105 protein-coding genes, 1 tRNA gene and 3 pseudogenes (2 of these 109 cut by a window edge) are annotated in these 113,917 nt (G+C 60.6%); 60 read left to right on the top strand and 49 right to left on the bottom strand.

All coding sequences use genetic code 11. From position 1 onward, the window contains the following. From J3O30_RS20625 to J3O30_RS20600, 6 genes are all read left to right on the top strand, one after another. Positions 1-304: the 3' portion of a DUF4261 domain-containing protein gene (locus J3O30_RS20625; protein WP_207582031.1), read on the top strand. It extends 446 nt beyond the left edge of the window; the window shows 304 of its 750 coding nt (coding positions 447-750); its start codon lies beyond the left edge, outside the window; its stop codon occupies positions 302-304. Positions 305-317: 13 nt separating this feature from the next. After that, positions 318-953 carry a DUF1629 domain-containing protein gene (locus tag J3O30_RS20620; RefSeq protein ID WP_246762697.1) on the top strand — a complete coding sequence of 212 codons (636 nt, stop codon included), beginning with the start codon at positions 318-320 and terminating at the stop codon, positions 951-953. Between the two features lie 11 nt (positions 954-964). Beyond that, positions 965-8,626, top strand: coding sequence for a hypothetical protein (locus tag J3O30_RS20615; RefSeq protein ID WP_246762696.1), 7,662 nt, complete (start codon positions 965-967; stop codon positions 8,624-8,626). 67 nt (positions 8,627-8,693) lie between these two features. After that, on the top strand, positions 8,694-10,898 hold the full coding sequence (locus tag J3O30_RS20610; RefSeq protein ID WP_246762695.1) for a type I secretion system permease/ATPase: 2,205 nt from the start codon (positions 8,694-8,696) through the stop codon (positions 10,896-10,898). Next, the gene (locus J3O30_RS20605) at positions 10,895-12,370 is read left to right on the top strand and encodes an HlyD family type I secretion periplasmic adaptor subunit (RefSeq protein WP_207582030.1); all 1,476 of its coding nucleotides are present in this window, start codon (positions 10,895-10,897) and stop codon (positions 12,368-12,370) included. The genes J3O30_RS20610 and J3O30_RS20605 overlap by 4 nt, the downstream gene beginning before the upstream one ends. 3 nt (positions 12,371-12,373) lie before the next feature. Next, positions 12,374-12,844 carry a hypothetical protein gene (locus J3O30_RS20600; protein WP_246762694.1) on the top strand — a complete coding sequence of 157 codons (471 nt, stop codon included), beginning with the start codon at positions 12,374-12,376 and terminating at the stop codon, positions 12,842-12,844. Between the two features lie 342 nt (positions 12,845-13,186). On the opposite strand, the gene J3O30_RS20595 is transcribed toward J3O30_RS20600, so the two are convergent. The 3 genes and pseudogenes from J3O30_RS20595 to J3O30_RS33260 form a co-directional block, all read right to left on the bottom strand. Then, positions 13,187-14,376, bottom strand: a protein-coding gene (locus tag J3O30_RS20595) for an IS3 family transposase (protein WP_207582029.1) whose coding sequence is annotated in 2 segments (ribosomal slippage) — positions 13,187-14,124 and positions 14,124-14,376 — 1,191 coding nt in all. Because the reading frame shifts where the segments join, the coding sequence is not laid out codon by codon here. Positions 14,377-14,436: 60 nt separating this feature from the next. Then, positions 14,437-16,221, bottom strand: coding sequence for a hypothetical protein (locus tag J3O30_RS20590; protein WP_246762692.1), 1,785 nt, complete (start codon positions 16,219-16,221; stop codon positions 14,437-14,439). A 1,512-nt stretch (positions 16,222-17,733) separates the two neighbouring features. Next, positions 17,734-18,010 (bottom strand): annotated as a pseudogene (locus J3O30_RS33260) (hypothetical protein). A 58-nt stretch (positions 18,011-18,068) separates the two neighbouring features. Here J3O30_RS33260 and ligD point away from each other — a divergent pair. The 3 genes from ligD to J3O30_RS20575 all read left to right on the top strand — a co-directional run bounded on the left by ligD (position 18,069) and on the right by J3O30_RS20575 (position 21,687). Continuing rightward, positions 18,069-19,130, top strand: a complete 1,062-nt coding sequence (gene ligD / locus J3O30_RS20585) for a non-homologous end-joining DNA ligase (protein WP_207582027.1) — start codon at positions 18,069-18,071, stop codon at positions 19,128-19,130. A gap of 94 nt (positions 19,131-19,224) precedes the next feature. Then, complete coding sequence (locus J3O30_RS20580) at positions 19,225-20,253, top strand: hypothetical protein (RefSeq protein WP_207582026.1); 1,029 nt, start codon at positions 19,225-19,227, stop codon at positions 20,251-20,253. A 426-nt stretch (positions 20,254-20,679) separates the two neighbouring features. Continuing rightward, positions 20,680-21,687, top strand: a complete 1,008-nt coding sequence (locus J3O30_RS20575; RefSeq protein ID WP_246762768.1) for an integrase core domain-containing protein — start codon at positions 20,680-20,682, stop codon at positions 21,685-21,687. An 809-nt stretch (positions 21,688-22,496) separates the two neighbouring features. On the opposite strand, the gene J3O30_RS20570 is transcribed toward J3O30_RS20575, so the two are convergent. Next, a complete protein-coding gene (locus J3O30_RS20570) occupies positions 22,497-23,660 on the bottom strand; it encodes a M20 aminoacylase family protein (RefSeq protein WP_207582025.1) in 1,164 nt (387 codons plus the stop codon). 184 nt (positions 23,661-23,844) lie between these two features. Here J3O30_RS20570 and J3O30_RS20565 point away from each other — a divergent pair, with 184 nt between their 5' ends. Together J3O30_RS20565 and J3O30_RS20560 are read left to right on the top strand one after the other, a co-directional pair. After that, the gene (locus tag J3O30_RS20565; RefSeq protein ID WP_207582024.1) at positions 23,845-24,978 is read left to right on the top strand and encodes a D-alanyl-D-alanine carboxypeptidase family protein; all 1,134 of its coding nucleotides are present in this window, start codon (positions 23,845-23,847) and stop codon (positions 24,976-24,978) included. A gap of 24 nt (positions 24,979-25,002) precedes the next feature. Next, positions 25,003-26,166 carry a GTP-binding protein gene (locus tag J3O30_RS20560; protein ID WP_207582023.1) on the top strand — a complete coding sequence of 388 codons (1,164 nt, stop codon included), beginning with the start codon at positions 25,003-25,005 and terminating at the stop codon, positions 26,164-26,166. Between the two features lie 27 nt (positions 26,167-26,193). Here the strand turns inward: J3O30_RS20560 and J3O30_RS20555 are convergent. After that, positions 26,194-26,484, bottom strand: a pseudogene (locus J3O30_RS20555) (hypothetical protein); the annotation flags it as partial. Between the two features lie 127 nt (positions 26,485-26,611). Here J3O30_RS20555 and J3O30_RS20550 point away from each other — a divergent pair. The 4 genes from J3O30_RS20550 (at position 26,612) to J3O30_RS20535 (ending at position 29,124) form a co-directional block, all read left to right on the top strand. After that, complete coding sequence (locus tag J3O30_RS20550) at positions 26,612-26,899, top strand: DUF2282 domain-containing protein (protein WP_207582022.1); 288 nt, start codon at positions 26,612-26,614, stop codon at positions 26,897-26,899. Between the two features lie 64 nt (positions 26,900-26,963). Further along, positions 26,964-27,851 carry a DUF692 domain-containing protein gene (locus J3O30_RS20545; RefSeq protein WP_207582021.1) on the top strand — a complete coding sequence of 296 codons (888 nt, stop codon included), beginning with the start codon at positions 26,964-26,966 and terminating at the stop codon, positions 27,849-27,851. Beyond that, positions 27,848-28,630 carry a DNA-binding domain-containing protein gene (locus tag J3O30_RS20540; RefSeq protein ID WP_207582020.1) on the top strand — a complete coding sequence of 261 codons (783 nt, stop codon included), beginning with the start codon at positions 27,848-27,850 and terminating at the stop codon, positions 28,628-28,630. Before J3O30_RS20545 ends, J3O30_RS20540 begins: the two co-directional genes overlap by 4 nt. Next, on the top strand, positions 28,627-29,124 hold the full coding sequence (locus J3O30_RS20535) for a DoxX family protein (RefSeq protein WP_207582019.1): 498 nt from the start codon (positions 28,627-28,629) through the stop codon (positions 29,122-29,124). The genes J3O30_RS20540 and J3O30_RS20535 overlap by 4 nt, the downstream gene beginning before the upstream one ends. A 198-nt stretch (positions 29,125-29,322) precedes the next feature. Here J3O30_RS20535 and J3O30_RS20530 read toward each other — a convergent pair whose 3' ends face one another. The 5 genes from J3O30_RS20530 to J3O30_RS20510 all read right to left on the bottom strand — a co-directional run bounded on the left by J3O30_RS20530 (position 29,323) and on the right by J3O30_RS20510 (position 33,297). After that, a complete protein-coding gene (locus J3O30_RS20530; protein WP_018482755.1) occupies positions 29,323-29,547 on the bottom strand; it encodes a sulfurtransferase TusA family protein in 225 nt (74 codons plus the stop codon). Positions 29,548-29,552: 5 nt separating this feature from the next. Then, positions 29,553-30,797, bottom strand: coding sequence for a murein L,D-transpeptidase family protein (locus J3O30_RS20525; protein WP_207582018.1), 1,245 nt, complete (start codon positions 30,795-30,797; stop codon positions 29,553-29,555). Positions 30,798-31,145: 348 nt separating this feature from the next. Beyond that, on the bottom strand, positions 31,146-32,099 hold the full coding sequence (locus tag J3O30_RS20520; RefSeq protein ID WP_207582017.1) for an acetyl-CoA carboxylase carboxyltransferase subunit alpha: 954 nt from the start codon (positions 32,097-32,099) through the stop codon (positions 31,146-31,148). A 62-nt stretch (positions 32,100-32,161) separates the two neighbouring features. Next, positions 32,162-33,115, bottom strand: a complete 954-nt coding sequence (xerD, locus tag J3O30_RS20515) for a site-specific tyrosine recombinase XerD (RefSeq protein ID WP_207582016.1) — start codon at positions 33,113-33,115, stop codon at positions 32,162-32,164. A 5-nt stretch (positions 33,116-33,120) separates the two neighbouring features. After that, positions 33,121-33,297: a hypothetical protein gene (locus tag J3O30_RS20510; RefSeq protein ID WP_204330089.1), complete on the bottom strand. Its 177-nt coding sequence runs from the start codon at positions 33,295-33,297 to the stop codon at positions 33,121-33,123. A gap of 148 nt (positions 33,298-33,445) precedes the next feature. On the opposite strand from J3O30_RS20510, the gene J3O30_RS20505 reads away from it, so the two are divergent. From J3O30_RS20505 to J3O30_RS20495, 3 genes are read left to right on the top strand one after another with little or no spacing between them, the layout of a single operon-like run. Continuing rightward, positions 33,446-34,036 (top strand): shikimate kinase, encoded by a 591-nt coding sequence (locus J3O30_RS20505; protein WP_207582015.1) that lies wholly within the window; start codon positions 33,446-33,448, stop codon positions 34,034-34,036. Next, a complete protein-coding gene (gene aroB / locus J3O30_RS20500; RefSeq protein WP_207582014.1) occupies positions 34,033-35,163 on the top strand; it encodes a 3-dehydroquinate synthase in 1,131 nt (376 codons plus the stop codon). The genes J3O30_RS20505 and aroB overlap by 4 nt, the downstream gene beginning before the upstream one ends. Beyond that, a complete protein-coding gene (locus tag J3O30_RS20495) occupies positions 35,160-36,473 on the top strand; it encodes an HlyC/CorC family transporter (RefSeq protein WP_207582013.1) in 1,314 nt (437 codons plus the stop codon). The genes aroB and J3O30_RS20495 overlap by 4 nt, the downstream gene beginning before the upstream one ends. Positions 36,474-36,625: 152 nt before the next feature. Here the strand turns inward: J3O30_RS20495 and J3O30_RS20490 are convergent, their stop codons facing one another. After that, complete coding sequence (locus J3O30_RS20490) at positions 36,626-36,910, bottom strand: BolA family transcriptional regulator (protein WP_207582012.1); 285 nt, start codon at positions 36,908-36,910, stop codon at positions 36,626-36,628. Between the two features lie 102 nt (positions 36,911-37,012). Here J3O30_RS20490 and J3O30_RS20485 point away from each other — a divergent pair, with 102 nt between their 5' ends. The 5 genes from J3O30_RS20485 to J3O30_RS20465 all read left to right on the top strand — a co-directional run bounded on the left by J3O30_RS20485 (position 37,013) and on the right by J3O30_RS20465 (position 42,506). After that, positions 37,013-37,630 (top strand): J domain-containing protein, encoded by a 618-nt coding sequence (locus J3O30_RS20485; protein ID WP_207582011.1) that lies wholly within the window; start codon positions 37,013-37,015, stop codon positions 37,628-37,630. Positions 37,631-37,939: 309 nt separating this feature from the next. Beyond that, entirely contained in the window at positions 37,940-38,932 is a 993-nt protein-coding gene (cobS, locus tag J3O30_RS20480; protein ID WP_207582010.1) for a cobaltochelatase subunit CobS, read from the top strand. Positions 38,933-38,944: 12 nt separating this feature from the next. Then, positions 38,945-40,846 carry a cobaltochelatase subunit CobT gene (cobT, locus tag J3O30_RS20475; RefSeq protein WP_207582009.1) on the top strand — a complete coding sequence of 634 codons (1,902 nt, stop codon included), beginning with the start codon at positions 38,945-38,947 and terminating at the stop codon, positions 40,844-40,846. A gap of 16 nt (positions 40,847-40,862) precedes the next feature. Beyond that, complete coding sequence (locus tag J3O30_RS20470; protein ID WP_207582008.1) at positions 40,863-41,882, top strand: esterase-like activity of phytase family protein; 1,020 nt, start codon at positions 40,863-40,865, stop codon at positions 41,880-41,882. 57 nt (positions 41,883-41,939) lie between these two features. Continuing rightward, positions 41,940-42,506 (top strand): adenylate kinase, encoded by a 567-nt coding sequence (locus tag J3O30_RS20465; protein ID WP_207582007.1) that lies wholly within the window; start codon positions 41,940-41,942, stop codon positions 42,504-42,506. Positions 42,507-42,641: 135 nt separating this feature from the next. Here J3O30_RS20465 and J3O30_RS20460 read toward each other — a convergent pair whose 3' ends face one another. Both J3O30_RS20460 and rpmB read right to left on the bottom strand, forming a co-directional pair. Further along, on the bottom strand, positions 42,642-43,277 hold the full coding sequence (locus J3O30_RS20460) for a VUT family protein (RefSeq protein ID WP_207582006.1): 636 nt from the start codon (positions 43,275-43,277) through the stop codon (positions 42,642-42,644). A gap of 111 nt (positions 43,278-43,388) precedes the next feature. After that, complete coding sequence (gene rpmB, locus J3O30_RS20455; RefSeq protein ID WP_007632672.1) at positions 43,389-43,694, bottom strand: 50S ribosomal protein L28; 306 nt, start codon at positions 43,692-43,694, stop codon at positions 43,389-43,391. Positions 43,695-43,935: 241 nt separating this feature from the next. Here rpmB and J3O30_RS20450 point away from each other — a divergent pair, with 241 nt between their 5' ends. Then, complete coding sequence (locus tag J3O30_RS20450) at positions 43,936-44,712, top strand: DUF3108 domain-containing protein (RefSeq protein WP_207582005.1); 777 nt, start codon at positions 43,936-43,938, stop codon at positions 44,710-44,712. 30 nt (positions 44,713-44,742) lie between these two features. Beyond that, positions 44,743-45,630, top strand: a complete 888-nt coding sequence (locus J3O30_RS20445; RefSeq protein ID WP_207582004.1) for an EamA family transporter — start codon at positions 44,743-44,745, stop codon at positions 45,628-45,630. A 2-nt stretch (positions 45,631-45,632) separates the two neighbouring features. Here the strand turns inward: J3O30_RS20445 and J3O30_RS20440 are convergent, their stop codons facing one another. Together J3O30_RS20440 and gloB are read right to left on the bottom strand one after the other, a co-directional pair. Next, positions 45,633-46,055, bottom strand: coding sequence for a cupin domain-containing protein (locus tag J3O30_RS20440; RefSeq protein WP_207582003.1), 423 nt, complete (start codon positions 46,053-46,055; stop codon positions 45,633-45,635). Further along, on the bottom strand, positions 46,055-46,825 hold the full coding sequence (gene gloB, locus J3O30_RS20435) for a hydroxyacylglutathione hydrolase (protein WP_164007856.1): 771 nt from the start codon (positions 46,823-46,825) through the stop codon (positions 46,055-46,057). The genes J3O30_RS20440 and gloB overlap by 1 nt, the downstream gene beginning before the upstream one ends. A 53-nt stretch (positions 46,826-46,878) precedes the next feature. On the opposite strand from gloB, the gene J3O30_RS20430 reads away from it, so the two are divergent. From J3O30_RS20430 to J3O30_RS20415, 4 genes are all read left to right on the top strand, one after another. Beyond that, positions 46,879-47,655: a class I SAM-dependent methyltransferase gene (locus J3O30_RS20430; RefSeq protein ID WP_207582002.1), complete on the top strand. Its 777-nt coding sequence runs from the start codon at positions 46,879-46,881 to the stop codon at positions 47,653-47,655. 88 nt (positions 47,656-47,743) lie between these two features. After that, positions 47,744-48,841 carry a histidinol-phosphate transaminase gene (gene hisC, locus J3O30_RS20425; protein ID WP_207582001.1) on the top strand — a complete coding sequence of 366 codons (1,098 nt, stop codon included), beginning with the start codon at positions 47,744-47,746 and terminating at the stop codon, positions 48,839-48,841. Then, complete coding sequence (locus J3O30_RS20420) at positions 48,838-49,764, top strand: prephenate/arogenate dehydrogenase family protein (RefSeq protein ID WP_207582000.1); 927 nt, start codon at positions 48,838-48,840, stop codon at positions 49,762-49,764. Before hisC ends, J3O30_RS20420 begins: the two co-directional genes overlap by 4 nt. A gap of 9 nt (positions 49,765-49,773) precedes the next feature. Next, complete coding sequence (locus J3O30_RS20415) at positions 49,774-50,193, top strand: GNAT family N-acetyltransferase (protein ID WP_207581999.1); 420 nt, start codon at positions 49,774-49,776, stop codon at positions 50,191-50,193. Between the two features lie 13 nt (positions 50,194-50,206). Here J3O30_RS20415 and J3O30_RS20410 read toward each other — a convergent pair whose 3' ends face one another. After that, positions 50,207-51,223, bottom strand: a complete 1,017-nt coding sequence (locus J3O30_RS20410; RefSeq protein ID WP_207581998.1) for a DUF2125 domain-containing protein — start codon at positions 51,221-51,223, stop codon at positions 50,207-50,209. 50 nt (positions 51,224-51,273) lie between these two features. Between J3O30_RS20410 and J3O30_RS20405 the strand changes: the two genes are divergently transcribed. Continuing rightward, entirely contained in the window at positions 51,274-51,804 is a 531-nt protein-coding gene (locus J3O30_RS20405) for a gamma-glutamylcyclotransferase (protein ID WP_207581997.1), read from the top strand. A 59-nt stretch (positions 51,805-51,863) separates the two neighbouring features. Here J3O30_RS20405 and J3O30_RS20400 read toward each other — a convergent pair whose 3' ends face one another. The 4 genes and pseudogenes from J3O30_RS20400 to ftsE all read right to left on the bottom strand — a co-directional run bounded on the left by J3O30_RS20400 (position 51,864) and on the right by ftsE (position 55,308). Further along, positions 51,864-52,661 (bottom strand): 1-acyl-sn-glycerol-3-phosphate acyltransferase, encoded by a 798-nt coding sequence (locus J3O30_RS20400; protein WP_207581996.1) that lies wholly within the window; start codon positions 52,659-52,661, stop codon positions 51,864-51,866. Positions 52,662-52,859: 198 nt separating this feature from the next. Then, positions 52,860-53,576, bottom strand: a complete 717-nt coding sequence (locus J3O30_RS20395; RefSeq protein ID WP_207581995.1) for a YdcF family protein — start codon at positions 53,574-53,576, stop codon at positions 52,860-52,862. Between the two features lie 67 nt (positions 53,577-53,643). After that, positions 53,644-54,657, bottom strand: a complete 1,014-nt coding sequence (locus J3O30_RS33255) for an ABC transporter permease (RefSeq protein ID WP_221115544.1) — start codon at positions 54,655-54,657, stop codon at positions 53,644-53,646. Then, positions 54,650-55,308, bottom strand: a pseudogene (gene ftsE / locus J3O30_RS33250) (cell division ATP-binding protein FtsE). Before ftsE ends, J3O30_RS33255 begins: the two are co-directional and overlap by 8 nt. Before the next feature lie 206 nt (positions 55,309-55,514). On the opposite strand from ftsE, the gene J3O30_RS20385 reads away from it, so the two are divergent. The 3 genes from J3O30_RS20385 (at position 55,515) to J3O30_RS20375 (ending at position 57,355) form a co-directional block, all read left to right on the top strand. After that, positions 55,515-56,165: a hypothetical protein gene (locus J3O30_RS20385; protein ID WP_207581993.1), complete on the top strand. Its 651-nt coding sequence runs from the start codon at positions 55,515-55,517 to the stop codon at positions 56,163-56,165. A gap of 135 nt (positions 56,166-56,300) precedes the next feature. Further along, positions 56,301-56,843 carry a hypoxanthine phosphoribosyltransferase gene (hpt, locus tag J3O30_RS20380; RefSeq protein ID WP_207581992.1) on the top strand — a complete coding sequence of 181 codons (543 nt, stop codon included), beginning with the start codon at positions 56,301-56,303 and terminating at the stop codon, positions 56,841-56,843. Between the two features lie 152 nt (positions 56,844-56,995). Continuing rightward, entirely contained in the window at positions 56,996-57,355 is a 360-nt protein-coding gene (locus J3O30_RS20375) for a response regulator (RefSeq protein WP_003582627.1), read from the top strand. Positions 57,356-57,559: 204 nt separating this feature from the next. Here the strand turns inward: J3O30_RS20375 and J3O30_RS20370 are convergent, their stop codons facing one another. The 4 genes from J3O30_RS20370 to argH all read right to left on the bottom strand — a co-directional run bounded on the left by J3O30_RS20370 (position 57,560) and on the right by argH (position 63,627). Further along, a complete protein-coding gene (locus tag J3O30_RS20370; protein ID WP_207581991.1) occupies positions 57,560-60,229 on the bottom strand; it encodes a TIGR02302 family protein in 2,670 nt (889 codons plus the stop codon). 369 nt (positions 60,230-60,598) lie between these two features. After that, positions 60,599-61,867, bottom strand: coding sequence for a diaminopimelate decarboxylase (gene lysA / locus J3O30_RS20365; protein WP_207581990.1), 1,269 nt, complete (start codon positions 61,865-61,867; stop codon positions 60,599-60,601). An 11-nt stretch (positions 61,868-61,878) separates the two neighbouring features. Continuing rightward, the gene (locus J3O30_RS20360; RefSeq protein ID WP_207581989.1) at positions 61,879-62,073 is read right to left on the bottom strand and encodes a lipoprotein; all 195 of its coding nucleotides are present in this window, start codon (positions 62,071-62,073) and stop codon (positions 61,879-61,881) included. A gap of 150 nt (positions 62,074-62,223) precedes the next feature. Then, a complete protein-coding gene (gene argH / locus J3O30_RS20355; protein WP_207581988.1) occupies positions 62,224-63,627 on the bottom strand; it encodes an argininosuccinate lyase in 1,404 nt (467 codons plus the stop codon). A gap of 26 nt (positions 63,628-63,653) precedes the next feature. Between argH and J3O30_RS20350 the strand changes: the two genes are divergently transcribed. Beyond that, positions 63,654-64,316 carry a TlpA disulfide reductase family protein gene (locus J3O30_RS20350; RefSeq protein WP_207581987.1) on the top strand — a complete coding sequence of 221 codons (663 nt, stop codon included), beginning with the start codon at positions 63,654-63,656 and terminating at the stop codon, positions 64,314-64,316. Positions 64,317-64,699: 383 nt separating this feature from the next. Here the strand turns inward: J3O30_RS20350 and J3O30_RS20345 are convergent, their stop codons facing one another. The 7 genes from J3O30_RS20345 to J3O30_RS20315 form a co-directional block, all read right to left on the bottom strand. After that, the gene (locus J3O30_RS20345) at positions 64,700-65,581 is read right to left on the bottom strand and encodes a 3-hydroxybutyryl-CoA dehydrogenase (RefSeq protein ID WP_207581986.1); all 882 of its coding nucleotides are present in this window, start codon (positions 65,579-65,581) and stop codon (positions 64,700-64,702) included. 252 nt (positions 65,582-65,833) lie between these two features. Next, positions 65,834-66,763, bottom strand: a complete 930-nt coding sequence (locus J3O30_RS20340; protein ID WP_207581985.1) for an electron transfer flavoprotein subunit alpha/FixB family protein — start codon at positions 66,761-66,763, stop codon at positions 65,834-65,836. A 23-nt stretch (positions 66,764-66,786) separates the two neighbouring features. Next, the gene (locus J3O30_RS20335; RefSeq protein ID WP_207581984.1) at positions 66,787-67,536 is read right to left on the bottom strand and encodes an electron transfer flavoprotein subunit beta/FixA family protein; all 750 of its coding nucleotides are present in this window, start codon (positions 67,534-67,536) and stop codon (positions 66,787-66,789) included. Between the two features lie 176 nt (positions 67,537-67,712). Beyond that, positions 67,713-68,498 carry a rhomboid family intramembrane serine protease gene (locus J3O30_RS20330; RefSeq protein ID WP_207581983.1) on the bottom strand — a complete coding sequence of 262 codons (786 nt, stop codon included), beginning with the start codon at positions 68,496-68,498 and terminating at the stop codon, positions 67,713-67,715. A gap of 32 nt (positions 68,499-68,530) precedes the next feature. Continuing rightward, positions 68,531-69,109, bottom strand: a complete 579-nt coding sequence (locus J3O30_RS20325) for a cob(I)yrinic acid a,c-diamide adenosyltransferase (protein ID WP_207581982.1) — start codon at positions 69,107-69,109, stop codon at positions 68,531-68,533. A gap of 394 nt (positions 69,110-69,503) precedes the next feature. Next, complete coding sequence (locus J3O30_RS20320; protein ID WP_207581981.1) at positions 69,504-69,707, bottom strand: twin transmembrane helix small protein; 204 nt, start codon at positions 69,705-69,707, stop codon at positions 69,504-69,506. 14 nt (positions 69,708-69,721) lie between these two features. Next, positions 69,722-70,555 (bottom strand): SDR family oxidoreductase, encoded by an 834-nt coding sequence (locus tag J3O30_RS20315; protein ID WP_207581980.1) that lies wholly within the window; start codon positions 70,553-70,555, stop codon positions 69,722-69,724. Positions 70,556-70,631: 76 nt separating this feature from the next. Between J3O30_RS20315 and J3O30_RS20310 the strand changes: the two genes are divergently transcribed. Further along, positions 70,632-71,555 carry a YihY/virulence factor BrkB family protein gene (locus tag J3O30_RS20310; protein WP_207581979.1) on the top strand — a complete coding sequence of 308 codons (924 nt, stop codon included), beginning with the start codon at positions 70,632-70,634 and terminating at the stop codon, positions 71,553-71,555. Here J3O30_RS20310 and gluQRS read toward each other — a convergent pair. Then, the gene (gene gluQRS / locus J3O30_RS20305) at positions 71,520-72,401 is read right to left on the bottom strand and encodes a tRNA glutamyl-Q(34) synthetase GluQRS (protein WP_207581978.1); all 882 of its coding nucleotides are present in this window, start codon (positions 72,399-72,401) and stop codon (positions 71,520-71,522) included. The genes J3O30_RS20310 and gluQRS overlap by 36 nt on opposite strands. Between gluQRS and J3O30_RS20300 the strand changes: the two genes are divergently transcribed. After that, complete coding sequence (locus J3O30_RS20300) at positions 72,400-73,092, top strand: DNA-3-methyladenine glycosylase (protein ID WP_207581977.1); 693 nt, start codon at positions 72,400-72,402, stop codon at positions 73,090-73,092. The genes gluQRS and J3O30_RS20300 overlap by 2 nt on opposite strands. A 111-nt stretch (positions 73,093-73,203) precedes the next feature. Beyond that, positions 73,204-73,761: an HNH endonuclease gene (locus J3O30_RS20295; RefSeq protein ID WP_007632738.1), complete on the top strand. Its 558-nt coding sequence runs from the start codon at positions 73,204-73,206 to the stop codon at positions 73,759-73,761. On the opposite strand, the gene J3O30_RS20290 is transcribed toward J3O30_RS20295, so the two are convergent. Both J3O30_RS20290 and J3O30_RS20285 read right to left on the bottom strand, forming a co-directional pair. Then, the gene (locus J3O30_RS20290) at positions 73,762-74,277 is read right to left on the bottom strand and encodes a disulfide bond formation protein B (protein ID WP_207581976.1); all 516 of its coding nucleotides are present in this window, start codon (positions 74,275-74,277) and stop codon (positions 73,762-73,764) included. 73 nt (positions 74,278-74,350) lie between these two features. Further along, a complete protein-coding gene (locus J3O30_RS20285) occupies positions 74,351-74,941 on the bottom strand; it encodes a YqaA family protein (protein WP_207581975.1) in 591 nt (196 codons plus the stop codon). 253 nt (positions 74,942-75,194) lie between these two features. Here J3O30_RS20285 and J3O30_RS20280 point away from each other — a divergent pair, with 253 nt between their 5' ends. Then, positions 75,195-75,485, top strand: a complete 291-nt coding sequence (locus tag J3O30_RS20280) for a hypothetical protein (protein WP_207581974.1) — start codon at positions 75,195-75,197, stop codon at positions 75,483-75,485. Between the two features lie 38 nt (positions 75,486-75,523). Here J3O30_RS20280 and J3O30_RS20275 read toward each other — a convergent pair whose 3' ends face one another. Beyond that, the gene (locus J3O30_RS20275) at positions 75,524-77,272 is read right to left on the bottom strand and encodes a cation:proton antiporter (protein WP_207581973.1); all 1,749 of its coding nucleotides are present in this window, start codon (positions 77,270-77,272) and stop codon (positions 75,524-75,526) included. A gap of 200 nt (positions 77,273-77,472) precedes the next feature. On the opposite strand from J3O30_RS20275, the gene J3O30_RS20270 reads away from it, so the two are divergent. Both J3O30_RS20270 and J3O30_RS20265 read left to right on the top strand, forming a co-directional pair. Next, positions 77,473-77,757 (top strand): hypothetical protein, encoded by a 285-nt coding sequence (locus J3O30_RS20270; RefSeq protein ID WP_207581972.1) that lies wholly within the window; start codon positions 77,473-77,475, stop codon positions 77,755-77,757. Positions 77,758-77,925: 168 nt separating this feature from the next. Continuing rightward, positions 77,926-78,213: a hypothetical protein gene (locus tag J3O30_RS20265; protein WP_097622071.1), complete on the top strand. Its 288-nt coding sequence runs from the start codon at positions 77,926-77,928 to the stop codon at positions 78,211-78,213. A gap of 185 nt (positions 78,214-78,398) precedes the next feature. On the opposite strand, the gene J3O30_RS20260 is transcribed toward J3O30_RS20265, so the two are convergent. Both J3O30_RS20260 and J3O30_RS20255 read right to left on the bottom strand, forming a co-directional pair. Beyond that, positions 78,399-78,483: transfer RNA gene (locus J3O30_RS20260), tRNA-Leu, on the bottom strand. A gap of 124 nt (positions 78,484-78,607) precedes the next feature. Then, complete coding sequence (locus J3O30_RS20255; protein ID WP_207581971.1) at positions 78,608-79,903, bottom strand: MFS transporter; 1,296 nt, start codon at positions 79,901-79,903, stop codon at positions 78,608-78,610. Positions 79,904-80,032: 129 nt separating this feature from the next. Here J3O30_RS20255 and J3O30_RS20250 point away from each other — a divergent pair, with 129 nt between their 5' ends. Further along, positions 80,033-80,611, top strand: a complete 579-nt coding sequence (locus tag J3O30_RS20250; protein ID WP_207581970.1) for a TetR/AcrR family transcriptional regulator — start codon at positions 80,033-80,035, stop codon at positions 80,609-80,611. Positions 80,612-80,697: 86 nt separating this feature from the next. On the opposite strand, the gene J3O30_RS20245 is transcribed toward J3O30_RS20250, so the two are convergent. Next, on the bottom strand, positions 80,698-81,678 hold the full coding sequence (locus tag J3O30_RS20245; RefSeq protein WP_207581969.1) for an aldo/keto reductase: 981 nt from the start codon (positions 81,676-81,678) through the stop codon (positions 80,698-80,700). A gap of 250 nt (positions 81,679-81,928) precedes the next feature. Here J3O30_RS20245 and J3O30_RS20240 point away from each other — a divergent pair, with 250 nt between their 5' ends. Then, on the top strand, positions 81,929-83,560 hold the full coding sequence (locus tag J3O30_RS20240) for an AMP-binding protein (RefSeq protein ID WP_207581968.1): 1,632 nt from the start codon (positions 81,929-81,931) through the stop codon (positions 83,558-83,560). 58 nt (positions 83,561-83,618) lie between these two features. On the opposite strand, the gene J3O30_RS20235 is transcribed toward J3O30_RS20240, so the two are convergent. The 3 genes from J3O30_RS20235 to secA form a co-directional block, all read right to left on the bottom strand. Next, the gene (locus J3O30_RS20235) at positions 83,619-84,896 is read right to left on the bottom strand and encodes a GNAT family N-acetyltransferase (protein WP_207581967.1); all 1,278 of its coding nucleotides are present in this window, start codon (positions 84,894-84,896) and stop codon (positions 83,619-83,621) included. Further along, positions 84,897-86,312, bottom strand: a complete 1,416-nt coding sequence (locus tag J3O30_RS20230; RefSeq protein ID WP_207581966.1) for an oligosaccharide flippase family protein — start codon at positions 86,310-86,312, stop codon at positions 84,897-84,899. 179 nt (positions 86,313-86,491) lie between these two features. Next, positions 86,492-89,209 (bottom strand): preprotein translocase subunit SecA, encoded by a 2,718-nt coding sequence (secA, locus tag J3O30_RS20225; RefSeq protein ID WP_207581965.1) that lies wholly within the window; start codon positions 89,207-89,209, stop codon positions 86,492-86,494. Between the two features lie 245 nt (positions 89,210-89,454). On the opposite strand from secA, the gene J3O30_RS20220 reads away from it, so the two are divergent. From J3O30_RS20220 to J3O30_RS20195, 6 genes are all read left to right on the top strand, one after another. Continuing rightward, positions 89,455-90,336, top strand: coding sequence for a peptidylprolyl isomerase (locus J3O30_RS20220; RefSeq protein ID WP_207581964.1), 882 nt, complete (start codon positions 89,455-89,457; stop codon positions 90,334-90,336). 114 nt (positions 90,337-90,450) lie between these two features. After that, complete coding sequence (argJ, locus tag J3O30_RS20215; protein WP_207584384.1) at positions 90,451-91,692, top strand: bifunctional glutamate N-acetyltransferase/amino-acid acetyltransferase ArgJ; 1,242 nt, start codon at positions 90,451-90,453, stop codon at positions 91,690-91,692. Beyond that, positions 91,673-92,479: a GNAT family N-acetyltransferase gene (locus J3O30_RS20210; RefSeq protein WP_207581963.1), complete on the top strand. Its 807-nt coding sequence runs from the start codon at positions 91,673-91,675 to the stop codon at positions 92,477-92,479. The genes argJ and J3O30_RS20210 overlap by 20 nt, the downstream gene beginning before the upstream one ends. Next, complete coding sequence (mutT, locus tag J3O30_RS20205; RefSeq protein WP_007632760.1) at positions 92,476-92,889, top strand: 8-oxo-dGTP diphosphatase MutT; 414 nt, start codon at positions 92,476-92,478, stop codon at positions 92,887-92,889. The genes J3O30_RS20210 and mutT overlap by 4 nt, the downstream gene beginning before the upstream one ends. A 228-nt stretch (positions 92,890-93,117) precedes the next feature. Further along, positions 93,118-93,435, top strand: coding sequence for a hypothetical protein (locus J3O30_RS20200; RefSeq protein ID WP_207581962.1), 318 nt, complete (start codon positions 93,118-93,120; stop codon positions 93,433-93,435). A 70-nt stretch (positions 93,436-93,505) separates the two neighbouring features. Then, positions 93,506-93,673, top strand: coding sequence for a Flp family type IVb pilin (locus J3O30_RS20195; RefSeq protein ID WP_207581961.1), 168 nt, complete (start codon positions 93,506-93,508; stop codon positions 93,671-93,673). Positions 93,674-93,687: 14 nt separating this feature from the next. Here the strand turns inward: J3O30_RS20195 and J3O30_RS20190 are convergent, their stop codons facing one another. Then, positions 93,688-94,572: a methyltransferase domain-containing protein gene (locus J3O30_RS20190; protein WP_207584383.1), complete on the bottom strand. Its 885-nt coding sequence runs from the start codon at positions 94,570-94,572 to the stop codon at positions 93,688-93,690. Between the two features lie 182 nt (positions 94,573-94,754). Here J3O30_RS20190 and J3O30_RS20185 point away from each other — a divergent pair, with 182 nt between their 5' ends. The 4 genes from J3O30_RS20185 to J3O30_RS20170 are packed head-to-tail and all read left to right on the top strand — an operon-like array spanning position 94,755 to position 97,113. Continuing rightward, complete coding sequence (locus J3O30_RS20185) at positions 94,755-95,531, top strand: ComF family protein (protein WP_207581960.1); 777 nt, start codon at positions 94,755-94,757, stop codon at positions 95,529-95,531. A 31-nt stretch (positions 95,532-95,562) separates the two neighbouring features. Further along, on the top strand, positions 95,563-95,820 hold the full coding sequence (gene grxC, locus J3O30_RS20180; RefSeq protein ID WP_207581959.1) for a glutaredoxin 3: 258 nt from the start codon (positions 95,563-95,565) through the stop codon (positions 95,818-95,820). A 10-nt stretch (positions 95,821-95,830) separates the two neighbouring features. Beyond that, positions 95,831-96,688, top strand: a complete 858-nt coding sequence (locus J3O30_RS20175) for a carbon-nitrogen hydrolase family protein (protein ID WP_207581958.1) — start codon at positions 95,831-95,833, stop codon at positions 96,686-96,688. Then, positions 96,685-97,113 carry a DUF1178 family protein gene (locus J3O30_RS20170; RefSeq protein WP_207581957.1) on the top strand — a complete coding sequence of 143 codons (429 nt, stop codon included), beginning with the start codon at positions 96,685-96,687 and terminating at the stop codon, positions 97,111-97,113. The genes J3O30_RS20175 and J3O30_RS20170 overlap by 4 nt, the downstream gene beginning before the upstream one ends. Before the next feature lie 110 nt (positions 97,114-97,223). Here J3O30_RS20170 and J3O30_RS20165 read toward each other — a convergent pair whose 3' ends face one another. Together J3O30_RS20165 and ubiG are read right to left on the bottom strand one after the other, a co-directional pair. Then, complete coding sequence (locus J3O30_RS20165) at positions 97,224-97,496, bottom strand: type II toxin-antitoxin system ParD family antitoxin (protein ID WP_207581956.1); 273 nt, start codon at positions 97,494-97,496, stop codon at positions 97,224-97,226. Between the two features lie 61 nt (positions 97,497-97,557). Continuing rightward, positions 97,558-98,304, bottom strand: a complete 747-nt coding sequence (gene ubiG, locus J3O30_RS20160; RefSeq protein WP_207581955.1) for a bifunctional 2-polyprenyl-6-hydroxyphenol methylase/3-demethylubiquinol 3-O-methyltransferase UbiG — start codon at positions 98,302-98,304, stop codon at positions 97,558-97,560. Between the two features lie 142 nt (positions 98,305-98,446). Between ubiG and J3O30_RS20155 the strand changes: the two genes are divergently transcribed. Continuing rightward, entirely contained in the window at positions 98,447-98,605 is a 159-nt protein-coding gene (locus tag J3O30_RS20155; RefSeq protein ID WP_207581954.1) for a hypothetical protein, read from the top strand. Positions 98,606-98,750: 145 nt separating this feature from the next. Here J3O30_RS20155 and J3O30_RS20150 read toward each other — a convergent pair whose 3' ends face one another. The 4 genes from J3O30_RS20150 to J3O30_RS20135 all read right to left on the bottom strand — a co-directional run bounded on the left by J3O30_RS20150 (position 98,751) and on the right by J3O30_RS20135 (position 101,943). Then, the gene (locus J3O30_RS20150) at positions 98,751-99,383 is read right to left on the bottom strand and encodes a glutathione S-transferase (RefSeq protein WP_207581953.1); all 633 of its coding nucleotides are present in this window, start codon (positions 99,381-99,383) and stop codon (positions 98,751-98,753) included. 35 nt (positions 99,384-99,418) lie between these two features. Continuing rightward, positions 99,419-100,165, bottom strand: coding sequence for an SDR family oxidoreductase (locus J3O30_RS20145; RefSeq protein WP_207581952.1), 747 nt, complete (start codon positions 100,163-100,165; stop codon positions 99,419-99,421). Between the two features lie 118 nt (positions 100,166-100,283). Beyond that, entirely contained in the window at positions 100,284-101,132 is an 849-nt protein-coding gene (locus tag J3O30_RS20140) for an alpha/beta hydrolase (RefSeq protein ID WP_207581951.1), read from the bottom strand. A 64-nt stretch (positions 101,133-101,196) separates the two neighbouring features. Beyond that, positions 101,197-101,943 carry a glucose 1-dehydrogenase gene (locus J3O30_RS20135; RefSeq protein ID WP_207581950.1) on the bottom strand — a complete coding sequence of 249 codons (747 nt, stop codon included), beginning with the start codon at positions 101,941-101,943 and terminating at the stop codon, positions 101,197-101,199. A gap of 178 nt (positions 101,944-102,121) precedes the next feature. On the opposite strand from J3O30_RS20135, the gene J3O30_RS20130 reads away from it, so the two are divergent. The 7 genes from J3O30_RS20130 (at position 102,122) to clpB (ending at position 112,865) form a co-directional block, all read left to right on the top strand. Beyond that, a complete protein-coding gene (locus J3O30_RS20130) occupies positions 102,122-103,021 on the top strand; it encodes a LysR family transcriptional regulator (RefSeq protein ID WP_207581949.1) in 900 nt (299 codons plus the stop codon). A gap of 294 nt (positions 103,022-103,315) precedes the next feature. Then, on the top strand, positions 103,316-104,590 hold the full coding sequence (locus tag J3O30_RS20125; protein ID WP_003566987.1) for an aspartate kinase: 1,275 nt from the start codon (positions 103,316-103,318) through the stop codon (positions 104,588-104,590). An 89-nt stretch (positions 104,591-104,679) separates the two neighbouring features. Then, positions 104,680-106,947, top strand: a complete 2,268-nt coding sequence (ptsP, locus tag J3O30_RS20120) for a phosphoenolpyruvate--protein phosphotransferase (RefSeq protein ID WP_207581948.1) — start codon at positions 104,680-104,682, stop codon at positions 106,945-106,947. Positions 106,948-106,976: 29 nt separating this feature from the next. After that, positions 106,977-108,056: a peptide chain release factor 1 gene (prfA, locus tag J3O30_RS20115; protein WP_207581947.1), complete on the top strand. Its 1,080-nt coding sequence runs from the start codon at positions 106,977-106,979 to the stop codon at positions 108,054-108,056. Next, positions 108,053-108,913: a peptide chain release factor N(5)-glutamine methyltransferase gene (gene prmC, locus J3O30_RS20110; RefSeq protein WP_207581946.1), complete on the top strand. Its 861-nt coding sequence runs from the start codon at positions 108,053-108,055 to the stop codon at positions 108,911-108,913. The genes prfA and prmC overlap by 4 nt, the downstream gene beginning before the upstream one ends. A gap of 342 nt (positions 108,914-109,255) precedes the next feature. Continuing rightward, positions 109,256-110,014, top strand: coding sequence for a DUF4167 domain-containing protein (locus J3O30_RS20105; protein WP_207581945.1), 759 nt, complete (start codon positions 109,256-109,258; stop codon positions 110,012-110,014). Positions 110,015-110,264: 250 nt separating this feature from the next. Further along, the gene (gene clpB / locus J3O30_RS20100) at positions 110,265-112,865 is read left to right on the top strand and encodes an ATP-dependent chaperone ClpB (RefSeq protein WP_207581944.1); all 2,601 of its coding nucleotides are present in this window, start codon (positions 110,265-110,267) and stop codon (positions 112,863-112,865) included. Positions 112,866-112,948: 83 nt separating this feature from the next. Here clpB and J3O30_RS20095 read toward each other — a convergent pair whose 3' ends face one another. Next, a protein-coding gene (locus J3O30_RS20095; protein WP_207581943.1) for a M23 family metallopeptidase crosses the window boundary here: on the bottom strand, positions 112,949-113,917 show its 3' portion. It continues 972 nt past the right edge of the window; only the last 969 of its 1,941 coding nucleotides appear in the window; the start codon falls outside the window, past its right edge; its stop codon occupies positions 112,949-112,951.

The following is a 113,917-nucleotide window of genomic DNA, read 5'->3' as shown; positions in this document are numbered from 1 at the left end:
TCCACTTTTTGTTTCCTGCTCTTTTGCGAAAGAAGAAGACGCGCGCTTTTCGGTGCCTTCGATCTTTTGCTCGACGGAAGGTTTGGGCATCTTCGGTTTAAAGGAGATCGAAGTACGAGGCTACCCTGGTACTGTTCAGAGCTTGCATGAGTTCATGTTTGCCTTCGCGACGTACTTGATTGAGTACCGACCGAATATAGTGGATGGGGACACAGTCGGATCCGATCAGCAGAAAATTCTCGTGAAGATCGAGAAATCGTTGATCAATCGCAACCAAGTGTACAGCCTGTACTTCCAGCAATAACGCGGAGGAAAGCGTGAGTGGCGCCGGCGCAAAGCCCAAAAAAGTCTATATGCTTTATTCAAGTGGGAATTATGGCTGGGAGTTCGCGAATCTGGATAGCCTGCAACCGGATGGCGGAGGCCTCGGCCTCAATCATAGGGGAACTCCGTGGCCGGATAGCATGCTAGCTTTGCCCCGAGGGCCGTGGCGCATCCCCGAATATCTTGAAAAGCCAAAGCTGATCTTTGATCCGAAGCGGAAGGTGCAAGACATCTATTCTGTGGATTATTTCCTTTTCATCTCCGACAAAATGAAAAGGGTGCTCGACGAGTTCGCTCCAAAGTCATGCGAATACCTGCTTTGCGAGACGGAGTTTTCGAACGGAAAAATCGGCCCGACAATCTGGCTGTGCAGCGTTGTTGATTCATATCTCAATGCGGTGGATGTCGAAAATTCCCCCTTAATTCGCGTCACTAGGGGGGGCGGCTATATGATATCGGGCGGAGCTGATTGGTGCTTTCTCCCTGATGCGCTCAAGGGCGCGCAGCTCTTCCGCTTGGTCGAGTATGCGGTGGCAATATTCTGCGATCAAACCTTCAAGGACCTTTGTAAAGAAAATGGTATCAAAGGCGCGACTTTCCAACAAGTCGGCTTTTTGAAAGAATTATAAGGAATATTTTCATGGCCGATTGGATAGGGCATCACCAGATTCCCCAGAGTGCATTCAGAAGGTTTTCTGGGCTATTTAGCGCCCTTGGCATAGAAAGAGATGCGGCAGCAAATCTGCTGGATCTTCCGCGTACGGAACGCTTAGCGAATTTGTTTGGAATGGCCCCTCATCCAGGAGGGCATGTTGATACGTACATGCGGCCATTGAGGGATATTTTCAGCGACCTAGATGGAGCGCTATCTAGGAACTCACCGGAAAGCTTAAGAAGAGCTGCAACCGAAGCTATCGGCGATCTGCAGTCCGAGATGAGAGCGGCTCTGGCTCGTCAAAATCTACTTCCTAACTATTTGTGGTCGCTCGATGCTACAAAAGATGGCGCAAAGCTAGCTACGAATGCAGTGAACAAAGAGTTTTTTTCTAATTCTACCGCATATCGAAGGCTGCAAGAGCTTGCCGCAGGCGCCGCGGATGCCGCGGTTGCGGAAGGGGAATCCGTAGCCTCGAGGATACCCTGGGGACGTCTGGGCAAGTACGCCGCGTATGGAGCGGCACTTCCACTCGATTTTGCGTTGAATTATTTCGATGCCGATGAGGCGAATGCGGGCGAGGCTGAATGGCTTCGAGAAAACCCACTTTTCGAGCGGACAACACCGAATTCTACACAACTCCCGAGCCCGATGTCCACGACCCCGGTGCCGTCGCCTGCAAGAATCTCGGCCACCGATCCGCTCACACCAATTGCAGCGCCCTCACCGGTTCCTTCCGTCGCACCGCTTGCGCCCGCAAAACTGTCGGATTTTCGGAATTTCTGGGACGCCTCTTCCTATGGCGAGGGCGGCGGATATTCCGGCTCGATCGGTCGCGGCGGCTCCGCCGATATCTACGACGGCTTTAGCAGTTCATACGGCGGCTCGTCGTCGGGCGGTGTATCTTCGAGAAGTAACAATAGCTCCTCTGGCGGTGGATTTGCGTCCACGCCGCAGCACGGGCCAACGCCTGCGACAAGGCCAAGTGCTTTGACCGACAATCAGAATACAAGAGTATACGGGGAGTGGCCCAGCAATGCTATAAGTGGCGCTTCAAGAAGCACAAGCGGGAAGACAAGCAGTTCATCGAGCAATGCGTTGAGCGGTGCCTCAAGAAGCACAAGCGGGAAAACGGGCAGTTCTTCGAGCAATTCGATAAGTGGTGCCTCGAGAAGCGTGAGCGGTAAAGCAACTAGCTCCTTCAGCGAACATGCATACTACCCCATCCTGCTCGACCTATCCGGAAACGGGCTAGACATTGATCCGCTCTCATCCTCATCCAGGTTCATCGATCTTGACGGGAGCGGCTACCAATCGAGAAGCGCATGGGCTGCTCAGGGCACTGGCGTTCTTGTCATCGACGCGAATGGCGACGGCAAGATCAGTCAGTCGAACGAGTTTGCCTTCACGGAATGGGATTCTTCGGCAACGAGCGATCTTGAGGCGTTGAAGCATATTTTCGACACCAACGGCAACGGCAAGCTCGACGCCGGTGACGCGCAATGGTCGAAGTTCCGGGTGGAGGTTAACGGCCAGCTGGTGACGCTCGATAGCCTCGGCATCACCTCGATCGACCTGACGCCGAAGGGCAGCGGCCAGGCCTTTAGCGATGGATCTGCCGTCACGGGAACGACCACTTTCACCCGCGCTGATGGCACAATGGGAACAGTCGGCGACGTGCAATTGATGGCCGATGACGACGCCTATATTGTCAAGACGACCAGCACAACGAAGGCCGACAGTTCGGTCGAGAAGACGATCCTTGCTTACAATGCTGACGGCAGTCTTGCCTTCCGCAACGTCGTCACCACCAGTGCCGATGGAAAAAGCGTCCAGACGCAGTTCGACGACGACGGTAATGGTACATTCGATCGCTCACAGACCAATGTGCTCACCACCGATGCCTCGGGCGTCCAGACGAAGACCGTCTCTAACTTCAATGCTGACGGATCGCTTTCGGATCGCACCATGACGGTCACCAGCGCCGATCATCTGACCGTGACGACGACGCTCGACCAGGACGGTGATGGCATTGCCGACCAACGGCAGATTTTCGTCAAAAACGCCGACGGCTCGTCTACGACGACCATCCAGCAGCTCAGCGTCAACGGTACGGTCCTGTTTGGCACAGCCGTGAACGGCTCCGCTAACGGCTTAGTGAAGACCACCAGCCTCGACCGGGATGGAAACGGGGCTTACGACGATATCACCACTGAGACCACCACAGTCGCGGGGGACGGCAGCCGCACTAAAACAGTGATCGATCGCAGCTCGAACGGCAAGCTTCTATCAGAGGTTGACACCTCAACCAGTGCTGATGGTCGCACCATTACCGTATCCGTCGATGCGGACGGTAACGGACCACGCGAAACCAAAACTGTCACCACCTCTACCACGGCAGCATCAGGCGACGTGACACTTGTCACCTCGACCTACAACACCAACGCCTCCTCTATTCTACGCTCGAAATCGACGACAATCACCACCGCCAACGGATTGTCGAAGACCACGACGAGCGACGTTAACGCCGATGGCGTTATCGATTTCACAGATACCGATGTGACGGTGATCGACGCCACCAACCGGACCCAGACGGTCCAGCATCGCACCAAGACCGGCACAACAGGTACGCTGCTGTCCCAGACGGTTACGAAGACCAGCCTTGACGGCAAATCGATCACGATCACCGAAGATGCGAATGGTGACACCAAGACCGACAGATTGACCGAGATCGTGGTCGGAACGGATGGCAAGACGACTAAAACGGTCAGCTCCCTCAATGCGGACGGCTCACTGGTCCTGAAAACCGTGGCCGTCACATCCGCCGACGGTTTGTCGACGACGACGAGCACGGACGTCAACGGCGATACCATCAACGACCTCGTGGTGACGGATGTCATCACGACCTGGTCGGATGGCAGCCGCACCGAAACGGTGACATCGAAGAACGCCAACGGCGTGACCATCGCCAAGACCCTTACCAACACATCGGCCGACAGTCTGACCCAGTACGTTCAGACCGACGTCAACGGCGACGGCACCATCGAAGACATGACGAAGAGCATCATCTTTCTGGACGCCACTGGAGCGCGGAAGGAAACGGTGAGGAGCACGAGCGCCGACGGAACGCTCAAGTCCCAGATCGTCACCGACGTCAGCGCCAATCGCCAGGTCACCACCATCGTGACGGATGCGGATGGCGACGGCAGGACCGACACGCGCCGGGTCGAGACGGTCTCGACCAGCGGCAATATCAACATCTGGGAGCGGCAATACGCCGCTGATGCATCGACGATCAGCACGACAATCACCGACATCAGCGGCAATGGCCTGACCAAGACCGTGTCGGCGGATTTGAACCACGATGGCGTCGGCGACCGTATCACCAGTGACCAGACAGTGCTGAATGCCGATGGGAGCAAGACCGAGACGGTTTCTCTGACGAGCAGCGATGCCACGCGTCTCAACAAGAAGACGGTCGTCACCAGCGGCAACGGCATGTCGATCACGACGAGCGAGTACATCAACGCCGACGAGGTGGTTGATACCAAGACGACCGATGTCACGACCTTCGACACCTATGGCATGCAGTTCCAGACCGTATCGAATTATCGGGGAACGACGCTTGCAAATTCGACGAAAGTGACGACCAACCTCAACGGCCTTTCCGGAGCGGCCGATTACGATCTGGACGGCGACGGCACAGTCAACCAGACGCTGTCGTGGAAGAAGACCCCGCTCGATCCGCTCGGATCGGTCACCACCAACGAAACGGTGAAGGCAACCGACGCAGCCGCCACGCTGATCTCGCAGAGGATCACCACCGTCAGCGCCGACCAGAAAACCACCACGGTGAACACCAAGATCGATAGCGACGCCGTTGTCGACTTTGTAGAAACGATCACCATCAACGACGCCGGAACGCAGACGGACGAAATTAAGCAGTATAATGCTGCTGGCACACTCGAAAGTCAGGCGATCGTCACGATCTTGGATGACGGGCTGTCTAAGACGTGGAGCTCCGACCTCGACGGTGTCAATGGTTTTGAACTCGTCACCACCGACGTCACGATGCTGAACGCGGACGGCAGCCGCACCGAGACGATCTCGAAGACGGGTATCGGCGATGCGCTGATCTCCCGCACGACGGCGAACGTTAGCGCCAGCGGTCTGAGCAATACGGTAAGCTGGGCTGACGCCAGTGACTCGACCGTTCGCTCCATGAGCGACGTCACAGTTCTCAACGCCGATGGCGGCACGACGGAGACGCTGTCCTATTTCAAGGCGGATGGAACGACGCTGGAAAGCAAGACCGTCTCCACGGTCGCGGCTCATGGTCTCTCGATCACGGTCACCGTCGATGTCGACGGCGATAACACAGTTGATAAAAAATCGGTCACGACGAAGCAGGTTGACGGCAAGACGGTCCAGGTCCTCAGCGACTTGGGCGCCAACAATGTGGTGAAGGCCTCTAAAACTGTTACGACGTATGCTGACGGCCTAACGCAGACCATCGCATACGACAGCGACGGCGACGGCAGCGGCGATGCTACGACGATCGAAAGGAAGACGACCAGCACGACGGTTCTAAAAGCGAATGGCAGCAAGACGACCACGACGAAGGATCTCGTCGCCGGCGTCACCAAGAGCATCACGCTGACAGAGGTGTCGGGAGACGGCCTGACCGTTACCACCAAATGGGATACAACAGGCACCGGTGGCGGCACCACCTTCGACAAGAGCCGGACCGACGTCAGCGTTCTCAACGCCAATGGCTCGAAAACGCAGACGATCAGCAACCTGACGGGCACGACGCTGACCAGCCGCACCCTCGTCACGACAAGCGCCAACGGCCTGTCGATCACCACTCAGATCGACCCGACCGGTGCAGGCACCTACAGCCAGACAGCGACCGATGTCACCGTCTTGAACGCCAACGGCACCAAGACGCGGACGGTGGAAAGCAAGAAGGCCGATGGTTCTCTGATCTCCAGGAGCATTACCGCGATCAGCGCCAACGGCCTGATCGTTGCATCGAGCCAGGAGCGTCCGGGGTTTACCAACCAGAGCGTAACCGACACAATCACGGTGCTGGCGGACGGCGCTGTGCGCGAGACAGTGGAAACGAGGGATAGTGGCGGAACTATCCTGTTCGGCAAGATCGTCAGCCTCACCAGCGCCGATAAGCTGACCGTCACCATTGATCGCGACGGCAACGGTGATGGCAAGGTCGATCAACATCAGGAGACGGTCACCGCCAATTCCGGCATCCAGACATCGGTCACCACCAACTTTAAGGCTGACGAAACAGTCAAGGACAAGTCGACCGTCGTCGTATCCGCGGACGGTCGCCTGACCACGACAACCTGGGATCTCGATGGCAATGGCACAATCGACCGTCAGCGGGTGACGAACTTTACCGCCAATGCCGACGGAAGCAGCACCACTGTCATTTCTGATACGGATCTGCCGGCCGGCACGCTAGCTTCAACGACGACGATCCAGAGCTCTGCCGACGGCAGGCTGAAGACGACGTCGAAGGATATCAATGGCGACGGAACGAACGATCAGGTCGAAACCGTCACCGTCGATTCCACCGGTGCCTCAGTCTCTGTTGTCACCAACAATGCCACGGCTCGATTGGTTTCCAACCTGACGCCGGGCGGCGCTTATTGGACCCAGGCAATCGCGGCGAAGGTCGAGACAACCACATCAGCGGATGGCCGCACCAAGATCGCCAAATACGACTATGACGGCAACGGCGTCTACGAGACGGTCATGCAGTCGACCATCCAAGTCGACGGCTCCATCGTCACGGCAGTGACGGAAACCAATGCCAGTGGCGCGGTGACGGCAAAGGGCACGATCTCGACCAGCGCCGATGGCCTGATCACCACGCTGTCGAAGGATGTTGGCAATAACGGCAGCATCGATCACACGGAGACTGCGGTGATTCATGCCGACGGCTCGATCACCCTGACGAAGGTCGATCTCAACGCCAGCGGCGCAATGACACAGACAAACGTCGTTCAGGTGACCGCGATCGGCTCGCTTTCCTCCAGCATCACGACGGACTCACTGGGCCGCAAGACCGCCGAGACGATCGTCGCGGCCGACGGAAGCTCGACCACGACGACATACGACGGAGCGAGTGGACACACGCTGAGTGTAGCCAATGCCAATAAGGCCGGCTTGCTGACAACCGTCACTTTCTACGATCCGCTGAATGCGAGCACATCGACAAGGATCGAGCAGCAATACGACGCCGCCGGCAGGAAGACGCTCGAAACACAGATCAACGACGATGGATCCCGGATAGAGATAGCTTTCGATCCATCGAATGCTGCGTCATGGTCACAGATTCAACAGAACTACAATGCGGCCGGGCAGTTGACTTACAAGCTTGAGACCGCCGATGACGGCACGAAGACCGCTTCTGACGTCGCGGGCAACCTGTCATGGTCGACCATCAAGCAAACCTATGACACTGCGAATAGGCTGGTCGGAGTAGATCAAACCAACGATGACAGCACCCGCTATGTCACCAGCTACGATCCCGCCAATGCCGTGAATTGGTCTCGCATCGACTATTCCTACAATGCCAGCAATCAACTCTCGGCTCAGAACATCTACTACGACAATGGCGACAAGCGCTATTATGCGTGGGACCGGGCAAACGCAAACTGGTCATCCCGTCTCGTAATCCAGAATAGCGCCGGACAGACGACTTACGAAGAAACGACCTTCGATAGCGGGCAAACGGACAAGACGACTTATGACGTCAGTAACGCCAATAATTGGAGATATTACACCGATTCCTACTCGGCATCGGGTGCTCTTATGCAAACGTTCACGCAAATGGACGAGTCGAAGAAGTGGGTTTATACTTATCGCGACTATCTTGGGAACCAGGCCTGGACCACAGACATCATCCGCTATGACCGGTACGGAGTCAGAACCAGCGGTGACACCTATTTCGATGACGGCACCCGTATTGAATACGAATATCATTCCGACCAGGGTGGCACCTTGGATTGGTGGAAAAAGTATGATGCCCAAGGGCGCGTCATAGCGACCGGCACCAGTCCTGTACTCTTGGACCTGAACGGTGACAGCCACATCGATCTTCGTCCGCTCGACGCCCTCGGCTCACCAGTGGGTTTCGACTGGGATGGCGATGGTGTCGGGGATCAAACAGCCTGGGTCGGCCCCCAGGACGGCTTCCTGGCGATTGATCTCGCTGCTGATGGAACGGCCGGCCCTGACGGAAAGATCGACCAGGGGCGGGAGTTGGCGTTCAGCGTTTGGAGTAACGAGTCGACTTCCGACCTCGACGGCCTCCGGCGTGCCTTCGATACCAACCACGACAACGTCCTCGATCTGAACGATGATCGATGGAGCGAGTTCAGGGTCTGGCGCGATCTCAACCAGAACGGCGTTAGTGATGCCGGCGAGTTGCAGACGATGACGGATGCGGGTATCCGCTTGATCAACCTGTTGCCGAGCAACGACGGGGCGCAAGCCTTTGCCGATGGCTCGATGATCACTGGCACCAGCTCCTATCAGTCGGCAGATGGCAACAACCACTATCTGGTTGGTGACGCCTTGCTCGCCGTACGGTCCAGTCAGGCGGCCAATGTCGCATAACAACATCCCCTGCCTCATGCCGGCGCCTTATGGCGCCGGCATATCCGCCTTTCGTTGATCCCACACCATGATGGACGTTCAGACAGCACCCGACCGTGATGCGGTGGCGGGGAACAACGACGCACCGAATGCCGTACCGGAAGCAGCAATCGCCGACAGCGGACTGTTGGCCATTTGCGCTGTCGCCGGTTATTTTAGGATCGCATCGCGTCCTGATACGCTGAGCCGAGAACTCGCCCTGACGAGCCAGGCGACGCATGATGACCTGCTGCGCGCCGCAAAGATCATCGGCTTGAAGGCGCGCGTTGTTCGCGTCGACAAAGCCAAACGACTGACGACCCTTCCGGCGCCCGCCCTTGCCTCGTTGAAGGACGGCACCTTCGCGGTCTTCGCAGGCTTAGTGGCCGATGGGCATTATCGGCTGATCAATCCTATCGATTTCTCCGCCCGCAACGTCGAGGCCGATGAATTGCTGGCACTGACCTCCGGCGAATTTATTCTCGTTCAGCGTAAATTTGCCGGTCCCGGCGCATCGCAGCAGAATTTCGGCTTCCGCTGGTTCCTGCCGGCAATCTGGCGTTATCGGCGGGCCTTCGGTCATGTGTTGGCCGCCTCCCTCGTCATACAGATCTTCGCGCTGGTGACGCCGCTGTTCTTCCAGGTGGTCGTCGACAAGGTGCTGGCGCATCGCAGTTACTCGACGCTGATCGTGCTCGTCGTCGGCCTTGCCGCTGTCGGGCTCTTCGACGTCGTGCTGCAATATCTCAGAACCCATGCGCTGTCGCATACGACCAACCGCATCGATGTCGAGCTTGGCCGGCGGCTGTTCCGGCATCTCCTCAACCTGCCGCTCAGCTATTTCGAGACGCGGGCCACCGGCCAGACGGTCGCAAGGGTGCGTGAACTCGAAACCATCCGCAATTTCCTCACCGGCCAGGGCCTGTTTTCCGGCCTCGACCTGATCTTCACCGTCATCTTCATCTTCGTGCTGTTTTCCTATTCCTCAAAGCTCGCCTGGATCGTCGTCGCCTCCATACCCTTCTACATGGCAATCGGCTTTCTCATCCGACCCTTCCTCAAGGAACGGATCGACGAGAAATTCGAGCGCGGCGCCTTTAGCCAGCAATTGCTCGTCGAGACCGTCGTCGGCATCCAGACGCTGAAGGCATCAGCCGTCGAGCCGGTGGTCTCCTCGCAATGGGAGGAGAGATTGGCCGCCTATGTGCGCTCGTCATTCCTCGCGACGATGTTGGCCGCCAAAGGCCAGAACGCCATCCAGTACATCAACAAGATCACCTCGGCCGCCCTGCTGCTCTTCGGCGCCCAGGCGGTCATCGACGGCGAATTGACCGTCGGCGCGCTCGTCGCCTTCAACATGATCGCCGGTCAGGTCTCCCAGCCGATCCTGCGCCTGTCGCAGCTCTGGCAGGATTTCCAGCAGGTGCAGGTCTCCGTCGCCAGGCTCTCGGATATTCTGAACGCTCCGCAGGAACCGCGTCCGAGCGTGGCCGTCAGCCTGCCGCCGCCGAAGGGCGCGATCGGCTTCAAGTCGGTGAACTTCCGCTATTCCGCCGATGGCCAGGACGTGCTCAAGGACATCACCTTCTCCATCCGGCCGGGCGAGGTGATCGGCATCGTCGGCCCTTCCGGTTCCGGCAAATCGACGCTGACCAAGCTGGTGCAGCGCTTCTATATTCCGAACAACGGCCAGGTCTTCGTCGACGGCCAGGATATCGCTCAGGTCGATCCAGCCTGGCTGCGGTCGAATATCGGTGTCGTGCTTCAGGAGAACATGCTGTTTAACCGGTCGATCCACGACAATATCTGTATGGTCAATCCGGCGATGTCGCGGGCCGCCGCAATCCAGATGGCGCGACTATCCGGCGCCGACGAGTTCATCGCCAAGCTGCCGCGCGGCTATGACACGCTGATCGAGGAGCGCGGCGCCAATCTGTCCGGCGGCCAGCGGCAGCGTCTGGCCATCGCCCGTGCGCTTGCCACCAATCCGCCGATCCTCATCCTCGACGAAGCGACGAGCGCGCTCGACTATGAGAGCGAACGCATCATTCTCGGCAATATGCGCGAGATCGTCCGCGGCCGCACCGTCATCATCATCGCCCATCGCTTGGCGACCGTCCGCCACTGCAACCGCATCATCGGCATGAAGGACGGCCGCATCGTCGAAGAGGGAACGCACGAGCAGCTGCTGGCCCGTCCGAACGGCCTCTATGCCCATCTCTGGCAATTACAGACGGGGCCTGTTGAATCATGAACCAGAATGTCCAGCCTCCCCGGCTGCCGCCAAAGCCACAGAAGCGATTACGCGTGGACAATGAGTTCCTGCCGGCCGCACTCGAAATCCTGGAGACACCGGCATCGCCGATCCGCACGGCGCTGATCTGGTTCATCTGCCTGCTCACCGCTGGCGCGCTCACCTGGAGCTATGTCGGCACCTTCGATATCGTCGCAACCGCGCAGGGAAAGATCCAGCCGACCGGACGCGTCAAGGTGATCCAGTCGATTGAGGTCGGCAAGACGATCGCGGTTCCGGTCGCAAACGGCGCCAAGGTGGAAGCCGGAGACATTCTCGTCGAGCTCGATCCGACCGAAGCGAGGGCCGAAGTCAACACGCTGGCCACCAGCCTTGCGGCGCTACGGGCCGAGGTCACCCGGCGCGGGGCTGCGCTGGCACAGGTCACCGTCTGGCAGAAGGGAGATCTCTGGAGCGGAACGCGTGGGATCGAAATCACCCCCGAATTCGACGGCTCCATACCGGCGGAGATTCGCACACGCGAGGCGCTGCTCTATAATTCCGATCTCGAGCAGCTTGCCTCGACGCTCGACAGTCTCGCCGCCCAGCGCAATCAGCAGTTCGCCGCACTGAAGCGATATACCGAGATGGTCGCCGCCCAGCAGGCGCTGGTGGCGACGCTAACCGACCGTGTGACGATGCGCTCCAACCTCGTCGATCTCAGCGCCGGTTCCCGGTCCGGCGTCATCGATGCGGTCGAGGTCAAGCAGAAGGAAGAGGCAACGCTTGCCGAACAGGTGGGTCAGCGGGCGGAAGCGGAAACCGCGATCGTTACGGTGACCAGCGAAGCGCTGAAAGTCATCAAGACCTTTGTCGCCGACAACGCGCAGAAGCAGGCGGAAGCATCGCGCCAGATCGACGAGAAGGAACAGCAACTGATCAAGGCGGCGAAGCGGCTTGAATCGCTGACGATCAAAAGTCCCATCAAGGGCATCGTCCAGACCTCCGCGATCACCACTGTCGGCCAGGTGGTCACATCAGGCGCCGAACTGATGCGGATCGTCCCGGATGATGCGTTGCTGGAGATCGAAGCCTATCTGCCGAACCGGGACATCGGCTTCGTCTCGCCGGGGCAGCCTGCCGTCATCAAGGTCGAGGCCTTTCCCTTCACCCGCTATGGTATTCTCAACGGCACGGTCACCCGCATCGCCACCGACGCCATTCCGGAACCGGACGCGCAGCAGCTCGAAGGCCAGCCGGCAAAGGAGCTGCAGAGCGTCATCCCGATCGGCAATGCCCAGCGCGTCCAAAACCTGGTTTTCCCCATCGTCATCAAGCCGGATGTCGCCAGCATCGACATCGAGGGAACGCCCGTCGCACTCTCGCCCGGCATGTCCGTCACTGTCGAGGTCAAGACCGGCAGCCGCCGCATTCTCGAATATCTCTACTCGCCGCTCGCCGAGATAGCTTCGGAGGCGATGCAGGAGCGGTAAGCCATGAGAAAGACAACAATGCTAAGAGCGCGTGTGCGACTCTGCTTGAAGGCAATTTTGCTTCTGGCAGCTGGTCTGAAGCCGGCAGCTGCTACGCCTCAATGTCCTCCCCCCAACGAATTGCTGGCAAAGGCGAAGGTCGTGGTTGAGGCACGGGTGAAGTCGCTGTCGATCGGAGAATCGGGTTTGCTGCCGGCGGATAGCAACGTTCCGACCCGGATGATACGGGTCGATTTGGAGATTGTGAGGGTTATTAAAGGCAAATACCCCGGCAAAGAAGCAACCGTTTACGGCGCCCCCTTTCCCCCAGGACCTATCATGGAACTGTCCAAGATGGCGTTGATTGCCGGCCTCGGTGATGGCGACACGTTCGAATGGGAGCTTTCACGGATCGAACTAGGTCCCGGCTTGGAATTTTACTCGATGAACAACTGCAGCTATTACAAGTTCAGGGATGACTTATTTTCCCGCTAAACCGTCCGCTACAGTGCGCAATCGACACAAGGCTTTAGAACTCCCAGCAAAGCCAAAACTATGCCGAGCAGAACGAACGAACTCGTCAGCACCCAGAAAGGCCAATTGAGTAGGAACTTCTGTCTCGGCGTCGCCCAGTCCTGATCATGATCTGGAAACTCAGATCGATAGAGCTTGGGGCCGAAATCTCTGCTGAAATCGAATCCGTTCCTGAGATAGAAGACGAGCGACCTGATGTACCAATACCAGCTGTAGGCACAAATGCTTCCTACAAAGCAGAACGCGAACCACAGTTGAATTCGATCTTCACTCACTCATGCTTCCTGACCTGCCACTGAACTTTCATCCAGCTGCGATTAGAGCCTCGGGGGTTTTGAATACGCCAAGTGGCGCGGTGTGAGCAACCGGCGGAAACGCGAAGCTTTCATCTTGCGCAGCGTTGGAGCCGGTTGCGGCGATGGTTTCGGCATAGCTTGCCGGGGTCTGGTATCCGAGCGATGAGTGTGGTCGGAAATGATTGTAATCGTCGGCCCATTCAGCGATGGCACTTCGGGCATGATCGAGGCCGAAGAACAGGCTTTCGTTGAGCAGCTCGTCGCGCATCCGGCCGTTGAAGCTCTCGACATAACCGTTTTGCATTGGCTTTCCCGGCGCGATGTAGTGCCACTCGACCTTGTGATCCTTCGACCAGGCAAGGATGGCATTCGAGGTGAATTCCGTGCCGTTGTCGGAGACGATCATTCCCGGTTTGCCGCGCCGTTCGATGAGGGTCGTCAGTTCGCGAGCGACGCGACGACCGGAGATCGAGGTGTCCGGGATCGCCGCCAGGCATTCGCGCGTCACATCATCGACGACATTGAGGATGCGAAAGCGTCTGCCGCAAGCAAACTGGTCATGCACGAAGTCCAGCGACCAGCGGGCATTGGCCTTCGCTTCGACCAGGATCGGTGCACGCGTGCCGACAGCACGCCGCCTGGCTTTGCGCTTGCGAACGGAAAGTCCTTCCTCGCGGTAGAGCCGGTAGATGCGATTGACCCCGGACGGTTCTCCGTCCCGCCGAAGCAGGACGAACAGTCGCCGATAGCCGAAACGCCGCCGCTCATTGGCGAGGTCGCGCAGCTTCGCCCGCAATTCTACCTCCGGCGGTCGACTTGACCGATAACGCACCGACTTACGGTCGGCGGATATGATCTGGCAGGCCCGCCGCTCCGAAAGACCCATGACGGCCTTCAGATGCATGACGCCTTCACGCTTGGCGGCAGGCCCTACCATTTTTTTGCAAGAAGCTCGCGGAGCGCGGCTGCATCAAGCATCTGTTCGGCCAGTAGCTTCTTCAGCCTGGCGTTCTCGTCCTCAAGCGCCTTCAGCCGCTTCGCCTCGGACACCTCCATGCCGCCGTATTTGGCCTTCCAATTATAAAACGTCGCTTCTGAAATTCCGTGTCTGCGGCAGAGGTCAGCCGCCTTTGCGCCAGCCTCCTGCTCACGCAGCACACCGATGATCTGCTCTTCTGTAAATCTCTGCTTCTTCATTCGTCCGTCCTTCGTAAGGCCGGACTCTAATCAATTCTGGAAGAAATTCGCAGTGGCAGGTCACGACCAATCGTTCGTCGATTTGTCAAAACGAAACAATGAAATGTTTGGCCTTGCAACCGCGTCCGCTAAGAGTAGAGCAATATCCTGCTGGCCTTGCCCACCGACATCAAGAGGAAGGATATCGGCCATGTGGTCCATCTGATCAGCGGTGACGGGAAGTTGCTGAACGACGGCAGCTCCTGTGGAGGTTAAGCCAACGGTTGAAATTTCTCGCGAACCTGGGATAGCCACAGCAATGCTACTGCACCCCGTGCGCATTATTTGCTTTGTAATGGAGATCTCGTCTGAAGCCTGATAGACGGCGATCTGTTGAAGCTCTAGGTCTCCAACTGATGTTGCATGCTTCTTCAGAAATCGAAGCGTTCGCCTGTCAACCGACAGAGTCGCCAAGTCGTTCTGCCCGTCGCAGTCGAAGTCACCTTCAAATACATCAGTAGGCATTGTTGCCTCAGGCCACCCCGAGACCGGCACGCTTTCCCATTTGTCTTGATCAATATGCCAAGCTTCGAGGACGCCTCGCTCATCCCAAGCCAAAAGAAGAGATTTCGTATCCCAAAGAGTGGGCGATGTTTTTACCAACCTGCGGCCGTCCATAATCACGATAAATGGTGGTTCACGTCCTTTGACTTCTTTCCAGGTGTCATTGTCTTGTATGTGGGCGGTCGCTTGAAGTTTCCCGCCAGCCAGACGGCTTGAGTATAATTCCTGCTTCTTATCTCCATCCGAATCGAAGAAAAAAACGGGATCTGTGAAATCTGTATCGGTGGAAAAATCGAGTGGCGGGGCAAGCCCCTCGCTCGAAAGCCATTGTTGAGCATCCTGTTTGAATGCCCTTCGGAAGCTGTAGCCGCCTACATATGCCGAATATAAAACGTCGCGATCGCCGTCTCCATCGATGTCAACCAAGCGATATCCCGATTTCAATGAACGGTACGATCCAAAATCCGAAGGCAGTTCATAGCTTGACGATTTGTTCCAGTGTGGGTCGAATTCAGTGTAGGTAAATTCCGTCTTAGGATACTCGAGACGCTCTCCGCCAACGTCAGCGCCAACCTCCCTGATCGATTTCAGCCGGTGAGCCCCAAAACGGTCGGTAGCGTCGTACTCGAACTCGTACCGACCGAACTCGGCATGACCCACGAACGCCGATATTTGTTTGGCCAAAAGGCTGCGGGTAATCTTTTCGCCGCCTATGAAACCAGCGGAGTATATCTGCGCGTTCGTTTCGTAGAAAACCTCTAAGTGAGCGTACGAGTTCGCACGCAGTGCGCCTTCGTCGTAAAGCATTGCTGGGTCCACGGCTCCCTTCGCCACCGTCCAAAACACCTTATCGACACCCCAGTCGCCGTCGCGCTGGACATACAGAAACACGATCTGGTTGCCGAACGTGTCTTCAATGCGGCTGAGCGACCACGTCAGAATCTTTCCACCCACCGTTTTCACCTGTGAGTTCGGACGCTCACCAAAGTATAAGGTCAGGCCGGCTTTTGTCTTTGCTACAAAACCCTCGCCATCGCGCCAAACACGTGTCTGATCGTCAATCGTTTTTGCCAGATAGGGGCCGCCTTCGGGAGCAATCACAAGCCGCGCGCCATCTAGAGCCAACGCGTCGGAGGTGTAGCCATCGGAAGGATCGTCGAAGTCGATCGCGCCTGGCCGGCCGTCAATGAAGGTCGTGTGGTTAATCCGACTTATCGTCGATGCGCCGGAAAGGGACCAACCGAGCCCAAACTGGCTAGGACCCGAGTTGCTGTCATAGGACAGGAAAAGCTTGGGCGACATGCCAGCCGTTCCCGCAGGAACCACTAGCGGGAGATTGTAGGACGAGGATCCCCCGAGATTTACGCTCAGTTGGCCCGCGATTGTTCCTGGAACGGTTTCCGCGTGCACCCCGAATGACAAGCAAAGTAATAGTAACAAGGGCAGCGCCCAGTCATAATACTTACGCACCGGCCCCTCCCAAGTAGCTTGGCCTGAAGTAATCGTAATCTATTCCTGGTTGCAGTCAAGTGATTCAACGACTAAGACATTGGTGGGGTCTCGTAGAAGTGAGACAGTCGGTGTGGCGCGAGTCATAGTTATTGAGGCCCTAGCTGATTCCTGATCCCGAACCGCTCAGGAGTTGGCCACAGAACACTTGGTAAATCGCAACTCCCAAGTCGTAGTGACGATTAAATAATTTGGGGGGACATGGCATCTTCAGAAGGAGTGTTCGGATGGGCAATCTCAGTCGAGAGACTTGCCGGTTACGTTCGGTCTCGGCTGGTTTATCAGGAGCGGGCAGCTAAGGCGGAACTCGGAGCGGTGACGCAACGGCTATCAGAGAAAACACGGAATCTCGACGACACCGAGTCTAGGTTTCTCCAGTCGAATCAAAGGGAGATCACGAATCTTATCCTCTCAATCGGTCCCGACCTGATGGAGAAGGCCCACTTGAAGGCTAAGCGGCGTCAAGACGAGGTTGTGCGGGCGGACCTGAAAGGGCCGACGCTGAGCTAACAGCCCTTTCTCATAAGTATCCATTCTTCCACGATTTTGAAACGATCGGAACCAGGCACTTCGTGCCATACTCGGACGCGCTGGTTCATTGGACGGAAGATGACCTGGTCGACCGATATTTCGATATCTCGCACTGGTTAGCGCTCTCGTTCCGAAAGAAGCACGGACCTGTCACCATTGTTCGACGGCGCAGACCAAACGGTCATGGAGCGCGTAGTCCAATAGGACACGGATCGTCGGCTGCAACAACGTATTGAGGCAGCAATGGAATTGCATCGCTTTTTCTACGACATTGGATCAATATGGCAAAGAGCAATACCGGCATGGAGCAGTGTCGTTCGAGACGGCCAAGATATCCATACAACGAGGCCGCGCTGAATATTCCCCGGAAATCGAATACTGGCTGACGTTCCGAGAGCCCGACGAATATGGGGTCTACTCCTTCTTCGTTCACGACGATGGCCGGATCAGTCGTTCCTACTACCGATCCAATGTGGATTGCACTCACAAAGTCTACCTGTCGACGCGCGGATGATAGAATGAGGTGCGATCAGTTCATAACGACGAGGCTGGCGGGAGGCCTATGGCACACGACCAGCGAAGACCTATTCAGGCAGATAATAACCGATGGGTTTATACGCCCTGAGCCGCGCATCCCAGACTCCCAACGATACGGCGGCGGACGGGGCACATCCTTCGTTCGCCTCATCGACGGATTCAGCATCTTCGACATTCCGGAAGCTTTCGACGTCGACAAGTACCGACGCGATTTCCCGGTGTGTTCGGTCGATGAGTTCATGCCGTACAGTCGATCTGGATCAAGATCGATTCCGTTGCGTGCGGGAGCGCGATCGTCAGGGACGTTGCCTCCCATCCGCTATGAGGCACTATGTAGTCTCGTACCCACCGGAATGTGAGCGTTCCACTTCCATAGACCCGTCTTGTGGTGGCTCGTTTGGTCCAACTGGATGCGGCCGAAAGACTGCTCACCATCGAACCCGGTGAAGTCCTGGAACCCTTCTCCTGGCCACGTCTGCCGCCACGTGTAGAGCGGTTTGTATTCATCTTTCATTGCGTGGACTCGTTCTTCAACTGACAGCATTTTAAGCAATTGCTGATGCGATGGTTCCATGACCAAACCTCCCAAGTTAAAACCGCTCCTGAGACATGCCGATAAACCGATCACATCTCGGCCGCGCAAACCTCGCGACCCGGCGCAGCCGAATCTTCTTCTCGACCCAATGCCCGCCCGCATCGAGCCGTGCCTTGCGCTGCTGAGGGCAAAGCCGCCGAAGGGTGACGAGTGGGTCTTCGAAATCAAATGGGATGGCTATCGCCTGGCGGTGCATATCGAGAGCACGAGCGTGCGTATCCTGACGCGTGGCGGCCACGACTGGACGCATCGTTTCCCGGCAATCAAACAGGCGGCCATGTGGCTTCCCGTTGGCACAGCAATCCTCGACGGCGAGGCCGTGGTTCTCGACGAGCAAGGCCGGCCGGATTTCGGACTGTTGCAGCAAAGCCTCGGCGGCCGCGGCGGCAACAAGGCTTCGTCCGACGCCATCCTGTTCGCCTTTGACCTTTTGTATTTCGATGGACATGATCTAACGCGCATGGACCTGAGCGAGCGCCGGCACATCCTGGAGGACCTTATGGAGGGTGCTGCCGGCGCTATCAGACTCTCGGAAGAGATCGATGCCGATGGCGACCGGCTATTGGCAAGCGCCTGCGAGCATGGTCTTGAAGGCATTATTGCTAAGCGCAGGGATGCACCCTATCGATCTGGCCGGTTTGGCGACTGGGTCAAAGTCAAATGCATCCAAAGCGACAGCTTCTTCATCGTGGGCTGGGAGAAGTCGATGGCCGGGCGTGGTCAGATCGGGTCGCTACTGCTCGCCGCCGGCAAACGCTCCGGCCTCGTCTATGTCGGTTCAGTCGGGACCGGCTTCAAAGAACGCGATGTTTTGGAGCTACGCGAAATGATGGACAAGATCACGCGAAAGACGCCACCGCTCCAATATACCGGCACCAGAAAGAACGTTGTCTGGCTGCAGCCGACGCTGATTGCAGAAATCGAGTACAGGGCGTGGACGGAAGACGGCAAGCTGCGGCACGCTTCATATAAAGGTCTGCGTGAGGTGCAGGACAACGCGGGGGTCTATGAGATCGACCAGAGTAATCGACAATACTAGGGGATACTCGGCCTCAGAACCACCGTCGAGCCGGGCACTAATAGAGAATCAAGGGGTGAAATGGTAGTTTCGGCCCATTGGAAAAGGTGGGCCGATGTCAGATATCCTGAAAGGTAGCTGGATTGGAGATCTAAGGGGCACCCAGGTCGCTAATCTTTTCGCGGAGTTCGAAGGATCAGAGTTGGTTCTTCGCGCCGGCAACTCGCAAGGCACCTTTGCGTTCAAGGGGAACATCGAAAACGCAGCTGTCGGCCACGATTTAGTCTTGGCGTCTGTCGACGCGTTAGACCGTACGACAGTCACACTTCGGTTTTCCGATATTGAACAGCAGGTTTTAGCTGGTCGTTGGGAAACCTCTAGCGGCCATGCCGGTCCATTTAGACTTGGGCCTGTACCTGCGTCAGTGCCAACTCCTACCCCGGAAAACACCACCAGCGCACCCATCCGTTTCAGAACCCGAACTGAATTTCTTCCGCGCATGAAAATCTATCGCGAAGAAATCCGCGACCTGACTGCGGTCATGAAAAACATGCTGTCTACGCCGTTCGAGGTTGTCGTAAGGGCAAATCGCAATGGCGGGATGGACAACGTGTACGAGCCGGATTTCTGGAAACTACCGGGCCTCCCTCGCGAAACCTCAGAGATTTCATTGAGTCTGACCGAACCGGCAAATCCGCTCTCACGGTCGATCGACATCACAGTCGGCGGGGCGGGTACCACTTGTTCTGTTTCTGGGACCAACGATGTGTGGGTGGGCGGCGTACTCGAAGAACTAAAATCACTTCCATATTTAAGGCGCAGGCGCTTTCGCTCAATCTTTGAGCAGTTTGGTTTATCGTTCAATGGCCTCCTCTTGTTGTTCGCAATCGCTTATTCGGCCGACCTTCCTCTGTTTCGGCGGCTTCTGCTTTTCGCCATTACGGTCGGTTTAGCGTGGGCGTTCAAGCTGCTCTATGATCGAACAACGGCTTCTGTGGTCTTCTTAGATGACAGAAAGCCTACATCGTGGTTGGACGGTCCAAGGCTTTTCACGACGCTGGTAGGAGCCGCAATCGTCGCCGCGGTGCCCTGGCTATATTCACTCTTCAGCGGAAGCTTTCTGATGGGTTTGTTAGGACCCTAGACCAGACGAGTTTCTATTGTCATTCGATGTTGCGCGGATTGCCATTCGCTTTTGCGCGCTACAATTGGGTATCCGAGGCTTTCGGTGAGGCCCACCACCGACTGGACGTGGCACCCTTCGAAAATTAAAGCCAACACAATACCGTTTTCAACTTGATGAAAAAAATCCGATTTGATGAAGCCGTACGAATTCGGCACGCCAACGCATCGCGGTTCGGCGGAGCTGAGGTCATCGCGTGTCGCACCCAGGCGTTTGGAGCATGATGCTCGCGCGCCAACGTCCTTCCCGAGAGAGGGGTGACAGTTCATACCGGAGACATGGGTTACACTTTTTGCCTTTGCGAGGAGAGCGAAGGTGCCTTGGCAGGAGTGCAACCGCATGGACGAGCGTCTCAAATTCGTTGCGCGGGTTCTGGATGGCGAGTAGATAGCGGCGCTATGCCGCGAATTCGGCATCTCCCGCAAGACCGGTCACAAAATCATCAGCCGCTGTAACGACAGCGGTCTGGAAGGACTGACAGATCGATCGCGACGGCCTTACCGGCACACCAATCAGCTTCCGTTCCAAATCGAGAAACTGATTGTGCGGACCAAGCAGGACAAGCCCAACTGGGGCGCACCAAAGATCAGGGAGCGGCTGGCGCGGCTATATCCGGATGTTCACACGCCGGCGATCTCAACCGTGCATGCCGTCCTCGACCGCAACGGCCTGGTCAAGCACGGTAGGCGGCGGCGCAACAGGGCTGAAGGAACGGCCCTCTCCAATCCAGGGCTGCCCAACGACCTCTGGTGTGCCGATTACAAAGGCGAGTTCATGCTTGCCGACAAGCGCTATTGCTACCCATTGACGATCACCGACTTCGCCAGCCGCTATCTTTTGGCCTGCGAAGCGTTGCACACGACCAAGGAGGTCCACGCCTTCACCGTTTTCGAACGCGTCTTCAAGGAGTTCGGCCTGCCCAAGGCGATCAGAACCGACAACGGAGTGCCTTTCGCCAGCCCCAACGGTCTGTTCAATCTGTCTCGGCTCGCCGTCTGGTGGCTCAGGCTCGGTATCGACATCGAGCGCATCAAGCCGGGCAACCCGCAGCAGAACGGCCGCCATGAGCGCATGCATCTGACACTGAAACTTGAGACAACCAAGCCGGCCGGAGACAATTTCCTGCAGCAGCAAGCCCGCTTCGACGACTTCGTCGAGGAGTTCAACACCGAGCGGCCCCACCAGGCGCTCGACATGGCCTGCCCGGCAGAATGCAAGATCAATCTCAGTCTGGTCTTCGCCGGTCAGGCCGTCGGCATCAAGCAGGTCGAAGACCATATCTGGCTTACAAGCTTTATGGATTACGATCTGGGATACTTCGATGATGAGACATGCAGGCTTGAACCTTTGCCGAACCCTTTCGGTCCAAAAGTGTTACCTATGTCTCAGGAATAAACCGTAACCCATGTGTCCAGAACGGACCCAAAGTGAATGGTGTCCACGAGAGGATTCGAACCTCCGACCCCAGGATTCATACCACTTCGACTTTCGCCGCCGCTTCCGCGTTCGTGGTCTGGACTGTCCCTTCACCATGGGCCTTAGGCCTTTAGGTGCTACCCATCCAGTCTCTACACCTTCAACGGATTTCTCCGAAGCTTGGCTCGGGATTGGCATGCTGGAAGGCCAGCGAAGCGTTCCCCGACTTTGAGCAGATCGACTGCACCGTTTCCCTGTGCAGCCCCCAATTCTATAGGAATCCTGTGCTCTATCCTGCTGAGCTACGTGGACACGTACTTTGCTTTCTAGACGAGCTGGCGGAAATGGCAAGACAGGAAACACCTGAAACCGTGACGCATAGGTCGTCTGAGTCCAATTTTCGACTCGAACGGAAAGCCACCGTCGGCCCGGTCAACAACGAAACGTTACGTCATTGATATAGTCGGCGATGCGACTCGTCGCCCGCGCCCTGTGCGCCTGTTATCTCAGTCTTTGACGCTTCTTCGCGAGTTTCGTCGTGACCCGTGAAAATCGCGTCATCTATAAATCGACAAACTGATTATTTTCGTTCAGCGAACAACGCTATTGTTGCACGCTCGTTCAAATTCGGTACCGGTTTTCGTACCGATAAACCTTCTTTGGATTCCGAGGCTTAACAAACCGGTACGACCGGTATGCCCCAAAAAGCACTCTATCCTGCTGAGCTACGGGACCACTGAATGCCATGCATACAAAAGGCTTGGCGGGAAGCCAAGCCTTAATTGTTGTCAGACGCCGAGGCGCTGTTCGGCGAGGCGGACCCAGTAGGAGATGCCGTGGGCGATGGCTTCGTCGTTGAAGTCGTAGGCCGGGTTATGCAGGCCGGCGCTGTCGCCGTTGCCGATGAAGATGAAGGCGCCGGGGCGGGCGTTCAGCATGTAGGAGAAATCCTCGCCGCCCATCATCGGGTCGATCTCGGCGTTGACGTTGCCCTCGCCGGCGATTGAAGTGGCGGTGGCGACCGCATGTTCGGTCTCGTCAGGATGGTTGACAGTGACGGGGTAGTTGCGGTGGAAGCTGATTTCGGCCTCGGCGCCGTGGGCTGCGGCCAGGCCCTCGACGATCTGCCGGAACCGCGTCTCGGCCAGCGTGCGTACTTCGGCGTCCAGCGTGCGCACCGTGCCGGCGAAGGTCGCATCGTTCGGTATGACGTTATGGGCGAAACCGGCATTGAACTTGGTGACCGAGACGACGACCGAGCTGATCGGATCGGCGGTGCGCGAGGCGATCATCTGCAGGTTGGCGACGATCTGGGCGCTAATGGCGATCGGGTCGATCGTCCGGTGCGGCTGGGCGGCGTGGCCGCCGCGGCCCTTGATGGTGACGGTGAATTCGTCGGTCGCCGCCATGATCGCGCCCTTGCGCGTGGCGAACTGTCCCACCGGCAGGCCCGGCAGATTGTGCATGCCGTAAACCTCTTCGATGCCGAAGCGCTCCATCATGCCGTCCTTGACCATCAGGTTGCCGCCGCCGCCGCCTTCTTCGGCGGGCTGGAAGATGACGGCGATATTGCCGTTGAAATTGCGGGTCTCGGCCAGGTACTTTGCGGCGCCGAGCAGCATGGCGGTGTGGCCGTCATGGCCGCAGGCATGCATCTTGCCCGGCGTCTTCGAAGCCCAGGGCTTGCCTGATATTTCGGTCAGCGGCAGGGCGTCCATGTCGGCGCGCAGGCCGACGGTGCGGCGGCCTTCGCCCTTGCCCCTGATCAGGCCGACGACGCCGGTGCGGCCGATGCCGGTGACGATCTCGTCAACGCCGAATTCCTTGAGTTTTTCGGCGACGAAGGCGGCCGTGTTTTCCACCGCGAAAAGCAGTTCGGGCCGGGCGTGGATGTGGCGGCGCCATTCGGCGACTTCGTCCTGCAATTCCGCGGCTCTGTTCAAAATCGGCATATTCGCGTTCCTGTTATGAAATCCCGACAATCTTTCATCGCATCAAAAGGGTGTGAAGCCCAGGGTGTGAGGCTGCGGTGTGAGGCTGTGGAAATTACTTAGTCAATGACCTTTGCCATGTCATAGCCATATAGGATAAATAGGTGAAGGTTTCGAGATTTTCCGAATATCCGAAGGACGAACCGTGTCGACGAGCCACTTCCGTTTGTTTGCCGCTTTGCGGCCGTTGAGTTTTGCGATCGCTGCGACTGCCGGTTTTGTTGCCTCCATTCCGCTTGCTCAGGCCAATCCGCATATTCTCGTCGATGTGCAGACCGGCCGCGTGCTCGAGCATGAGGAAGCCTTCCGCAAATGGTATCCGGCTTCGCTGACCAAGCTGATGACCGTCTATACCGTGTTCGACGCGATCCGCGCCGGCCAGATCAGCCTCGATACGCCTATCGTCATGAGCAAGCGCGCCGCCGCGCAGCCGGCCGCCAAGATGTATTTCAAGCCGGGCCAGAAGCTGACGCTCGACAGCGCGCTGAAGATCCTGATGGTGAAATCGGCCAACGACATTGCCGTCGCGGTCGCCGAAGCGGTCGGCGGCACCCAGGAAGCCTTCGTGACGCGGATGAACGGCGAGGCGCTGAAGCTCGGCATGACGGATTCGCATTTCGTCAATCCGAATGGCCTGCCCGGCAAAGGGCAGTATACGACGGCGCGCGACCTTGCGGTGCTGACCGTGGCGCTGCGCCGCGATTTTCCACAATATGCCGGGTACTTTGCGCTTGAGGGTTTCACCAATGGCCAGCAAAACGTGCCGAGCCTCAACATGCTGATCGGCCGCTTCGCCGGCGCCGACGGCATGAAGACAGGCTTCATCTGCGCCTCGGGCTTCAACCAGATCGGTTCGGCGACGCGCAACGGCCATACGCTCGTCTCGGTCGTGCTCGGCACCGACAGTCTCGCAGCGCGCGCCGATGCGACGGCGAACCTTTTGCAGAAGGGTTTCACCACGCCGTTTCCCGGCAACGATACGCTGGGTTCGCTGAAGCCTTACGGCGCGGGACAAGACCAGGTTTCCGACATTACCGCCGATATCTGCAGCGCCAAGGGCGCCAAGGTGCGCAGCGAAACGCGCGACGAGGTCGGCCGTATGCGGGTGCAGTCGCCCTATATCCTGGAAATGGATCACGATCCGCGCTTTGTCTTTGCCGGCCTCATTCCCGGCCAGGATCCGCAGCCGGCTCAGCAGCCGGAAAAGGTGGCGACTGGCGATACGGCGGGAGGCATCGCCAACGTGCCGGTGCCGATGCCGCGCCCGACATCTTTCTAAGATAGGTTTTCAAGGTAAAACGACATGAGCGCGCTCAACGACAGGATTCCGGTCACCATCCTGACCGGCTTTCTCGGCGCCGGCAAATCGACGCTGCTCAACCGCATCCTCAAAGATCCGGTGATGAAGGATGCAGCCGTCATCATCAATGAATTCGGCGATGTCGGCATCGATCATCTGCTGGTCGAAAGTTCCGGCGATTCGATCATCGAACTCTCAGACGGCTGCCTCTGCTGCACCGTGCGCGGTGAGCTTGTGGATACGCTGGCAAACCTGATGGACGCTGTGCAGACCGGCCGTGTCAAGCCGGTGAAGCGCGTCGTCATCGAAACGACGGGTCTTGCCGATCCTGCTCCGGTCATGCAGGCAATCATGGGCAATCCCGTCATTGCGACGAATTTCGAACTCGATGGCGTCGTTACCGTCGTCGATGCGGTAAACGGGCTGCAGACGCTCGACAATCACGAGGAAGCGCGCAAGCAGGCGGCGGTCGCCGACCGGCTGATCGTCTCGAAAAAACCGATGGCCGGCGGGACAGCTGGAGTGGATGCTCTGGAAAAGCGCCTGCGGGCGCTCAATCCGCGCGCGACGATGATGGATGCCGACAGCACCGAGGCAGGCAGTGCCGCGGTGCTCGTCAACGGCATCTACGATCCGGCGACGAAGATCGCCGATGTCGGCCGCTGGCTGCAGGACGAGAATGCGCACGAGGCGCATCACAATCATCACAATCATGATCATGATGGGGACCACGGCCACCATCACCACCATGATCACGCGCATCAGGACCCGCATGACGTCAACCGTCACGATGCCTCGATCCGCTCTTTCTCGATCGTCGAGGAAAAGCCGATCGATCCGATGGCGCTCGACATGTTTATCGACCTGCTGCGCTCTGCCCATGGCGAGAAGCTGCTGAGGATGAAGGCGATCGTTTCCGTCTCCGACCGGCCGGACCGACCGCTGGTGCTGCATGGCGTGCAAAGCATCTTCCATCCGCCGGTGCGGCTTGCCGCCTGGCCGGATCCCAGCGACCGGCGCACGCGCATGGTGCTGATCACCAAGGATCTGTCGGAAGCCTTCGTGAAGGATCTGTTCGACGCCTTCCTCGGCAAGCCGCGCATCGACATGCCCGATCGCGCCGCGCTGTCCGACAATCCGCTCGCCATTCCCGGCATGCGAATCTAGATCGCGTTCACATTTGTTGTTACGCGATCAGCTTCTGTGTTTACCGCTGCCTGAAAGCCATCTTGCCTGCTCGCCGCGCTGCAGGCCTTCCGGATAGTCACGCGACAGCGTGCTGTCTGTGCCCCAGGGCGAGGCTATGTCGCACGGGATCGCCCGCATGCCAAGCGCATCGAGAACTTCCACATAATATGAATTGTTCGTGGCAGCCGCGATTTCTCGGTGGAAAGCGAAGTCGCTCTTACCCGTCGCTTCGCCGCGGCCGAGCAGCCGGTCGAATTCGAAGGAGGCTTCCTGGATCTGCGCCTCCTGGGCTGCATTGCAGCAAACCATATTGTCGATCACGAATTCGTGTTCGTTGCCATGCGTAACAGAAGGCCTTGCCGAACCGAATGGAGAGTTACCCGGCCGATGACCGGCCGGCGGAACATCCAAGAGGAGATCATCCATGAACCGTTCGACGCTCACCCTTACCCTCGCCGGCTCGCTCGCCACCGCTTTTGCGTCCGTTGCTTTCGCCGCCCCGTTGCCGGCTGAGAAAATGGTCGGCAACGAGAAGTGCTATGGCATCGCGCTCAAGGGACATAACGACTGCGCCGCAGGCGCCGGCACGACCTGCGCAGGCACCTCGACGATGGACTATCAGGGCAACTCCTGGAAAGCTGTGCCGACCGGTACCTGCACCAGCATGAATGTCGGCGGCCACATGGGCAAGCTGGAGCCGATGAAGGGCTGACCGTCAAGCGGGGGCCCAGCTACACGGGTCCCCGCCATTGTCCGACAAATCGGGAGGAACCGCGATGTCCGCTTCAAAAATCCCAACTTCCGCCTTGCCCGCCCGTGCCGGCCTTGGTCTCAAGCCCGAGCACTATGAGACTATTCTGGCCAATCGGCCGGATATCGGCTTCTTCGAGGTGCATGCCGAGAACTATATGGGCGCCGGCGGGCCGCCGCATCGCTATTTGGAAGCCGTGAGTGCACTCTATCCACTTTCGCTGCATGGCGTCGGCTTGTCGATCGGTGCAGCGCACGAGCTTGACAAGGCGCATCTGAAGCGGCTGCGCGGCCTGATCGATCGCTATCGGCCGCAGAGCTTCTCCGAACATCTGGCCTGGTCGACCCACGACACGGGCTTTCTCAATGACCTGCTGCCGCTTCCCTATACGCCGGAAACGCTGGCGCGCGTCATCGATCATGTCGACGAAACGCAGCAGGCGCTCGGACAACGACTGCTGCTCGAAAACCCGGCGACCTACGTGCTGTTTGCCGACAGCACGATCGATGAGGTGGACTTTCTGGCGACAATTGCGGAGCGGACCGCCTGCGGTCTGCTGCTCGACGTCAACAACGTGATGGTCTCGGCGGTCAATCACCGGCTCGATGCCGCCACCTATATCGACTGCTTCCCGGTCGAGTTGGTCGGCGAGATCCACCTTGCCGGCTACGACGAGACCCTCGACGACGCCGGCGACCGGTTGCTGATCGACACGCATCGTACGGCGGTCAAGGGCGATGTGATGGCGCTCTACGAACACACGCTTGCGCGCAGCGGACCGCTGCCGACGCTGATCGAATGGGACAACGACGTCCCGGATTTCGTGACGTTGCAGACGGAGGCGGCCCGCGCGGATGCGATGCTCGCCGCCGAAACGCTCCGCCGCAATAAGCGTAGGATCCGGGCGGCATGACAATGGATTTCGCCGCAAGCCAGAACGCCTTTGCTGATGCATTGCTGCATGCCGACCGGCCGGTGCCGGACGGTATCACCACAGCGCGCGGCACGACCGACGCTGCGCGGTTCGCCATCTACCGCAACAATGTCTTCGTCGGGCTGACAAGGGCATTGGCGCAGCACTTTCCGGTGACGGAACGGCTCGTTGGAAAGCAATTCTTCACAGCTATGGCGCGGGCCTATGCCCAGGATCACAAACCCACCTCACCGCTGATTATCGAATATGGCGGCGACTTTCCGGATTTCATTGCAAGCTTCCGGCCGGCGAGTAATCTTGCCTATCTGGCCGGCGTCGCCCGGATCGAAGCGGCCTGGACGCGGGCCTATCAGGCGGCGGACGCCGCGCCGCTCGATCTCGCGGCCCTCTCGGCCTTGGCGCCCGAGACGCTTGCCGACTTGCGGCTGGTGCCGCACCCTTCAGCGGGTTTGATCCGTTCGGACCATCCTGTTGGCTCGATCTGGAGTGCGCATCAGCAGGACATGGTTATGCCGGTCGCCGACTGGCGAGCGCAGGATGTGCTGGTCGTGCGGCCGGAGATGACCGTCCATGTTCATATCCTGCCGCCGCAGGACTCCGTTTTCGCGGCCTGCTTGTTCAAGGCCGCCACGCTGGGTGCGGCAGCAGAGGCGGCATTGATCGCCGCCCCCGAATTCGATTTTGGAACAGCGCTGATTGGTCTTGCCAGTCTCGGTGCATTCAGCGCCCTGCAACAGGATGAAGGAAACGTCCCATGAAGACCGAAGCAGCCTCCTCATACGGCGCTGGCGCTGCCCTTGCCGCTCTCGTCACACGCACCGAAGGCCTGCTCGCCTCCCTTCCCCCATCGCTGCCGCTGCTGGCGCTGCGCTTCGCGCTCGCAATTCCCTTTTTCAAGTCGGGACTGACGAAATGGGACGGATTCCTGACGCTTTCACAAGGGGCAAGATATCTCTTCGAACAGGAGTTCAGACTCCATATCTTCGGCAGCGAGATTCCCTATCCGTTTCCCTTGACGATGGCGACGGCAGCAGGGATCGGCGAACTGGTCCTGCCGGTCCTGTTGATCCTCGGCTTGGGGACGCGGTTTGCCGCCCTCGGCTTGCTGCTGATGACGGCGATTATCCAACTGACCATTCCCGATGGCTGGGCGAATTTCCACCTGCCCTGGGCGGCGATGGCATTGGCATTGGTCGTGTTTGGCGGCGGCAGGATCGCAATTGATCCACTGGTGATGCAACGCCGCAAATGACCTGCGTTGCGACTTGTTCGGGCTGATTTTAGAGCATGTCGCGCAAAAGTGTGCAGCGGTTCCGCGATAACGACATGCGTAAAAACAATAGGCTAAAGCGCTAAGAGCGAATCTGTGTGCAGCGGTTCCGGGATAACGAAATGCATAAAAACAAAGGACTAAAGCGCGTCGCATGAATCAAGTTTGATGCGACGCGCTTTAGCGCTTGCGGATCAGGAAGCGGTGGCCGTTTTCGGTCTTTTCGGTCTCGACCAGTTCGTGGCCGTCCTCGTTGCAGAAATGCGGCATGTCGATCACCGCCAGCGGATCGGTGGTGTCGACGCGAATGAGCGTGCCACTTGCCATGGCGGCAAGCTTCTTGCGTGTCTTGATCACGGGGAAGGGGCATTTCAGGCCGCGAAGATCGTAGAGAACGGGGTTCAAGCCGTTCAGTTCCGCGCCCAGAATTTCCAGAACGGCTTCTTTGCCGCGACTTCTGCGGTTTCCTGCGGTTCGGGTGCCGTATAGGCCAGCGGGTTCGGCACCGGCACCGGAACCACCGCGGGGGTCGCGACGACCGCGGGGGTCGCGGCAGCGACTGCCATTGGCTGCGGCTGGGCAGCGGCGAGTGGTGTGGCGCCCGGTGCGGTCTTGGTGGCAATGCCCTGCGCGGTGCGCTTGGCCATCATGTCTTCGAGTTCGGCAACCTTGACCATGCGGCCGGCTTCCAGCGAGGTGCCGGTCGGGGCATAAGCGAGTTCGCGGCCCCTGCGCGTCTTGGCGACCACGGCCTTGCGCTCGGCTTCGGACGGATCGTACCAGGCCATGCCGTCGAATTTGCCCATCGCCTTGGCATAGTCGGCATCATAGGTCTTGCCGTAGGCGGCAAGGGCGGCCGTCAGCGCCGGCGGCGTCGACATAGCAGGGCATTTGCCGGCGGCATTGAAGGCGCCGCCATCGGTTGACTGCTGGTTGAAGACGTATTTCTTCTCGCAGACGTTCACCTCGGGCGGGCGCTTCGTCACTTCGAAATTGTCGTAGCCGACCTTCAGCATCTTCCAGAAGTCGTAACTCGAGTCGAGGCGATGCTTGACCATGTTTTCCGCTGTCATGCGGAAGGGGAAGGCCTGCAGCTGCACGGTCGACTGGCCGCCCTTGAAGGCGTCGCGGGCGAAGGCGTAAATTTCAAGCACCTGCTGGTCGGTCATCGAATAGCAGCCGGAGGACGAGCAGGCACCATGGATCATCAAATCGGAGCCGCTGCGGCCGTTCGCCGCGTCGTAGCGGTTCGGGAAGCCGGTGTTGATCGCCAGATAATATTTCGAGTTGGGGTTCAGGTTGGCGCGCGACAGGTCGTAGAAACCTTCCGGCGCCTGCCGGTCGCCGGTCTTTACCTTCGGACCGAGACGGCCGGACCAGGCGCAGATCTTGTAATCGGCGATCTTGTCGAAACGGTTGTCGGTCTTCGCCTTCCAGATCTCCATGGCACCTTCTTCCTTGAAGATGCGGATCATGATCGGCGAATTGCGGTCCATGCCCTTGGTGGACATGGCGGTGAGGATATGGGCGGGAAGCGGCTGCTCGACCTTGTTCTTGACCTTGGAGAGATCGACCTGCGCAGTATCCAACGCATCATTGCAGCCGGCAAGAGCCAGCGCCATGAGGGAAACATAGGCAAAATGACGTATGCGCATCCAAACTAGCCCATAAAGATAAAGCGACCCGGTCCGCCTATGGAGTTCGGGCATTGGAAGGAATCATAGGCGGCTTATACTTTATAAAACCTTACCAGCCTATGACGTGCCCCGAACATCCCCGCAAGCGCGAATGTTACAGATAATATCAATGTGGCCAAGATTTGGCCCCAATCGGCGAAAGCCGAACTTGTCTCGGACATGATGCCGAAAAGTCTCAGCGATTTCCGGCTGTTTTAGAGCATGATGCCGAAAAGTGTGCGCGGTTTTCGGACGACATCATGCTCTACTCTCTAATTTAGAACAGGATTCAGATTTTAGGCCAACCGGGCCCAGAATCATCCTGTTCTAGAGATTGCGGCCGATATTGAGGAATTTCTGGCGTCGCTCGTTGCGCAGCTGCTCGCCGGAACGGGACGCCATTTCGCCGAGCGCATTGGCGATCATGTCGCCGGTCGCGGCAATGACGCTGTCGGGATCGCGATGGGCGCCGCCCAGCGGCTCGGAAATGATGCCGTCGATGATGCCGAGCGATTTCAGGTCCTCGGCAGTGATTTTCATGTTGGTCGCAGCTTCCCGGGCGCGGGTCGAATCGCGCCAGAGGATGGAGGCGGCCCCTTCCGGCGAGATGACGCTGTAGATCGAATGCTCGAGCATATAGACCTTGTTGCCGGTGGCGATGGCGATCGCGCCGCCCGAGCCGCCTTCGCCGATGACGATGGACACGAGGGGAATCTTGACGCCGAGACATTTTTCCGTCGAGCGGGCGATCGCCTCGGCCTGGCCGCGCTCTTCGGCTCCGACGCCGGGATAGGCGCCAGCCGTATCCACCAGCGAAATCACCGGCAGGCCGAAACGATCGGCCATTTCGAGGATGCGGATCGCCTTGCGGTAACCTTCCGGCCGCGGGCTGCCGAAATTGTGCTTCAGGCGGCTCTTGGTGTCGTTGCCCTTTTCCTGGCCGATGACGGCGACGGGCTGGCCGCGAAAGCGGGCGAGGCCCGCCTGGATCGCGGCATCCTCGGAAAATTTGCGGTCGCCGGCGAGCGGCGTGAATTCCTGGAACAGCGTCTTGGCGTAATCGACGAAATGCGGCCGCTGCGGATGGCGGGCGACCTGGGTCTTCTGCCAGGGATTGAGCTTGGAATAGATTTCGACGATCGCCTCGCGGACGCGAACCTCCAGCCTGCCGATTTCATCGGTGGTGTCGATGCTCTCGTCTTCCGTGGCGAGCTTCTTCAGCTCGATAATCTTGCCTTCGAGGTCGGAGATCGGCTTTTCGAAGTCGAGATAATTGTGCATGAGGTGCGTTTCCGTTCCTTGTGCCCGGGGCGTTTTCCTGGCTCCGCCCCTTGTCGCCGGTCCTATTCGTGCTTTTTCGCCTGTTTGGCAAGGGGGTGATGCGTCTGGACAAGCTGCTGCAGCCTCTCTTCCAGGACATGCGTGTAGATCTGTGTGGTCGAAATGTCCGAATGGCCGAGGAGTTCCTGCACGACGCGCAGATCGGCGCCATTGGCTAGCAGGTGGCTGGCAAAGGCGTGGCGCATGACATGCGGCGAGATCAGCGACGGCGTCAGCCCGGCGCGGATTGCCAAGTTCTTCAGGTCGCGGGCGAAAACCTGGCGTGGCAGGTAGCCCTCCTTCGAGGCGGCGGGAAACAGCCACGGGCTTTCCTGCGGCTGCTTCGCCACGGCATTTTCCGCCGCCAGCAGGCGCCCGTAGGATTTCAGCGCTGATATCGCCGAATGCGACAGCGGCACCAGCCGCTCCTTGTTGCCCTTGCCGCGGATCATCAGGAAACGGCCTTCCTGGTCGAGCACACGGGCGGGAAGCGTAACCAGTTCGCTGACACGCATGCCAGTGGCATAGAGCAGCTCCAGAAGCGCCAGCATGCGCAGGCGCTGCAGCTGGCCCGGCGCCGTATCCCCCGCTTCGGCCTCAGCCTGTGAAAGCAGCTTGCCGACCTCGTCGACGCCCATCGTCTTCGGCAGCGGACGGCCTTTCTTCGGCGCGTCGAGAATGCCGGTGGGGTCGTCGGTTCTCAGGCCCTCGGCGTAGAGGAATTTGTAGAATTGCCGCATGGCGGCAAGCCGGCGCGCCTGGGACGAGGGTTTGAAACCCTTTCGGGCAAGCGAGGAAAGATAGGCGGAGAGATCGGCGGAGGCAGCCTCGGTGAGCCGTATGCGACGCTCGTGCAGGAAGGAACTGACATCTTCGAGGTCACGCTCATAGGATTGCAGCGTGTTGGCGGCCGCGCCGCGCTCGGCGCTCATCATCTCCAGGAAGGATTCCACATGGACGCGGCCGAGATCCACCATTTCGGTCACTTCCTGGTCGGAGCGATCGCCCCCGTCGCGGGCGGATTGACCCGCTCGGACGGAATGCGGATCGTCACGTCGCGCGGCTCGGGCTCGACGAAGGTCACAAGCGCCCACATCGCTCCGTAGACCGTCCCGGCGAGGATCGCGCAGACGAACAGAAAACGGAACAGGGTCGGCATCCGGCAACTCCTTCATGCTCTGCTTCTGTTATAAGAAGCGTATCTGCAAGTGCAAGAAGCGGTATTCAAGCCATGATTCCCTTGTCCGCGACTTGACGCTCCAGCTGCATTTGTCGATACGGTTTGCAAACAAAGTGTGAATGGACCGATGAGTGAACCACTGCTGACCGTTGCTGACAGCTTGAAAGACAGAGCTCGCGCCGCGCTCGGTTCACGTAATCTCATCCTTGTCGGCCTGATGGGCGCTGGAAAATCCTCGGTCGGCCGGATCGTCGCCACCCAGCTCGGGATTCCCTTCATCGACAGCGATCACGAAATCGAGCGGGTGTCACGCATGACGATCGCCGAATTATTCGCGGCCTATGGCGAAGTGGAGTTCCGGGCGCTGGAAACGCGGGTGATGAAACGGCTGCTGAAGAGCGGGCCACGGGTCGTCTCCACCGGCGGCGGCGCCTTCATCAACGACCGGACGCGCAGGCATATCAAGAAGGGCGGCCTGTCCGTCTGGCTGAAGGCCGATCTCGACGTGCTCTGGGACAGGGTCGCCAAGCGTGATACGCGGCCGCTGCTCAAGACCGAAAATCCGAAGCAGACGCTCGAAGGCCTGATGAATGCGCGCTACCCGATCTACGCGCAGGCCGACCTCACCGTGCTCTCGCGCGACGTGCGCAAGGAAATCATGGCCGACGAGGTGCTGACGGCCGTGATCGAAGCTCAGAATGAAAGTGCAGCGTCATGAATGCGATACCCTCCGCCTCCGCCGTCCAGACGGTGCATGTGCCGCTCGGCGAGCGGGCCTATGACATCCTGATCGGTCCGGGGCTGATCGCACGGGCCGGCGCCGAGATCGCCTCCCGGCTCAAGGGCCGCAAGGCGGCGATCATCACTGATGAAAATGTCGCTCCGCTCTATTTGAAGGCGCTCGTCGCAAGTCTTGATGAAGCGGGCATTGCCTCGGCTGAGGTCGTCCTGCCGGCCGGCGAGAAGACCAAAAGCTTCGAACATCTGATAACTGTCTGCGACAAGGTGCTCGAAGCCCGTGTCGAGCGCAATGATTGCGTCATCGCGCTCGGCGGCGGCGTCATCGGCGACCTTTCGGGATTTGCCGCCGGCATCGTCCGCCGCGGCGTGCGCTTCGTGCAGGTGCCGACCTCGCTGCTGTCGCAGGTCGATTCCTCCGTCGGTGGCAAGACCGGCATCAATTCCCGCCACGGCAAAAATCTGATCGGCGTCTTCCATCAGCCGGATCTGGTTCTGGCCGATACCGATGTGCTGAATTCGCTTAGCGAGCGCGAATTCCGCGCCGGTTACGCCGAGGTCGCCAAATACGGGCTGATCGACAAGCCGGATTTCTTCGCCTGGCTGGAAGCCAACTGGACGTCGGTTTTTACAGGCGGTTCCGCCCGCATCGAGGCGATTGCCGCCAGCTGTCAGGCGAAGGCCGATGTCGTCGTTGCCGACGAGCGCGAGAACGGCCCGCGGGCGCTGCTCAATCTCGGCCACACTTTCGGCCATGCGCTTGAGGCGGCGACCGCCTATGACAGCTCCCGCCTCGTGCATGGCGAGGGCGTTGCGATCGGCATGGTGCTGGCACACGAATTCTCCGCACGGATGAACCTTGCAAGCCCCGACGATGCGCGGCGCGTCGAGCGGCACCTCAAGGAGGTCGGCCTGCCGACCCGCATGTCCGACATTCCGGGCGAGCTACCGCCGGCCGAAACGCTGATGGATGCGATCGCCCAGGACAAGAAGGTCAAGAGCGGCAAGCTCACCTTCATCTTGACGCGCGGCATTGGCCAGTCTTTCGTCGCCGACGACGTTCCGGCCTCCGAGGTGATCAGCTTTCTCCGGGAAAAACATCCGTGACAACTGTCGAAGGCGCTCTGGCATTTCTTGCAACATATTGGCCGGAGATCCTTTCGATCACGGCGCTCGTGCTGATGTCCGCCTTCTTTTCCGGCTCCGAGACGGCGCTGACCGCGGTTTCGCGCAGCCGCATCCATACGCTTGAAGCCAACGGCGACGAACGCGCCGGCCTCGTCCGGCAGTTGATCGAGCGGCGCGACCGGCTGATCGGCGCGCTGCTGATCGGCAACAATCTCGCCAACATCCTATCCTCCTCGATCGCCACCAGCCTGTTCCTCGGTCTGTTCGGCAATTCCGGCGTGGCGCTGGCGACGCTTGCGATGACCGTCATCCTGGTCATCTTCGCTGAAGTGCTGCCGAAGAGCTGGGCGATTTCGACACCCGACCGTTTCGCACTCGCCATTGCGGCTCCGGCCAGGCTCTTCGTCCTCGTCGTCGGCCCGCTTTCCTCCTTCGTCAACGCGATCGTCCGCCGGATCCTTGCGCTGTTCGGCATCAACCTGTCGCGGGAGACGTCGATGCTGACGGCGCATGAGGAACTGCGCGGCGCCGTCGACCTCTTGCACCGCGAGGGATCGGTGGTGAAGGCCGATCGCGACCGTCTCGGCGGCGTGCTCGATCTCAGCGAGCTGGAACTCTCCGATATCATGGTCCACCGCACGGCGATGCGGGCGATCAACGCCGACGATCCGCCGGAAGCGGTGGTGCGCGCCATTCTCGAAAGTCCCTATACGCGCATGCCTCTGTGGCGCGGCACGATTGACAACATCATCGGCGTCGTGCACGCCAAGGACCTGTTGCGGGCGCTTGCCGAGCCGAACATGGAGCCGCAGAACCTCGATATCGTCAAGATCGCGCAGAAGCCGTGGTTCGTGCCCGACAGCACCAATCTTGAAGATCAGCTCAACGCCTTCCTGCGGCGCAAGCAGCATTTCGCCGTCGTCGTCGACGAATATGGCGAGGTGCAGGGCATCGTCACGCTGGAAGATATCCTTGAGGAAATCGTCGGCGATATTTCCGACGAGCACGATATCGAGATCCAGGGCGTGCGCCAGGAGGCCGACGGTTCCGTCGTCGTCGACGGCGGCGTACCGATCCGCGACCTCAACCGCGCGCTCGACTGGAACCTGCCCGACGAGGAGGCGACGACGATTGCAGGCCTCGTCATCCATGAATCGATGACCATCCCGGAAGAGCGCCAGGCCTTCACCTTTTATGGCAAGCGTTTCGTCGTCATGAAGCGGGAGAAGAACCGCATCACCAAGCTGCGCATTCGCCCGGCCGGGGAAGACGGCGCGAAACCGGCCTGATCCGGCTTGGATTAGAGCATGTCGCGCAAAAGTGTGCCGCGGTCTTGCGATAACGACATGCGTAAAAACAAAGACCTAAAGCGCGAGAAGCGGATCTGAAAGATCGCGGCGCGCTTTAGCGGTTACAGGTAACCATATAAGCTGCTGTGCCGCTACCAGCGGGTCGGCTCGTCAGGTGCCGCCGGTTCGACGGCCAGCGCGTGCAGGCCGGCATCGAGTTCCGGTTTCAACAGGTCGGTGATCGCCCGGTGGCGCGCCAGCCGCGACATGCCGGCGAACTTGACTGAGACGATCCTCACCCGCATATGGGTTTCGCCGGTGCCTGTGATATCGGGCTGATGGCCGGCATGCAGATGGCTTTCGTCGACGACGCTCAGGCGTTCGGGGGCGAAGGCTTCGACAAGCTTTTCTTCGATACGGGTTCGCAGGGTCATCATCCGGTCTTGCTGCTTCGGGAAAAAGGTTTCCACCAAGCCAGCAACAAACCCATTTGTCAATTCTTGTTGTCGTGTCGCGACAGCCCCATAATTAGCGCCGTCATGACACTTGATTCCAAATATTTCGACAGCATCCGAACAAGCCGCAAACGCGAGCCGGAGGCAGAGGAGGCCCCGCCTACCTGCCAGTGGGACGGCTGCGACAAAAAAGGCTCGCATCGCGCTCCTGTCGGACGCAATGCGGAAGGCCAGTTCTTTTTGTTCTGCTTCGAGCACGTCAAGGACTACAACAAGGGCTATAATTATTTCTCCGGTCTTTCGGACAGCGAGATCGCGCGTTACCAGAAAGAGGCGATCACCGGCCACCGGCCGACATGGACCGTCGGCGTCAACAAGGCGGCGAAGGACAGCCCGCTGCATTCGGAGGTGCGCTCCGGCGCCTATACGCGCGTTCGTGATCCCTTCGGTTTCGTCAAGGAAAGCGGCAAGGGCAGCGGCCCGCGTTTTCCTCAGGCGCGCAAGCTGAAATCGCTGGAAAGCAAGGCCTTCGATACGATGGGTCTCGTCGCCAATGCGACGTCGGCGGAGATCAAGAGCCGCTACAAGGAACTGGTCAAGAAACATCATCCGGATGCCAATGGCGGCGACCGCGGGTCGGAAGAGCGTTTCCGCGCTGTTATCCAGGCCTATCAATTGTTGAAGCAGAACGGTTTTTGTTAGTTCTCGTCCTTGCTCTTGGGCTTCAATCGGGTATGGTCCAACTCGGCTGAGGCCGCAGGCAAACGCGGCTCATATTTGTGCGTTTTCCCGACATCGCCTCCGCCGACCTTCCGGACGCGGCGTTTCTTGTCCGGGACTCTTTCAAGAATGCTCGCACGCGGTCATTATCCCGCCGAGGTTTCGTTTCAGTCCCGGAGAAGCATCGCCGACGTTCCGACCTGGACGGGCGCGGAATAAAACCGCGGCGTCACGGTTGCGACATGGCCTGAGACAGTATGGCCGGGTGGCTTCACCCGCCTTGGAGACATGATGAGCAAGATCGAACTTGATATTTCAGAACTGCCCGATACCACCGTTTCGGTCCGCGAGGCCTTCGGCATCGATTCCGACATCCGCGTTCCCGCCTATAGCAAGGGCGACGCCTATGTGCCGGACCTTGACACCGACTACCTGTTCGACCGCGACACGACGCTCGCCATTCTCGCAAGCTTCGCTCATAACCGCCGCGTGATGATCTCCGGCTACCACGGCACGGGCAAGTCCTCGCATATCGAGCAGGTGGCCGCACGGCTCAACTGGCCATGCGTGCGTATCAACCTCGACAGCCATGTCAGCCGTATCGATCTCGTCGGCAAGGATGCGATCGTTGTCAAGGACGGGCTGCAGGTCACTGAATTCAAGGACGGCATCCTGCCCTGGGCCTATCAGCACAATGTTGCGCTGGTCTTCGACGAATATGATGCCGGCCGTCCCGATGTGATGTTCGTCATCCAGCGCGTGCTCGAATCCTCCGGCCGCCTGACGCTGCTCGACCAGAGCCGCGTCATCCGGCCGCACCCGGCCTTCCGGCTGTTTGCGACCGCCAATACGATCGGCCTCGGTGATACCACCGGCCTCTATCACGGCACGCAGCAGATCAACCAGGCGCAGATGGACCGCTGGTCGATCGTGACGACGCTGAACTATCTGCCGCATGATCACGAAGTGAATATCGTCGCCGCCAAGGTGAAGAGCTTCGGCAAGGACAGGGAAGGCCGCGACACCGTTTCGAAGATGGTGCGGGTCGCCGACCTGACGCGCGCCGCCTTCATGAATGGCGATCTCTCCACGGTCATGAGCCCGCGTACCGTCATCACCTGGGCTGAAAACGCCGAGATCTTCGGCGATCTCGCCTTTGCCTTCCGCGTCACCTTCCTCAACAAGTGCGACGAGCTGGAGCGCCCTCTGGTTGCCGAGCATTATCAGCGGGCCTTCGGCGTCGAGCTGAAGGAAAGCGCCGCCAATATCGTTCTCGGAGCCTGAGGCCGACCGATCATGGCAGCTCGCGGTGACAATTCGAAAGCAAAGCCCGGCGCCCCTGTCGACGTCGAGCCATTACGCCGGGCGATAACCGGCTGCGTGCGCTCGATCGCCGGCGACGGCGATGTCGAGGTGACCTTCGCCAATGAACGACCGGGGATGACCGGCGAGCGCATCCGGCTGCCGGAGCTTTCCAAGCGGCCGACGGCGCATGAGCTGGCGGTCACCCGCGGGCTCGGCGATTCCATGGCGCTGCGCCTCGCCTGCCATGACGAGAAGGTGCATTCGACGATGGCGCCGCAGGGCTCGGACGCCCGGGCGATCTTCGATGTCGTCGAGCAGGCGCGTGTCGAATCGATCGGCGCGCTGCGCATGGAGGGCATGGCGTCGAACTTGCGCTCCATGACCGAAGAGAAATATTCCAAGGCGAATTTCACCGGCATCGAACGCCAGGAAGACGCACCGGTTGGCGAAGCCGTTGCGATGATGGTGCGCGAGAAGCTGACCGGCCAGCGCCCGCCCGCCTCCGCCGGCACGGTGCTCGACCTCTGGCGCGGCTTCATCGAGGACAAGGCAGGGTCCGAACTTGACAATCTGTCGAACGCGATCAACGACCAACAGGCCTTCGCCAAGGTCATCCGCAACATGCTGTCGGCCATGGAAATGGCCGAGGAATACGGCGACGACGACAGCGACGCCGACAATGACGACCAGTCGGATCAGGAAGATCAGCCGAGCGGCGATGAGCAGGATCAGGACGAGGTCGATGAGGATGCCGGCACCGACGCCGCCCCCGTCGAAGACAGTGAAGTCGCCGACGAGCAGATGGAGGACGGCGAGACCGAAGGCGCCGAAATTTCCGACGACGACATGATGGAAGAGGGCGAGGACGATTCGGAAACGCCGGGCGAGACCCGCCGTCCGAACACGCCTTTTGCCGATTTCAACGAGAAGGTCGATTATCACGTCTTTACCGAAGCGTTCGACGAGATCATCACCGCCGAGGAACTCTGCGATGCCGCCGAGCTGGAGCGCCTGCGCGCCTTCCTCGACAAGCAGCTGGCGCATCTGCAGGGCGCAGTCGGCCGCCTCGCCAACCGGCTGCAGCGCCGGCTGATGGCGCAGCAGAACCGCTCCTGGGATTTCGATCTGGAAGAGGGTTATCTCGATCCGGCCCGGCTGCAGCGTATCATCATCGATCCGATGCAGGCGCTGTCGTTCAAGATGGAGCGCGACACGCAGTTCCGCGACACCGTCGTCACCCTGCTCATCGACAATTCCGGCTCGATGCGCGGCCGGCCGATCACGGTTGCCGCCACCTGCGCCGATATTCTCGCCCGCACGCTGGAGCGCTGCGGCGTCAAGGTCGAGATCCTCGGCTTCACCACCAAGGCCTGGAAAGGCGGGCAGGCACGTGAGAGCTGGCTTGCCGGCGGCAAGCCGCAGACGCCGGGTCGCCTCAACGACCTGCGCCATATCATCTACAAATCGGCCGACGCGCCGTGGCGGCGGGCACGGGCCAATCTCGGGCTGATGATGCGCGAGGGCCTGCTCAAGGAAAATATCGACGGTGAGGCGCTGATCTGGGCGCATAATCGTCTGCTCGCACGCCGCGAGCAGCGCCGCATCCTGATGATGATTTCGGACGGGGCGCCGGTCGACGATTCGACGCTGTCGGTCAATCCGGGCAATTATCTCGAGCGGCACCTGCGCGCCGTCATCGAGCAGATCGAGACGCGCTCGCCTGTGGAATTGCTGGCGATCGGCATCGGTCACGACGTGACGCGTTATTATCGCCGCGCCGTGACGATCGTCGATGCCGACGAGCTTGCCGGCGCGATGACCGAGCAGCTCGCCTCGCTGTTCGAAGATCAATCCGCACCGTCGCGTGGCAGCCGGATACGCCGTGCCGGTTGACCGGCTGGAAGGAAACATGGCTGGTAAGCGCCTTTGCCGCGCAGTGTCGATTGCCCTCTGCATCGCCGCTGGCGCGTGCCCCGCATCGGCGCGCGACGTGCCGGTCATTAGCCGGCAAATCTCTGATTTCAGGATCGGCTCTTCGCAGACGAACTTCGGGTCGCTGGAATTTCTCGGCGGACTGGAGATGGTTTCCAGCCGAGCCCTGTTCGGCTCGCTCTCCGCCATCCGCTTCCGGCCGGATCAAAAACATTTCGTCGTGGTGCTCGATACTGGCCAATGGCTGACCGGCAGCATCGAGCGCGACGCCAAGGGCAGGCTTTCCGGTCTTTCCAATGTCGAGATCACCCCGATGAAGAACATCGCCGGGCGCAGCTTCGAGGGCAAGGGACATATGGATGCCGAGGGCCTGGAGCTCGACGGCGACAGAATCCTGGTCTCCTTCGAGCAGGATCACCGCGTCGATGTCTATCCCGATCCGGGTTTTGCCGATTCCGGCGCGATCGCCACTCTGCCCATCCTCATCCCGCGGAAGATGCTGAGCGACAACCGCGGCATCGAGACCATCACCGTGGCGCCGGCATCGAGCCCGCTCAAGGGCGGCGTGGTGATCGTCTCCGAACGTGGTCTCGACAGCGACGGCAACCGGGTCGCGGCTATTCTGAACGGCCCGCTGAAAGGGCGTTTCTCGGTGGCGCGGGACGGCAGCTTCGACATCACCGACGGCGCCTTCCTGCCGAACGGCGACCTGCTGCTGCTGGAACGTCGCTTCAATATGGCCGAAGGCATCGGCATGCGGATTCGGCGCATCAAGGGCGGCGATATCAGGCCCGGCGCCGTCGTCGACGGCGAATTGCTGCTCGAGGGCAATTTCAATTCTCAGATCGACAATATGGAAGGGCTGGACACGTTCCAGGCCGCCGACGGCACCACCCATATCATCCTGGTGTCGGACGACAATCATTCGATCCTACAGCGCAATCTAATGCTGGAATTCCGGCTGACCGAACAGACCGCACACAAAGCGTCAGACTGACGTCATACGCGTCGGCTGTCATGCCGCAGCATCGGTCGGCAGCCTTCGGAGGACATCATGGTGCATATCTACGTCATGGGTGCGTCCGGTTCCGGCACGACATCGCTCGGCGGTGCATTGGCCGTAAGGCTCGATATCGCCCATCTCGATACAGACGATTTCTTTTGGCTGCCAACCGATCCGCCGTTCACGACGCCGAGGGATGCCGGTGAGCGCATTCGGCTGCTGCTTGAGGAGACGCGACGGCCTGGTGGCTGGGTTCTTTCCGGATCGGCGCTGAAGTGGGGCACCCCGCTGGAGCTGCTCTACGATCTGATCGTGTTCCTCAGGATCGAGCCGGAGCTTCGTATGGCGCGCATCCGCGCGCGGGAGGTGGCCCGATATGGAAACAGGATTGGGCCCGGCGGCGACATGGAAGTAAAATGCGGGCAATTCCTGGAATGGGCGGCAAGTTACGACACAGCCGGTCCCGAACGCCGCAGCCTTGCGGCGCATGAGCAATGGCTGGAAACGCAGACGGCGCCGGTGTTGCGGCTCGATTCGTCGCTTGGTATCGACGAGCTGGCTGCAGCGGTCCTTCTGCATCCGGCCATCGCTGCCGGTGCGGTCCGGCGGCGTCGGTGAGTTGAATTAAAGCATGTCGCGCAAAAGTGTGCAGCGGTTTTCCCAGGCAAAGCGCGAAGCGCTTTTGCCGCAACGACATGCGTAAAAACAATGGGCTAAAGCGCCAAGAGCGAATTTGAAGGATCGCGACGCGCTTTATCTGGCGCGGGCTGCCTGCATCGGCCGCAGCACGTTCATCAGCGCGCCGTAGGGCAAGAGCATGACGAGGCCGACGATCATCTTGACGGCGAAATCGCCGATCGCCCAGGAGATCCAGCGCGGCGCTTCCGTGGCGAAGACGCCGAGGACGGGGGCTGCTTCCAGCGCGAAGGGTTCGTTCGGGCCAAGGAAGACGAAAAACGCGGCGAAGGACAGCGAGAAGAACATCACCGTATCCAGCGCCGAGCCGATCAGCGAGCCGACGAGCGGCGCGCGCCACCAGGCCTGGCGGCGAAGGCGGTTGAAGACGGCGATATCGAGCAGCTGGCCGGCGAGATAGGCAGAGCCGGAGGCGATGGCGATGCGCGGCACTGACGTGAAGAAGGAGAGCGTCACGCCGACGACGAATCCGGCAAGGACGACCTTGCGGGCTGCCTGCGGGCCGAACTGGCGGTTGGTCAGATCGGTGATCAGGAAGGCGATCGGATAGGAGAAGGCGCCCCAGGTCAGGATGTCGGCAAGGTTGACGCCGGCGACTTCGGCGTTCAGCGGAAACTGGACGAGGAAGTTGGAAGCGACGACGACGAGTGTCATCAGCGCGACATAGGCGATGGTATAGCGGGTCTTCGGCATTTTTTTATCCTGGGTGATGCCACCAGTTGGAGCGACGATCCGGCAAAGCAAAAGGCTTGTCCGGTATTATCCGTTCAAGCCTTTAAAGCCGTATGAAAGAAGGGCAGAAGCTTACGCAGCAACAGCAACAGCTGCTTCGGCGGTCTTCTTGACGATCTGACGACGCAGCAGGCGCGCGCGCATCGACAGTTCGGTTTCGTTGGCCTTCAGCAGGAAGGCATCGAGGCCGCCACGATGCTCGACGGAGCGAAGAGCAGCAGCCGAAACACGAAGACGATAACGCTGGTTGAGGGCGTCGGAAATCAGCGTGACCTGGCACAGGTTCGGCAGGAACCGGCGCTTGGTCTTGTTGTTGGCATGGCTGACATTGTTACCAGTCAGGACGGCCTTGCCGGTCAATTCGCACACGCGGGACATGGAACACCTATTCTTGTTTTTGTCGGGCCATCGAATTGCCATCCCGGTCAAAACCAGGCGCGCAATCCAACGGGCATGATTGGAAAGTTGCGGTTCTATAGTCAGGCAGGCTGCGCGCGTCAAGCCAAACCTTGGCCTTTCCCGCAATTCTGTCAAAAAGCTGCTGTTTTCTTCCCTTCGCGGCAGGAGTATAGAGCGCTGAGCGAAGGCTGCCAGCGCGCGGCAAGACAAGGCTTGATTCATGGCTCATTCGAGCAGACGGATTTTCATTTCGGCGATCGCCGCGCTGCTTGCCATACCGGCAGCGGCGGCCGAAATCCAGCATCGGACGGAATACCGGGTGACGCTTGCCGGCCTGCCGATCGCCCGCGCCGCGTTCCTGACGCAGATCGAGGACGATCATAGCTACAAGATCGCCGGCAGCATCAACTCCGCCGGGCTTGCCGATCTGGTCACGACGATTTCGGCCAAAACAAGTGTCACCGGCGTCGTGCGCGACGACAAGTTGCAGGCGTCGAAATATTCGCTCTACTACAAGAGCGGCAAGAAGGCCCGGGTCTACGAGGTCAGCTACCGCGACGGCAACATCGTCTCGGCGACGACGACACCGCCGCCGAAGCGTCCGAAGAACTGGATCGACGTGACGCCGCGCGACATGCGCTCGGTGCTCGATCCGATCTCCGGCCTGATCTTCACCGGCGACACCAAGGTCTGCTCGCAGACGCTGCCGATCTTCGACGGCGAGACGCGCATGGATCTGGTGCTGTCGCCGAAGGGCGACGAGGATTTCTCGACCAACGGCTTCAAGGGCAAGGCGACCGTCTGCAGCGTGCGCTTCGTGCCACGCTCGGGCTACAAGAAGGGCCGCAAGGACATCGTCTATCTCAGCAAGAGCGACCGGATGGAAATCTGGTTTGCCAAGTCGGACGCGGCAAATGTATACGCTCCCGTCTACGTGCGCATTCCGACCGAATATGGAATGGTGACGATCACTGCCGTCAAATACGGCAGCAGCTGACGGAGATCATTCTCTGTCAAAGGGGGATGGGTGAAGCTTCGCGCGACGTTGATCGGTTTTACCGCCATTTTGATGTGGTCGTTCCTGGCGCTGTTGACGGCCGCCTCCGGGAAGATGCCGCCGTTCCAGCTTTCGGCCGTCTGCTTTGCGATCGGCAGCATTCCCGGCCTCGCCGTGCTTGCCCTCAACCCGTCACGGCTGGCGCTGCTGAAGCAGCCGGCCAAGGTCTGGGTGACCGGTATTTCGGGGCTGTTCGGCTATCATTTCCTTTATTTCACCGCGCTCAGAAACGCGCCGGCGGTGGAGGCGGGGCTGATCGCCTATCTCTGGCCGCTGCTGATCGTCGTCGGCTCGGCGCTGCTGCCGGGCGAACGGCTGCGCTGGTATCATGTGGCCGGTGCGCTTGCCGGGCTGTGCGGCACCTTCCTGATCGTCGGCCGCAACGGCATCGATTTTAACGGCGCCTATGCCGTCGGTTACACGGCCGCTTTTCTCTGCGCCTTCACCTGGTCCGGTTACTCGCTACTGACCCGGCGTTTCGACGCCGTCTCCACCGATGTCGTCACCGGCTTCTGCCTTGCGACCTCGATCCTGTCGCTGTTCTGCCATCTCGGCCTGGAGACGACGATCTGGCCGGCAACGGGTTTCGAATGGCTCGCCGTCGCCGGGCTCGGGCTCCTGCCGGTGGGGGCTGCCTTTTACGCCTGGGATTACGGCGTCAAGAACGGCGATATCCAGATCCTCGGCGCGGCGAGTTATGCCGCACCGCTGCTTTCGACGCTGATCCTGACGCTGTTCGGATTTGCCGAGCCGAGCTGGCGCATCGCGCTTGCCTGCCTGCTCGTCACCGGCGGGGCGGTGCTCGCCGCCCAGGACATGTTCCGCCGCAAGATCCAGCCGCCGGCTGCGGCGGAATGAGTTCAGCCGCCGGGCGTCCAGCCTGATGGCGCCATCTCGAAGCTCGAAAACGTAAAGCCCGGTGAGACAGTGCAGCCGACCAGGGTGAAATCGCCGAGGCTTTCGGCCGACTGCCACCAATTGGCCGGAATGATCACCTGCGGCCGCTCGCCGGCCGCCAGGTCGGTTCCAAGCGTCAGGGCCTCGCTTGCCGTTCCATCTTCAGAGCGATGCAGCGAGAGCGGCGCGCCGGCGTAATAATGCCAGACCTCCACCGCATCATGGACGCGATGCCAGTGCGAGCGCTGTCCTCTGATCAGGAGATAATAGATCGCCGTCGAGTGGCCGCGTTCTCCGCCCGCCGTATCGCGGAACGTCTCAGCGTACCAGCCGCCTTCCGGATGCGGCTGCATGGCGAGTTCGCGGATGATGTCTTCGGGAGACATCAGAAATTGTCCTTGCGCTTGCGGATCTCGGCAAAGACTTCCTCGTTGGTCTTGCCTTCCATCAGCAGATTGCGGCGGATCGCCGGATCGGCGGCGCGCAGGAACGGGTTGGTCTCCTTTTCCAGCCCCAGCGTCGTCGGGATGGTGAATTTGCCGTCGGCGCGCAAGGCCTCGATCTCGGCGGCGCGGCTCTTCAGGCGTTCGTTGTCGGGATCGACCGTCAGTGCGAAGCGGGCATTGGACAGGGTGTATTCGTGGCCGAAATAGACGGCGGTCTCATCGGGCAGCACGGCCAGTTTTTGCAGCGAATGCCACATGTCGGCGGCCGGGCGTTCGAACAGCCGGCCGCAGCCGAGCGCAAACAGCGTATCGGCGGCAAAGAGCAGCTTGTCGTCGACGAAGTGATAGCAGATATGGCCGGCGGTGTGGCCGGGCGTCTCGATGACGTTGACCGTGTGATCGCCGAAAAGGAAGCTGTCGCCATCGGCCATCGTCCGATCGAGGCCGGGAATGGCGATCGCCTCGTTGATCGGGCCGATGATCTCGCAGCCGAACTGCTCCTTCAGCGCCAGGTTGCCGGTGACATGGTCGGTGTGATGATGGGTGGTGAAGATATGGGTGATTTTCCAGCCGCGGCGCGTCGCCGCCTGCAGGATCGGCGCCTCTTCCGGCGCGTCGATCGCCGCGGTAAAGCCTGTCTCCGGATCGTGGACGAGAACGCCGAAATTGTCGGTACGGCAGAGAAAAACGTCTAATTCCAAAGGTTTCATCGTTCAATAATCCCTTGTCATGCGAGTCTCGCGGAAATGTAGAGGTTCCGGCCTTGAAGTCCAACCGCCCGCTGATAACATTTATCGCAATGCACGCCGATATCGTCGACCTACGCCAGTTCTACCACTCCGAGCTTGGGCGCCTTGCCGAGCAGTCGATCGCCATGGCGCTGTCTTCGCTCTGGGTGCGGCTGCCGCAGGAGCGTCTGGTCGGTCTCGGCTATGCCGTGCCCTTCCTCGACCGCTTCCAGGCCGATACCGAGCGCACCTTCGCCTTCATGCCGGCCGGGCAGGGCGCGGTGAACTGGCCGATGGGATCGCTCTCGTCGACGGCGCTGATTTTCGACGAGGAACTGCCGCTGCCGGATTCCTCGATCGACCGGGTGCTGATGGTGCATTCGCTGGAATTCGCCGAAAGCCCGCGCGAGACGCTGAAGGAACTCTGGCGGGTGCTGGCGCCAGGCGGACGGCTTGTCATCGTCGTGCCGAACCGACGCGGCGTCTGGGCGCGGATGGAACACACGCCGTTCGGCTCGGGCCGGCCCTATTCCCGCGGTCAGCTGACGCATCTGCTGCGCGAAACGAATTTCACCCCGGGCGCGACGGCCGAAGCGCTGTTCTTCCCGCCCTCGAAGCTCAGGACCATCCTGCGCCTTCGCCGCGCCTTCGAGCGGATCGGGCGGACGTTGTGGCCGGCTTTCTCAGGCGTCATCATCGTCGAGGCGCAGAAGCGGCTCTATCAGGGGCTGCCGGTTGCGGCGCGAGCCTCCCGCCGCGTCTTCGTGCCGGTTCTGGCACCCCATGGCGTGCCGACCACACGCAGCCGGTGACGCCGCCCGGCTCTCGACAAGAACCGCATTCCGCTTTAATGCGACTGGTAATTTCCGGCAGTTCCAAGGTCGATCCATGAGCGTTGAGATGAGCAAGCCTGTTCCGCGTCCCGGTATTCTCGATATCGCATCCTATGTGCCGGGCAAGGAACATGCACCGGGTGTTGCCCGCGTCTACAAGCTTTCGTCCAACGAAACGCCACTCGGCGCCAGTCCGAAGGCGATCGATGCGTTCAAGGCGGTTGCCGACAATCTGGAGCGTTACCCCGACGGGCAGGCGGTTGAATTGCGCGAGGCGATCGCTGCCGTGCACGGCCTCAACCCGGCAAACATTCTCTGCGGCAACGGTTCCGACGAACTGCTCGGCCTGCTCTGCCATGTCTATCTCGGCGCCGGCGACGAGGGCATCATCACCGAGCACGGCTTCCTGGTCTACAAGATCCAGATCCAGGGCGCCGGCGCCACGCCTGTCGTCGTCAGGGAAAAAGATCACACCGTCGATGTCGATGCGATCCTTGCCGCGGTGACGGAAAAGACCAAGATCGTTTTCATCGCCAATCCCGGCAATCCAACCGGCACTTATGTCCCAGTCAGCGAGATCCGCCGCCTGCAGGCCGGGCTACCGAAGCATGTCGTGCTGGTGCTCGATGCCGCCTATGCCGAATATGTGCGCCGCAACGATTATGAAGCCGGCATCGAGGTCGTGTCTTCCAATGCCAACGTGGTGATGACCCGCACCTTCTCGAAGGCCTACGGACTGGCGGCGCTGCGGGTCGGCTGGATGTATGCGCCGGCCGAGATCGTCGACGCTGTGAACCGCGTGCGCGGGCCTTTCAATTTGAACGCGCCGGCAATCGCCGCCGGTGCCGCGGCGATCCGCGACCAGGCCTTCATCCAGCAGGCCGTCTCCTTCAACCAGATGTGGGTGGAGACGCTGACCCAGGCGCTCGAAGCGATCGGCCTGAAGGTGACGCCGTCCGTCGCCAATTTCGTCCTCATTCATTTCCCCGAGATCGACGGCAAGCGCGCCGCCGATGCCGACGATCTCCTGACGAGCCGCGGCTACATCCTGCGCGCCGTGCGCAGCTATGGCTTTGCCAATGCGCTCCGGATGAGCATCGGCCCCGAAGAGGCCAACCGTGGCGTCATCGCCGCGCTCACCGAATTCATGGGACGCAAGGCATGAACGTCCAGTTCGATCGTATCGCGCTGATCGGTATCGGCCTGATCGGCTCTTCACTCGCCTACGACATCAGGCGGCTTGGTCTTGCACGGGAGATCGTCGTCGCGACGCGTAGCGCCGATACGCTGAAGCGTGCCGAGGAGCTCGGTCTCGGCGACCGCTACACGACGTCTTCGGCCGATGCCGTCAGGGATGCCGATCTGGTAATCGTCTCGGTGCCGGTCGGCGCTTCGGAAAGCGTGGCGAAGGAGATAGCGGCTAGCCTGAAGTCCGGGGCTGTTGTCACCGATGTCGGCTCCACCAAGGCCTCGGTCATCGCGCAGATGCTGCCGCATATGCCTGATAATGTGCATTTCATCCCCGGCCATCCACTGGCCGGCACCGAAAAATCCGGCCCCGATGCCGGCTTCCCGGGCCTCTTCGAAGGCCGTTGGTGCATCTTCACGCCGGTCGCCGGTACCGACGAGACGGCGCTGAAGCGTCTGCGCAGCTTCTGGGAAACGCTTGGTTCGAAGGTCGACGAAATGGATGCGGAGCATCACGACAAGGTGCTGGCGATCGTCTCGCACCTGCCGCATATCATCGCCTACAACATCGTCGGCACCGCCGACGATCTGGAGACGGTGACCGAGTCGGAAGTCATCAAATACTCCGCCTCGGGCTTTCGCGATTTCACCCGACTTGCGGCTTCCGACCCGACGATGTGGCGCGACGTCTGCCTGCACAATCGTGATGCGATCCTCGAAATGCTGGCGCGCTTCTCGGAGGACCTCGCCTCTCTGCAGCGCGCGATCCGCTGGGGCGAGGGCGACAAGATCTTCGAACTTTTCACCCGCACGCGCGCCATCCGCCGCTCGATCGTCCAGGCCGGCCAGGATGTCGACGCGCCTGATTTCGGCCGCCACGCGCTGGATAACAAGAAGTAGCCATCCGCGATGGTTGAGGTGGCGCGCGCCAGCCAGGCGGATATCGATTGGCTCGTTCGCGAGGATGCCAGCGCTGGTGAAGCCTGGGTGTCGCGATGCGTGGCGCTTGGCGAATATCTCGTTGCCAGGAAAGTCGGCGAGATCGTCGGTTTCCTGCGCTTCTCCCGCTTCTGGGGCAGAATTCCCTACATGGAGATGATCCGCGTCCTTCCCGGCCACCGCCGTTCAGGCGTCGGAACGGCGCTGTTTGTTGCCTGGGAAGGGGCGATGCGCGGCGACGGCGCCCGCCTGCTGATGACCTCGAGCGAATGCGACGAAAGCCGACCTCAGGACTGGCATCGCCGCAACGGATTTACCGAAACCGGCGCGATCGAGCTGCCTGGGTTGCAGTCGGTGGCGGAGGTCTTCTTCGTCAAGCGGATAAGCTGAGAGGCGCCATAGGTCAGATCGGCGGTATCCGGCCGAGCGGGATGAAGCCGCTGACGGTGGCGTTGCCGTGATCGACGACAAGATCGACGGAGACTTTGTCTTTGCCGCCGGCAAGCGATTTCAAGAGCTTGGTCGCCGTGTTGACGGTCGAGGCGATATCCGGAAAGGCCTGTTTCAGGCTGTCGCCCCAGGGGCCGAGCTGTTCGATTTCCAGCTTGAATTTTCCGGAGAGCAGACCCTGCTCGTCGAAGGAAAAGGGGCCGGTCAGCGTCATCACTTTGCCGTCGCCGATGTCGGCGACGATGCGGCGCAGCTCACCGGCGGCACCGTTGAGGCCGCTCGGATCACTGCCGTCGATCAGGCCGGCTTTACCGGCGACGGTCAGATCGATACTGGCCGACAGCTTCGGGAAGATTTGCGGCCAGTCCTTGATCGCGGTGTTGGCATCCTGCACGGAGATCGCGCCGTCGAGATCGGCACCGTTCTGGCGCAGATGAATTTCGGTGCGAGCGGCATCGAAGCTGATGGTCTGGCCGGTGTAGGAGGAAACCGCCGTCGCCTTCAGGCCCTCGATGACCGTTGAGCTGCGGTTAATGCCCCGCAACCTCGTCGCCAGGCTCGCTTGCAGGTTTGCCCATTGGGCCGAGATCGAAAGGCCATTGCTGGTGCGGATGGCGGCCGGCGAATCGAGCTCCCAGACGATATTGCCGGGCGCGTAGACCTGCGCTGCCGAACGCAACGCGCCGAAGGTGGCCGAGACGCCGTTGACATGGTCGTCGACATCGATCTTGGAGCAGAACAGGCCGATACGGAAAGGATAGCCGCGGAATTCGATATCGGAGCATTCGGCGCTGACGCCTGCCTGGTCGCGCGGCGCGATCGCCTTCAGCACCGTGGTCTTCAGCGTCGATGCCGCATAGAACCAGCCGCCGGTATAAAGCGCGATCACCAGGAGGACGCCGCCACCCAGCAACCAGAATTTCTTGCTGCTGCTGGATTGGCTGCTACCGGATTGGCTTGACGCTGCCATGATGTTCTCCAATGGTGAATCGCAAATGTGATTCCGGTCTGGCGTGCGATATGGACGAAATTTGGGTATTTGGCTACGGTTCGCTGATGTGGAATCCGGGCTTCGAGTTCATGGAGCGGGCAGAGGCTCTGATCTACGGCTACAGGCGTTCGCTCTGCGTCCGTTCCTTTGTCCATCGCGGTACGCGCGACAGTCCGGGCCTGGTTCTCGGCCTCGACAGAGGCGGCGCCTGCCGCGGCATGGCTTTCCGCATTTCCCCGGAAAAATGGGATGAGGTGATCGATTATCTCCGCGCCCGCGAACTGGTTACCAATGTCTACCTGGAGCGCCGAGTGCGGCTGCAGCTTGCGGGAGGCTGCAGGGTGGAGGCGGTTACCTACATTGCTGATCGCGACCATGAGCAATATGCCGGTACGCTCGACGCATTTGAGGCGGCGAGGGTGGTGAGCCAGGCCAAGGGTCAGTCAGGCCCGAATGATGCCTATGTCTTCAACACCGCGATGCATCTGAAGCAGATGGGCATTCGCGACCATTGGCTGGAGCAGGTCGTCGACGAAGTGGAGCGGCTGCGCGCCGCTTGATCCTCACGCGCGTCGCGATTATTATCGCAAAAACCGTTGCGCAGTTTGCGCGACATGCTTCAGGCGGTCGCCGTCTTGAGCCTGCGCAGCTCGGCCAGCCTTTCGACCGCCGTCGGCGGCAGCGGCAGATGCGGATTTGCCTCGACAGTTTCGAGCAGAAGCGCGTCGCTTGCCCGCTCCGACACCTCGATCAGATGGGCGAAAAACGCGTCCGGATCCATTCCCGGCATGATCGGCGGCAGGATCCTCACCTTGAAATGGCCGGGATAACGACGAATGCTGCGCCGCGGCCAGAAGAGACCGGGATGCATGACGATCGGCACTACGGGGATGGCGAGATCACGGTACATGCGGGCGATGCCATACTTATAGACCGGCTCGGCGCCCGGCGGGCGACGGGTGCCCTCAGGATAGATGATCAGCTGGCGGCCGGTCGAAAGCTCCTGTTTCGTGCGCTTCAACACCTCCACCATCACCTTGCCACGGGCGCCGCGATCAACCGGGATCACCCGCTGCTTCTTCGCATACCAGCCGAACAGCGGAATCCACATCAGCTCGCGCTTCAGGATGTAGACCGGGTCCTTTAGCCAGGGCAGCAGCGCATAGGTATCCCAGAAGGATTGGTGCTTCGGCGCCAGGATGTAGCTGCCGTCCGGGAGGTTCTCCAGGCCTTCGATCTCGAAGGTGGTGCCGACGATCACCCGCATCAGCCAGTGGTTGGAGCGTGCCCAATTCTTCGGGATCGCATAGGCGGTCAGGCGCGGCGCCAGGAAATAGTATGGCGAGAGAACGATCATCCGGATGATGAGGTTGGCGTAGAAGATCGTGTTGAAGAGGACGGAACGCAGGGCGATCATGAAACTTTCCCGAGGCATGCTCACGCGACCGGCCTACACGATATTGCTCGGCATAAAAAGCGTTTGATGACGTCCCAGAACAGGATTCAGATTTTAGGCCGGGCCTAAAATCTGAATCCTGCTCTAAATTAAAGAGTTGGAACATGATGTCGTGAGAAAACCGCTCACACTTTTCGGCATCATGCTCTAGCAAAAGCGTCAGTTCTCGCTCGACGCGCTTGCCGAGCGCAGCCCGGTGTGGCGACCGAAGCCGGTGATGTTGCGGGCGCCGGTCAGCAGCACTTTTACATATTCGGCAAGCATGACACGCATCGCATTCGGGTCGGTGAACCAGTTGCGGCTCTTCAAATCCGAATTGACCACGGGATAAGCGATGAACTCGATATCGGGATCGACATAGGAGAGCTCCGCGAGGCTTCGCGGCATGTGGTAGTTGTTGGTGACGATCAAGACGCTGCGGTATCCCTTGGCGTGGATCCAGTTCGAAGCTTCCTCGGCATTGCCGATCGTGTCGATCGCATCGTGGCCGATATCGACACAGCAGGAGAAGAGATCGGCCGAGCCCTGCGTCATCTTGCGGATCTGCGCCGGGGTGGTCGTCGGGTGGACGCCGGAAATGAGCAAACGCTTGCCGGCACCTTTCTGCAGCAGCTCCACGGCCTGATCGATGCGCTGGTAACCCCCTGTCAGCACGACGATCGCATCTGCCTTCGGCTCGGCCGGAGGCTTAAGCGTCGTCACGGAATCGGCGAAACGCAGGAAACCGCCGAACAACAGGGCGATCGCCAGCACGCAGGCAAAGCCGCCCCAACGCAGCAGGCGGCGGATCAGCCCGCGCCGCGGCGGCAAACCCGCCGGGCGGTCAAGCTCGGGGTCCTGATGAATCGGGTTGGGTGTCGTATCTCCCATGGTCATGAATCGTGACTATACGCTGATTGCGGCACGGAACAGACGCTTTCATGGCAAAACGGCATGGTCACGATCAACTCGCGATGCCGTCGGTGCGTGTCGGGTCCGAGCGTAATGTATCGATTTCGTAGATCGTCTGCATGACGGTCAGTCGCGCGGTGATGGTGGTCAGGAGCGCAATGACGATCATCGTTGCGAAGATGCCGGCATAACCGAGCACGCCGACGGAGAAGGTGCCGAAGAGCGCCGTCGCCTGGTCCGTTTCCGGGGTGGCGAGCGTGCGGCTCTGCCAGAAACCGGCGGTGGCGAAGAAGAGGGCGGCAAGGGCGCTGCCGATTGCCGAGCCCTTGAGGCTGATCTTCAGGAAATGCTTCTGGAATTCGGTGGCGACGAAGGAGCTTTCGGCGCCGACGAAATGCAGCACTTCGACGACGTGACGATTGCCCGACAGCGCGCCGCGCGTGGCGAAGACGACGGTGAGCACCATCGCCGTGAAAACCAGCAGCAGGATGCCTGTGCCGATCATGACGGTCGTGTGCGCCATGGACACCAGCCGGTCGACCCAGGTGCGGTGATCGTCGAGGCTTGCCTGCGGGATGCTGTCTTTCAGCAACGCCCGCATCGAATCGAAATCCGGTGGATTGCTCTCGTCGATGGTGATGATGACGAGGCGGGGAACGGGCAGATCCTTGAGATCGAGACCGGGGCCGAGCCAGGGTTCGAGCAGGCGGGCGGTCGCCGCCTCGTCGACGATCTGGCCGCTCTTGGTGCCGACGAAGGTCAGCGCCAGGTCGCGTGCCTGGGTCAGCGCCTTTTCCATGTCGAGATTGTCGTCCGGCTTGATCTGGATGGTGATCTCTCGGGAGATCTGGCTCTCCCAGCTTGCTGCCGTCGAGCGCACCATGCTGACGCCGCCGAGCGTCAGGCAGGCGAGAAAGGCCATGATTGCGATGACCACCATCAACGCGCTGCCCTGGATGTTGGATGGCGGCAGGATCGGCGCGGTCGGACGCACGCGCATTTCCGGTCGTTTCTGCTCAGCCTTACCAGGCGCCTTGTCCGGGTTTCTGGATGGGAGCTCAGTCATAGATATCGAGATGCCCCCCGAGAGGATCATGCGGCGAGCTTCCACCTGTTCCATCAGCGCCAGGTCATGCGTGGCGATCACAACTGCGGTGCCGAGGCGGTTCAGCTCGAGGAAAAGATTGAGCAAGCGCTTGGCCATCGGCGGGTCGACATTGCCGGTGGGTTCGTCGGCAAGCAGCACCTCCGGCCGGTCCATCAGCGCCCTGGCGATCGCGGCGCGCTGCTTCTCGCCGCCCGAGAGCACGGGCGGCAGCACGTTGATGCGTTCGCCGAGGCCGACCCATTTCAACAGTTCCAGGACGTCGGTCTTGTAGGAGCTCTCATCCTTACCGCGCACGCGTAAGGGCAAAGCGACATTCTCATAGGTTGTCAGATGATCGAGGAGGCGGAAATCCTGGAAGACGATGCCGACGCGGCGGCGCAGCAACGGCAGTTCCGGGCGGGGGATTTCGGAAATATCGCGCCCGAACATGCGGATCAGGCCGCGCGTCGGCTGCAGCGACATGAACAGCAGCCGCAGCAGCGACGTCTTGCCTGCGCCCGATGGGCCTGTCAGGAACTGAAAGGATTTCTTCGGAATGTCGAAGGTCAGGTCCCGGAGGATTTCCGGGCCCATGCCATAGCGCAAACCGACATTCTCGAAATGGATCAACGTGCAGCTCAGTCTGTTGTGGGTTTCACCGCGTGACTTGTTAACCAACACCGTTAACAGCCGGTAAATTTTGCCGGAAAGACGCCCGTTTGATGGCGATCTTTGCGAAGCATTAACCATTAAAATTTACGACTGAGCGGGATTCGTTTCAATGCCAAGATTTCCCCTGGCAGCGAAACCATGTGGACATCTGCGAGGCAGCCACCATGGAAGCATCCTCCTTCAGTCGCCGGACACCGGGCCAGGCCTATGATTTCCTGCCGCCGGAACCCGCCGCCCGCCAGTACCGTGCGGCGCGTCCTGCCGATATTTCCGACGCCGAATTCGTGACGCTCGGCAAAGTCCGACCGAAGGAATTTACCGCAAGAACCTATAACGACAACCGCAAGCGCGCTGCTGGCGCACACGCAGCACAGCCGCCGCTGACGCCAGTGACTGCAACTGTTCTGCGGGACGTGGAAGCCCTCCTGCAGCGCGCGTCGATGCGGAGCTTCGCGGGGCTGGTGCTGGCGCTCGCCGTGCTGGTCTTCGGGCTTGCGGGCGGCTTTTCCGGCCTTGCCGCCGAGCGGGCCTATTCCGGAGCGCCGCTGCATTTCACCCATGTGACGGTGGCGCCGCGCGACGCGAACGGCATGCGCGTGCTGGTCATCAACGGCATCCTCGAAAATGACAGCGGCACGACGCAGACGGTGCGTCCGATCCGTGCCGATCTCGTGACCGACGAGCGACTGACCGCAAGCATCATCATCAATCCGCCGGCCGATGTCATTTATGGCGGCCAGAGCCGGGGTTTCTCGGCCCGTGTCCAGCATGCCGGCGGAAAACTGCCGGAGGTCCGGCTGTCGTTCCTGCCATAGAGAGCGCTCGAACGTGGATTGGGTGATTTTCCCGCCGCAACGCGCGCCAATCTGGTTAATTTCATGGCGGGTGAGGCTGTTTCACGCTCGCATATGTGCTAACGGCTTACCCTTCTTTTCATGGAGCAAGCCCTTATGCCTGTCGTGCGCGGAAAAAATATCGAGCCGCTCTTTACTGCCGAGCAGATCGCCGAGCGCAATCATTCGATGGCCCGGGAGATCGCCAATGGCCCGACCCAGGACCTGCTTGTCATCGCCGTGCTCAAGGGTTCGTTCATCTTCGCCGCCGACCTGATCCGCGCCCTGCACGATAGCGGGCTTGCACCGGAGGTCGAGTTCATCACGCTGTCGAGTTATGGCATCGGCACGGTCTCGCAGGGCGTGCGCATCGTCAAGGATATCGACAGCGACGTCCATGGCCGCGACGTCCTGTTGATCGACGATATCCTCGAATCCGGCCGGACGCTGCTGTTTGCCAAGGAATTGCTGTTCGAGCGCGGCGCGCGCAACGTCACGATCGCCGTGCTGCTCGATAAGCGCGTCAAGCGCAAGGAAAAGCTGGAGGCCGATTATGTCGGCTTCGAATGCCCTGACTATTTTGTCGTCGGTTACGGCATGGATGTCGCCTATGCCTTTCGCGAACTGCCCTTCGTCGGCGTGGTTACCGGGGACGCCTGAGCGACTTCAAAGTGGTTCGAAAGACGTCCGCCGCTGCCTTGCCGCCCGAGACGGGTTGTTAACCATCTCGTCCATCGCTTCCTGATCTTTACCGATCGAAAAGGAAATCCTGGTGATTTCCGTCGCGGGGCTGACCACGGAGCAATGCACATATGGCAAGAATTCTGATCACGGAAGACGAGGACTCCCTGCGGTCCTTCGTAGCCCGAGCCCTGCGGCTTGATGGCCACGAGACCGATGAGGCGGCCGACGGGGCCGAGGGCCTGGAGAAGCTCAGGGAAGGGGTCTACGATCTGCTGCTTTCAGATATCCGCATGCCCGTGATGGACGGCATCGAACTCGCCCATCAGGCAAAAGACGCCTTTCCCGGCCTGAAGATCCTGCTGATGACCGGCTATGCCGAGCAGCGCGAACGGGCCGACGATCTTGCCGAAAAGATTATCGACGTCGTCGCCAAACCATTCGCGCTTCCCGATATCCGCAAAGCGGTCGCCCGAGCGCTGGTCGCTTAAAGCTCTCTATTTTCATGCATGTCGTCATCCCGGAACAGCTGCACACGTCGTGATGACATTTATCAGAGCATGACGGTGAAAACTGAGTACGGTTTTTGGACGGTATTCCGCTCGTTTTCTTGATGAGATCCGGATTCAAATTTTATGCCGATCCGGCCTAAAATCCCTGCGCCGGTGCGCGTGTCATGTCACGGTGGCGTCAGCTTACTGGATGTCCAGCAACCGTTCGAGATACCGCCGTTCCATTTCCTGCGGCGGATTGTTGCCGAGCTTCTCGCGGATCGCGTCGAGGATTTCTCGGGCGCGCTGAACGTCGATCTCGTCGGGAACCTTCACGCTGTTGTCGCCGAAATCCGGTCCCGGGGGGCGTGGCCGGCCGAGCGGGTCGCGGCCATTTTGGTCGCCGCCCTGGCTCATCTGGCCGTTCGGACCCTGCCCTTGCTGGCCCTGTTGCGCCTGCATCATCTGGTTCATCATGTCGCGGGCGCCCTGGCGAAGTGCTTCGAGCGCGCGGCCCTGGCCTTCGATGGCCGGCTGGCCATGCCCCTGGCCGAGTTCGCGACCGGCGCCTTCCATCTCGCGTTGCGCCTGTCCGAAGCCCGGGCCAGGCTTCATGCCCATCTCGCCGAGGCCCTTCTGCAATTCGCCGAGCTGCCTGCCGAGCGCATCCTGCTGAGCGCGCAGCTGCTTCAATGCCTCGCGCAACTGCTCGGCGGTCATCTGGTCGGAGGGCTGCTGGCCGTCTTTGCCTTGCTGGCCCTGCTGCTGATCCTGCGGTTCGCCGTTTTCTCCGGGGTTCATCTCGTCGAGCAGCGGATCGTTTTCACCCATATCGGGTTCGCCGCGTTGCATGCGGTCCCTGAGCTGCTGATCGAGGCGGAAGGTCTGATCCATCAACTTCTGCTGGTCGCGCAGAATCTCGCCGAGCTTGTCGATCTGCTTTCGGGCCTCGCTGTTTTCCTGGCTCTGTTGGCCGCGCTGCGGGCGGCCGGCCTGCAGATTGTTCATCATCCGCTGCAATTCCGACAGCATCTGCTGGGCGGCGTCACGATTGCCGGAGCGGGCGAGATTCTCGATCTGGTCCATCATCCGTTCCAGATCCTGCTGGCGCAGGATGTTCTGCGCATTCTGGTTCGGCTGCATCGGCGCGTTCTGCATGCGTTGGGCAAGCTCGGTCATATAGTCCTGCATCGCCTTGCGCAGCTCATCCATCAGCTTCTTGATCTCGGCGTCGGGGGCGTTGCGGTCCAATGCGTCGGCAAGCTTCTGCTGGGCTTCGCGCAGCTTGCGCTCGGCAAGCGAAAGATCGCCGTCCTCCATGCCGAGTGCAATCTCCCAGAGATATTGGGCCGTATCCTTGAGTGCATCCTCACCCTTTGCGAGCTTCATGCGCGTCAAAGCGGATTCCAGCAGGAGATAGTTGGTGAGCTTGGGGATGGTCTCCTCGGGACGGATGGTCAGCGCCTCGTTCAGTGCGATCGCCTGCGGCATCTTGCGGGTGTCGAGCGCGAAAACCTGCCGTTCCTCGGCGACGGCGGCGGCAAGCGGCTCGTTGAAGGGCCGCGACGGCAAGGTCATCTCATACGGCGGGCTGCGGCCGGTCTGGCCGGCGCCATCCTTTGCGACGAGCGTCACGCGCACGCGCTTTCCGGCAAGCGGATGTTCGGTCAGGTTGCGGCTGGTCACGCCCTTGGCGTCACGGGCGTTACGGCGGGGAATATCCAGCCGGTATTCCGGCAAGGGATAGAGCGGCGTCGCCGTCGGATCGGTTTCGACGGGAACGATCTCCGCATGCGCCTCCTGGACGCCGTAGTCGTCCTTGACGGTAAAGCCGATTTCAAGCGCGCCGTTGACGCTGGGTTTCGGCATGCCGTCGAAAGCAATTTCCGGCGCCTTGTCGGGGAGAACCTCGAAGCTCCAGCGGCGACCGTTGACTTCGAGGGCGCCATTCTCCTCGAGCTTCATCACATGGGTCTGGGCGACGGGAGCCTGGTTGGCCGGGACCTGGCCGGTTGGGACCGTATTCGGCTGTTGACTGCCGGATGCCGCCGCCTGCTGCGGCTTGGTATCCGCCTGCACGGCGATATCCTGCGCCTCGCCGTTTGCCTTGCGGAATACGACCTTTTCGGCTGTCTTGCCGCCGCTGACGCGCACAGTGAGGCCGGAAAACTGCGGAATGCCGATCGACCCCTGCTCGCTGCCGTCAGCGGTCAGATAGACCGGGGCGCGGCCGGTGTAGGAGGGCGGCGTCACCCAGGCGTCGATGCGCACGGCCGGATCGACGGTGACGTGCTCGGATGCTGCCTGCAACGCGTCACCGATCGAGCCGCCGTTGATCGACAGTGAATAGGCAAAGGCGGTGACCAGCAGCAGCGCCGGCACGGCGCGCAGCGCGAAACGGTCATGCACGGCGATATCAGGCCGCGGCAGTCCGGCATCGAGTGCAGCGATCTTTTCGGCCATGCGCGTCTGGTGCTCGCGCCAGAGCGCCCGGGCGAAGGGCGTATCGAAGGCCGGCTCGTCTTCCTGGACGGTGACCGGCTGGTGCGGCAGGCCGTTGCGCTCTTCCAGCATGCGGTCGGCTTCGGCGACCTTCGGCCAGCGCAGAGTGCGGAAGGGCAGGAGCGAGACGACAAAAGCAGCGGCAAAGGCAATCAGCAGCAGGATGCGCAGCCAGTCAGGCACGCTGCGAAAGATGCCGAACCAGGAGACGGAGAGATAGAAGGCGATCACTGCCAGAACCGGCATCAAAGGTGGCAGTAACTGCTCGAAAAACAGCACAACACGCGCCAGCAGGCGTTTTGTCGTCACCAGCCGGGCAAGCGAGGGGCGGAGCGCAAATGCACCTTTCCTCTGCCTTGAGGGGCTTGTCATCGGTCCGGTCTCCGCGATCTGGCGTTCTGAAACAGAGGGCGCTTCCGGCGATTGCAGGGCAATACGCTCATGACTGACAAGGATAACACTCTTTGTGGCGAAGGCGAGGGCGAGCGGCCGGCCATACCGGCTTTTCACGTTAATTCGCCAAAAAGTGATGGCTGGTTAAAGCGCGTCGCGATCTTTCAGATTGCTCCCCACGCTTTAAGTCTTTGTTTTACGCAGTCGTGCGCTGCACACTCTTGCGCGACATGCTTTAGAACAGGGTGATGATAGGCCCACTCGGCCTAAAATCTGGATCCTGTTCTAAATTAAATAGTTAGAGCACGATGTCATGAGAAAACCGTATACACTTTTCGGCATCATGCTTTAATCGAGCCAGGCCGGAACGGAGTCGAGGCTGATCAGTTCGGCATAGGTTCTGCGCGGGCGAATCGTATGGAAATCGCTGCCTCTGACCAGAACTTCGGGCACCAGCAGCCGGCTATTATAAGTGCCGGCCTGGACCGCGCCGTAAGCGCCGGCAGTGCTGACGGCCATCAAGTCGCCGGGCTTCGGCATCGCCATCTCGCGGTCGAGTGCCAAATAATCGCCGGTCTCGCAGACGGGGCCAACGACGTCGGCGCGGATGCGCGGGGCGTTCGCCGCCGAAATCGTCACCGGGCGGATCTCGTGATAGGCCTCGTAGAGCGTCGGGCGGATGAGATCGTTCATCGCGCCATCGACGATGACGAAGGTCTTTTCGCCGCCATCCTTCACATAGAGAACCTCGGTCACCAGGATACCGGCATTGCCGACGATCAGGCGGCCGGGTTCGGTGATGATCTTGCAGTTGAGGCCGCGCAACTGGTTCTTGACTATGGCCGCATAGGCATCCGGCAGCGGCGGCGGATTGTTGTCGTCCTTATAGGGGATGCCGAGACCGCCGCCGATATCGACGTGATCGATGGTGTGGCCGTCGGCGCGCAGCGTCGCGACAAGATCGTGCAACAGCCTGAAGGCGTCGTCGAAGGGCTGCAATTCGGTGATCTGGCTGCCGATATGCATGTCGATGCCGGTGACCTCGATGCCCGGCAGCTTGGCGGCATGGGCATAGATGGCGCGGGCACGCTCCCAGGAGATGCCGAATTTGTTTTCCTTCTTGCCGGTCGAGATCTTGGAATGGGTTTTTGCATCGACGTCAGGGTTGATGCGGAAGGAGACCGGCGCTTTCGTCCCGGCCTTGATGGCGCGCTGATTGAGGATTTCGAGCTCGGGCTCGGATTCGACGTTGAAACAGTAGATGCCTGCCTCGAGAGCGAAATCCATCTCCTGCGGCGTCTTGCCGACACCCGAAAACATGATGCGGCTGGCGGGAATGTCGGCAGCGAGCGCGCGGCGCAGCTCGCCCTCGGAGACGACGTCGATACCGGCGCCGAGGCGGCCGAGTGTCTTCAGCACCGCCTGGTTAGAGTTCGCCTTCATCGCATAACAAACCATCGAGTCCATGTCAGCGAATGCTTCCGAAAAGACGCGGTAATGGCGCTCTAGCGTTGCGGTGGAATAGACATAAAAAGGTGTGCCGACCGCCTTGGCGATCTCGGGAACGGGGACGTTCTCGGAATGCAGGACGCCGTCTCGGTACTCGAAATGGTTCACGGGCTTGTGCCTTAAAGAAGGGGATCGAGAAGGAAGGGCTTGTCGACGGTTCCCGGCTTTTTCGTCGGCTTGGAAACGTCACCTTCCTTGGTTGCCGCAGCACTCGGCGGATCGAGGTCGCCCTTGCGCCCGCATCCGGCAACGGCAAGGCCGATGACGGCGAGAACCGCCGTCAGGCGGATGAGGTGCGGCAAGCTCTTCTGCATGGATATCCTCTTCGGCGGCATTTGATGGCATCATTCATGGCGGATGATGGAGATCTTCATAGCGAAGTTTATCCGCCTTGTGCACCCTGATTGTTGGACGGTCTTCCCGCGTAGACGGCAAGATCGCGGCGGCTTTCGCCGCCTGACATTTCAGTTACGGGCGCGCCAGAAGGCGATCTGCCTGCGTACCTCGGACGGCGCCGTGCCGCCGAAGCTCTTGCGGCTGGCGACCGAGGCCTCGACGGTCAGCACGTCGTAGACCTTGTCGGTGATGTCGGGATGGATCGCCTGCAGGTCGGAGAGCGGAAGTTCGGCAAGGTCGCAGCTCTTGCTTTCGGCAAGTGCGACGGCGCGGCCGGTGACGTGATGGGCATCACGGAAGGGGAGGCCCGCTTCGCGCACCAGCCAGTCGGCAAGATCGGTCGCCGTCGAGTAGCCGGAACCGGCCGCCGCCTTCATGCGCGCGGTGTTGACGGTCATGTCGCGCACCATACCGGTCATGGCGGCAATCGCCAGTTCCAGACTCTCGGCCGCGTCGAACACCTGTTCCTTGTCTTCCTGCATGTCCTTGGAATAGGCGAGAGGCAGGCCCTTCATGATCGTCAGAAGGGCCACCAGCGAGCCGTTGATGCGGCCGGTCTTGGCGCGCACCAGTTCGGCGGCATCCGGATTCTTCTTCTGCGGCATGATCGAGGAGCCGGTCGAGAAGGCGTCGGAGAGACGGACGAAACCGAATTGCGGGGTCGACCAGATGACGATCTCTTCCGCCAGACGCGAAAGGTGCATACCAGCAATTGCGGCGATCGACAGGAACTCGATGGCGAAGTCGCGGTCGGAGACCGTATCGATGGAGTTGCGGGTCGGCTCGCGGAAACCGAGCGCCTTGGCAGTCATATGGCGGTCGATCGGATAACCGGTGCCGGCAAGGGCTGCCGCGCCGATCGGGCTTTCGTCCAGGTGCTCGATGGCGTGGCGCACGCGCGAGCGGTCACGGCCGAACATTTCGACATAGGCCATGCAGTGATGGCCGAAGGTCACGGGCTGGGCGGTCTGCAGATGGGTGAAGCCCGGCATGACGCTTTCGGCATGTTCCTCGGCGCGGTCGAGGAAGGCGGCGATCAGGCCGGTCAGCATCCGTTCAGTTTTCTCAAGCTCTTCCTTCACCCAGAGGCGGAAGTCGAGCGCTACCTGATCGTTGCGCGAGCGGGCGGTGTGCAGCCGGCCGGCTACCGGTCCGATCAGCGTCGCCAGGCGCGCTTCGACATTCATATGAATGTCTTCGAGCTGTCGCGAGAATTCGAAATTGCCGCTTTCGATTTCTGACAGGATCGTGTTTAGCCCGTGAACGATCTTGTCCTTATCGTCAGCGGAAATGATCCCCTGATGGGCGAGCATGGTCGCGTGGGCGATCGAGCCGCGGATATCCTGCGCGAATAGCTTCTTGTCGAAACCGATCGAGGCATTTATCTCCTCCATGATCGCGTCCGGGCCGGAAGCGAAGCGCCCGCCCCACATCTGGTTGGAGGATTTGGTTTCGGTTTTGCTCTCGGCCATGGAAGATGCCCGTCCTGGAGAATGAAATGACGACGAGAAAACCCTTCGGCCTGCCGTCCGTAAAATTGATCGCAATCGCCGCCGTTGCAGGCGTTGTTGCCGGTGCGGCAGCGGTATACGTGAAGGAGACGGGGATTGGCAATGGCATCGGCAATACCGCTTCGGCCGAATGCGCGCTGGCTAGGGAACGCGCTGCCAATCTGACGCCGCTGATGAAGGGGCAGGTCGCCGCCATGGTCGCCGCCAACGAACCGCGCAAGCTGACTGCGGTTACATTCAACGGCCCTGACGGCAAGGCGATGACGCTCGATCATTTTACTGGCAAGACTGTGCTTCTCAATCTGTGGGCCACGTGGTGCGTGCCCTGCCGCGAGGAGATGCCGGCGCTGAACGCGCTGGAAAAGGGTATGGGGAGCGACAAGTTCCAGGTCGTACCGGTCAATATCGATACCGGTGACGACGAGAAGCCGAAGGCCTTCCTGAGCGAGATCGGCGTCGATGCGCTGCAGCTTTACCGCGACAATACGATCGGCGTCTTCAATAGCTTAAAGAAGGAAGGTCTCGCTTTCGGCCTGCCGGTGACGCTGCTGCTCGACGACAAGGGCTGCCTGATTTCAGCGATGAACGGCCCGGCTGCCTGGGACAGCGAAGATGCCAAGACGCTGATCAAGGGCGCGATCGGATCCTAAAGCGCGTCGCATCAAATTTGATTCATGCGGCGCGCTTTAGCTCTTTGTTTTGATGCATGTCGTTGCGAATCGCTTACACTTCCGGGCGGCATGCATTAAGGAGCCCGTCAGGAGTCTCCGTCTCCTTTAATGAGGAAGACACCCGCAAGCCCGATGAGCACGCAGCATTGCAGCAGGAACATTGGTGTTTCAGTCGACATGGCGTTCCCTCCCGTTCACGGCAAGAAAGCATTTCGCGGGCGGGCCGTCCATTCGCCCTTTCGGGCGACACCCGCTTAGAACAGGATGATTTTAGGCCCGGTCGGCCTAAAATCATCGTTCTACATTAAAGAGCTAGAGCATGATGTCATAAGTAAACCGCTCACACTTTTCGGCTTCAAGCTCTAGCGCGTCGGGACCGGCACTTCACCCCGATAGTCATAGAAGCCGCGTCCGGACTTGCGTCCGAGCCAGCCCGCCTCGACATATTTCACCAGCAGCGGGCAGGGACGGTATTTCGAGTCCGCCAGGCCGTCGTGCAGCACCTGCATGATCGAAAGGCAGGTGTCGAGGCCGATGAAATCGGCAAGCTGCAGCGGCCCCATCGGATGGTTGGCGCCGAGCTTCATCGCCGTATCGATGGCATCGACCGTGCCGACGCCTTCATAGAGCGTATAGATCGCCTCGTTGATCATCGGCAGCAGGATGCGGTTGACGATGAAGGCCGGGAAATCCTCGGCCACGGTGATGGTCTTTTCCAGCGTGCCGACGAATTCCCTGGCGGCCGAGAAGGTCTTTTCATCGGTCGCGATGCCGCGCACCAGTTCGACCAGCTTCATCACCGGCACCGGGTTCATGAAATGTATGCCCATGAAGCGTTCGGGGCGGTCAGTGGCGGCAGCTAGCCGGGTGATGGAAAGGGAAGAGGTGTTGGTGGCAAGCAGCGCCTCGGGCTTCAGGACCGGACAAACCTGCGCATAGATCTTGCGCTTGACCGTTTCATCCTCGGTGGCGGCCTCGATGACGAGATCGGACGGGGCGAGATCATTGACATCGGACGAGCCTGTGATGAGCGACAAAGTCGACTTGCGTTCCTCTTCGGTCATCTTGCCGTTCGTCACCAGGCGGGCAAGGTTGCCGTTGACGGTGGCAAGGCCGGATTCGATGCGATCCTGGGAGAGATCGTAAATGTGAACCCTGTAACCTGCGGCGGCCGAAACATGCGCGATGCCGCAGCCCATCTGGCCGGCACCGATAATACCAATATTCTTCAACACCGCATTCATCTCCAAACCCCCGCACGGCATTCGCCCCCGCGCTGCCGCATTTTTTAGCAATACTGCCGGACGAAGGATCGCCCGGCAGCAGTAGTAGCCCGATAAAAGATAATTTTCCAGTCATTCGCAAGTGCGAAAGAAAAGCATTTGACGCGTTTAAAGCGCGTTGCGAATCTTTCGATTCGCTTCTCGCGCTTTAGGTCTTCGCTTTACGCATGTCGTTATCCGCAAAACCGCTGCACAGTTTTGCGCGGCATGCGCTTAGAGCGCCTTTTCCAATTCCGGCAGGGCCTCGAACAGGTCGGCGACCAAGCCATAGTCGGCAACCTGGAAGATCGGCGTCTCCTCGTCCTTGTTGATGGCGACGATGACCTTACTATCCTTCATGCCGGCCAGATGCTGGATGGCGCCGGAGATGCCGGCGGCAATGTAAAGATCAGGCGCCACCACCTTGCCGGTCTGGCCGACCTGCCAGTCGTTCGGCGCATAACCGGCATCGACGGCAGCGCGGCTGGCGCCGACGGCAGCGCCGAGCTTGTCGGCAACGGGAAGGATGACCTCCCGGAATTTCTCGGCCGAGCCGAGCGCCCGGCCGCCGGAGATGATGATCTTCGCCGACGTCAACTCCGGACGGTCGGAGGCCGACAGTGCATCCTTGACGAAACGCGACAGCCCCGGATCTGAGATCGCCGGGATCGCCTCGACGGCAGCAGAACCGCCTTCGGCTGCCGAAGCGAAGGAAGCGGTGCGCACGGTGATCACCTTCTTCGCATCACTTGCCTGCACCGTCTGGATGGCATTGCCGGCATAGATCGGCCGCTTGAAGGTGTCGGATGAGATCACTTCGATGATTTCGGAGACCTGGGCGACGTCGAGCAGGGCAGCGACGCGCGGCAGCACGTTCTTGCCGGTCGAGGTGGCAGCCGAGATGATCGTGTCGTAGGCACCGGCCAGCGAAACAATCAGGTCGGAAAGCGGCTCGGCCAGATTGTTGGCAAGTTCGTCGCTTTCGGCCAGCAGCACCTTGGCGACGCCGAAGAGTTTTGCCGCGGCATCGGCGGCTGCCTTGGCGCCCTTGCCGGCGACCAGAACATGGACGTCGCCGCCGATCTGGCTTGCCGCCGTCAGCGCCTTGGCGGTCTGGTCGGAAAGGCTTTGATTGTCGTGGTCGGCCAGAAGAAGAATAGTCATGATGGTGTTCTCTCTTTCCTGGCTTAAAGCACGCCGGCTTCGTTCTTCAGTCTGTCGACCAGTTCGGCGACCGACTTGACCTTGACACCGGCCTTGCGGCCCGACGGTTCCTCGGTCTTCAGAACCTTCAGCCGCGGCGTGGTGTCGACACCGAAATCGGCCGGGCTCTTCTTGTCGAGCGGCTTCTTCTTCGCCTTCATGATGTTCGGCAGCGAGGCATAACGCGGTTCGTTCAGCCTGAGGTCTGAGGTGATGACCGCCGGCAGCGTGATCTCGATCGTCTGCAGGCCGCCATCGACTTCGCGGGTGACCTCAGCCTTGCCGTCAGCGATTTCGATCTTCGAGGCGAAGGTGGCCTGGGCGGACCCCAGCAGTGCTGCCAGCATCTGGCCGGTCTGGTTCGAATCGTCGTCGATCGCCTGCTTGCCGACGATGACAAGACCCGGCTGCTCGGCATCAACGATGCCCTTGAGGATCTTGGCGACGGCGAGCGGCTCGACGGCATCGTCGGTCTCGACCAGGATCGCCCGGTCGGCGCCCATGGCAAGGGCGGTCCGCAGCGTCTCTTCGGCCTTGGCCGGACCGATCGAAACGACGATCACTTCCTCGCACCTGCCGGCTTCCTTCAGCCGCAGCGCCTCTTCCACCGAGATTTCGTCGAACGGGTTCATCGACATCTTCACATTGGCAAGCTCGACACCCGTGCCGTCCGGCTTCACCCGGATCTTGACGTTGTAGTCGACGACCCGTTTGACGGGTACGAGAATCTTCATGGGGGTCCTTCCTTCACGGGAAACTGGCTTCAACGAAAATGCCCGCTCGCGCGCCGCTCCGATTGTCGAATGGCGACATCGATACGCGCTTTTCCTCCAAATACAACGCTTCTATGCCGCCGGTAGACGATTCGCCGGGCAATATATGAACGTTTACGTTCACGTCAATATTGTTGTCAGCGTCGGCCCCAGGGAAGGCGCTGCGCTGTGCGCCCATCCGTGCCGGCGGCGATGGCAGGGCCGGCGCCAGGATCGCTTCTCACGGCGCGGGGCGTGACGATCTCCCGGTCGAACAGCGGTACACCGGGTCGGCGCAACACCAGGATCAGAAGAGCCCCGGCAAGGATGCCGCCGACATGCGCGCCCCAGGAAACATCGCCATCCGGTGCGATCGCCAGCATGAAGAACTGCTGGCCGATCCACAAAAGCAGCGGGATGAAGGCAGGCAAGGGCAGGGGCAAACGGAAGAATACCAGCACCCAGACCTTGACGCGCGGATGCAGCATGACATAGGCGGCGACGACGCCGGAGATCGCCCCCGAGGCTCCAACCAGCGGTGCCTGCGAGGCCATGGCCAGCAGACCGTGGCAGAGCGCGCCGGCGGCTGCACAGACGACGTAGAAAATCAGGAAGCGCAAGTGTCCCATCGCGTCCTCGACATTGTCGCCAAAGACCCAGAGAAAAATCATGTTGGACGCCAGATGCCAGAAGCCGGAATGGACGAAGGCATAGGTGAGGTAGGTCAGCGGTTCCGGCACGATTTCCAGCCCCTGCGCCAGCACCGCGTCACCGAAGGCGATCGCCGGGATATAGCCGAGCCCGACGGTCGTCGCCTGGGCGGCCTGCTCGCTCTCCAGGCTGGTCACAAGCCAGACCGCGACATTCAATGCGATCAGTGAGAGCGTCACCCACTGAACCTTGATATATTTCAGCGTATTGGCGTCGTGAAAAGGTATGAACATAAGGCCCCCCGGCGATCGCGACCGCGGCAAGCCTATCTGTTTTTTCCCGGAACCCAAAGCACATCCGCATGGCCGCGATCATTTGCATGACGCGCGGCGACGAAGAAGAAATCGGAGAGCCGATTGACATATTTCATCGCTGCCTCGCTGACGATTTCACCGTCGGTGCGGGCAAGCGCCACCATCAAACGTTCGGCGCGCCGCGCAATCGTCCGGGCAAGATGCAGATGTGCGGCGGCCGGGCTGCCGCCCGGCAGGATGAAGGATTTCAGCGGTTCCAGGCCGGCATTCAACTGGTCGATTTCGCGCTCCACGCGGTCGACCTGCGCCTCGACGATCCGCAGCGGTTCGTAGGCCGGCGGCTCGCCGGTATCGGGTGTGGCGAGATCGGCGCCGAGATCGAAGAGGTCGTTCTGGATCGACATCAGCATAGCGTCGAGCTCGGGCAAGCCGGCCGTGTGCAGTCGCGCCAGGCCGATGGCGGAATTGGCTTCGTCGATCGTGCCATAGGCCTCGACGCGGAGATCGTCCTTTGTCCGGCGCGGCCCGGAAACCAGCCCTGTGGTGCCGTCATCGCCGGTTTTGGTGTAGATCTTGTTGAGTTTTACCATGCCGCACCGCCTATTGGCGGGAAGGCTGAACCACTCCACCCTTCGTCATGCTCGGGCTTAACCCGAGCATCCACATGGCATTCACTAGCAGTCGTGGCACGGATCCTCGGCTCAAGGCCTGGGGTGACGGAAGGTGGAGTTGGCATTGTCGCAAAATTTGCCGCTGCGTACAGAACCACCGCGTCGTGCATGGCCTCACCTCCCTCATTCCTGTGCTCGTCACAGGAATCCAGTGCGCCCAAGTCTTTGGGCGCGGGAGAGGCTTTTGAACGTCGGATTTTGTTATTCACCGCGCGGACGCGCGGTGGCTGGATTCCTGTGACGAGCACAGGAATGAGGGAGTTCGAGGAGACGATAGTACCCAATTTTATCCCTCTGTCGTTAGATTGCCCGGTCACGTCGGCCGGCCACCACCGGTCAGCCAGAGCGTCACCATGATCAGGACGACGGCGATTGCCTGTAGCAGGACGCGAAGCTGCATCAGCTTGTTGGAACGGTTGGCATCGCCGCCCTTCATCATATTGAAGAGGCCGCGGATCAGGACGAGGGCGACGGCGCCCATGACGATGATCGCAAGGATATAGGTGACCGTGGACATGGCATTCAGCTTTCTCAGTCCGTCCAGCGCATCAGGCGGTAGAAGAGGTCTGCCGGAAGCAGCCGCTTCAGGAACATGCCCTGCTTGGCCGGAGTCGTTACAGGATAATGTGGCCTTGGATTTTTCGAGTTCAATGCGTGTTTCAATACGGAATAGACTGCTTCCGGGCCAAGCTTATGGCGGCTGACCGGGCCAGATCCATTAAGTCTTGCCAGTTGCTTGACATAGTCGGCCGCGTGCTGCGAATTCTCAAGGTCGATATGCTCCTTGATCTTTGCGAGCGCGTTGGCGGTGAAACGCGTGGCGATCGGTCCCGGCTCGATCAGGCTCACATGGATGCCACTGCCCTGTAGCTCCATGCGCAAGGTGATGCTGAGGCCTTCGAGCGCGAATTTGGAAGCGGTGTAGGCGCCGCGATAGCGATAGGGCACGACGCCGAGGATCGACGAGCACTGCACGATCCGCCCCTCTCGGCGTTTGCGCATCGCCGGGATGATCTGCCGCGTCAGTTCGTGCCAGCCAAAGAAATTCGCCTCGAACTGGGCGCGCAACGCGGCCGTCGAAAGATCTTCGACGGCGCCCGGCTGGCCGTAGGCGCCATTGTTGAAAAGCGCGTCGATGCGGCCGCCGCTGCGTTCCAGGACCGCGTCGACCAGCTCCGAAATCGTCTCGGACCTGGCATAGTCCATCAGCAAGGCTTCAATGCCGTCTGCCTCCAGCCCCGGCAGGTCTTCCGCCTTGCGCACCGTCGCAAAGACGCGCCAGCCATCGGCTTTCAGAGCCCGCACGCAATGAGCGCCGATGCCGGACGAGCATCCGGTCACGACGATGGTACGCTCTCCCGCCATGGAATGATTCCTGTACAAAATGGGACTCGTTTCCCATATTCGGCCAGAGGATACAATCTGGAAAGCCGGAGACGGAATGCCGAAGGCGCTGCGCACGATCTACGACGTGGTCTACGACGCGATCTGTCATATGATCGAGGACGACGGCTTTGCCATGGCGAGCCATGTGGCGCTGTCCAGCCTGCTTGCGGTTTTCCCCTTCCTGATCTTCGGCACGGCGCTTGCAAGCTTCCTCGGCGCCGATCAATTTTCCTCGACCGCCATCCATCTGATCTTCGACACCTGGCCCGAGGCGATTGCCAAGCCGCTCGCCGACCAGGTGCTGCAGGTGTTGACAATTCCGCGCGGCGGGCTGCTGACGATCTCGGTGCTGGCGGCCGCCTATTTCGCCTCGAACGGCGTCGAGGCGCTGCGCATCTCGCTCAACCGCGCCTACCGGGTGCAGGAGACGAGACCGTGGTATTTCACCCGACTCGCGAGCCTCGGCTATGTGCTGATCGCGGTGATCATCTTTGCGGCGATCAGCATCCTGCTGGTCGCCGTGCCGCTGGCGCTCGATTATGCCAGGAACTGGTTTCCGCTGTTTGCCGACACGCTCGACATCGTCTTCAGCTGGCGCATTTACGGCACGCTGGTGGTTCTGACGGTCGGATTGCTGGTCATGCATCTCTGGTTGCCGGCAGGCAAGCGGCGGGTCTTTGATGTCATCCCGGGCGTGCTGCTGACCCTGCTTCTCTGGCTCGCCGGCGCGCTGATCTTTGCCTATTATCTGGCGACCTTCGCCAATTATACCGCAACCTATGCCGGCCTCGCCTCGGTCATGATCGTGCTGATCTTCCTCTACATGATCGGCGTCATCTTCATCATCGGGGCGGAGATCAATGCAGCGCTGATCAAATTCCGCGTCTTCCGGATGTTCTCCCACACGCTTTCGATCGTCGGCAGAGAGCGTGCCGAACGGGCATCAGAGCCCGACAAGGCGGCGAATATCGGCCCATGACATGCCGCGGGCGCGCAATTCGCCAAGCCCGCTGTCGCCGTCGCTTTTCGAAAGCTTGCGGCCGGCCGCATCGAGAATGAGACGGTGATGGTGATAGATCGGTTGCGGCAGGTCGAGCAACACCTGCAGCAGGCGGTGCACCGATGTCGCGGGGAAGAGGTCGAGGCCGCGCACGACGTGGGTGACGCCCTGCAGCGCATCGTCGACGACGACTGAAAGATGATAGCTCGACGGGGCGTCCGAGCGCGACAGGATGACATCGCCCCAGACTTCGGGGTCGGCGGCGATCTCGCCCGATCTGCCGTCGCCGGTTTCGGTCCAGAACAGCAGTTCGCCGATCAGGTCCAGCGCCTTGCGCATATCGAGCCGCCAGGCATGTTTCTTTCCCGAGGTCAGCATTTCCCGCCACTCGTCTTCCGGGCGCTCGCGATCGTTTGCGGGATAGTGTGGCGTGCCGTCGGGATCGCGCGGCCAGGATTCACCGGCCGCCTCATAGGCAGCGACGCGCGCCTTCACCTCGCCTCGGGTCAGGAAGGCCGGATAGACCAGGCCGCGCTCGATCAGCGCGTGCAGTACTGCCTGATATTCGGGGAAATGTTCCGACTGGCGCCGCACCGGGCTTTCCCAGCCGATATCAAGCCAGTCGAGATCGCTCAGGATGCCGGCCTCGAACTCTGGAGTGCAGCGCGCCTGGTCGATATCCTCGATGCGCAGCAGCAGGCGCCCACGCGCGATCGCCGCCATGTCGCGGTTCAGGAGAGCCGAGAGGGCATGGCCGAGATGCAACTGTCCGTTGGGACTCGGCGCAAAACGAAAGACAGGTTTTTGACGCTCGCTCGTGGTCATGCTTTCTTCTGCCATGGATTTAGGTTTTGAACCACTGCGAGGCGATGTGCAGATCATCCGCAACGAAGACGACGTCAGCCGGGGGCTCGAAGCACTGCTTCGTGTCGATCCACGCCTTGTGCCGATCGCGGTGGATGCAGGGCCCGTTCCGCTGCGGTTGCGCGAACCGGGTTTTGCCGGCCTTGCCCATATCATCGTCTCACAAATGGTATCGCGCGCCAGTGCCGAGGCGATCTGGCGGCGCATGCTGCCGGCGGACGGTCTTTTGACCGCCGAGGGCTATGCGCTGCTTCACGCCGAGGCCTGGCGTGAATTCGGCCTGTCACGCGCCAAGGCTGAGACCCTGTCGCGGATCGCCGAAGCCGTTGCCTCCGGCCGCCTCGATCTTTCCGGGCTCTGCCTGATGCCGCCTGAAGAAGCGCTTGGCGAACTCACCGCGCTGAAGGGCGTCGGTCCGTGGACGGCGGAGGTCTATCTGATGTTCTGCGGCGGCCATGCCGATGTCTTTCCGGCCGGCGATGTCGCGCTTCAGAATGCCGTCGGCGCGGCATTCGGTCTCGCGGCCCGGCCTGAAGCAAAGGCTCTGGCTGCCTTGGCGGAACCCTGGTCGCCGTGGCGCTCCGTGGCGGCCCGGCTTTTCTGGGCCTATTACGCCGCGAAAACGCGCCGCGACATGGTGCCGACCAGCTGATCGGCAACACTCTTCAAATTGCCTTTATCCTCCGAATTTATTGGACTTCACAATCCTGTAACAACCGGCCTAATATACAGGTGCAGATGCCGAATCGATCAGGAGAGTCCCTTGACGATTGCAGTCTCCCCACAGGCCCTGCCAGCGCTCGTCCTGAACGCTGACTTCCGGCCACTGAGTTATTATCCCTTGTCGCTGTGGTCCTGGCAGGACGCGATCAAGGCGGTATTTCTCGACCGCGTGAACATCATCGCGGAATACGAGCATTCGGTTTCCTCGCCGAGTTTCTCGATGCGGCTTCCGAGTGTCGTGTGTCTCAAGACCTACGTTCAGCCGTCCCGCAATCCCGCTTTCACCCGGTTCAACGTGTTCCTGCGCGACCGGTTCGAATGCCAGTATTGCGGCGCCCATGACGATCTGACCTTCGACCACGTCATCCCGCGCGCCCATGGCGGCGAGACCACCTGGGAGAATGTCGTGGCAGCCTGTTCGCCCTGCAATCTGCGCAAGGGCAGCAAGCTTCCCAAGCAGGCAAGCATGTTCCCGTCGCAGAAGCCCTATCAGCCGACGGTGCAGGATCTGCACAATAACGGCAGGCTGTTCCCGCCAAACTATCTGCATGACAGCTGGCTCGACTATCTCTACTGGGATACCGAACTGCAGCCTTGATCAAGCGGCTTTGCGAACGCCTGCGAAGGCGAAGGCTGCGAGCAGAATTCCGGCAATCACGTTCCAGCCCGCAAAAGACAGGCCGAGCACCCTGAGTGCTGCATCGGTGCAGGATGGGCCCTTGATCGTGTTGAGTTCGCCGAGCAGATCGCCGGCATTGGTCGTCATGCTGCTGGCCGTCGTCGAGCAGGTGGCCGGGCCGGCCCAGAAATGCCATTCGACGCCGGCGTGATAGACGCCCATGCCCGCGGTGACCAGCATTAGCATGCCGGCGGCAAGAATGAGCGCGCGGGTGATCCAGTTCGGCAGGCCGACGAGTTCCGAAATCGCTGCGAGGATGGCGATCGGGATGGCGTAATAATAAGGCTGGCGCTGCAGCAGGCAGAGTGCGCAGGGAATGTAGCCGCCGATATATTGGAAACCAAGCGCCGTGCCGACCGCGGCCGCCATGCCGATGGCGAGCAATATGGAATAGACAAACCCGGGGCGGGCGAGCGGCGAGGAAGTGGCAGTCATGGCGGAACTCCGCGAAGTTGGCTTAGTGGCACGATGCCGAAAAGCGCGAGCGGTTTTCGGACAACCTTATGTTCTAGTGAGCGAGGTAGCGGTAGGCGATGTATAAAACGATCACGGCAGTTGCACCGAAGCCGACGATCTGGCCGAGGCGCTTCTCGATGAAGTCCCGGATCGGTTCGCCGTAGCGGCGCAGCAGCCAGGCGAGGAAGAGGAAACGCGCCCCGCGCGCAACGATCGCCGAAACAATGAAAAGGCCCAGATTGACGTGAATGACGCCGGACAGGATTGTGACGATCTTGATCGGCGGCAGATGCGCAACACCTGATGTGACAAGCAGCAGCAGGATCGTCTCGTAGGTGACATAGGCTTTCATCTGCTCGAAGGCGTCGAGCTTGCCGTAGAATTCGAGAACCGGCCGGGCCACCGTCTCATAGGCGTAATAGCCGAGCGCCCAGCCGGCGATGCCGCCGAGCACGGAAGCGATGGTCGCGATCAACGCGTAGCGATAGGAGCGCTCCGGCTTGGCAAGCGCCATCGGCAGGAAAAGCACATCGGCGGGGACGAGAAAGATGGAGCTTTCGACGAAGGCGATGACGGCGAGCCAGACTTCGGCCGATTTGCGCGAGGCCAAAGACATGGTCCAGTCGTAAAGTCTGCGGAGCATTCCGTTCCCTTCCTGTTGCAGTGCGAAAAGCTTTAGGGGGCGTGTGCGGCGCTGTAAATGCTTGCCCGTGTCCTTCGTGCCACCCCTGTCCAAAAATTTTCGTGATGTGGGGCATCGGCGCCTCTCCCAAGATTTCACGGGATGGCGAATCGGCGATTCTCCGGCAAGCTGTCTCAGAGCATGATACCGAAAACTGTGGGCGGTTTTCTTAAGACATCATGCTCCAGCCGAATTGGGGCGACTGCAGGGTGGCATGAGCATGTTCAAAGTGATTGAAGGCGGCCGCGGGCAGGCCGTGCACATGGTTGAGCGGTTCGAAGAGGGCGGCGGGCCGAGCCGAGACGACGTGCGCCGGGAGGCGGCGCGGCGGTTGAGTGCCAGCGGCTATCATCTCTCGCGCATCCGGGAGTTCGCGACCGGCGTGCCGATGCTGGCGTCTCTTCAATACCTGTCGCTGCAGATCGATTTTGCGGCCGAGAGCTTGTCGCGACTCGATCCGATCCCGGAGGATTTCCGCGCCGATGGCTATTGGCCGGCAGGCTGAGCAATCGTGCTATCGCCGAGACATGCGCCCATGTTGCGTCATGAGAGATCCATCGATTTTTCCCATTGCTGACGCTGGTCGTTCATCTCCGTGCGTTTCTGGGCCATTTCGCTGACTGCGGCGCGCAAATTGGGATGACGCGCCATGAACATGTTGAAGTCGCGCCGCTCGAGCACCTCGAACTGGCAGAAGTCGACGGCAATGACGTCGGCAGTGCGCCGTCCGCCGGTCAGAAGCGCCATTTCGCCGAAAAAGGCACCGGGCTCCAGGCGGATCGCGCCACTGGCGAGGCGGACTTCCACCGCTCCCGATGAGATAAAATACATGCCGTCGCCGCGATCGCCGCGGCGGATGACGCGCTCGCCGGGCGGCGCGGATTTCGCCTTGAAGAGCAGCAGCAGTTCCTCTTGCGCGTCTTCGTCGACCTCAGAGAATAGCGGGAAAGTCTCGATCAGCTGCTGCATCTTCAGTTGATGCTCGCGTTCGCGCTCCTCACCGAGCGCCTTGATTTTTTCCAGTTCCTTGCCGAGCGCCTTCTGCCTCTTCCTGCCGTAGCTTTCCCAAAGGGAGGGCCATTTCGAATGGATATATTTCTTCAGCCCGTCGGTCGCGAAGATTACGATGGGATTGAGTGTGATCGACAGGATTGCCGCAGCAAGGATCAGATCCTGGCCCTCATGCGGCAGCAGCCCAAGCGAGACACCGAGGCCGGCGAGGATGAAGGAGAATTCGCCGATCTGGGCAAGGCCGCCGGCCAAGGTCAGCCCCAGGCCGATCGGATATCGCAGCAGCATGACGATCGTGAAGGTGATGATGCCCTTGCCGAGGATGATGAGCGCCAGCGCGCCGATCACCGCCAGCGGCTGGCGCACCAGGATCGATGGGTCGAAGAGCATGCCGACGGAGACGAAGAACAGCACGGAGAAGGCATTCTGCAACGGCAGCGAGTCGGCCGCTGCCCTGTGGCTGAGCTGGGATTCGCTCATGACGACGCCGGCAAAAAAGGCGCCGAGCGCGAAGGAGACGCCGAAGATCGCCGCCGAGCCGAAGGCGATGCCGAGGGCGATCGCCAGTACCGTCAGCGTGAAGAGTTCGCGCGAGCCGGTGCGGGCGACCATCGTCAGCAGCCAGGGCACGATGCGCGGGCCGAGGAAGATCGCCATGGCGGCGAAACCCATAACCTTCAGCAGCGTCAGGCCGATCGTCAGCACCAGGGAAAGCTCGCCGAGGCCGTGGTTGGCCGTAGCGACGGCATTGCCACCCAGAAGTTCTGCAAGGGCCGGCAGCAGCACTAGCGCCAGCACCATCACCAGATCCTCGACGATCAGCCAGCCAACGGCGACGCGCCCGCTCGGCGCGTTGACGAGATTGCGCTCCTCCAGCGCCTTCAGCAGAACGACGGTGCTCGCCACAGACAGGCTCAGGCCCAGGACGATGCCGGCACCGAGGCTCCAGCCCCAGAGTTTGCAAAGGCCGATGCCCATGAGGGTGGCGAGGATGATGCGCCCGATCGCGCCCGGCACGGCGATGCCACGCACGGCCAGCAGGTCGGAGGCGGAAAAATGCAGGCCGACGCCGAACATCAGAAGGATGACGCCCATTTCGGCGAGTTGACCGGCAAGGGCGGTATCGGCGACGAAGCCCGGCGTGAACGGCCCCATCAGGATACCGGCCATCAGGTAGCCGACCAGCGGCGGCAGCCGAAGCCGGTCAGCAGCATACCCCAGGACCGCCGCGAAAACGAAACTGACGGCAACCGTCGCGATGAGCCCTACTTCCTGATGCACGTCTGACCCTTCCTGTGATTGCGGCGGCCACTCTGTACGAAGTCCAAGCGGAATTAAACAGTTGATTTGGGTGCGCTGCCCTTGTTTGCGGTCTTGCCCGTGAGGCCCGGAACTCGTTTGCCGCAAGGTCGGGCCTCCGGCGATGTTGGAACCACTTGTCTCTTGTCTCGTTGCTCTTTCATCAAGAAAGGAGAAACGACATGCGGAAGATCATCCTGAATTGTACTGTAGCGGCCCTTGCCGCCTGCTCGTTTGCAGCGCCTGTTCTCGCCGACAGCGTCTATGTCCGGGAGCGTTCCTATGACGACGGCTATCGTCATGAGCGGGTACGACCCGGCATCACCATCAGCGAGCGTGGCGTCACTTTCGGTGCGGTGCGCGAACGCGAGCACCGCCGCTATCGCGACTATGGCTGCGAAACCAGGAGCGTCACCCGACAGACCGACGAAGGCGAGGTTACCAAGACGGTCCGGCGTTGCGATTGACCAGGATTACCCGACGAAGGCGAAGCCCGGTTCCAATGAGCCGGGTTTTCGCCTTTCGTGGCGCGAATATCGCAATGCAGTGGTGAAACTCGTCCGTCGGTGTTATGAGCACGCCTTTGGTACAAGCGCATTCCCAGCGCAAACAACACCTGCACAGGATCTTTTAGTATGATTGAGCTTACGCCGTCCCAGATTGCCGCACTGAAACTCGCCAGGGATGGAGACCTTTACCCTCAGCCAGCCAATAAATGGACGCATCAGAACGCGACGGTGACCTACGCAAAGACCGACCGTTGGAAAGAGCGGCCTCAGAAAATCAAATCGGTCACCGCCAAGACGCTGGGTGAGCTGAAGGAGCCTGGTTTTCTCGAGCGGCGGCACCTCGATGACGATGTCTCGAAAGACGTCTACGGCATCACCATGGCCGGCAAGATGTGGCTGTTGAAGAACAAGTAGTTTTATTCGGATACGGATTCGTTGCGTGCTCCCGCGTCAGTTTGTTGATGCGGAGGTACGACACAATTGTATTCGGGATGAACTATCGAACCAGTCCGCCTTCATTCCTGACGGAACTGCGGCGCGACAGCCTCCGCTTAGCTGCTCTCTTCGGCTGGCCGAGCCGAAGCTCATAGAGCGTAGGCTGGTGCCCCATGCCGGAGTCGAACCAGCACTTCTTTCGAAACTCGATTTTGAGTCGAGCGCGTCTACCAATTCCGCCAATGGGGCAACGGATACGACCGGGCGGCTGTCTAACATGTGAGCGCCTGCACGCGCAAGACGGGCAAGCGAAGTTATCCAACTGATCCTGTAGAGAGATCCGACCTCGTTTCGAGGCCGGATGCTTTTGATATCAATGGGCCGCCGCGGGTGCCGGAGCGGTCAGGCCGGACTTCTTCAGCGTGATCGCCAGGATCGATGCCAGCAGGCAGAAGGCGCCGGCGATGAAGAAGGCGGGCAGGTAGCTCGAAAGCTCCGTGCGCGAGAGGCCGGCGCCATAGGCGGCGGTGGCGGCTCCCAGCTGATGGCCGGCGAAGACCCAGCCGAAGACGAGGCCGGCCTTTTCGCGGCCGAAGCGGTCGGCGGCGATCTTGACGGTCGGCGGCACGGTGGCGATCCAGTCGAGGCCGTAGAAGACGGCGAAGATGGAGAGGCCGTAAAAGCTGAAATCGCTGAAGGGCAGGTAGAGCAGCGACAGGCCGCGAAAGCCGTAATAAAAGAACAGCAGCCAGCGATTGTCGAAGCGGTCGGACAGCCAGCCGGAGCCGATGGTGCCGAAGAAATCGAAGATGCCCATGACGGCCAGCACACTGGCGGCGGCCACCGGCACGATGCCAAAATCGCCGCAGAGGGTGACGAAATGGGTCTGGATTAGGCCATTGGTGCTGAGGCCGCAGATGAAGAAGGTGGCAAACAGGATCCAGAAAGTCGACGTCTTCGAGATGTCTCTGAGCACTGTGATTGGCGTCATCAGCGCGACTCCGAGAGAGGTGCTTGCCGGCGGCGGCGTTACCTGGGTTTCGCCGAGGGCGGGCAAGTTGAGGTCGGCCGGCCGGTCGCGCATGAAGGCTAGCACGGCAAGGGCTGCGACCATGATCATGGCGCAGACAAAAAACACCGTCGAGTGCCAGCCATAGCGTTGCGTCAGCTCCGCCATCAGCGGCAGAAAGACGAGCTGGCCGGTGGCCGAACTTGCCGAAAGCATGCCGACGACGAGGCCACGATGCTTGGTGAACCAGCGGGTGGAGATCGTTGCGGCGAGTACCATGGCCGTCAGGCCGGTGCCGAAGCCGACGACAATGCCCCAGAGCAGCAGCAGCTGCCACAGCGTGGTCATGAACAGCGAACCGATGAAGCCAGCGCCGATCAGGGTGAGGGCGAAAACGATGACCTTGCGCACGCCGAAATAATTCATGAAGGCGGCGGCGAACGGGCCCATGAAACCGAAAAGGATCAGGCGGATGGCAAGGGCTGAGGAGATCTGCGACGTCTCCCAGCCGAACTCGTCCTGCAGCGGCTTGATGAGAACGCCAGGTGCGCCCATGGCGCCTGCGGTGACCAGCATGGTGAGAAAGGTTGCGGCAGCGACGACCCAGCCGTAGTGGATGTTACGCCGGGCAAGAGAGGAGGCAAGGGCTGTGGAAACCATGGGCGAGATTCCGTTCGAATTCAGCTTGGGGAAAATGCAAGATCGATTTACATGATGGCCATCATATTTGTTGCCTATTGATGATGGACGTCATATATTTTGTCAAGCGACTATTTCTGGAGATGAAAAATGCGGGTGAGCCGCGAGAAGTTTGCCGAAAACCGAGAGAAAATCCTGGGCGTTGCCGGCGTGCTCTTCCGCGAGAACGGTTTCGACGGGGTCGGCGTCGCCGACATCATGAAGGCGGCGGGGCTGACGCATGGCGGTTTCTACGGTCATTTCGCTTCGAAGGACGACCTGGCGCTGGAGGTCAGCCGTAAGCTGATCGACAAGGTCGAAACGCGCTGGAAGGAGCATATCGCCGATTCTCCGGATCGGCCGCTGGAATCGCTGCTCGACCATTATATCCACTGGCGCACGGTCGACGATCCGGGCGGCAGCTGCGTCTTCGCGACGCTGATCCAGGAGGTGAGCCGCAGCCGCGGTGCTGTCCGCGCCGTCTTCAGCGACGGGCTGTCCGTGCTGGTCGACACACTCGCCGATATCGTTCCCGGCGAGACCGAAGAAGAACGCCGCGCCAATGCCGCGACGACCCTCTCATCGATGATGGGCGCCGTCATTCTGGCGCGCGCGGTGGAGGACAGGGCGCTTGCCGAGCAGTTTCTGGTGACGATGCGCCGGCAGCTCGATCCCGGCAGTCGGATATAATCTCAGGATGGTGATGGTTTCGATTTCCCCTCCGCGCAAACGGAGGGGATCTGCCTTGATCGCTGAGGCTGAAAACCCGCCGGCGGCTATTTGAAACCGGCGACGGCGTGCGGGATGTAGGGTGCTTCCAGTGCGGCGATTTCTTCAGTGGTGAGCTTGACGGAGAGCGCGGCAACCGCGTCGCTGAGGTGGCCCGGTTTGGAAGCGCCGATGATCGGGGCGGTCACGGCACTCTTCTGCAGGATCCAGGCGGTTGCGACCTGGGCGCGGGAGACGCCGCGAGCCTTGGCGATCTCGGCCACGGCCTCGACGATTTTGCGGTCTGCATCGCTCGACTGCGTGTAGAGCGTCTTGCCGAATTCGTCGGTTTCGCTGCGCGCCGTCGCCTCGTCCCAGTCGCGGGTCAGTCGGCCGCGGGCAAGCGGGCTCCAGGGGATGACGGCGATCTTCTGATCTTCGCAGAGCGGCAGCATTTCACGTTCTTCTTCGCGGTAGAGCAGGTTCAGGTGGTCCTGCATGCTGACGAATTCGGTCCAGCCGTTCAGCCTGGAGACGTAGAGCGCCTTGGCAAATTGCCACGCATACATGGAGGAGGCGCCGATATAACGCGCTTTGCCGGATTTGACGACGTCGTGCAGCGCTTCCAGCGTTTCCTCGATCGGCGTCGTGTAATCGAAGCGGTGGATCTGATAGAGGTCGACATAGTCGGTGCCGAGACGGCGCAGGCTGTTGTCGATTTCATCGAAGATCGCCTTGCGCGACAGGCCGGCGCCGTTGGGGCCTGGCCGCATGCGATTGAACACCTTGGTCGCCAGCACGATGTCCTCTCGCTTGGCGAAATCTTTAATAGCACGGCCGACGATCTCTTCCGAGGAGCCGTTGGAATAGGTGTTGGCGGTGTCGAGGAAATTGATGCCGAGGTCGATCGCCTGCTTGATCATCGCCCGGCTTTCTTCTTCCCGCAGGCTCCAGGCATGATTGCCGCGGCCGGGATCGCCGAAGGTCATGCAGCCCAGGCAGATTTTCGAAACTTCCAGACCGGTCTTGCCAAATTTTGCGTATTCCATGAAACGACTCCGCGATTAAAATTTGATCACCCAATTCGATGCCCCCAATTCCATGCCCCGGGGGATGGCCTCCATGATCTAGCGCGGAACCGGCAAAGTCGCAGGGCGGCCGACGAAGAACCGTTCTGCCAGGCACACAACAATGCGTGATGGGCTCGGAAGCCAGGCCTGTCATCGCCGCCCCGGACCGGCTGCTTGCGCAATTGCAGCACAAGGTGTTAGCTGGTGCAGCATTCACCGGATTTCGCCTATGATCCTGCCGTCCCACGATCGCTACGACGATCTCTATCGCGATTTCTCGTGGCGGATTCCCGAAGGCTTCAATATCGGCCGCGCCGTCAGCGACGACTGGGCGGCGAGGGCGCCGGAGCGCGTCTGCCTCGAACATTTCAGCCCGGACGGCCATCACCGCACCCTGACCTATCGCGCGCTCGCCGACCGTTCCTCGGCCTTTGCAAATGCGCTGGTTTCGCTTGGTATCGAACGTGGCGATCGCGTCGCGCTGCTCTTGCCGCAATCCTTCGAGACGGTGATTGCGCATGTGGCGATCTACAAGAGCGGCGCGATCGCGCTGCCGCTGGCGCTGCTCTTCGGCGTCGAGGCGTTGGAATACCGGCTGAAGGCGGCAGGCGTCGTGGCCGTCGTCACCAATGGCTTCGGTCTCGAACGCATCCGCCAGATCCGCGATCGGCTGCCGATGCTGAAACATCTCATCAGCATCGACGGGGCGAGTACCGATGCAGCCGCCTTCGGCGAATTGGTGGACGGCCATTCTCCCGTCTTCGATGTCGTCAAGACCGGTCCGGACGATCCCGCATTGATGATCTTCACTTCGGGAACGACGGGGCCGCCGAAGGGTGCGCTGCATGGCCACCGTGTGCTGCCCGGCCATATTCCCGGCATGCAGTTTGCCCATGAGGATTTTCCGAAAGCGGGCGACAAGGTCTGGACGCCGTCCGACTGGGCCTGGGCGGGTGGGCTGCTCAACGCGCTGCTGCCGAGCCTGCTGCTCGGCGTTCCCGTCGTCTCGTCGCCGGCGCAGAAATTCGATGCCGACATGGCCTATCGGATCATGGCCGAGATGGGGGTGCGCAACGCCTTCATTCCGCCGACGGCATTGAGGCTGATGCGATCTGTTTCGGATCCACGCTCGAAATACCATCTGGTGCTGCGCACCATCGGCTCGGCCGGGGAGGCGCTCGGCCGCGAGACCTATGAATGGGCACAGCGCACGCTCGGCATCACCGTCAACGAATTCTACGGCCAGACGGAGTGCAATTTCGTGCTCGCTTCGAGCGCTGCCCATGGCGTCACCAAGGCGGGCGCCATCGGACGGGCGGTGCCCGGGCATCGCGTTGCGATCGTCAGCGAAGCGGGTGACGCTTTGCCAGTCGGCGAACCGGGCCAGATCGCTATCGCCAGTCCCGATCCCGTGATGTTCCTCGGCTATTGGGACGATGCGGCGGCGACGGCGCGAAAATTCGCCAAAGGCTGGCTGCTTACCGGCGATATCGGCCGGCAGGACGCCGACGGTTACGTCACTTTCGAGGGCCGCGATGACGACGTCATCACCTCGTCGGGATATCGCATCGGCCCGGCCGAAATCGAGGATTGCCTGATCGGCCATCCCGCCGTGCAGCTTGCCGCCGCCGTCGGCAAACCCGATACGGTGCGCACCGAGATCGTCAAGGCCTATATCGTTCTGTCGCCAGGCCATCATCCAAGCGAAGCGCTGGCCGCCGATATCAGGGAGTGGGTGAAGACGCGGCTTTCAATGCACGAATATCCGCGCGAGGTGGAATTCATCGATGCCTTGCCGCTGACGACCACCGGCAAGGTGATCCGCCGGCTGCTGCGCGAAAAGGCGGCGGCCGAAGATTAGTGCATATCGCCCGGAAGTGTGTAGCGGTTCCGGAAGAACGATATGCAAATAAAGGGCTTTAGCCCCGGCCGGCCAGCGACATGATCTTCTCGCGCAGCATCTTCGCCATATTGCGGGTGCTGCGGTACATGTGGAGCTGGGCTGAGACCTGGCGCATGTCGCGGTCGCCGTTCTGCGTCAGGCCGATCACCAGCGTTCCCATCTCCTCGCGCTCCTGCCAGAAGCGGCTCATGATCGGATGATCCGAGACGGCGCAGGAATCGGAGCGCACGATATTGGCGTCGTCGAGATGCCATTCGGTGAGTTCGCTCATCAATAGCTTGCCCGGCGAATAGCGGGCATAGTTCTCGTCATAGGCGGTCTTCCAGGTGTAGGCCTCGCCACCCATCATCAAAACGACGATGGCGGCAATCGCCTTGCCGTTGAGGTCGATCGTGTGAATACGCACGGCGTCGACGGCGGCAAGGTTCGACACCGCCTCGCGGGCGAAAGCCGTATGATAGCGATCGGTGACAAGAGCGCTTCGCCGCTTACCCTTCCAGCCGCCGGCTTCCATCGCCAGGAATTCCTCGAAACGGATGTGGATTTCGCGGGGCTGGCGGGCGACGGCATACACCGCCGTTCCCTGTTCCTCCAGCAGACGCCACTGGCGGCGCATCTCGCGCATGTGCGAGGAAGAGATGGTGCGGCCGAGATAGGCCGGCGCCTCTTCGTCACTCTGCAGCATCGGCCGCAAGTAGGGATTGGTGACGGTGACGGGAAGATTGCGGCTGAGCGCCACGGCCTTGACCATGCGCACGAAGATGCCGTTCAGCCTGAGATCCGGCAGAACCAGTATGCCGGGCAGATTGAGATCGCGCGCGGTCAGTCCCTCGAAGAGGTTGTCGAGGGTCTCGGCTGCATCCTCGCTGTCGACCAGCGGCGTGCCAAGCGGGCCGAAGCTGTTCGACCAGCCGCGGATGATCGACGGACCGACGGCAAAGCCCGGCTTGTCGATCGAAAACGGCATCAGAAAGCGCATGCGGCTGCGGCCGGCATTGTGGTCGCGGATCAGGGCGAAGTTTACCTGCCGGTCTTCGAGCCGCGGCATGGCGGGAGCGAGAAAGCGGCCGGAGAAGAAGACGTTCGGTTCCATAGCCCGGTGGGAGAGAAAGTCGAGTTCTTCCTGCAGCTCATAGCCGAGCTTGCCCGGGTAGAGGCAGAGCTCGCGTCCCGGTCGTCCGATCTCGGCGCGCGCCTCGGCCCGCGGCGCTTCGAAATGCAGCGCGGCGAGATCATGCACCATGCGGTTGGCAGCGCTGTCGGTGCTTTCGGTAACGGGAGGAATACGCACCATCTATCGAACTCTCATCTCTGGCGTTGCGGCGGAGGGGCTGGCGAAGGCGAAAAGGACGATGCCGAGCGTGCGGCGCACGGCGAGATGCAGCAGGATTGCCTCGACCGCCATGGCGGAAGCCGTGGCGATCGCTGTGCCTTCGATGCCGTAATGCGGGATCAAAGCAAGGTTGAGGCCGACATTGGCCGTCAGCGCGCCGGCGTAGAGCGCGACGCAGATATTCTGTCTGCCGGCCATCATCAGCAGCGTTTCGGCCGGGCCGACCAACGACTTGGCGAGGATGCCGGCGAGCAGGATCGCCATGACCAGATAACCTGAGGTGAAGGCGCCGCCGAAGAGCGACAGCAGAAGATGTCCGGCGGCAAGCACCGCAAGTCCAACACCGAGCGCCGGCCAGAAGGTCCAGCGGGCGGCGTCGATGGCGGCGGTCGCCAGCTGGGCGTGGTCGCCTTCGGCGATAATCGAGGAGAAGCGCGGGCCGGAGGCCGCCTTGACCGAGAAATTGATGAAATGCACCAGCGCCATCGTCTTGGCGGCGGCGAAGTAGATAGCGACGTCGTGCGGCTCGAGGAAAATGCCGACAACGACGACATCGGAATTGGTGAGCAGGAAGCTGACGCCCTCGATCAGGAAAATCGGAAAAGCGACGCTGAACCAGGCGAGGAAATCGACCTTGTGCGGGCCTTTGTCATAATGCCGGCGAAGGCGATAGAGCGTTGCGGCATACTGGCCAAGCGCGGTGACGAAGGTCGCGGCGAGTGCGGCCTGCATCGCGGTGACGGCCGTATGCTCGGCGCCGCTGGCAATGGCGATGAGCATGAAGGCGATGATGAGAATCGGGCGGATAATATAGACCGGGCTCAGCGCCATCACCGGCCAGTGGTTCGCCCGCGAGGTGCCTTCCAGAATGTCGCCGAGCGCGATCATCGGCATGGCGAGCAGGCCGAGGAAGATCGGGACGAGATAATAGACCTGGATCATATCGCCGAAGAAATGCAGCCCGAGCATGCCGGCGGCGAGCACTGCAGTGCCCGAAAGCAATGCAAAGATGCGCGCCGTGCCGGTCAGGCCGCGGATTTCCTCGACGGCGCCGGCTGCCCGGTATTGCGGCAGGAAGCGGATGATCGCGGTGTGGAAACCAAGGCATGAGAGATCGCCGAAGACGACGACCAGTACCCAGACGAAAACGAAGATGCCGTATTCATATTCGCCCATCAGCCGGGCAAGCACGATCTGGGAGACGAAGGCGAGTGCCGCGCTAAGGATGCGGATCGTGAAGGCCGTCAGCGCCATGCGCTGAGCGGCCGCCTTCTCACCACGTTCGGTGAGCACGGCTGCAAGCATGCGCAACGCGCGGCCGCCGATCGGGCGCAGGCCCGCGGGCAGCATTTTCTCCGCTGTTTCTATGACCGCCATGATGAACACGCAAAACTCTGAAAGTCAGGCAAATCGTCCCGAAGTCTTGACAGAACAGGGTTAAGAAACGGTTCCGGATCGGGCTTGCCGCCCGACACTGTAATTCCGGTTTTCCGGCGCTGCCGCAGAAAAGAAAATGCCGCCCGAAGGCGGCATTTCCGCAGTCTTTGCGGCTTGCCTCAGACCTGTTCGAAGGCGCCGTGGCAATGCTTGTATTTCTTGCCGGAACCGCAGGGGCAGGTCTCGTTGCGGCCGACTTTGCCCCAGGTGGCCGGGTCATCAGGATTGCGGTTCTCGGGAGAAACGAGGACTTCCGATGCCTGGTAGATCGCCGGGGCGAAATCGTCCTCGCCGGTCGTCGGATCCAGGTGGTGGGCCTGCATCAACGGCGGTTCGGGCTCGACAGGGGCCTGCTGCACCAGCTCGACGCGCATCAGCTGCGCGGTCACCGCCTCGCGCAGATTGTTCAGCAGCGCGGTGAACAGCTCGAAGGCTTCCGACTTGTATTCCTGCAGCGGATCGCGCTGGGCATAGCCGCGGAAGCCGATGACGGAGCGCAGATGGTCGAGATTGACGATGTGCTCGCGCCAGAGATGATCGAGCGTCTGCATGACCACCGAGCGTTCGACATAATGCATGATGTCGTCGCCGAAACGCTCGGCCTTTTCTGTGAAGGCGGCGTTGGTGGCTTCCGTCAGGCGCTCGCGGATATCGTCTTCGCCAATGCCTTCTTCCTTCACCCAATCCTCAACCGGCAGGTCGAGATTGAGGATGTTCAAAGCACCGGTCTTCAGGCCGGCGGCATCCCATTGCTCGGCATAAGCGCGCTCGGGGATGTGCTTTTCGACCAGATCCTCGATCACCTCACGACGCATGTCGGAAACGGTTTCGGAAATATTGGTCGATTCCATCAGTTCGAGGCGCTGCTCGAAGATCACCTTGCGCTGATCGTTGAGAACGTCGTCGTACTTCAACAGGTTCTTGCGGATATCGAAGTTGCGGGCTTCGACCTTCTTCTGGGCGCGCTCCAGGGCCTTGTTGATCCACGGATGGACGATCGCCTCGCCCTCCTTGAGCCCGAGCTTCGTCAGCATGCTGTCCATGCGGTCGGAGCCGAAGATGCGCATCAGGTCGTCCTGAAGCGAGAGGTAGAATTTCGAGCGGCCGGGGTCGCCCTGACGGCCGGAGCGGCCGCGCAGCTGGTTGTCGATGCGGCGGCTTTCATGGCGTTCGGTGGCGATGACGTAGAGACCGCCGGCGGCGAGCGCCTTCTGTTTGAGTTCCTTGATTTCCTCGACGATTGCCTGGATCCGGGCGTCACGCTCCGGACCGGCTTCGACTTCGCCGAGTTCGCGCTCGATGCGCATGTCGAGGTTGCCGCCGAGCTGAATATCGGTGCCGCGGCCGGCCATATTGGTGGCGATCGTGATGGCACCGGGCACGCCGGCCTGGGCGACGATATAGGCTTCCTGCTCGTGATAGCGGGCGTTCAGCACCTTGAAGTCGTCGAAGCCCTGATTGCGCAGGCGCTCTGCGAGCAGTTCGGATTTTTCGATCGACGTGGTACCGACCAGCACCGGCTGACCGCGGTTGTGGGCGTCGAGGATCTCCTCGATGATCGCCTTGAACTTCTCGTCAAAGGTCCGGTAAACCTCGTCGTCTTCGTCGAGGCGCTGGATCGGCAGGTTGGTCGGAACCTCGATGACATCGAGATTATAGATGTTGGCGAATTCTTCCGCTTCCGTCTGCGCCGTGCCGGTCATGCCGGCGAGCTTGGCGTACATGCGGAAATAGTTCTGGAAGGTGATCGACGCCAGCGTCTGGTTTTCCGGCTGGATCTGCACCCTTTCCTTGGCTTCGAGCGCCTGGTGCTGACCTTCCGAATAGCGGCGGCCCGGCATCATGCGGCCGGTGAACTCGTCGATGATGACGACTTCGTCGTTGCGGACGATATAGTCCTTATCGCGCTGGAACAGCTTGTGGGCCTTCAGCGCGTTGTTGACGTGGTGGACGATCGCGACGTTCTCGATGTCGTAGAGTGCGTTGCCCTTCAAGAGGCCGGCCTGACGAAGCAGGTTTTCCAGCTTCTCGGTGCCCTCTTCGGAGAAGTTGGCCGAGCGCTGCTTCTCGTCGATCTCGTAATCGCTAGGCACCAGCATCGGAATGTAGGCGTCGATCGTATTATAGAGTTCGGAGCGGTCGTCGAGCGGACCGGAGATGATCAGCGGCGTGCGCGCCTCGTCGACGAGGATCGAGTCCACTTCGTCGACGATCGCGAAGTTGTGGCCGCGCTGGACCATCTGGTTCTTCTCGTACTTCATGTTATCGCGCAGATAATCGAAGCCGAGTTCGTTGTTGGTGGCGTAAGTGATGTCGCAGGCATAGGCCGCGTGACGTTCCTCGTCGGAGAGGCCGTGGACGATGACGCCGGTGGTCATGCCGAGGAAGCTGTAGACGCGGCCCATGGTCGCGGCATCGCGCTGGGCGAGGTAATCGTTGACGGTGACGACGTGCACGCCCTTGCCGGAAAGCGCGTTCAGATAGACCGGCAGGGTGGCGACGAGGGTCTTGCCTTCGCCGGTCTTCATTTCGGCGATCGCATTCGAATGCAGGATCATGCCGCCGACCAGCTGTACATCAAAAGGCCGCAGGCCGAGAACGCGGCGCGAGGCTTCGCGCACGACGGCAAAGGCCGGGATCAGAATGTCGTCGAGCGTCTTGCCCTCGGCAAGCAGCGCACGAAACTCTACGGTCTTTGCCGTGAGCTGCTCGTCCGTCAGGGCCTTGGTCTTCTCTTCGATAGAGTTGATGGCAGTGACGTTCGGCTGGAAAGACCGCACGCGGCGGTCATTGGAAGATCCAAACAACTTGCGGGCTAGACCGCCAAAGCTGACCATATGACTGGTCCTTTCTCAAATATTCATCCCCGACGTTTGTTGTTCGCGGCCCAGCCGAAAATCAGGCGCGCGGCTAAAACGCCCGGAAACTGTTCTGGACGCGAGGTTGCGTGACAGATAAGAGGGGGGTCGAATGATGTCAACGGATTTGGCGGATACAGAAAGGCCACAATCCGGTGTTGATGGCTATTTTGGGCCGATTCAGGCGATGCTGAAACCGGTGATGTAACTGTGAAGGGTATTTCATGTTGAGCACCAACAAACTTGCCGTACTGGCGTTTGCAACTTTTGTTGCGCTCCAGGCCCCGGCCTATGCCGATGACGCCGTCATCGCCAAGGTCGGCACGCTGGAGATTCACCAGTCGGAACTCGACCTCGCCGTCGCCAATCTCGACCCGCAACTGGCGCAGCTTCCCGATGACCAAAAGAAGGTCGCAGCCCTTTCCGCCGCCATCGACGTGAAGCTGCTCGCCGCCGACGCTGCGGCCGAGAAGCTCGATCAGACCGACGAATTCAAGAAGCGCATGCAGTATCTCACCGACCGCGAGCTGCACAACGCCTACTTCAAGAAGCATGTCGTCGACATCGTGACGCCTGAAGAAGTCAAGGCTCGCTACGACAAGGAAGTCGCTGCTCTGCCGAAGCAGGAGGAAGTTCACGCCCGTCATATCCTCGTCAAGACCGAGGACGAAGCCAAGGACATCATCAAGCAGCTCGACGCCGGCAAGGATTTCGCCGAACTCGCCAAGGAAAAGTCCACCGATCCGAACAAGTCGGAAGGCGGCGATCTCGGTTATTTCTCGCGCGGCCGGATGGTCAAGGAATTCGAGGACGCGGCCTTCGCGCTGGAGAAGGGCACCTATTCCAAGACGCCCGTCAAGACCGATTTCGGCTATCACGTCATCAAGGTCGAGGATAAACGCGACGCCGCGCCGCCGCCCTTCGAGCAGGTGCAGGATCAGGTTCGTCAGCTCGTCATGCGCGACAAGTATCTTGAGCTTCTGAATAAGGCGAAGGCCTCCGCCAAGATCGAAATCACCGACGAGACGCTGCGCAAGGGTTACGATCAGGCCAACAAGCAGCCGGAGCCGGGCAGTGATCCCGTCGCGCCGGCGCCGAAGCAGTAATATTCGCATCAGGGCCCGGTTTTTCCGGGCCCTTTAATATCATTGTTGTTGTTGCATTTCCGGACGGCGAACCGGTTTCCATTCGCCTGGAAATGCCCATTGGCAGGTTTCATCATGTCCGGTTCCGTCTCTCCGCTCGCTCCGAAATCCTTCGTCTCGATGCCGCCGCTGCGCGGCGTGCGCATGGCGACGGCTTCCGCCGGCATCAAGTACAAGGACCGCACCGACGTGCTGATGATGGTCTTTGACAAGCCGGCGGCCGTTGCGGGCGTCTTCACCCGTTCGAAGTGCCCGTCGGCGCCGGTCGATTTCTGCCGGGCCAATCTGCCGCATGGCAGTGCCCGCGCCGTCGTCGTCAATTCCGGCAATGCCAATGCCTTCACCGGCCTGAAGGGCCGCCAGGCGACCGCACTGACGGCGAAGTCGGCTGCCGCTGCAGTCGGCTGCGCCGAAAACGAAGTCTATCTGGCCTCGACCGGCGTCATCGGCGAGCCGCTCGACGCCACCAAATTCTCAGGCGTTCTGGAGCGGATGCAGGTCGAAGCGACCGGCGATTTCTGGTTCGAGGCCGCCAAGGCGATCATGACGACCGACACCTATCCAAAAGTTTCGACCCGCAGCGCCGAGATCGGCGGCGTCGTCGTGACGATCAACGGCATTGCCAAGGGCGCCGGCATGATCGCGCCCGATATGGCGACGATGCTTTCCTTCGTCGTCACCGATGCCGACATCGCGCCCGAGGCGCTGCAAGTGCTTCTGTCCGATGGCGTCGGCCCGACCTTCAATTCCATGACCGTCGACAGCGACACTTCCACCTCCGACACGCTGATGCTGTTTGCGACGGGTGCTGCGGCCAAGGACGGCCAGGCCCGTATCGAAAGTGCCGACGACCCGCGCCTTGCAGCATTCCGGGCCGCACTCAACGACGTGCTGAAGGATCTGTCGCTGCAGGTGGTGCGGGACGGCGAGGGCGCCACCAAGATGCTCGAAATCACCGTGACGGGCGCCGAGAGCGATGCCGCAGCCAAGCGCATCGGACTGTCGATCGCCAATTCGCCGCTGGTCAAGACGGCGGCCGCCGGCGAAGACGCCAATTGGGGCCGCATCGTCATGGCGGTCGGCAAATCGGGCGAGATGGCCGACCGCGACCGGCTGGCCATCTGGTTCGGCGACATCAGGGTCGCGGTCAATGGCGAGCGCGATCCCGATTATTCCGAGGAGGCCGCCTCGAAGGTCATGAAGGCGCAGGATATCCCCGTCAAAGTTGACATTGGACTCGGCACTGGTTCGGCAACCGTCTGGACCTGCGACCTCACCAAGGAATATGTTGCGATCAATGGCGACTATCGGAGCTGATCGTTCTTTGGTGCAGGCATCCATCTCTTCACACAATCTGCCGCTGGTGCGCAGGCTGGAGGCCGTCGGCTTCCGGGCCTGGCCGGCGGCGTCCGTGCAATATGACGGCAGCTGGCAGGTGCGGCTGACGGCCGGCCATCCGTCCAACCGGCTGAATTCGATCGTGCCGCTCGATCCCTCGGACCATCGCGATGTCGAAATCCGCCTGGAAAAGGCGAGCCGGAAGTTCGAGGCCTATGGCCGCGCCGCCGTCATCCGCCAGACGCCGCTTGCTTCGCCGGTGCTGATCGAGCTTCTGCGCGCGCAGAGCTGGACGCGGTTCGACGAGACGGTGGTGATGACCTGCGACCTTGCCGAGGCCGAGCTGCCGGATACGCTCGATCACCTGCCGACCCATGATATCGGCCGGTTCGTCGACGCCAACCTCGCCGTCGACCGGGCGCCACTGAACTTGAAGCCGGCGCTTGCCGAGATCATTTCGGCGATCAAGCCGCCGTCCGGCCTGTTCATGATCGAGAATGCGGCGGACGGCCCGCTGGCGACCGTGCTCTGCGTTCAGGACAACGACCTTGCCGGCATCATGTCGCTTTCGGTCTCCGAAACGCGGCGGCGCGAGGGACTGGGCACCGAGATCCTGACCTCGGCGCTGCGCTGGGCGCGCATGCGCAGCGCCCGATCGGCCTGGCTGCAGGTGAAGTTGTCCAACCGTCCGGCCATCGCACTCTATGAACGCCTCGGTTTTCGCGACGCTTATCATTATTGCTATTGGCAGCAGGAGCCGCGATGAGCGATGCCGGCCGGAAGATATTGCTGGTCGTCGCCTGTGCGCTGATCGATGCCGATGGGCGTATCCTATTGGCACAGCGCCCCGAGGGAAAGTCGCTTGCCGGGTTGTGGGAGTTTCCCGGCGGCAAGGTCGAGCCCGGCGAGACGCCGGAGGAAACGTTGGTGCGGGAGCTCGAAGAGGAGCTCGGCATCAACACCAAGATCGCCTGCCTGGCACCGCTGACTTTCGCCAGCCACTCTTACGAAACCTTCCACCTTTTGATGCCGCTTTATATCTGCCGGCGTTACGAGGGCATTCCCCAGGGCCGCGAGGGTCAAGCACTGAAATGGGTGCGTCCGCAGGCGCTACGCGATTACCCGATGCCGCCGGCCGACGAGCCGCTCATCCCGATGCTGCAGGATTTACTTTAAAGCGCATCACGCCGATCCGGATTCGGATGATGCGCTTTAGTCTTTGTCTTTTGCATGATGCCTCCCCGGAACCGCTGCAAATTTCCCGATGATATGTATTAGCGTTACCTGATTATTATCATGCCGGGCCATTTTCGGCTGTGGATATTAATGGATCATTTAACACATTCTGCCAAAGATCGGCCTCAATCAAGCATCTGGCGTGCGTGTATTAAAAGGCTTGACGTCATGGACGATGATTTCTGGAAAGCTGTCCGGGAAAAGGAACGGGTTTCGTCTGCCTCGCGCAGGACGGGTGCGCTTAATATCGCCCTTCTGTTCGGCACGGCGGTGGTCGCCCTGACGCTTATCCTGACGCCGATGCTTGCGGATTCCTCGAAGAAGAGCGTCTTTGCCAGCGCGCCGCTTGAATTCGACACGATGACAACCGGATCGATCCCGAAGAGCGAAAGCGGCAAGCGTTATACGATCCGCCGCAGCGTCCTCCAGGATACGCCCGGCTCGGTCTGCGTCGTCCAGGGCTATGGCGTCGGCGCCGGTTGCTGAAAAATGCCGGCCATCGCCCGATGGTCGTGGAATGGTCGTTTGCTGTCAGTTCGCGCCAAGGGTTGGGGTCATGCATCTTTTGAAAGCATTTCTTGCAGATAACAGAGGTGCGACGGCCATCGAGTACGGTCTGATCGCCGCGCTCATTTGCGGCGCTCTCGTCTCGGGTCTCGGGTTCTTCACCGGCGCCCTTCAGAATGTCTTCAACGTGATCAACAACGGTATGATCACAAATTGAAGAGACCGTCGCTGTCACTGGCTGAGCTTGTGCTCGTCCACCTTCAGCGCATCGGCAAGGCGTGCCTTGGCTGAACCCGGCCTCAGCGGCTTTTGCTGGCTCTCGTGCGGCGCCCATCCCGAGACATAGATGATAGAGAAGGTCGCGCGGATGCGCCCGTCGGGATCGGAATAGCGCTCGGCATAGATCTCGGCTGCACGCAGGAAGAAGGCGCGCGTCAGCGGCACCCGGCCCCTGGCTGCAAGCGGATTGCTCATGCCCATGGCTCTCAGATCCCGCATCAGCGGAAATAGCGAATCATATCGTACCGTGTAGTTTTCCGCGTCGATCACCGGCAGCGCGAAACCGGCGCGCTGCAAGAGGCTGCCGACATCGCGCACATCGGCGAAGGGGATGACACGCGGGCTTGCGCCGCCTGTCATCTCGACCTCGGCGGCCAGCAGCACGTCGCGCAGTTCCTGCAGCGTGCTGGCACCGGGGATAGCCGCCAGGAACAGGCCGTCCGGCTTTAGAGCGCGACGGATCTGGATGAAGACGCCTGGCGTATCGTTGGTCAGATGCAAGCTGAGCGGAGCAAGGATGAGATTGGCCGATTGCGGCTGGAGCGGCACGTCCTCAAGCGGCGCCTCGATCAAGGTTTCGCCTGGGCTCGCATAGGCCCTCTCGCTCTCGACGCGCATCATCGTGCCGATCTTGCCGGTCGCCAGCGCGGCACGGGCGGCGGCTCCAGTTGCGCCATGCAGTTCGACGGCGGTCTCGAAGGTCCGCTCGACAACAGCAAGCCTTTCCGCCATTTCCTCAGCGGCAATGTCGAGCAGGAAGGCGGCTTTCGGGTCGTTATTGGCGAGCGCGCGATGACGATGTGCGGCGATCAGGGCTCTGTCGAAGATCGATTCCATGACGATGTCATTAATCCTGTGGCGCTTACGCAGCAAGACGATTTTCCTTTCTGAAAGAACGCGCTAAAGCGCGTCGCGATCTTTCAGATTCGCTCCATGCGCTTTAGCTCTTTGTTTTTACGCATGTGGTTGACGCAAAAACCGCTGCACACTTTTGCGCGACATGCTTTAGTCTCAGCCGGATGAGGCCGATCGATGGCAAAACACGGACGGAGTTCTTGCGGGCGCAGCTTTTGCGGCCGTTTTCCGTGCTTGCAGATTTTCTCTATCCCCCGGCCTGTTCCGTCTGCGGCATTTCGACCGGCGGCCATCGCGGGCTGTGTGCGAAGTGCTGGTCCGGCATCCGCTTCATCGAACGGCCCTATTGCGAGGTGCTCGGCATTCCCTTCTCGCATGATCTCGGCGCCGGCATCCTCAGCGCCGAGGCGATTGCTCACCCGCCGCCCTTCGATCGGTTGCGGTCGGCTGCGACCCACGACCATGCGGTTCGCGATCTCGTGCATGGGTTGAAATATCGCGACCGCACCGATCTGGCACCGATGATGGCTGCCTGGATGCTGCGCGCTTCCGAAGGGACGGTCGAAAGCTGCGATGCGCTGATCCCGGTGCCGCTGCACCGCACCCGTATGCTGGCGCGCAAATTCAACCAGGCAGCCGAACTTGCCCGCCATATGGCGAGGCTCTCGGGTAAGCCGCTTCTTGCCGCCACACTTGTGCGCGTCAAGCGCACCAGCCAGCAGGTTGGCCTTGGCGCGAAGGCGCGCGAAGATAATGTCAGGGGCGCTTTCGCGATTGCCAAAGGTTGCGAAAACGACATTTTCGGCAAGCGCATCGTCCTCGTCGACGACGTCTATACAACAGGGGCGACGGTGGCTGCGGCAAGCCAGACGCTGCGCAAGGCGGGCGCGGCCGAGATAACGGTTTTGACCTTTGCAAGGGCATTGTCCGAGCCTATATGACAGAAATACCCGGCATCGGTCTGGAGAGATTATGATACCCGTCACCATCTATACGCGGCAGTTCTGCGGTTTTTGCACCCGCGCCAAGTCCCTTCTCGAAGAAAAGGGTGTCGACTACGTCGAGCACGATGCGACATATTCACCGGACCTTCGCCGAGAGATGATCGGCAAGTCGAACGGGCGTACCACCTTCCCGCAGATATTCATCGGCGCCGATCATGTCGGCGGTTGCGACGATCTGTTTGCGCTCGATCGGGCCGGCAAGCTCGATACGATGCTGGCGGCTTGAGGAAGAACCGATGAGTTTCAAGGCTGCCGCCGTCCAGATGTGCTCCGGGGTTGATCCGGTGAAGAATGCCGCCACCATGGCACGGCTGGTGCGCGAGGCCGCCGCCCAAGGCGCGACCTATGTGCAGACGCCTGAGATGACCGGCATGCTGCAGCGTGACCGCGCGGCGGCGCGTGCGGTGCTCGCAGACGAGACGCATGACATCATCGTCAAAACCGGCTCCGAGCTCGCCCGGGAACTCGGCATCCACATGCATGTCGGCTCGACGGCGATTGCGCTAGCCGACGGCAAGATCGCCAATCGCGGTTTCCTGTTTGGCCCCGACGGCAGGATCCTCAATCGCTACGACAAGATCCACATGTTCGACGTCGACCTCGACAATGGCGAGAGTTGGCGGGAAAGTGCCGCCTATACGGCTGGCTCGGAGGCGCGCGTCCTGTCGCTGCCCTTTGCCGAAGTGGGCTTTGCGATCTGCTACGATGTGCGCTTTCCAGCACTCTTCCGCGCCCAGGCGGTTGCCGGCGCCGAGGTGATGACAGTTCCCGCCGCCTTTACCAAGCAGACCGGCGAAGCGCATTGGGAGATACTGCTCAGGGCACGCGCGATCGAGAACGGTGTCTTTGTCATCGCCGCCGCGCAGGCCGGCCGGCACGAGGATGGGCGCGAGACCTTCGGCCATTCGATGATCGTCGATCCCTGGGGCACGGTGCTGGCGTCGGCCGGCGCCACAGGGGAGGCGGTCATCATCGCCGACATCGATCCCGGCGCGGTCAAGGCTGCGCATGACAAGATCCCGAACCTGAGGAACGGCCGGGAGTTCTCGGTCGAGAAGATTGCGGGAGCAGTCGCCGGAGGCGTCGCCGCTTGATCCGCTATTCCCTCACTTGCGACAATGCCCATGAATTCGAAGGCTGGTTTTCGGAAAGTGCCGATTTCGATCGCCAGGTCGCGACCGGTTTCCTGACCTGTCCGGTCTGTCATTCCGCCGCCGTCTCCAAGCTCCTGATGGCGCCCTCGGTGTCGACGGCGCGGAAGAAGGACGAGAGGCAGACGCTGGCGATGGATGCCCTGCGTCAGGAGGCGCTGCAAAAGCTCAAAGAGGCGGTCGCCGCGGTCAAGGCCAATTCCGAGGACGTCGGCACGCAGTTTCCCGAGGAAGCCCGCAAGATCCATTATGGCGAGGCGGATGCCCGCGGCATCATCGGCCAGGCGACGGTCGACGAGGCGCAGGCGCTTCTCGAAGAGGGCATCGAGATCGCCGCCATTCCCGTTTTGCCTGAAGATGTGAATTAAGATTTCAAGTCATCCATCGAAGGATGCGGGCGTAATCGCGCGCGCCATGCGGGATACGCAACACCTTCACGGTAGAGCCTTCAACTCGAAAGAAGATGAAAAAGCCACCTTCACCGAGCGCGGAGCTTGTCCAGACCAAGTTCCGCGTAGACACTGTCGAACGTCTCGTCGAGGGACATGACTTGTCCCGCTTCCAGATCGTCGATGCCCTTCTGTAACTCGTCTTCCAGTTCGTGAACGCGTTGATCATCATCGTAGCGCTCGCGGAGCACACTTTCGATATAGTCGCTACTCGATTTATAGGCGCCGCGGGCGACATCGTCGCGCACATATTCTTCGAGACGAGGCTCGAGAGTAACGGTAACTTCTGCGGCTTCGCCCATCGGTTTTCTCTTCGGATGACCGGATCATCTTATCACAATTTTCTGGGTGCAAGGACTTTGCTTACGCCCCGCGCCTGGCCAGCAGCATATAGTTCACGTCCATATCCTTGGACAGGTTCCACTGGTTCGACAGCGGATTGAAGAAGACGCCGGTGCGGTCGGTGATTTCGAGCCCGCTTGCCGCCAATGGCTTTTCCAGCTCTTCCGGGCGCACCAGTTTTTCATACTGGTGGGTGCCGCGCGGCAGCCAGCGTAAGATGTTCTCGGCAGCGAAGATGGCAAGCGCTGCCGCCTTCATGGTGCGGTTGATGGTGGCAACGAAGATCAGGCCGCCGGGGCGGACCATTTTCGCGCAGGTGGTCATGAAGAACTCGACGTCGGCGACGTGTTCGACCACTTCCATGTTTAAAACGATGTCGAAAGTTTCGCCGGCGTCTGCCAGCTCCTCGGCGGTGACGGCGCGATAATCGACCGAAACGCCGGAAGCCCTGGCATGGGTCGAGGCGATGCCGATATTCTTCTCGGACGGATCGGCGCCGGTGACTGAGGCGCCCATGCGGGCGACCGGTTCAGACAACAGACCGCCGCCGCAGCCGATATCGAGTACGCGCAGGCCGTCGAGCGGGCGGGCGCTTTTCGGATCACGGCCGAAATTCTCGCAGGCCTTGTCTCTTATATAGGTGAGGCGGACGGGGTTGAATTTGTGCAGCGGCTTGAACTTGCCGGTCGGGCTCCACCATTCCGCCGCCATTGCCGAGAAGCGGTCCACCTCGGTCTGGTCGATCGTGCTTCTGGCGGTTTCCGTCATCGTCCTCTCCTTCGTTCGTCCCAAGTGAAGTCGGACGATCGCGGGCATAAGTCAAGGGGCACGGTTCAGGGTGGCGGCAGACGCGTTGGGTGATGCCGGTTGCGATTAGGCGTGCCTCCAGTGCAGCACCATGGGAAAGTACATGTTCGTCGCCGAAACGGCGGCCGACAATCTGCAACCCGACGGGCAGCGAGAGGGCCGGAAGCTGCGGCAGCATATTGAAGGGACAGGTCATGTCGAGACCCTTGAAGCGGCCATCGGTAAGCGTCGAGACATGCATATTGTTTTTGTGAACAAATGACGAAGGAAGGCGGACGGATCGAACATAACCCCAAGAGGTTATGCCGAGCGAGCGGTGCGGCCCTGTTCCCAGAGGAGATCCGAGTTGCAGGGGCAGGAGAAGCGTATGCGACGGTCGCAATGCTTGCTACCGCCGCTTACGGGCATCAGGCAGTTGCCGCTGGCCGGTTGGCGATCTTGTCGTACCAGGCCTTCAATGCCGTCGTCTCAGCAGGGATTGGCGCGGAGATTGCGTTTGTAGCGAAATCCACGGTCACCAGTGCCGTGATATCGGCCACCGAGAAGGCATTGCCGGCAACAAAGGGGACGTCTTTTAGGCGCATTTCGAGATCGCCGTAGAAATTGGCGAGACGTTTCCTGCTACGGTCGATGAGGGCAGGGATCTGTTCGTAATCATGCGGGCCAGCAATGGCGCGGTCCTTCAGTCCTGGCACAGTGTTGCGGATCGCTTCCATTGTGGAGGCGAAGCCTTCCGCCTCTACCCGCCGATCCCACATGGCAATGATCGCTTTTTCCTTCGGCGTCGTACCGAGCAGCGGCACATCAGGATATGCCTCGTCGAGATAACGCTGGATGGCGGGAACCTCGCCGATCGCCGTGCCGTCATCGAGCACGAGGGTCGGCACCACCACGCGCGGGTTGACCGCCTGGTAGCTATCGGAGAATTGCTCCTTGGCGCCCAGGTCGATAGCGACCAGTTCGACGTCGAGGTGCTTTTCGGCGATCAGTATCCGCACGCGGCGAGAATTGGGCGAACCCTTGGATTGATAGAGTTTCATTGTCCTGTCCTTGAAGGATTGAGATGGATGAGCGTTTACAGTTTCGATCCGCCGTCGACGCGGAGTGTGTCGCCGGTGATCCACCGGGCATCGTCGGAAGCGAGGAAGACGATGGCGCCGGCAATATCGTCCGGTTGGGCGATGCGCTTCAGCGCCTGCATGCCGAGCGTGAAATCCCGGCCGGCATCCGTCTTGGTGAAGTTCGACATGTCGGTCTCGACGACACCGGGGGCAACGGCATTGACTCGGATGCCATGCGGGCCGAGCGCCGAGGCAAAATGCTTGACCAGTGTATCGATTGCGCCCTTCGTCGCGGCATAGGCCGAAAGCGTGCCGACCGAGGCATGCGCCGCGAGCGAGGAGACGAAGATGACACTGCTGTCGGTGCACATCACCGGCCGCAGCTGCTGCACGAGGAAAAAAGGCGCCCGGACATTGACGGCGTAGAGACCGTCGAAGTCTTCGACCGTCATGTCCTCGATTGTCGCGGCTTTCGAGACGCCGGCGTTTGCCACCAGAATGTCAAGTCGCCCGCCGATAATGTCGCGGGTCTGCCTGGCGAGCTTGTGCGGTCCGTCTACTGCCGAAAGGTCGGCACCAATTTTTTCGGCGCGACCGCCGGTTGCGCGGATCTCGGCGACAACAGCGACGGCTTCGGCCGGGCTGCTAGCGTAGTGGACGAGCACCTGTGCGCCTGCCTTGGCCAGCGCCCGCGCGCTGGCGCGGCCGATGCCGCGCGAGGCACCAGTGACGAGGGCGGTTTTACCTGAAAGATTGGGCACGAAGGTCTCCTTTCGAGTTGGAATTCAGGATGATCCACGCATGGTCCATCGGCCGGTAGTCGCGTGCCGGGTGTCGGCTGGGTTTGTCGGAGTGCTGGATTGCGCCGGTTTGGGTCGGCTACTTCAGTGCATCGAGGAAATGAGATGCGTGCGCGACGAAGAGTTCGGGATACTGATACTGCGAGCCGTGGTTCGCATCGGGGTAGATGATGAGCTGCGCGTTCGGGATCTGTTGCTGCAGGATGAAGGAGTTGACGGTATAGATGATCACGTCGTGTCCTCCATTCACGACCAGCGTCGGCTGATGGATCGCCTTGAGATAGTCGAAGGGATTCTCGCGAGGAGCGCCCCACTTGCCAAGTGCTGCGATCTGGGCCGATGCTACCTTGTCGCTGACGTCCGGATCACGACCTTCGCTGCGTAGACGGAAGCGCTTCAGATATTCGCGGCCGGCCGTCTGGCTTTTCTCGGAAGGTGTGAAAAAGGCGCCAAGCCAGAGTTTATCCGGATCCGCATAACTTGCGCCGAAGATCTGTTGGGCCTCGGGCGTCAATGTTGTCATGCCTTCACCGCTGCGCGGACCGGTACCGACGAGGATCAGCCGGCGCACGAGCAACGGTTCTGCGATCGCCAGTTCCTGTGCGACAAGTCCGCCGAGCGAGAAGCCGAGAACGTCGACCTCAGTCAGCCCAAGCGCCTTGATGAAGACTGCGGCGTTGATGGCCATTTCTTCGATTGAAGTTGGCACTTCGCCAGAGGTGCTTGATATGCCGGCATTGTTGAACAGGATCACCTCGCGATTCCTTGCCAAACCATCGGTTACCAGTGGATCCCAATGATCCATCGTACCGGTGAAGTGCATATTGAAGACGAGCGGAATGCCGTCTTTATTGCCAAAGCGGCGATAGGCGAAGCGGATACCGTTGGCGTCGACGAATTCGGTCGGGGCGGTCTGGTGGGTAAACATCGTATTCATCCTTTGCTGGAGTTTGGAGGATGCGGGCGGCCAGGGGCCGCCCTTGAGTTCGGCATTAACCAGCAGTCTTGCCGCCATCGACCGTGACGATCTGGCCGGTGATGAACGAAGCCTTGTCGGAAGCAAGGAAGGCGATGGCATGGGCCATTTCTTCCGGCTGGCCGATACGGCCAAGCGGCACGCCAGAAAGCAGTGCAGTCTTGTTCTCTGGTGTGCCGGTGAAGCGGTTCAGCATGCCCGTCTCGGTCGGGCCAGGTGCCACGGCATTGACACGAACGCCGGTCGCGGCGACTTCGAGCGCCGCCGACTTGGTCATGCCTTCGACCGCATGCTTGCTGCCGACGTAAACGGACGCGCCGGCGGCTCCTTCATGACCATAGGTCGACGAGATATTAATGATACTGCCGCGGCCCTGCGCCTGCATGACGCGCAACTCGTGCTTCATCGAAAGCAGCGTACCGAGCACGTTGGTATCGAAGGTCGCTCCATAGCTCTCAGCGGTTTGTTCGGTCACGGCACCCGGCTTGCCTTCGGTGCCGGCGTTGTTGACCGCTGCATCCAACCGACCGAAGCGTTCGATCGTCTGATCCACCAGCTTGCGGACATCGTCATCGTCGCGAACATCCGCGCGGATGAACTCGGCTTCAGCGCCTAGCGAGCGAAGCTCGGTTTCCAGGGCATGGCCTGCTTCCTCATTGCGGCCGGAAACGACAACTCGGTTACCTTCCTTGGCCAGTGCTACTGCAGCGGCTCGACCGATGCCGGTCAGCGCGCCTGTGATAAGAACGACGGGGGTAGACATGATATTAATCCTTTGAAAGTCGTTGTTTTTCCGAAAGATCGATCAAAACAGGCGCAGATTTTGTCGTCTGATTTTGTTTCCGTGATCGTTTCCGTTGAGCAAAGATCTAGGCGCTTCTTGCGCCGATGAAAAAGACTTTGTAAGTTGGTAGCCATGCCTTCCAGGCATGGAGGTAAAGATGGAACTCCGGCATCTTCGCTATTTTGTCGCCGTCGTCGAAGAAGGCAGCCTGACGCTTGCCGCTGAACAACGGCTGCACACGGCACAGCCTTCGCTCAGCCGTCAAATCAGGGATCTCGAATACGAGGTCGGCGTTCCGCTGCTGACGCGTAGCGCGCGGGGTGTGGAGGCGACGGCAGCCGGGCTTGCCTTTCTGGAGCATGCACGTCAGGCGATTGCTCAGGCGGAAGCTGCGGTGGAGGCGGCGCGGCGCGCTGCAGAGCCTAGCAAACCGGTGTTCTCCATCGGCTTTCTGACGGGACAGGAGGTGGATTGGCTCCCTCATGCCACGAGAATTCTTCGGGACGAGCTGCCCAACATCGAGATCAGGGTCTCGAGCCAGTATTCGCCGCAGCTTGCCGATGAACTCCAGCGCGGAAAACTCGATATCGCCTTTCTGCGCCGCGAACCGAAGCCGGATATCGAATATGTCGTCATCGCAAGAGAACCGCTGGTGGTGATCCTGCCAAGCGACCATCGCCTTGCCGCATGCAAGGCGATCGATCCCATGGATCTTGCCAGCGAGACTTTCATCGGGATGTCCGATACGCCGCATATACTCCGCGGCGTCATCAACGACTATTTCGATCGGCTCGGTCTCAAGATCGCGCCGAAGCACCTGATCGACAATTTCGCCATGGGCGTGTCGCTTGTCGCGTCCACCCGCGGCGTCGCGCTGCTTCCCGCCTATGCCGAGAACTTCCTATCCTGGTCGGTCATCAGCCGCCCGCTCATCGGCGAGGCGCCGACAATCGATCTGATGGTGGGGTATCACAAGGCAAACAGCTCGCCATTGCTCAAGCTCTTCCTGTCGCGTGTGGACGATATGATCGAGCGTTTTTCCGACAAGGTGAAATGAGAGTCCTGCGATCTGTTTTCTCAATCCTACGTGCCGGGACCTCCGCGGGCAACGTGACGGGTAGTCAGGGACAGCTTTTGACGCAAAGTTGGGTAATTGCTTTTATCGCGCGCGCTTGCCTCCCCCTGCCAAACTCGCTAAGAGACGCCGCAACTTGGGGCCTTGGGGACCTAGGCTTTTTGAGCGGTTCCGGAAGTCGGGAGCCCGGCTCTCTGGCCAAGCGGTCTGCCCCAGAGCTTTCGTGATGCCGGGTCCGGTTTTCCGCTTTCCCGGCGCCAGTCGTGGTAGAGGCATATGGCACGCATCGTAATGAAATTCGGCGGCACGTCCGTCGCTGACCTGGACCGCATCAAGAACGTCGCCCGCCATGTAAAACGCGAAGTCGATGCCGGCCACGAGGTGGCGGTTGTGGTGTCGGCCATGTCCGGCAAGACCAATGAACTGGTCGGCTGGGTCCAGGGCATGCCGAAGGTGATCGGCGCCAATTCGCCGTTTTACGATGCGCGGGAATATGATGCGGTGGTCGCCTCCGGCGAGCAGGTGACCTCCGGGTTGCTGGCGATCGCATTGCAGGCGATGGATATCAATGCGCGCTCCTGGCAGGGATGGCAGATCCCGATCCGCACCGACAATGCGCATGGCGCGGCGCGCATCATGGAAATCGACGGTTCCGACATCGTCAAACGGATGGGCGAGGGGCAGGTTGCCGTCATTGCCGGCTTCCAGGGACTGGGACCAGACAACCGCCTCGCGACGCTCGGGCGCGGTGGATCCGACACGTCGGCCGTCGCAATCGCGGCAGCTGTCAAGGCGGATCGCTGTGATATCTATACTGATGTCGACGGCGTTTACACGACCGACCCGCGCATCGTGCCGAAGGCGCGCAGGCTGAAGAAGATCGCCTTCGAGGAAATGCTCGAGATGGCTTCGCTCGGCGCCAAGGTGCTGCAGGTGCGCTCGGTCGAGCTTGCCATGGTGCACAAGGTGCGCACCTTCGTGCGCTCGTCATTCGAAGATCCCGATGCTCCGGGCATGGGCGATCTGCTAAACCCGCCCGGAACGCTGATTTGTGACGAGGATGAAATCGTGGAACAGGAAGTAGTCACCGGCATCGCCTATGCCAAGGATGAGGCTCAGATCTCGCTTCGCCGTCTAGCCGATAGGCCGGGCGTTTCCGCGGCGATCTTCGGGCCGCTCGCGGAATCCCATATCAATGTCGACATGATCGTCCAGAATATCTCCGAGGACGGGTCGAAGACCGACATGACCTTCACCGTACCGTCAGGTGACGTCGAGAAGGCAATCAAGGTGCTCGGCGACCATAAGGAGAAGATCGGCTACGATGTCGTGCAGAACGAATCGGGGCTGGTGAAAGTGTCGGTCATCGGCATCGGCATGCGCAGTCACGCCGGCGTTGCGGCTACCGCATTTCGTGCACTTGCCGAAAAAGGCATCAACATCAAGGCGATCACGACCTCCGAGATCAAGATTTCCATCCTGATCGACGGTCCCTATGCAGAACTCGCTGTCAGGACTTTGCATTCCTGCTACGGTCTGGATAAGAATTGATTCCCAGTGGGCGGCCTGCCCCTTCAGGTTGAGGAGACGAAGGCCGGCCCGCCGGGACTGAGTGCGTTGTTTCGGGAGCTTGAGACGCCATGAGAGACCTTTCCGGCGGTCCGCGCGTGCTGCTCAGGCGGCTGCGCGAGTTGATGGCGGAGCCGCTGGAGCCGCAGGATCGTCTTGACCGGATCGTCCGCCAGATCGCCGGCAACATGGTGGCGGAGGTGTGCTCCGTTTACGTGCTGCGGGCCGACGGCGTGCTCGAACTCTATGCGACCGAAGGCCTCAACCGTGAGGCCGTGCACCTGGCGCAACTGAAAATGGGGCAAGGCCTGGTCGGCACGATCGCCGCCTCGGCCCAGCCGCTGAACCTTTCCGATGCGCAGTCGCACCCTGCTTTCCGCTACCTGCCGGAAACGGGCGAAGAGATTTACCATTCCTTCCTCGGCGTGCCGATCCTCAGGACCGGGCGCTCGCTTGGCGTTCTCGTCGTGCAGAACAAGGCGAGCCGCAACTATCGCGAGGAAGAGCTGGAAGCGCTCGAGACGACGGCGATGGTGCTGGCCGAGATGATCGCCACCGGCGAGCTGAAGAAGATCACCAAGCCGGGCCTCGAACTTGACCTGACGCGTTCAGTGACCGTCGACGGCGACACGTATAATGACGGCATCGGCCTCGGTTACGTCGTGCTGCACGAGCCGCGCATCGTCGTCACCAATTTGTTGAACGAGGATGCCGAGAAGGAAATCCGGCGGCTGGCCGAAGCCATGGGCTCGCTGCGGATCTCGATCGACGACATGCTGTCGCGTCGCGATGTCTCGATGGAGGGCGAACATCGAGAGGTGCTCGAGACCTATCGCATGTTCGCGCATGACCAGGGCTGGGTGCGCAAGCTCGAGGAGGCGATCCGCAACGGCCTGACGGCGGAAGCGGCGGTCGAGAAGGTGCAGAGCGACACCAAAGCCCGGATGATGCGGTTGACCGACCCCTATCTGCGCGAACGCATGCATGATTTCGAGGATCTGGCGAACCGGCTGCTCAGACAATTGACGGGGTATACCGGGCGGACGACTGCCGAAGGTTTCCCCAACGATGCGGTCGTACTGGCGCGTGCCATGGGCGCGGCGGAGCTGCTCGATTATCCGCGGGCCAATGTGCGCGGGCTGGTGCTGGAAGAAGGCGCGGTGACAAGCCACGTGGTGATCGTTGCGCGCGCCATGGGTATTCCGGTCATCGGCCAGGCAGCCGGTGTGGTGGCGCTCGCCGAGAACGGCGATGCCGTGATCATCGACGCCGACGAGGGACATGTACATCTGCGACCGATGGCCGATCACCGGCGTTCCTACGAGGAAAAGGTTCGCTTCCGCGCCAGGCGGCAGGAACAGTTCCGGGCGCTGCGCGCCGTCGAGCCGGTGACCAAGGATGGGCAGCGGATTGGGTTGATGATGAATGCGGGGCTGCTGGTCGACCTGCCGCAGCTTTCGGAATCGGGTGCCGAGGGCATCGGCCTCTTCCGCACCGAACTGCAGTTCATGATCGCCTCCACCATGCCGAAGGCGGACGAGCAGGAACAGTTCTATCGCAATGTGATAAAACAGGCGGCGGGCCGCGCCGTCACCTTCCGTACGCTTGATATCGGCGGCGACAAGGTCGTGCCGTATTTCCGCGGCCATGAGGAAGAAAATCCCGCACTCGGCTGGCGCGCCATCCGGCTGTCGCTCGACCGGCCGGGACTGTTGCGTACCCAGCTGCGCGCTCTGTTGAAGGCATCGGCAGACACCGAGCTGAAGTTGATGGTGCCGATGGTGACCGAGGTTTCCGAGCTGAAGATCGTGCGCGAGCTGTTGCAGAAGGAAGTGCAGCATCTCTCGCGCTTCGGCCACGGGCTGCCGCGCAAGCTGCAATTCGGCGCGATGCTGGAGGTGCCTGCACTGCTTTGGCAGCTCGATGAACTGATGGAGGCGGTCGATTTCGTCTCGGTCGGTTCGAACGACCTCTTCCAGTTTTCGATGGCGGTCGATCGTGGCAATGCGCGGGTCTCGGACCGCTTCGATCCGCTCGGCAAACCGTTTTTGCGCATTCTGCGCGATATCGTGCGCGGCGCGGACCGGAACAAGACGCCGGTAACGCTCTGCGGCGAGCTTGCCAGCAAACCGATCTCGGCGATGGCGCTGCTCGGCATCGGCTTCCGTTCGATCTCGATGTCGCCGGCCTCGATCGGGCCGGTGAAGGCAATGCTGCTCGGGCTTGATGTCGGGGCGCTGACCAAGGCGATGGACGAGGTGCTGGACGATATCCACGCCATGATGCCGATGCGCGAGGTGCTTGCCCGCTTCGCCGAAAGCCACAATATTCCCCTTTAGACAGAGACTAAGAAGAATCGGAGTGAAGGGTGGCGAAGCTTCCCGTTGAAAAGATGCGCGAGCTGGAACGCCGTTTCGGCGAGATCGAAGCGCGCATGTCGGCCGGCCCGGCTGCCGATGTCTATGTGAAGCTCGCATCCGAATATTCCGAGCTGCAGCCCGTCGTGACGAAGATCCGCGCCTATGAGAGGGCGATCGCCGAGCTTGCCGATCTCGAAACGCTGCTCGAAGACAAGTCGGTCGACCGCGAAATGCGCGACCTTGCGGAGCTGGAGCTGCCCGAGGTGAAAGAGCAGATCGAGGCGCTTGAGCAGGAGATGCAGATCCTGCTGCTGCCGAAGGATGCGGCTGACGAGAAGAGCGCCATCCTCGAAATCCGCGCCGGCACAGGCGGCTCTGAAGCGGCCCTTTTTGCCGGCGATCTCTTTCGCATGTACGAGCGTTTTGCGGCGGAGAAAGGCTGGAAGGTTGAGATGCTCTCGGCGAGCGAGGGCGAAGCCGGCGGCTACAAGGAAATCATCGCGACGATCACCGGCCGGGGCGTGTTCGCCAAGCTGAAATTCGAATCCGGCGTGCATCGTGTGCAGCGTGTGCCGGAGACCGAGGCGGGCGGGCGCATCCATACGTCGGCCGCAACGGTGGCCGTGCTGCCGGAGGCCGAGGAGATCGACATCGAGATCCGCCAGGAGGATATCCGCATCGACACGATGCGCTCTTCGGGTGCGGGTGGCCAGCACGTCAATACGACGGACTCCGCGGTGCGTATCACCCATCTGCCGAGCGGTATCGTCGTCACCAGCTCGGAAAAATCGCAGCACCAGAATCGCGCCAAGGCGATGCAGGTGCTGCGCTCCAGGCTCTACGATGCCGAGCGGCAGAGGGCCGACAGCGAGCGCTCGGCCGACCGCAAGAGCCAGGTCGGCTCCGGCGACCGCTCGGAACGCATCCGAACCTATAATTTCCCGCAGGGTCGCATTACCGACCACCGTATTAATCTGACGCTCTACAAGCTTGACCGGATGATGGAAGGTGAGATCGAGGAGGTGGTGGATGCGCTTATGGCCGATTACCAGGCAAGCCAGCTGGCACAACTCGGCGAGCAACAATGAGCTCGACGGTCGCCGATACGCTTGCCGAAGCGCGCCGCCGCTTCATCGAAGCAGGTGTCGCCGACCCGGCGACCGATGCGCGGTTGCTTGTCGCGGGCCTTCTGAAACTATCGCCGACCGAGCTTTTGACGCGATCGTCCGAGCGGCTTTCTTCTGAGCAGGCCGAGGTGATTTTCAAGGCGGTGCAACGGCGGCTCGGTCATGAGCCGGTGCATCGCATTCTCGGCGAGCGGGAGTTCTATGGCCTGCCGCTTCGGCTCTCAGTGGAAACGCTGGAACCGCGACCGGATACGGAAATCCTGGTCGATACGGTGCTTGCCTATCTGAATGACCTTGCAGAGGCGCAAGACCATCTCCATATCCTTGATATGGGAACCGGGACGGGGGCGATATGCCTTGCGCTTTTGCGCGAATGTCCCGAAGCGTCAGGTATCGGCAGCGATATTTCGGCGGATGCACTTCGGACGGCAACATCCAATGCAGAAAGGAACGGATTACAGGATCGTTTCCAAGCCGTACAGTCGAGATGGTTCGAGAGCATCCAGGGTTGGTTTCATGCGATCGTCTCAAATCCGCCCTATATTGCTTCCAATGTCATTCACGATCTTGCTCCCGAAGTGACGAAATTTGATCCGGTTGCGGCACTGGATGGCGGCCCGGATGGGCTTGACGCCTACCGCGCGATCGCCAAAGATGCCGCAAGGTTCATGAGGCCCGATGCGGTCGTCGGACTCGAAATCGGCTACGATCAGCGAAACGATGTGACGGCGATTTTTGAAGCGAAAGGCTTCAAATGCCTCAAATCCGTAAAAGATTATGGTCAGAATGATAGAGTGCTCGTGTTCGCGCTCGCGTGACTGGCGATAATTGCTGCATTGAACAGGACATTATTGTTATTGCGAAGAAAAGGCTTGGATTTCCACGGGAAGCAATATAGGTTGCGGTCACGTGTTGGGCAGATAGGAATGAACGAGATTCGTTCGGTACTTGGTTTGCCTCGGGGGTCCGCTCTTTTAAACGAGAGTTTCAACGGTTGAACACGACCCAATGCGTGAATCAGTCAATCTGACTTGAAAACCAAGCGGCAGGTCGGCGCAAAGGCGCAGTATGCTCGCGGCACAAAGGTCCTGACCCGCTTTTCGGTCATGGCGGTTGGTGCCATGTATCCATCATAAACAGAGAATTCAGGTGAACGATCTATGAGGCCAGGACAGCAGAACAAGCGCGGTCGAGGGCGTGGTAACAACAATAACGGCGGTGGCGGCGGCGGAAGTAACAATAACAATAACAATAACAATAACAATAACAACAATTTCAACCGCAAGGGCGGCAATCCGCTGACCCGGACCTATGACAGTTCCGGCCCCGATGTGAAGATTCGCGGTACTGCTCAGCATATCGCCGAAAAATACGCACAGCTCGGCCGCGACGCCCAAAGCTCCGGCGACCGCGTGATTGCCGAGAACTATCTCCAGCACGCCGAACATTACTATCGTATCATCGCCAGCGCCCAGGCGCAGATGCAGGAACGCTTCCAGCGCGACGATCGCGGCGAATATGATCGCGATGGTTCTGATCGGGACGGTGCGGATCGCGACGGCGACGATATGGATAACAACGACAATGACGGCGACGATGTCGTTATCGTCCAGCCGCCGCAGAGCAGGCAGCAGCACCGGCCGCAGGCACAGCCGCAACCGGCGCCTGCCCCGGCGGCTGCACCGGCACCCCAGCCCGAGGTGATCGACGGAACCGGCCCGCAGCCGGAGATCGAAGGCATTCCGGCCGAGGTCGCCATGGATGAGGAAGGCTCCGGCGGTCAGCCGCGCCAGCCCCGCCGTCGCAGCACCGGCAGCCGTCCCCGTCGCCCGCGTCGCGGCGCTGAAGGCGAAGCAGCCGCTGAGGGCGAGGGTTCCTCTGGCGAGGCGCCGGTACTGGCTGACGCCGCATCGGAATGAGGATTTCGCTTCTCCTTCAGGGGGAGTATGAGGTTCATGCCATCTGTTAGAATTGCGACGAAAATCCCCGGCTTCGCGCCGGGGATTTTCGTTTTGTCGGCTCTTTAAACTCGCAGAACAGGGTACCATATTCTCCTCGACTGCTTCGCCCAAATCTGAGATGGGCCAAGCGCGGCCTGCCTTTTCAGGGGGTCGATCTCAATCATCGGTCTGCGCCTCGTCAGGGCAGGGCGATCCATGGAGGTAGAATATGAATATCGAGAAATACTCCGAGCGGGTGCGCGGCTTCATTCAGTCGGCGCAGACCTATGCGCTGGCGCAGGGTCACCAGCAATTCACGCCCGAACATGTGCTGAAAGTGCTGCTCGACGACGATCAGGGCATGGCGGCGTCGCTAATCGAGCGCGCCGGCGGCGATGCCAAGGCTGCACGCCTCGCCAATGACGCAGCGCTGGCCAAACTGCCGAAAATTTCCGGCGGTAACGGCAATATCTATCTGGCGCAGCCGCTCGCCAAGGTGCTCTCGACCGCCGAAGAGGCGGCGAAGAAGGCCGGCGACAGCTTCGTCACCGTCGAGCGCCTGCTGCAGGCGCTGGCGATCGAATCCTCGGCCTCGACGTTTTCGACACTGAAAAACGCAGGCGTGACGGCCCAGGGCCTGAACCAGGTCATCAACGACATCCGCAAGGGCCGGACGGCGGATTCTTCCAATGCGGAGCAGGGTTTCGATTCGCTGAAGAAGTTCGCACGTGATCTCACCGCCGAAGCCCGCGACGGCAAGCTCGACCCGGTGATCGGCCGCGACGACGAAATCCGCCGCACCATTCAGGTGCTTTCGCGCCGCACAAAGAACAATCCTGTGCTGATCGGCGAACCCGGTGTCGGCAAGACCGCGATCGTCGAGGGTCTGGCGTTGCGCATCGTCAACGGTGACGTGCCGGAATCGCTGAAGGACAAGAAGCTGATGGCGCTCGATATGGGCGCGCTGATTGCCGGTGCAAAATACCGCGGCGAATTCGAGGAGCGGCTGAAGGCCGTGCTCAACGAGGTGCAAGCTGAGAACGGCGAGATCATCCTGTTCATCGATGAGATGCACACGCTGGTCGGCGCCGGCAAGGCCGATGGGGCAATGGACGCGTCCAACCTTCTGAAGCCCGCTCTTGCCCGCGGTGAGCTGCATTGCGTCGGCGCGACCACGCTCGACGAATATCGCAAACATGTCGAAAAAGACCCGGCGCTTGCTCGGCGCTTCCAGCCTGTTGTCGTCGACGAGCCGACGGTCGAAGACACGATCTCGATCCTGCGCGGCCTGAAGGAAAAATACGAGCAGCATCACAAGGTGCGCATCGCCGATGCCGCGCTGGTGGCGGCTGCGACGCTTTCCAACCGCTATATCACCGATCGTTTCCTGCCCGACAAGGCGATCGACCTGATGGACGAGGCGGCGGCGCGGTTGCGCATGCAGGTGGATTCCAAGCCGGAAGAACTCGACGAACTCGACCGCCGCATCATCCAGCTGAAGATCGAGCGCGAGGCACTGAAGAAGGAAACCGACGTTGCCTCGGCCGACCGGCTGAAGCGGCTGGAGACCGAACTGACCGGCCTCGAAGAGGAAGCCGATGCGCTGACGGCCCGCTGGCAGGCGGAAAAGCAGAAGCTCGGCCTTGCTGCCGATCTCAAGAAGCAGCTCGACGATGCCCGCAACGAACTGGCGATTGCCCAGCGCAAGGGTGAATTCCAGCGCGCCGGCGAGTTGACCTACGGTGTCATCCCGGATCTGGAAAAGCAGCTGGTCGATGCTGAGAGGCAGGATGGCGAACGCGGGGCGATGGTGCAGGAGGTTGTTATCCCCGACAATATCGCCCATGTCGTTTCCCGCTGGACCGGCATTCCGGTCGACAGGATGCTGGAGGGCGAACGCGACAAGCTGCTTCGGATGGAGGATGAACTGGCGAAATCGGTAATCGGCCAGGGCGATGCGGTTCAGGCGGTGTCGCGCGCTGTGCGCCGCGCCCGCGCCGGTCTGCAGGATCCGAACCGGCCGATCGGCTCGTTCATTTTCCTCGGCCCAACCGGCGTCGGTAAAACGGAGCTCACCAAGGCGCTCGCCCGCTTCCTCTTCGACGACGAAACGGCGATGGTGCGCATGGACATGTCGGAATATATGGAGAAGCACTCCGTTGCCCGGATGATCGGTGCGCCTCCGGGCTATGTCGGTTATGACGAAGGCGGGGCGCTGACGGAGGCCGTGCGCCGCCGGCCGTATCAGGTCGTGCTGTTCGATGAGATCGAAAAGGCGCATCCAGACGTCTTCAACATCCTGCTGCAGGTGCTGGATGACGGACGCCTGACGGACGGCCAGGGGCGGACCGTCGATTTCCGCAACACGATGATCATCATGACCTCGAACCTCGGCGCCGAATATCTGACGCAGCTCAAGGACGGTGACGACAGCGATACGGTTCGCGAGGAGGTGATGGAGGTCGTGCGCGGGCATTTCCGGCCGGAATTCCTGAACCGCATCGATGAGATCATTCTGTTCCACCGGCTGAAGCGTGAGGAGATGGGCGCGATCGTCGATATCCAGCTGAAGCGGCTGGTGGCGCTGCTGTCCGAACGCAAGATCGTCATCGACCTTGACGAGGAAGCGCGCCACTGGCTGGCGAATAAGGGTTACGATCCGGTCTACGGCGCAAGGCCGTTGAAGCGGGTGATCCAGAAATTCGTGCAGGATCCGCTGGCCGAGCAGATCCTGTCGGGCCAGGTGCCGGATGGATCGACGGTGAAGGTGACGAATGGTTCCGACCGGCTGCAGTTCAGGACCGGCCAGACGGTGAGCGAAGCGGCATAGGCCGGCTTTGCTGGATAAATGAGAAATGGCGGCTTCGGCCGCCATTTTATTTTGCGGGGACGAGACGAGGAAAAGGTTGCAAATTACTTGCTCGCCACCTGATCCGAGGTCTGGTTGTTCAGCAGCGTATCAATGCGCTTGCGCTCGTCCTCGAATTTCGCCAGCGCCTCGCCCTGCAGTGACTTGCCGCCCGGCAGGCGGATGCGCAGGGGATCAACCTTTGTGCCGTTGACGATCAGCTCGTAGTGCAGGTGCGGTCCGGTGGACTCGCCCGTCGTGCCGACCCATCCGATCACCTGACCCTGACGAATCTTGGCGCCGGGGATAACGCCCTTGGCGATGGCGCTTTGGTGATTGTAGGAGGATTCATAGCCGTTGGCATGGCGGATGATCGTCTGGTTGCCGTAACCGCCGGAATCCCAGCCGGCTTTTTCGACCGTGCCGTTGCCGGCGGCGATGATTGCGGTACCGCGGGGGGCCGCCCAGTCGACACCGGTGTGCATGCGGGCGAAACCGAGGATCGGGTGACGGCGCATGCCGAAGCCCGATTTGAAGATGCCGTTGGGAACTGGGTTGCGCAGCAGGAACTGGCGGATGCTCTTGCCGTTCTCGTCGAAATAGTCGAGCGTGCCGTCATCGGGGTCCTGGAAGCGGTAGAAGCGCGTCTGCGTATCGCCGAAACGAGCGTTGACGTAGAGCAGTTCGGAATCCTCGGTCGCCTGGCCGGCGCTGTCGGCGACGGAGAAGAAGGCCTCGAGACTATCGGTCGACCTCAGCTGCGCCTGGAAATCGACATTGCTGGCGAGCAGCTTGATGATCAGCGCCGTCATATCCTTGGTCATGCCGTAGGACAGGGCCGCGCGATAGATGCCGTCATAGACGCGCGGCAGGTTCTGACCGGGTGGCGGCGCGAATGAATTGTCATCGAAGGCGGTGGCGATGGCATCCAGCATCGGCGGCTCGCTTCCGGGCACGTATCTGCCCTTGTCGTCGACGGCCACGGTGACGAGATGGCGCGTGCCGCGATAGACGCTGGCTCGAATGATCTTTGC

This window comes from Rhizobium sp. NZLR1 (assembly GCF_017357385.1).
In the GTDB taxonomy this organism is placed as follows: Bacteria; Pseudomonadota; Alphaproteobacteria; order Rhizobiales; family Rhizobiaceae; genus Rhizobium.
This window is presented reverse-complemented; position numbering and strand designations above follow the sequence as displayed.

Coding starts and splice junctions, on each gene's coding strand:
- J3O30_RS20615 (WP_246762696.1), top strand. CDS start 965: ATGGCCGATTGGATAGGGCATCACCAGATTCCCCAGAGTGCATTCAGA.
- J3O30_RS20610 (WP_246762695.1), top strand. CDS start 8,694: ATGATGGACGTTCAGACAGCACCCGACCGTGATGCGGTGGCGGGGAAC.
- J3O30_RS20605 (WP_207582030.1), top strand. CDS start 10,895: ATGAACCAGAATGTCCAGCCTCCCCGGCTGCCGCCAAAGCCACAGAAG.
- J3O30_RS20600 (WP_246762694.1), top strand. CDS start 12,374: ATGAGAAAGACAACAATGCTAAGAGCGCGTGTGCGACTCTGCTTGAAG.
- J3O30_RS20590 (WP_246762692.1), bottom strand. CDS start 16,221: ATGTCGCCCAAGCTTTTCCTGTCCTATGACAGCAACTCGGGTCCTAGC.
- ligD (WP_207582027.1), top strand. CDS start 18,069: ATGACCAAACCTCCCAAGTTAAAACCGCTCCTGAGACATGCCGATAAA.
- J3O30_RS20580 (WP_207582026.1), top strand. CDS start 19,225: ATGTCAGATATCCTGAAAGGTAGCTGGATTGGAGATCTAAGGGGCACC.
- J3O30_RS20570 (WP_207582025.1), bottom strand. CDS start 23,660: ATGCCGATTTTGAACAGAGCCGCGGAATTGCAGGACGAAGTCGCCGAA.
- J3O30_RS20560 (WP_207582023.1), top strand. CDS start 25,003: ATGAGCGCGCTCAACGACAGGATTCCGGTCACCATCCTGACCGGCTTT.
- J3O30_RS20550 (WP_207582022.1), top strand. CDS start 26,612: ATGAACCGTTCGACGCTCACCCTTACCCTCGCCGGCTCGCTCGCCACC.
- J3O30_RS20545 (WP_207582021.1), top strand. CDS start 26,964: ATGTCCGCTTCAAAAATCCCAACTTCCGCCTTGCCCGCCCGTGCCGGC.
- J3O30_RS20540 (WP_207582020.1), top strand. CDS start 27,848: ATGACAATGGATTTCGCCGCAAGCCAGAACGCCTTTGCTGATGCATTG.
- J3O30_RS20535 (WP_207582019.1), top strand. CDS start 28,627: ATGAAGACCGAAGCAGCCTCCTCATACGGCGCTGGCGCTGCCCTTGCC.
- J3O30_RS20525 (WP_207582018.1), bottom strand. CDS start 30,797: ATGCGCATACGTCATTTTGCCTATGTTTCCCTCATGGCGCTGGCTCTT.
- J3O30_RS20520 (WP_207582017.1), bottom strand. CDS start 32,099: ATGCACAATTATCTCGACTTCGAAAAGCCGATCTCCGACCTCGAAGGC.
- xerD (WP_207582016.1), bottom strand. CDS start 33,115: ATGGTGGATCTCGGCCGCGTCCATGTGGAATCCTTCCTGGAGATGATG.
- J3O30_RS20510 (WP_204330089.1), bottom strand. CDS start 33,297: ATGCCGACCCTGTTCCGTTTTCTGTTCGTCTGCGCGATCCTCGCCGGG.
- J3O30_RS20505 (WP_207582015.1), top strand. CDS start 33,446: ATGAGTGAACCACTGCTGACCGTTGCTGACAGCTTGAAAGACAGAGCT.
- aroB (WP_207582014.1), top strand. CDS start 34,033: ATGAATGCGATACCCTCCGCCTCCGCCGTCCAGACGGTGCATGTGCCG.
- J3O30_RS20490 (WP_207582012.1), bottom strand. CDS start 36,910: ATGATGACCCTGCGAACCCGTATCGAAGAAAAGCTTGTCGAAGCCTTC.
- J3O30_RS20485 (WP_207582011.1), top strand. CDS start 37,013: ATGACACTTGATTCCAAATATTTCGACAGCATCCGAACAAGCCGCAAA.
- cobS (WP_207582010.1), top strand. CDS start 37,940: ATGAGCAAGATCGAACTTGATATTTCAGAACTGCCCGATACCACCGTT.
- cobT (WP_207582009.1), top strand. CDS start 38,945: ATGGCAGCTCGCGGTGACAATTCGAAAGCAAAGCCCGGCGCCCCTGTC.
- J3O30_RS20470 (WP_207582008.1), top strand. CDS start 40,863: ATGGCTGGTAAGCGCCTTTGCCGCGCAGTGTCGATTGCCCTCTGCATC.
- J3O30_RS20465 (WP_207582007.1), top strand. CDS start 41,940: ATGGTGCATATCTACGTCATGGGTGCGTCCGGTTCCGGCACGACATCG.
- J3O30_RS20460 (WP_207582006.1), bottom strand. CDS start 43,277: ATGCCGAAGACCCGCTATACCATCGCCTATGTCGCGCTGATGACACTC.
- rpmB (WP_007632672.1), bottom strand. CDS start 43,694: ATGTCCCGCGTGTGCGAATTGACCGGCAAGGCCGTCCTGACTGGTAAC.
- J3O30_RS20450 (WP_207582005.1), top strand. CDS start 43,936: ATGGCTCATTCGAGCAGACGGATTTTCATTTCGGCGATCGCCGCGCTG.
- J3O30_RS20440 (WP_207582003.1), bottom strand. CDS start 46,055: ATGTCTCCCGAAGACATCATCCGCGAACTCGCCATGCAGCCGCATCCG.
- gloB (WP_164007856.1), bottom strand. CDS start 46,825: ATGAAACCTTTGGAATTAGACGTTTTTCTCTGCCGTACCGACAATTTC.
- hisC (WP_207582001.1), top strand. CDS start 47,744: ATGAGCAAGCCTGTTCCGCGTCCCGGTATTCTCGATATCGCATCCTAT.
- J3O30_RS20420 (WP_207582000.1), top strand. CDS start 48,838: ATGAACGTCCAGTTCGATCGTATCGCGCTGATCGGTATCGGCCTGATC.
- J3O30_RS20415 (WP_207581999.1), top strand. CDS start 49,774: ATGGTTGAGGTGGCGCGCGCCAGCCAGGCGGATATCGATTGGCTCGTT.
- J3O30_RS20410 (WP_207581998.1), bottom strand. CDS start 51,223: ATGGCAGCGTCAAGCCAATCCGGTAGCAGCCAATCCAGCAGCAGCAAG.
- J3O30_RS20405 (WP_207581997.1), top strand. CDS start 51,274: ATGGACGAAATTTGGGTATTTGGCTACGGTTCGCTGATGTGGAATCCG.
- J3O30_RS20400 (WP_207581996.1), bottom strand. CDS start 52,661: ATGATCGCCCTGCGTTCCGTCCTCTTCAACACGATCTTCTACGCCAAC.
- J3O30_RS20395 (WP_207581995.1), bottom strand. CDS start 53,576: ATGACCATGGGAGATACGACACCCAACCCGATTCATCAGGACCCCGAG.
- J3O30_RS33255 (WP_221115544.1), bottom strand. CDS start 54,657: ATGACTGAGCTCCCATCCAGAAACCCGGACAAGGCGCCTGGTAAGGCT.
- J3O30_RS20385 (WP_207581993.1), top strand. CDS start 55,515: ATGGAAGCATCCTCCTTCAGTCGCCGGACACCGGGCCAGGCCTATGAT.
- hpt (WP_207581992.1), top strand. CDS start 56,301: ATGCCTGTCGTGCGCGGAAAAAATATCGAGCCGCTCTTTACTGCCGAG.
- J3O30_RS20375 (WP_003582627.1), top strand. CDS start 56,996: ATGGCAAGAATTCTGATCACGGAAGACGAGGACTCCCTGCGGTCCTTC.
- J3O30_RS20370 (WP_207581991.1), bottom strand. CDS start 60,229: ATGACAAGCCCCTCAAGGCAGAGGAAAGGTGCATTTGCGCTCCGCCCC.
- J3O30_RS20360 (WP_207581989.1), bottom strand. CDS start 62,073: ATGCAGAAGAGCTTGCCGCACCTCATCCGCCTGACGGCGGTTCTCGCC.
- argH (WP_207581988.1), bottom strand. CDS start 63,627: ATGGCCGAGAGCAAAACCGAAACCAAATCCTCCAACCAGATGTGGGGC.
- J3O30_RS20350 (WP_207581987.1), top strand. CDS start 63,654: ATGACGACGAGAAAACCCTTCGGCCTGCCGTCCGTAAAATTGATCGCA.
- J3O30_RS20345 (WP_207581986.1), bottom strand. CDS start 65,581: ATGAATGCGGTGTTGAAGAATATTGGTATTATCGGTGCCGGCCAGATG.
- J3O30_RS20340 (WP_207581985.1), bottom strand. CDS start 66,763: ATGACTATTCTTCTTCTGGCCGACCACGACAATCAAAGCCTTTCCGAC.
- J3O30_RS20335 (WP_207581984.1), bottom strand. CDS start 67,536: ATGAAGATTCTCGTACCCGTCAAACGGGTCGTCGACTACAACGTCAAG.
- J3O30_RS20330 (WP_207581983.1), bottom strand. CDS start 68,498: ATGTTCATACCTTTTCACGACGCCAATACGCTGAAATATATCAAGGTT.
- J3O30_RS20325 (WP_207581982.1), bottom strand. CDS start 69,109: ATGGTAAAACTCAACAAGATCTACACCAAAACCGGCGATGACGGCACC.
- J3O30_RS20320 (WP_207581981.1), bottom strand. CDS start 69,707: ATGTCCACGGTCACCTATATCCTTGCGATCATCGTCATGGGCGCCGTC.
- J3O30_RS20315 (WP_207581980.1), bottom strand. CDS start 70,555: ATGGCGGGAGAGCGTACCATCGTCGTGACCGGATGCTCGTCCGGCATC.
- J3O30_RS20310 (WP_207581979.1), top strand. CDS start 70,632: ATGCCGAAGGCGCTGCGCACGATCTACGACGTGGTCTACGACGCGATC.
- J3O30_RS20300 (WP_207581977.1), top strand. CDS start 72,400: ATGCTTTCTTCTGCCATGGATTTAGGTTTTGAACCACTGCGAGGCGAT.
- gluQRS (WP_207581978.1), bottom strand. CDS start 72,401: ATGACCACGAGCGAGCGTCAAAAACCTGTCTTTCGTTTTGCGCCGAGT.
- J3O30_RS20290 (WP_207581976.1), bottom strand. CDS start 74,277: ATGACTGCCACTTCCTCGCCGCTCGCCCGCCCCGGGTTTGTCTATTCC.
- J3O30_RS20285 (WP_207581975.1), bottom strand. CDS start 74,941: ATGCTCCGCAGACTTTACGACTGGACCATGTCTTTGGCCTCGCGCAAA.
- J3O30_RS20280 (WP_207581974.1), top strand. CDS start 75,195: ATGAGCATGTTCAAAGTGATTGAAGGCGGCCGCGGGCAGGCCGTGCAC.
- J3O30_RS20270 (WP_207581972.1), top strand. CDS start 77,473: ATGCGGAAGATCATCCTGAATTGTACTGTAGCGGCCCTTGCCGCCTGC.
- J3O30_RS20265 (WP_097622071.1), top strand. CDS start 77,926: ATGATTGAGCTTACGCCGTCCCAGATTGCCGCACTGAAACTCGCCAGG.
- J3O30_RS20255 (WP_207581971.1), bottom strand. CDS start 79,903: ATGGTTTCCACAGCCCTTGCCTCCTCTCTTGCCCGGCGTAACATCCAC.
- J3O30_RS20250 (WP_207581970.1), top strand. CDS start 80,033: ATGCGGGTGAGCCGCGAGAAGTTTGCCGAAAACCGAGAGAAAATCCTG.
- J3O30_RS20245 (WP_207581969.1), bottom strand. CDS start 81,678: ATGGAATACGCAAAATTTGGCAAGACCGGTCTGGAAGTTTCGAAAATC.
- J3O30_RS20240 (WP_207581968.1), top strand. CDS start 81,929: ATGATCCTGCCGTCCCACGATCGCTACGACGATCTCTATCGCGATTTC.
- J3O30_RS20235 (WP_207581967.1), bottom strand. CDS start 84,896: ATGGTGCGTATTCCTCCCGTTACCGAAAGCACCGACAGCGCTGCCAAC.
- J3O30_RS20230 (WP_207581966.1), bottom strand. CDS start 86,312: ATGGCGGTCATAGAAACAGCGGAGAAAATGCTGCCCGCGGGCCTGCGC.
- secA (WP_207581965.1), bottom strand. CDS start 89,209: ATGGTCAGCTTTGGCGGTCTAGCCCGCAAGTTGTTTGGATCTTCCAAT.
- J3O30_RS20220 (WP_207581964.1), top strand. CDS start 89,455: ATGTTGAGCACCAACAAACTTGCCGTACTGGCGTTTGCAACTTTTGTT.
- argJ (WP_207584384.1), top strand. CDS start 90,451: ATGTCCGGTTCCGTCTCTCCGCTCGCTCCGAAATCCTTCGTCTCGATG.
- J3O30_RS20210 (WP_207581963.1), top strand. CDS start 91,673: ATGGCGACTATCGGAGCTGATCGTTCTTTGGTGCAGGCATCCATCTCT.
- mutT (WP_007632760.1), top strand. CDS start 92,476: ATGAGCGATGCCGGCCGGAAGATATTGCTGGTCGTCGCCTGTGCGCTG.
- J3O30_RS20200 (WP_207581962.1), top strand. CDS start 93,118: ATGGACGATGATTTCTGGAAAGCTGTCCGGGAAAAGGAACGGGTTTCG.
- J3O30_RS20195 (WP_207581961.1), top strand. CDS start 93,506: ATGCATCTTTTGAAAGCATTTCTTGCAGATAACAGAGGTGCGACGGCC.
- J3O30_RS20190 (WP_207584383.1), bottom strand. CDS start 94,572: ATGGAATCGATCTTCGACAGAGCCCTGATCGCCGCACATCGTCATCGC.
- J3O30_RS20185 (WP_207581960.1), top strand. CDS start 94,755: ATGAGGCCGATCGATGGCAAAACACGGACGGAGTTCTTGCGGGCGCAG.
- grxC (WP_207581959.1), top strand. CDS start 95,563: ATGATACCCGTCACCATCTATACGCGGCAGTTCTGCGGTTTTTGCACC.
- J3O30_RS20175 (WP_207581958.1), top strand. CDS start 95,831: ATGAGTTTCAAGGCTGCCGCCGTCCAGATGTGCTCCGGGGTTGATCCG.
- J3O30_RS20165 (WP_207581956.1), bottom strand. CDS start 97,496: ATGGGCGAAGCCGCAGAAGTTACCGTTACTCTCGAGCCTCGTCTCGAA.
- ubiG (WP_207581955.1), bottom strand. CDS start 98,304: ATGACGGAAACCGCCAGAAGCACGATCGACCAGACCGAGGTGGACCGC.
- J3O30_RS20155 (WP_207581954.1), top strand. CDS start 98,447: ATGTTCGTCGCCGAAACGGCGGCCGACAATCTGCAACCCGACGGGCAG.
- J3O30_RS20150 (WP_207581953.1), bottom strand. CDS start 99,383: ATGAAACTCTATCAATCCAAGGGTTCGCCCAATTCTCGCCGCGTGCGG.
- J3O30_RS20140 (WP_207581951.1), bottom strand. CDS start 101,132: ATGTTTACCCACCAGACCGCCCCGACCGAATTCGTCGACGCCAACGGT.
- J3O30_RS20135 (WP_207581950.1), bottom strand. CDS start 101,943: ATGTCTACCCCCGTCGTTCTTATCACAGGCGCGCTGACCGGCATCGGT.
- J3O30_RS20130 (WP_207581949.1), top strand. CDS start 102,122: ATGGAACTCCGGCATCTTCGCTATTTTGTCGCCGTCGTCGAAGAAGGC.
- J3O30_RS20125 (WP_003566987.1), top strand. CDS start 103,316: ATGGCACGCATCGTAATGAAATTCGGCGGCACGTCCGTCGCTGACCTG.
- ptsP (WP_207581948.1), top strand. CDS start 104,680: ATGAGAGACCTTTCCGGCGGTCCGCGCGTGCTGCTCAGGCGGCTGCGC.
- prmC (WP_207581946.1), top strand. CDS start 108,053: ATGAGCTCGACGGTCGCCGATACGCTTGCCGAAGCGCGCCGCCGCTTC.
- J3O30_RS20105 (WP_207581945.1), top strand. CDS start 109,256: ATGAGGCCAGGACAGCAGAACAAGCGCGGTCGAGGGCGTGGTAACAAC.
- clpB (WP_207581944.1), top strand. CDS start 110,265: ATGAATATCGAGAAATACTCCGAGCGGGTGCGCGGCTTCATTCAGTCG.